A 115,343-nucleotide genomic window follows, 5' to 3' on the forward strand; every position below is an offset into this window, starting at 1 on the left:
TGTCGCTGCCGTCGCTGCCGGCCAACTTCAATGTCCTCAACGTCGACGGTAACGACGCCTCCACCGGCGCGATCATGCGTTGGACGATGCCGCGGGCGTTCCGCGTCGCACCCGACGGCAGCACCACGGTCAACACCGACTACTTCACCAATATCGAGCTGACCAGCGAGAACCCGCAGGTGGTGACCTACACCATCAACCCCAAGGCGGTCTGGACGGACGGCACGCCGATCACCTGGGAGGACATCGCCTCCGAAACCAGCGCCACCAACGGTAAGGACCCGCGGTACCTGATCGCCAGTGCATCCGGCAGCGAGCGGGTCGCCTCGGTGATCCGCGGCGTCGACGACCGTCAGGCCGTCATGACATTCGCCAAGCCCTATGCCGACTGGAAAGGCATGTTCGCGGGCAACGGAATGCTGTTACCGAAGAAGATGACCGAGAACCCGGACGTCTTCAACAAGGGCTGGCTGACAACGCCCGGCCCGTCCGCGAGTCCGTTCATGGTCAGTAATGTCGACCGGACCGCGCAACGGATCACGTTGACTCGCAACCCGAAATGGTGGGGTACGCCACCGCTGCTGGATTCGGTCACCTATCTGGTGCTCGATGATGCCGCCCTGATACCCGCCCTGCAGAACAACACGATCGACGCCGCCGGACTGGGTTCGCTGGCCGACCTGACCACCGCCAGGAACACGGCGGGGATCTCCATCCGGCGCGCGCCGTCACCGAGCTGGTACCACTTCACCTTCAACGGCGCCCCCGGTTCGATCCTGGCCGACAAGGCGCTGCGCTTGGCCGTCGCCAAGGGCATCGACCGCCAAGCCATCGCCGACGTGACCCAGCGCGGCCTGGTCGACACCCCCGCGCCGCTGAACAACCACGTCTACGTCGCCGGGCAGAAGGGCTACCAGGACAACAGCGCAGTGGTTGCCTACGACCCGGAAAAGGCCAAAGCGGAACTCGACGCGCTGGGCTGGAAGATGAACGGGCAGTTCCGCGAGAAGGACGGTAAGCAACTGATTGTCCGTGACGTGCTCTACGACGCGGAGAGCACCAAGCAGATCGCCCAGATCGCGCAGAACAGCCTGGCCCAGATCGGGGTCAACATGCAGATCGACCCCAAGCCCGGTGACGGCTTCTTCACCAACTGGATTATCGTCGGCAACTTCGATATCGCCCAGTTCGGCTGGGGCGGAGACGCTTTCGCCCTCGGCAATCTGACGCAGACCTATGTCACCGGCGCCGAGAGCAACTTCGGCAAGATCAGCAGCCCGGAGATCGACGCGAAAGTCGAGCAAACCCTCAACGAGCTCGATCCCGATAAGGCGCGCACGCTGGCCAACGAGGTCGACAAGCTGATCTGGGCCGAGGGGTTCAGTCTGCCGCTGTTCCAGTCGCCGGGCAACATGGCGGTCCGCAGCGCCTTGGCCAACTTCGGACCGGCCGGCCTCGGCGACATCGACTATGCGAAGGTCGGGTTCATGAAGTCGGGTTCATGAAGTAGCCCACCCGATCAGGCCGTCGGTGCAGAGCGGCCCGGCAACCCCGGCAGGTCGGCCAGGCTCTTCGGCACCGCCCCCTCGATGGCAGCGGCCGCCGCGACCGCCGACACCAGCAGCCGCACGGCGGGGTTACCGGGCAGCGCGTCGAGTTCGTCACCGCGAGCAGGTAGCTCGGCAGTCTCGCCCTGGGTCACCGCTTTCGCGATCTCCATCGCCGCGCGCTCGCGGGTGTCCAGCGCGCTGTGCCCGGCCGTCGGCAACCGCACCAGGGCAGCATCGGGAATCAACGACGCAACCCGCTCAGCCACCGCAGGCGGGGTGGTCAGATCTCGGCCCCCGGAGATCACCGCGGTCGACCAGTCGAAGCGCGGCATCTCGGCGACCAGGTCATACGGCTCAGCCTCGAAAGCCGGTGTCGGCCCGGCGATTTGCTGAGCCATCTCCTGCAGCACCTCGGACGGGTCGAGCGGCAGGCCGTCAGGTTCGCCCACGTAATCCAACTCCCGGAAAGCGATCCGGCCGACCAGATCGACCTCGTTGCGGTACGGCGCCTTTCGCAAAGTGAGCTTGCCGATCTGGTCGATGGCCCGCCAGAGCAGAGTGCGTCCGCTGAGTAACAGATCGAGCTGCCGGTCCAACAACTCGGCACCACCGAACCCGTAGATGACGGTGGCGATCTGGCCCGCCGCCGGTGTCATCACTCCGTCGTCGACGAGCCGGCGCACCTTGGCAGCCAGATCCGAGGTGTCGGAATCGGCTCCGTCCAACAGCACACCGCGGACCGCCGCCCGGACCGCCTCGATATCAGAGGCCGACAGCACGGGCGAGTCCAGCACCATCGCGTGCACCCGATCGCGGTGGCGCACGCCCAGCCCGGCCGCGATATAGGTGCCGTACGACGTGCCGTAGGGGATCGCCGTGGCGACGCCGGCGTCATCGAGCACGGCAGCGACGTCGTCGACGACCTGGCCAACGGTCATCGACTCCGGCGGCAGGTCAGCCCCGGAATCATCGTGGCGGGACATGCCAACCCCACGGTGCTCCATCATGATGACGTCGAGGCCCCGAGCCGCGGCGCGGCGCCGGAAACCCTTGTAGAGCTGTATTGACGCCACGCCGGGGCCGCCGGGGATAATCACCAGCGGATGTTCCGACTGCGGGCCGGAGCGCACATAGAACAGGTCAAACCGCTCGTCGCTGTCCGGCGCCACCGGCCTGCGGACCGATCGCACACCGGGTAGGGCGGCGAGCTTGTCGTGCACGCGCCTGCGCCTGGCATTGAGAGTCATCACCCCCATTGTGCCTGGTGACCGAGTCTTAGGTTCGGCGTGATCCAAAGCCGTGCCCCGTTGTAGCGTCGTCGGTAGAACGAATCAATGACCCAAACATCTGCCATCGAGCTACGGCTACCCGGCACTGAAGCCTTCGATTCGCTGCTCACCGAAATCGCCGCGGGCGCTCGAGACCGAGACCTCAACGACGAGAACCCTTTCGAACAGGTCGGAGCACTCAAACGCGCCGGCTTCGGCACGTTGCGGTTGCCTGCCGAGTTCGGCGGCCCAGGATACTCAGTGCGACAGCTCTTTTCGGCCGTCATCGACGTCGCCCGTGCGGATCCCATAGTGGCGCATATCTTCCGGACGCATTTCTGGTTCACCGAGGAGCGTCTGCGGGCACTCAAAGCCAATCCGGCCGACGCGGTCTCACAGCGGTGGCTGAACGCGGTCGCGGCGGGCAACCTGTTCGCCAACGCGTTCAGCGAGAAGGGCGCCCTGGCGGTCGGCAGTCTGGTCTTCAACACCCGCCTGCTGCCCGCCGAAGGCGGGGGCCACCGGCTCGACGGTGAGAAGTTCTACAGCACCGGCACGCTGTTCTCCGATTACCTCACCGTCGCCACGACCACCGACCACGATTCGGTGGCATCGGTGCTGATCCCGGCTGATCGAGAAGGTGTGCGCATCATCGACGACTGGGACGGTTTCGGCCAGCGTCGCACCGGGACCGGCACCACGGTGTTCACGAACGTCGAGGTGTCGGCGGACGAGGTGCTCGCCGACTCTCCCTACGACGCCCAGCCGTCCCCGACGGTGCAGTACGCGTCGCTGCAGCTCTATATCCACGCGGTGGTCGCCGGCGTGCTGGAGTCGGTGGTCGATGACGGCGTCGCGCTGCTGCGGTCCCGGACCCGCAGCTTCAGCCACGCCCTGACCGAGAGCCCGGTCGACGATCCGCTCTATCAGAAACTGCTCGGCGAGCTCGCCAGCACCGCGTACGTCGCCAGGGCGGCGGTCCTCGATGCGGCCGAGGCGATCGGTGCCGCGACGGACTCCGAACGCGACGGTGTGCCCGATGCCCGGCTGGCGGAACAGGCTCAGCTGAAGGTGTCCAAGGTCAAGGTGCACCTCGACGCAGTCGCGCCGGAAGCCGCGACCCGGCTGCTCGAGCTCGGCGGTGCCAGCGCGTCGAGCCGCCAACGCAACCTTGACCGGCACTGGCGCAACATCCGCACCATCACGCTGCACAACCCCGTCGCGTACAAGGCGCGGGCGATCGGCGACAACCTGCTGCACGACACTCCCCTGCCCGCCAACGCCTACTTCTGACCCTGTGATTTCGGCGTGCCCGTAACCGCTGAGCGCTACTGAGCACGCCGAAATCGCAGAAAGGACACCATGACTCGGCAACTGCATCTCGGTGGTTTCCAGATCGCCTCCCAGGTAACCCACTCCCACGCCGCGTGGCGGCACCCCGCCAGCGACCCGGCGTTCCTCACCCCGGAGTACTACCACCGGATCGGCCGCATCCTCGAGCGGGGCAAGTTCGACTTCCTGTTCTTCGCCGACCTTCTTGCCGCACCGGTCCGGTACGGCGACGGGATCGCCGAACCGCTGCGCCGCGGTACGCAGGCCACCGCGACGCTGGACCCATCGATCGTCGCGGCCAGCATCGCCGCGGTCACCATCCACCTTGGGGTGGCGATCACCAAGTCCGCCACCTTCTTTCACCCCTACGAACTGGCCAGGATCTTCTCCAGCCTGGATCACATCACCAAGGGCAGGGTGGCCTGGAACATCGTCACCTCGCTGACCCAGGGGGAAGCGCAGAACTTCGGGCACGACGACCACCTGGCGCACGAGTTCCGCTACGAGCGGGCCGACGAATTCGTCCGCACCGCACTGGAACTGTGGTCCAGCTGGGAACCCGACGCCCTTGTGCTGGACAAGGAAAGCGGCGTGTTCGCCGATCCGACCCGGATCCGTCACATCAACCATGACGGGGAGTACTTCCGGTCGAAGGGACCGCTCAACGTGCCCCATTCCCCGCAGGGCAGGCCGGTCCTGATCCAGGCCGGATCATCGGAGACGGGCCGGGATTTCGCGGCGCGCTGGGCGGAGGCGATCTTCGAGATCGAGCCGACACCCGAGGGTCGCCGCGCCTACTACGACGACATCAAGTCACGTGCCGTGAACTACGGGCGCAACCCGGATCAGGTGTTGATCTTCCCGGCGTTCATTCCCTTCATCGGCGAGACCGAATCGATCGCGCGGGAGAAGCAGGCGTTCCACAACGAGCTGGCCGACCCGATCTCCGGGTTGATCACCCTCAGCGTGCACACCGATCACGATTTCTCCGGTTACGACCTCGACGCACCCGTCGAGGAGGTGCAGGTAAGCGGTACGCAGGGCCTGTTCGATACGGTGCGCCGAGTCGCCAACCGCGACAACCTGACACTTCGCGATGTCGGCAAGTGGTACGCCCAAGGCGTGCTGCTGCCCCAGTTCGTCGGCACCGCAAGGCAGGTGGCGGATCAGATCGAAGAATCGTTCCTGGCACAGGAGGCCGACGGCTTCATGGTGTCGTCGGCGTCCACGCCGGGCACCTTCAACGATTTCGTCGATGCAGTGGTGCCGGAGCTCCAGCGGCGTGGCCTGTTCCGCACCGAGTACACCGGGACCACTCTGCGGGATCACCTGGGCTTGTCGCCGGCGACGTTCACCGCACCGCACCGCGCGCAGGTGTCAAACACAGCGTGATGGGAGGGGTCTTAGCAGCGGTCATCGCCGGTGAGACCCCGCACGCCACTCGAGGGCTACCCGCTCAGTTCGATGCGGTGTGCGCCGTGGACACCGTTGTAGCGCTCGGGGGTACACGTCAGCACGATCACCTGGCCGTCGCTGCCCACCAGGTCGAAGACGGCACCCATCTTGACCAGCCGGTCTGGATCGGTGAAGCCGAGTGCGTCGTCGATCACCACCGGCACGGTGTCCTCCTTGGCCACCAGGGCGGACACCGCCAGCCGGGTCACCAGCCCGAGTTGTTCCTTCGCCCCGCCGGACAGCGACTCGTAGGGCACGGTCCGGCCGTCGAGCGTGCGACTGCGGATCTGCAGCGCGCTGTCCACCTCGACCTCGAAGGTGGGCCCGAACACCGCCCGCCCGAGCCGCTCGATCTCGGTGCGGAAGGGGTCTACGTAGCGCAGCCGGGTGTTGTCGCGGTGGCGCGCCATCACCGAGCGCAGCAGGTGCGCGGCCTGCGCCCGACTACGAGTCCTGGCGTATGCGGCGGCAGCGTGTTCACGTCTGATCTGCGCGGCATCGAGTTTTCCGGTGCGTCCTTCGGCGCCGAACAGCGTCAGCTCGACGGTCACGTCCCGCAGGACCCTCGATACCTCGTCATGCCTGCGGCCGAGCGTCTGCGCGGCAGTGCGGGCAGCGTCGAGTTCGGCCGCCACCACGTCGGGCGTCGCCTGCTCCAACGATGCCGACAGCGCGACGACCCGGTCACCCATCAGCCGCGCGGCGTCGGCAGCGGCTTGGGCCCTCAGCGCCAGATCGTCGTCGCCGGCGATCGCCCTGGCATCGACCAGCCGCTGCGTGATGGCGGTCAGCTCATCGGCCGCAGCCGCAGCTTTCTCACGGAGAACCGTGGCGCGGGTGCCGCGTTCGACGAGTTGTACGGCCGCTGCGGCCGCCACCTTGCGCTGTGTCTCGCAGTGCGCGGCCACCCGCTTACGCTCGGCGAGGGACACCTCCAGGGCCGCGCGGGCGCCGGCGCTGTCCACCTCATCCCACAACCCCGGCTCCGCCGTCCGGCCGGCCGAAAGCACCTCGAGCCGCGACCGCAGCCCGGCGATATCGTCATCGCCGCGAATACCGGCCAACGTCGCACTCAACTGGTCGCGGCGCGCCGTGAGCTCTCGGCGACGCTCGTCGACCAGCCGGGCATCGGCAGCACTTGCGACACCTCCGGCCACCAGCAGATCCTGCAGATGTTGCTGTGCTGCATCGAGTTTCGCGTGACTGTCGGCGGCGGTGACGCTGGGCGCCACTCGCGCTGACAGGACGCCGGGCAGACGCAACGCGGTCGCCTCCGCGACGGTCAGACAGTGCACCTGCCCCTCTGACAGAACTACCGGGCGGTCGTCGACCAGCAGCTCAAGTTCAGTCTCGGCGGTGACCTCCACGATGGTCGAGGTCGCCGCCACCTGGGCGGCCGCCACGTCAACCGCGCTGGCCGCCACCTCGATGGCACGGAAGCCCTTGTCCGTCAGGGTGATTGCCGCCTGCTCGCCGGTGACCTGGTCAAGATCACGTTGAGCGGCGTCGATGCGGGCCAGTCGGGCGCAGAGCCGGTCGAACTCTTCGCGCTCGGACAGTTCGGTGACGACGTGCCGGGCCGCGTCGAGACGATCCTCGGCTGCGCGTAGCGCCTCGACGGCCTCGGCCAGTGCTGCGTCGGCGGCGGTGACGACCGCTCGGCCGGCGCCCTCGGCCTCTGCCGCCTCGCGAGCGGCGACCCCGGCCGAGGTAACCACTGCGGCCCTGGCGTCGACATCGATGCGCAGTCGGTGACGTTCCTGCAGAGCTGCGGTGGCGGCCGCGCTGGTAGCCTCGGCGGCACCGGCCTCGGTTCTGGCGGCCTGGAGCCGATCAGTCAGGGCGGCAACGGATTCGGCCGCGGCGACTGCCAGCGTGTGACGCTCGGCGACGCTGTCGCGCTGCGCATCGAGTTCCGCGAGTTCGTCGGTGGCCATCGCGTGCCGCCGGATCCGGTCGTCGACTTCGGCGACAGCGGCCGTGCACTGCGCCACGTCCGCTTCGGCCGCCTTGAGGCTGTCGATGGCGGCGGCCCACTGCCCGGTCGGTCGGCCCGTCGGCGTGAAGTAGCGGCCGAACTCGGCGTCGATCCGTTCGATCAGGACCGGTTCGGAGCCGGACAACCCTGCCAGGGCCGCAGCGTCACCGGCGGCGATGTCGAGTGCGCGGGACAAGGCGTCACACCCGGCCAACGGAACAGCAGACGTCGACGTCGACTGCAACACCCGCTGGGCCTGCCAGAGCCCGGTGTCGACGGTATCGGCCAGCATCGAACGCACCCGGTCGTGCGCCTCGTCTCCGGTCAATTGCTCACGGTGCGGCGCCAGCACCGTCAGTTCGGTTTCGCACTTCTTGTGAAAACGCTTGCGATAGACGAAACGGTAGGGGCCGGTGCTGATCTCGGCGGTCACCTCGGCGCCCACGTCGGCATGGGTGGGCTTGACCTGCTTGACGTCTTTCTTCGTCGAGCGATCCTTCGATTCCAGCAGAAGATCGAGCGCCTCGATCATCGAGGACTTGCCGATCTCGTTGTGTCCGGACACCACCGTGACACCGTGATCGGGAAATTCGATATCGCGGTGGGTGACTCCGCGGTAGTTCGTCAGGACCAGTCGGTGCAGCCTCATGCCGCCCCACTTCCAGCCGCGGTCAACCGCAGCAACAGGGCGAGCGCACCCTGCGCGTCCTGGGCGCTCTCCCCGTCCCCGGAGCGGGCCGTGGCCACCAATTCTTCGACCGCCGACGCCGCGAACCCACCGATACCGAGATCGGCGAACTCACCGTCGGCGGGCACGACCGCCAGCTCGGAATGGCGCTCCCACAACCCGACCCAGGCAAACAGCCTGGCGTACTTGTCCAGACAGGCATCCAGCGCAGCGCGATCGGTCACCGTCAGGGTGCCGGTCAGGGCCAGCCGCACCACGGTGCGGTCCTTATCCGGCAGCAAGTCCAGATTGAGGTCGAGGTCAGCGATATCGCGGCTGTCGTCGACCTGCCTGCGCAACGTCGCGAACCGCCACCGTCCGATATGACGCGCCCGCACGGACACCGTCCGCTCCGGGTGGGCCTCGTCGAGGTCGACGACCAGGACATGTCCGGGATCGGCCTCGATATCGTCGTAGTTGGTCACCTCCGGCGACCCCGAGTACCAGACCCGGCCGGTGTCGCCGACCTCGGTGCGGGAGTGCTTGTCGCCCAACGCCACATAGTGGATGGCGCCGCTGTCGATCGCAGCGCGGACCGCAGCCAGCCGGATCAGCGACGGCCGGCTGGGGTCGGGGTCGAGGATGTCGACGCCGCCGTGCGCCACCAGGATGCGGGTGACGCCGTCGGCGGGCACATCGGCCAGGACGTCGGCGACCAGATCGGTGGTCGGTCGCTTGGATCGCCACGGCGCGGCGACGATCTGCACACCGGGGCGCACCTCATGGATGCCGGCACGGTCGAGCACGGTGACGTTATCCGGGCATTCGGCGGCGAACAACGCGCTGGTGTACACCGACGCGGCATCCAGCGGATCGTGATTGCCCGGCAGCAGATAGACCGGAATACCGATGGCGCGCATGGCTTCCAGTGACTGGCTGATCACCCGTGGCGCAAGCTGGTTGTCCTCGAACACGTCGCCGGAAACGACGACGAACTCCGCGCCGACCTCACTGGCAAGTTCGCCGAGACCGGCCACCGCATCGCGGCGGGCCGCGGAGTACCTGGGTTGAGCCTCACCCTCGAGAAAGTGGCGGGTCATCCCGAGTTGCCAGTCGGCGGTGTGTACGAATCGCATTCCGGTACCGCCTTTCTAGTTCGCTTGGATCTCGGCCCCGTGCCTTGTCTGAATGGGCACCGCGAGTGTAGAACCGGGCGCCGACAAGTCCGGGGACGTGCACCGGCATGTGCTCGATTGGCTTACGGTGGTGCAGGTGAGCGACGAACCACGCACGCTGATCCTGCTGCGCCACGCCAAGTCGGATTACCCCGACGGGGTGGCCGACCACGAGCGGCCACTGGCCCCGCGCGGACAACGTGAGGCGGGCCTGGCCGGCGACTGGCTTCGATCCGATCCCCTGATCGATCCCCGGGTGCAGGCCGTGCTGTGTTCGACGGCGACCAGGACCCGCGAAACGCTGGCCCGGACCGGGCTGAATGCCGAGGTGCGCTTCGTCGATCGCATCTACGACGCGACGCCAGGCGCCGTCATCGACGAGATCAACGGCGCTGAGGATACGTTCGGCTTCGATGTGCGCACCCTGCTGGTGATCGGTCACGAACCGACAATGTCGCAGCTGGCTCTCGGACTGGCCGACACCACACGGTCCGACGTCGACGCGCTGGAGGGTATTTCGGCGAAGTACCCCACCTCGGCTCTGGCCGTGCTACGTGTCAGCGGCACGTGGCGGTCAGTCCAGCTCGGCAATGCCGCACTGGTCGATTTCCACGTGCCGAGGTAGAGCTAGCTGTTCGTCGCGAGCGTGAGCTCCATCAGCTTGGTGGCCTGGCCACACGCGTCGATACCGGGAGCCTGCGGGTTGACCCACCAGCCGACGACACCGGCGGCGTCGCTGGCCACACCGCAGGCGCCGTTCGGATCGCTGGTGTGCATGATGATCGAGTCGACGCCGGCGATCCGCTTGTCTTCGATCTTGTAGTTCAGCGCCTGCGCGACCTTGCGTTCGTTGTCGAGACTGCCCTGTTCGAACCAGAACCGGGTGATATCGACCAGCCCGGCCGGGTTGGCCGCCTGCCAGCGGCACACCGCACCGACGAAGGTGCTCTGGATATCTGCGGGGTCGGCGCCGACGGTCTTGGCGAGAATGTCCGTGGTCAGGACATCGCACTCCTTGAGCAGGTTCGGATAGCTCTGCTGCGAGTCGTTGTTGCGCGGACCGGCGCCCGCCTTGACTGCCCTGCCATCGACCGAGTGGGCACAACCGGTCACCAGGCTCAGCGCGGAGACGACGACGGCAGCGCCGATGAGGACACGTTGGTTGATCATTTGGCGTTCGCAATCGACTGGCTGGCCAATTGCTTGGCCACATCACACGGATCGGGATAGGGCTGGGACGCGAAGCTCACCGACCACTCGATGAAATCGTCCTGGAACTGGATACCGATCTCACACAGGTTGTCACCGGCCATCGGATCACTGCCGACGGCGACGAAACCGTCATGGCCGTCGATGTTGATGTTGTCGACCCGGGTGCGCGACAGCTCCTCGGTCTTGCGTTCCCGACCGATTGGGCTGCCCCGGAACCACGTGAACGAGAAGTGCGGTCCGATAATGCCGCCGCCGGCCAGCCACTGGCAGCCGACGGAGTTCTTGGCCGTGTTGACCAATCCGGTGACCTGGGTCAGCTGTCCGACCGTCTGATCCGAGATCCCGCCGCACTCCGGAAAGGTCGGGCCGTGCTGGGCCTCCGCGGCGGGTGCGGGTGCCGACGGTCCCGGCTGGGGTTGGTTGGGGTTGTCACTGGAACAGCTGGCGAAGAGGGGGACCGCCGCTACGACTGCGACGGCCAGCGCCGCTACGTTGCGTTTCACAGGTTCGCGCACTCCTTATTCCCGATGCTGCTTCACACTGCACTGTAGCGGCAGCACCGGCGGCGAACCACCGACACGCCTATTGACCAGGTCTTTTCGCCTGTCACCAGCGAGTCCCGGGGGCACCGACCGTCGCACCGGTGCCTAGGTTTGTATGCGACAGTAGCCACATGCTCCTGGCACTGCTGCGACAGTACGTGCGGCCGTACCGGCGGCTGGTCGCGGTGGTGATGGCGCTACAGCTGATCAGCACCCTGGCCTCGCTCTATCTGCCCACCATCAACGCCGCGATCATCGACGACGGCGTTGCGCAGGGCAACACGAACCGGATCATCCACCTCGGCGCCATGATGCTCGCGGTGACGGCACTGCAGGTCGTCTGCGCCATCGGCGCGGTGTACTTCGGGTCGCGGGCCGGCATGAGCTTTGGCCGCGATGTCCGCGCGGCGATGTTCCACCATGTCACCACCTTCTCCGAGCATGAGACCGCCCGCTTCGGGGCCCCCACACTGCTGACCCGCACCACCAACGACGTCCAGCAGATCCAGGTGCTCGTCCAGATGACGTTCACCGTGCTGGTCACCGCTCCGATCATGTGTATCGGCGGCGTCATCATGGCCATCCACCAGGACGCCGGACTGTCTTGGCTGCTGCTGGTCAGCGTGCCGGTGCTGGCCTTGGGCAACTACTGGATCATCCGGCACATGCTGCCGATCTTCCGCACCATGCAGCGGCTCATCGACGGTATCAACCGGGTTATGCGCGAACAGCTTTCGGGCATCAGGGTGATCCGAGCGTTCGCCCGCGAGCCGTTCGAACGGGACCGGTTCGGCGTCGCCAATCAGGCACTGGCCGATACGGCCCTGGCCGCCGGGCGCTGGCAGGCGTTGATGCTGCCGGTCACCACGTTGACCATCAACCTGTCGAGCGTCGCGCTGATCTGGTTCGGGGGCATGCGCATCGACTCCGGGCAGATGCAGGTCGGCTCGTTGATCGCGTTCCTCGCCTACTTCATGCAGATCCTGATGGCTGTGCTGATGTCGACGGTCTTCCTGGCGATGCTGCCGCGTGCCTCGGTGTGCGCCGAGCGGATCACCGAGGTGTTGTCGACGACAGCGGCGGTCAGCAATCCCGTGTACGCCAAGGAACCGGTCGGGGGCACGGTGGGCGAGGTTCGGCTGGCCGCTGCGAGTTTCAGCTATCCCGGGGCTGATCGCCCGGTGCTGCAGGATATTTCGTTCATCGCACGACCGGGCACCACCACCGCGGTGGTGGGCAGCACGGGGTCAGGGAAATCGACGTTGGTGTCGCTGATCTGCCGGCTGTACGACGTGACCTCTGGCGCAGTGTTCCTCGACGACATCGACGTCCGCGACTATCACACCGAACGGCTGTGGTCCTCGGTCGGCCTGGTACCGCAGCGGGGATACCTGTTCTCCGGGACGGTCGCCGGGAATCTGCGGTACGGCAACGTCGACGCGACGCACGCCCAGATGTGGGAGGCGTTACGGGTGGCCTGCGCCGACGGCTTCGTCGCCGCCCATCCGGACGGTCTTGAGATGCGCGTCGCCCAAGGCGGGATCAACTTCTCCGGCGGCCAGCGTCAGCGGTTGGCCATCGCCCGCGCGGTGATCCGCCGGCCGCAGCTCTACCTTTTCGACGACGCGTTCTCCGCCCTGGACGTGCACACCGACGCCCTGGTGCGTCAGCGGTTGCGGGAAGTGTCCGCCGATTCGACCGTAATCATTGTCTCGCAGCGCATTTCGACCGTGGTGACTGCAGAGCAGGTGATCGTCATCGATGACGGCCGTGTGGTCGGAGCAGGAACGCACGAGAGTCTGCTGGTGGATTGCCCGACGTACATCGAGTTCGCGGATTCGCAATCCAGTGGCGTGAGCGCCGGGGTCGGGCCAGTGGATCAGGATCAACAATGAGCGGTCCGATGCGTGGCGCGCTGCGCATGCAGCAGGCACCGGCGGAGAAGTCGCGAGACTTCACGGGTTCGGCGCTGCGGCTCGTCAAGCGCCTGATACCGCAGCGCGGGATGGCCGCGGCCGTCATTGTCCTGTCGGTCTTCGGGATCGCGATCGGTGTGATCGGCCCGCGGATCCTCGGACACGCCACCGACCTGTTGTTCAACGGTGTCATCGGTCGCCAGCTGCCCGCAGGCCTGACGAAAGAACAGGCGATCTCGGCGGCCAGGGCGCGCGGCGACACCACCTTCGCCGATTTGCTCTCCGGAATGAACGTCGTCCCCGGCCAGGGCGTCGACTTCGGCGCGGTGGGGCGGACGCTGCTGCTCGCCCTCGGTCTGTATCTGGTGGCCGCTCTGCTGGTGTGGATGCAGGCCCGGCTGCTCAACGTCACCGTGCAGCGGACGATGGTGGCGCTGCGATCCGATGTCGAAGCCAAAGTTCACCGACTCCCGTTGTCGCACTTCGACACTCGGCAGCGCGGCGAGCTGCTCAGCCGGGTCACCAACGATATCGACAACATCCAGACGTCGGTGTCGGTCACCATCAGCCAGCTACTGACCTCGGTGCTGACGGTGTTGGCAGTGCTGGTGATGATGCTCACGATCTCGCCGCTGCTGACCTTGATCACGGTCTTCACGGTGCCGCTATCACTGTGGGCGACCAGAACGATCACCAAACGCTCCCAGAAGATGTTCGTCGCGCAGTGGCGCAACACCGGACGGCTCAACGCGCACATCGAGGAGACCTACAGCGGGTTCACCGTCGTCAAGACGTTCGGGCATCGGGCCGGTGCCCGCGAACAGTTCAGCGAGTTCAACGAGGACGTGTTCCACGCCAGTTTCGGCGCGCAGTTCTTCTCCGGATTGGTCTCGCCCGCAACGACGTTCATCGGCAATCTGAGCTATGTCGCGGTCGCGGTCGTCGGCGGCCTGCAGGTGGCTACCGGACAGATCACCCTCGGCAGCATCCAGGCATTCATCCAGTACGTGCGGCAGTTCAACCAACCGCTGACCCAGGTCGCCGCCATGTACAACACGCTGCAGTCCGGGGTGGCCAGTGCCGAGCGGGTATTCGACTTCCTTGACGAACCCGAGCAGTCACCCGACCGCGACGCGGTGCTCCCGGCGGTCGGCCACGCGCCACGGGTGGAGTTCGAGCACGTCAGCTTCGCCTACCGCGAGGACACCCCGGTCATCGCGGATCTGTCGCTGGTGGCGTCGCCCGGCAGCACGACCGCGATCGTCGGGCCAACCGGGGTGGGCAAAACCACGCTGGTCAATCTGCTGATGCGGTTCTACGACGTCGACTCCGGCCGCATCCTCGTCGACGGCGTGGATACCGCCACGGTGAGCCGACATTCGCTGCGGTCGCGGATCGGAATGGTGTTGCAGGACACCTGGTTGTTCGCCGGGACGATTCGCGAGAACATCGCCTACGGCCGGCCCGACGCGACCGACGACGAGGTGATCGAGGCGGCCAGGGCGGCCTACGTCGACCGGTTCGTGCACACGCTGCCCGATGGCTACGAGACCCGGGTCAGCGACGACGGCGGCAACATCAGCGCCGGCGAAAAACAGTTGATCACGATCGCGCGGGCGTTCCTGGCGAGACCGCAGCTGCTCATCCTCGACGAGGCGACCAGTTCGGTGGACACCAGGACCGAGCTGTTGATCCAGCAGGCGATGGGCGAGTTGCGCCGCGACCGAACATGTTTCATCATCGCCCACCGGCTCTCCACGATTCGCGACGCCGATCTGATCCTGGTGATGGAGGCGGGCCGGATCGTCGAGCAGGGCACCCACGCCGAGCTACTGGCCCGGCGCGGCGAGTACTGGTCGATGACGCAGGCCTAGTTGGGATTTCGGCGTGCTCACGACCGCTCAGCGGCGATGAGCACGCCGAAATCCCTACAACTGCGGGCCCTGGGTCTTGAGTTCGTCGACCTCGGACATCGCCTCGCGCAGCTTCGCCAGCCATTCCTCGGCGTGCTCACCGACGAGTTTGACCGACCACGCCAGCGCGTCCGAGCGGGACCGGGCCACACCGGCGTCGACCAGGGTGTCGAGCACCTGCCGTTCGGGCTGTTTGAGGCGCGTCATGACCGGGACGGCGATGTGGGTGAACAGGATCTGCTCATCGCCCTTTTCAGATCCGACCGTCACACCCCAGGAGACCTTGCGGCCGAACTTGTCCTGCGCCTCGTCAGCGATGTGCATCCGCTCGGAACGGGTCTCTTCGCGGAAGCGGGAGACGCGCCCGGCGACTCTAGCTTCGGTCCCCTCGGTGGCCGGTGCGGGCAGCCGCCCGATGACGGTGATCTCTTCGCGGTCGACGACAACAGTCGGGTCGCCGTCGAACCAGGATTGCGGAAGTCGTCCGGCGAACCACTCGGCGGTGTCACCGGCGTCCGGAGCAGCCTCACGCTTGCCGTGTCCATGATGGTGTTGATATCTCATGATTACATGATTACACCGTTACAACGCTGCTAGGGCGGCGTTCACCCCCGGCGAAAACCTATGCTTGGAGCGCTCTGCGCTCGCCCGCGGTCGATTTCTCTGCCCGCCATGTGACCAGAATGCGTCCTCCAGGCATGATCGGCGATGACCAACGACGGTCCCTTGCGATACAGGGGCGGAGCAAGGAGTGAATGTGACTGGAACCGGGCCTGGTAGTTGGCAGCCTGATCCCGAAGGCCGCTACGAGTACCGGTGGTGGGACGGCCAGAGCTGGACCGATCAGGTGTCTCACCAGGGCCAGATGAGCCGGGCCCCGCTCGGTAGCGCCCGCGCCGCGGAAACCCCGGCGGCGGTTCAGGATTCGCAGGCGCCGTCAGCGACGCGGGCGACGGCTTACGTTCCGCGGCAGAGCGCGGCGCCGCAGGCCAGCGCTGCAGCCGGCGGGTTCGCCGGTATCACCGGAGATCTGGTGGACGGGCGCTTCAGCGAAAAGGAAACCAAGCCGGTCGCGAACCAGAATTCGAAGCTGCTGCGGGTGCGGTTGGGCGAGCCGTTCATGGCGCGGCAGGGCGCGATGGTCGCCTACCAGGGCAACGTCGACTTCGCTTTCGAGGGCGGCGGCGCCTCCAAGTTCATCAAGAAGGCACTGACCGGCGAGGGGCTGCCGCTGATGCGCTGCTCGGGGCAGGGCGATGTCTTCCTCGCCGAACGCGCCTACGACGTGCACCTGTTGCAACTGTCGAACTCAGGGCTGTCGATCAGCGGTAAAAATGTACTGGCGTTCTCGTCAGGTCTGGACTGGAACATCGAGCGTGTGAAGGGCGGCAGCATCGCGACGGGCGGCCTGTTCAACACGACGCTGCGCGGCAGCGGTTGGGTAGCCCTGACCACTGACGGCCCGCCGGTTGTCCTCGACGCGGGCGAATCCCCCACCTTCGCCGATACCAATGCGGTGGTCGCCTGGTCGGCGAATCTGCAGACGCAGCTGAAGACGAGTTTCAAAGCCGGCGCCCTGATCGGCCGCGGATCCGGCGAGGCCCTGCAGGTGGCGTTCCACGGCCAGGGGTTCGTCATCGTCGCGCCCTCTGAGGGAATTCAACTGGTGGCCGGCCAATGACGGATCTGCCGATCTGGGGCGGCGACGTCCGCCCGGGTACCTATGCCGGGCATGACGGATTGCTCTACGACCAGGGGCCGTCGACGTTCGCGGAACTGCTGGCGGGCACCACGGTGTGGACCGAGCGGACGTTCTTGGTCCACGGCGAGCGCCGGATCAGCTTCGCCGAGTTTCGGGCGGCCGCCCATGCCGCCGGCATCCAGCTCAGGGACCTTGGGATCGGAACCGGCGACCGCGTCATGGTATTCGGCTACAACAGCCCGGAGTGGGTCGTCGCGCTGTGGGCACTATGGCTGAGCGGCGCTGTACCGGTATTGGCCAATCGCTGGTGGAGCCCGGCCGAAATCGAGCACGCGCTGGAACTTCTCGCGCCGCGGCACGTGCTGACCGACACGGCATTGCCGATCGACGTGCCCCGCAGTGCGCTGGACGACCTGCGCACCTCGTTCGAGTCCGGCGGCGAGCCACCATCGTCCTCGGCATCGACCGACGCCGATGCCACGGCCCTGATCCTGTTCACCTCCGGTAGTTCAGGAATGCCGAAAGCGGTTGAGTTGTCTCGCCGTTCGGTGATCACCAATCAGCACAACATCCTGGCGCGCTCTGGCCGGCTACCGCATCTCCTCGACGCAAATTCCCGGCAGGTCGTCAGCCTGGCCACCACCCCGATGTTCCATATCGGTGGGCTCTCAAGCCTGCTGACCCACTTCCTGACCGGCGGGAAGATCGTCATGACCGAAGGTCGTTTCGATGCCGGGCAGATCATGGGGCTGATCGAGGGCGAAGGTATCCAGATCTGGGGTGCGGTGCCCACCATGGCGATTCGCGTTCTCGAACACCCCGACTTCGACAAGTATGATCTGTCGAGCCTGAAGTCCTGGCCACTCGGGGGCGCTCCGGTCACCACCGCTCTGCTTGACCGTATCCGGGCGAGACTGCCGAAGTTGCGCGAACGCGGATTGAGCAACACCTGGGGCATGACCGAGGCCGGCGGCTTCCTGACCGTCGCCGACGCCCGCGACCTGACCCTGCACCCTGGAACGGTGGGTCGGCCCTATCCCGTCGTCGAAATCCGGATAGCGCCCGGTGATTCCGATGGCATCGGCGAAGTGCTGGCGCGCTCGCCGACCGTGATGAACGGCTACGTCGGCGCTGACACCGATCAGAACGTCGACGCCGACGGGTGGTTGCGCACCGGCGATCTAGGCCACCTCAGCGACGACGGCTACCTCTTTATCGACGGGCGCAGCAAGGACGTCGTGATCCGTGGTGGCGAAAACATCGCCTGCCCGCAGGTCGAAGCCGCGATAGCCACACACCCGCGTGTCGTCGAGGTGGCCGCGCTGGGGCTTCCGCACCCCGACCTCGGTGAGGAGTTAGTGGCGGTCGTCGTACACAGCGCCGACTCCGAGCCGCCAACGGCCGCGGAGCTGTCGGCACACGTCACCGGTGTGCTGTCGTATTTTGCGGTACCCACCCGCTGGGAGATTCGGGCCGAGGCACTGCCGACGCTCGCCGGCGAGAAGATCGACAAACGCTCTTTAGCAAAGGAATTCAGCGCCTAGTCGACGCGGCGCGCGCGGAATAGCTTCGTCTCTCCCTTGATACCTTTGAGCTTGCGGGCACCGGCGAACGACCACGCGAAGCCGTCGTCACCGATCACAGCGCGGGCGGACTCGGCGACCAGCACCGAACCTGGGCGAGCGGCCCCGGTCACGCGGCTCGCGGTGTTGACCGGACTGCCGAACCAGTCACCGGCCCGACTCACCGCCTCCCCCAACGCGATACCAACCCGCAGCATCGGCACGGCGTCGTCGGCGTCCGCGGCATCGACCAGGTCGAGCATCGCCGCCAGCAGCAGCTTCGGATCGGGGCTGACCAGCATGACCGCGTCGCCGATAGCCTTGACGAAGCGCACCGGCGGCACGGCCACATCCCTGGCGATATCGGCCAACCGGTGCGAGAGCCGTTCCAGCTCTTCGGGTTCCACTGCTTCACCGAGGCGGGTGAAGTCGACGAGATCGGCGAAGGCGACCGCGACCTGGCGCGCCCCGGGCATCGGTGCGCCGGCCGCGCGTTCGGAGGCATTGACGGCCTCGGTGTCCAATGAGTGCCGAAGCTGCAGCATCAGCATGTCGAGGATCATCGGCCCGAGCAACGGTGCGACCTGGCCGACCAGCGCCTCGGACTCTTCGGCGATCTCCACTTCGGTCGCGCCAGGACGCAACACCGCACCCAGCGCGGTGTAGCGCATGACTTCGGCCGCGCTCGCCAAGCCTTCACCGAGCACCCGGGTGACCTGCACGCACTGTTCAGCATCCAGCCCGAGGTCGATGAACTTCTGGATATAGGTGGCCACTTCGCCGTCGGCCCGCAGATGTACCGCCGCGTCCGGGTCGTCCACCCTGGGCAGGCCGGCGGCGCGCAGAATTCGCTCCGTCAGCTCGAGGTCGAGTCCGGTCTTCTCACTGAGCTCTCGGGTGGACACATACGATCCGTCGTCTCCGATGATCCGGCGCGACGCCAACAGCATCGGCGAAAACGCATTCTGGATCTGCTCGACGGTGATTCCGCGCTCCATCAGCCACGGAATCAGTTCCGCCCGCTCGGCGCGAGCGTCACCGTCAAGCCCGTCGAGAAGTCCCGAAGCCTCTATGTCGAAATCGGCCGCCACCGGGTCAAGTTACCTCGGTTCCGAACGCAGCACGCGGGCGGCACGAACCGCCGGTGCGGTCGACGACGGCAGCAGCCCAGTCAGATCGTCGGGGTAGCACACCTGCACAGCGGCAGATTCCGGGAACCGGTAGGGCCGGCCTTGCACCAGACCGGCGAACTGTTTACGCAGTCGCGACATCTCGGCGCGGACGGTGACGACCCGGGAACGGTCGCCGTAGAGGTCACCTGCCAGCTCCGGGGCTGACCGGCCCTCCGGAAACATCGCGAGAACGAGCAGGATCTCGGCGTGCCGCAGAGTGATGCCGTGCCGCCAGCAGCCGAACTGCCCCACCATTTCCAGGGCGGGTCCGCCGGGCCGGCGCAGATCGAGCGTCACCTGCGATACCGGCGCGTCACGCAACTCATCCTCGTCAGCCAGCCGGACCAGCCAGCCGCCCGGCAGCAGCTCCACCTCGCACATCCCGAGCGGGGGGATCCACGCCCGGCCGGGCGCGATCTGTTCGGGCAGCAGCAGGCGATTGTGCAGGGGCAACGAATCGACGGCGGCGACCCACCCATCCTGGTCGACGGCCAACGCCGGTTTTCCGATCCGCGCCAGGATGGGCGCGGCCACCGTGCGGAGCCGGTTCAGGACACGGTCGTGTTGTTCCCGCAGGTGCGATTCGGCCAGGCGGGCCACGACGTCGACCAACGCGATGGTGGTCGGGTGCACGGTAGCCGCCGGGCCGGAGACGTCGACCACACCGATGACCTGCCCGGTGCGTGGGTCTTTGATGGGCGCGCCCGCGCAGGTCCAGGCGTGGTGGCTGCGCATGAAGTGTTCGGCGGAGAACACTTGGACGGCCCGGTTCGACACCAGCGCGGTGCCGATGGCGTTGGTGCCGACGGTGCCCTCACCCCAGTTCGCGCCTTCGACGAAGCCGAGCCGGTCGGCGTTGGCCAGCACCGTGGGCGAGCCGGACCGCCAGAGCACCCGGCCCTGCGCGTCGGCCACGACGAGGATGTTGTCCCCTTCGGCGACAAGGGATTCCAGACTTCGGGAGACATCGTCGAGCACCGACATCAGGCCCGACGACCGGCGGAGCATGTCGATCGCGCCGGACTCGACGACCGGCGGCCGCTGCCCGTCCGGGTCGACGCCCTTGGCCAGCATCCGCTGCCAGGAGTCGCCGATCACCGAACGGGGCCGCGCCGGAGCCCGGTTGCCTGCCATCGTCGCGTCGTAGACAGCCGACATGAGCCGCGCGAAACTGCGCGGATCTTCGCCGACAGCCACCGACGGTTCAGGCGTGGACAGGCTGGAGGAAAGGCTGGGCATCACAGTCGATTGTGCTCCCCGTCACACATCGGCGCTACTGGCCACCTGGCCAGGTCAGCGCGGCCCATCAGCGGAAGACCAGCCCGCCGTCGATCAGCCCGGCTTGGCCGGTCATGTAGTCGGCGTCCGGACCGGCCAGGTAGGACACGAAACCGGCCACATCGTCGGGTGTCTCCGCCCGGCCAAGAGCAATCCCGCCGACGAACTTTTCGTACGTCTCGCCTTCGGCCGCGCCGGTGAGCTCGGCGAAGCGCTTGTCGATCTCCACCCACATATCCGTGCCGACCACGCCGGGGCAGTATGCGTTGACCGTGATGCCGTCGGCGGCATGCTCCTTGGCGGCAGCCTGAGTCAGCGCGCGCACCGCGAATTTGGTGGCGCTGTAGACGCCGAGCATCGCGAATCCGTCGTGGCCGGCAATGGATGAGGCATTGATAACCCGGCTGATCTTGCCGCCGTCTCTGTTTCCCAGTTCCTTGAATTTCGCGACGGCGGCCTGGATTCCCCACAGCACGCCGTTGACGTTGATCGCCCAGATCTTCGCGATCTCCCCGGCGGTCACGTCGGCGATCGGACCGACCAACGCGATACCGGCGTTGTTGACCATGATGTCGAAGCCGCCCAGGGCGGACGCGGCGTGGTCGACCGCCGCGAACACCTGCTCACGGTCGCCGACATCGGCGACGAATGTGGTTGATTTCGAGCCCATTTCTGCGATCTCGTCGGCGACTTCGTTGATACCGTCGGGCTGCACGTCGACCAATGCGATATCGGCGCCGTCGCGGGCCAACCGCAACGCTATCCCGCGGCCGATCCCCCGGCCTCCTCCGGTGACAAGGGCGACTTTTCCGGCGAGGGTTCCATTTTGGGTCGTTGTCATGATTGATCTCCTCTCAGATCGTCGGGTCGACGAGAACTTTCATCTTCGCGCCGGCATGGAGAGCTTCGAATCCCTCGTCGATGACGTCGTCGATGGCGATCGACTCCACCCAGCCGGTGGTGTCGTAGGCGTCCTGAGCCATCAGCGCGATGACCGCCTGGAAGTCCGCCGAGGTGTAGCACAGCGATCCCTGGATTCGGGACTCGTTCATCACCAGATTCAGAAGTGGTGTGGTCAAGGGCTTTTCATAGATGGCGACGCTGACCATCGGCCGGCGCGCCCCGACGCACGCCAGTGCGGTCTCGACGGCAGGCGTTACGCCGGCGGCGTCGAAAACGGCGTCGGCGCCGCGGCCCTCGGTGTGATCGGCGATGAACGCAGGCACATCAAGTGCGGCCGGGTCCAGGGTGCGAGCACCGAGGGCTTCGATCGACGCGCGCCGGGTGGCTGACGGCTCGACCACAAAGGCGTCGTCGATCCCCTTGCCACGCAACGCAAACCAGAGTCCGATCCCGATCGGCCCGGCGCCGAAGACCATGGCGGTGTCACCTGGCTTGGTCTCCCCGAGGGTGGCGGCGTGGTACGCCACCGACATCGGCTCGACCAAGGCGCCGAGTTGCATGGAGACATTGTCGGGCAGTTTGTGCAGCATGTCGGCGGGGACGACGGTGTATTCCGCCATCCCGCCGTCGGACATCAGGCCGTGAAAACCGATCTGCGCGCAGATGTTGTAATTGCCTGCTTTGCAGGCTGGACAATGTCCGCATTTGTAGATCGGCTCGATGGCAACCCGGTCACCTTCCGACCAGCCGGTCACGCGAGAACCGATATCGGTGATCACGCCGGAGAACTCGTGGCCCATCACCAGCGGCACCTGCGCGTGGGTCAACGGGTGAGGTTCGGTGGGGAAGAAAATCGGGCCGGCGTAGTACTCGTGCAGGTCGGTGCCGCAGATCCCGTTGTATCCCACCTTCACCTTGACGGTGCCGGGCCCAGGGCTGGGTTCGGGCACGTCGGCGATCTCGACTTTGTTCGGTCCGTAGTAGACAGCTGCTCTCATGGCGCCATGTCTATGTGACCGCGACCACACCGCGAAAGAGTTGCAGGGGGTTGCGGTCGCGAAGAAGAGTTGCAACCGCGTGCAACTCTTGCGGCTACCCGTCGCGAGGGTGTGACCTGGGGCACATGACCCAAACTTTGGAACCCACCACGGCTACCGACCCGGATGTCACCCCGCAGGAACGGGTGGACGCCTGGCTGGCCGATTTCGAGGCAGCGCTGGCCGTCCGGGATATCGACCGCGTCGTCGCGAAGTTCGCCACTGACTGCTTCTGGCGGGACCTGGTGTCCTTCACCTGGAATATCAAGACGGTCGAAGGCCGCGACGGCGTTGCCGACATGCTGTCGGCCCGGCTGGGCGACACCGACCCATCAGGCTTCCGGACCCGCGAGACGCCCACCGAAGACGGGGGCGTGACCTCGGCATTCATCGAGTTCGAGACGGCGACCGGCCGCGGGACCGGGCACCTGCGACTCAAGAGCAGCCCGGACGGAGACCACGCCTGGACGCTGTTGTCCGCCCTGCAGGAGCTCAAGGGCCACGAGGAGCGCAAGGGTGCGACCCGGGTACTGGGCGCGGTGCACGGCAGCGACCCCGATCGGCGGTCCTGGGCTGAGAAGCGCGCTGCCGAGGACGCCGCACTGGGCTACACGACACAACCGTATGCGCTGGTCATCGGTGGCGGGCAAGGCGGAATCGCCCTCGGCGCCCGGCTGCGGCAGCTCGGCGTGCCGGCGATCGTCGTCGACCGCTACGAGCGGCCCGGGGACCAGTGGCGCAAACGCTACAAGTCGCTGTGCCTGCACGACCCGGTCTGGTACGACCACCTGCCGTACCTGCCGTTCCCGCAGAACTGGCCGGTGTTCGCACCTAAGGACAAGATCGGCGACTGGCTGGAGTTCTACACCCGGGTGATGGAGGTGCCGTACTGGTCGAAGACCACCTGTCTGTCCGCGTCGTTCGACGCGGAGGCCAAACAGTGGACGGTCGAACTCGACCGCGACGGTGAGCGGCTGACCCTGCACCCGACGCAGCTGGTCCTGGCGACCGGCATGTCCGGCAAGCCCAGCGTGCCCACCTTGCCGGGGCAGGACATCTTCGCCGGCGAACAGCATCACTCCAGCCAGCATCCAGGCCCGGACCGCTACACCGGCAAACGCGCCGTGGTCATCGGCTCCAACAACTCCGCGCACGACATCTGCAAGGCGCTGGTGGAGAACGGTGTCGAGACGACGATGATCCAGCGGTCCTCGACGCACATCGTGAAATCGGACTCACTGATGGACCTCGGGCTCGGCGATCTGTACTCCGAGCGCGCGGTCGCCGCGGGGATGACGACGGAGAAGGCCGATCTGACGTTCGCCTCGTTGCCGTACCGGATCATGCACGAGTTCCAGATCCCGATCTACGACGCGATCCGCGAGCGGGACAAGGACTTCTATCAGCGGCTCACCGACGCCGGATTCGAATTGGATTTCGGCGACGACGATTCCGGGCTGTTCATGAAGTACCTGCGGCGTGGGTCCGGCTACTACATCGACGTCGGCGCCTGCGACCTGGTGGCCGACGGGACCATCAAACTGGCCCACGGTCAGGTCTCGCATCTGACGGAAGATGCCGTCGTGCTGGCCGACGGCACCGAACTGCCTGCCGATGTGGTCGTCTACGCCACCGGGTACGGCTCGATGAACGGCTGGGCCGCGGACCTGATCGGCCAGGACGTCGCCGACAAGGTGGGCAAGGTCTGGGGTCTGGGCTCGGAGACCGCCAAGGACCCGGGGCCGTGGGAGGGCGAACAACGCAACATGTGGAAGCCCACCCAGCAGGAGAACCTGTGGTTCCACGGCGGCAACCTGCATCAGTCACGGCACTACTCGCTGTATTTGGCGCTTCAGCTCAAGGCCCGCCATGAGGGCATCCCGACGCCCGTCTATGGATTGCAAGAGGTGCATCATGTGAGTTGATGTCCGACTCGCCCATGCTGACGGGGCTGCCACCGATCGTCGGTGGCAGCCCCGCGGTGGTGATCCTGGGCAATATGCCGAGTGTGCTATCGCTGGCAGGGCAGCAGTACTACGGCAATCCGCGTAATGCGTTCTGGCGTATCACCGGCGAGCTGTTCAGCTTCTCCCCCGATGCGGCTTACGCCGATCGGTGCGCTGCCCTGGTGCGCTCAGGCATCGCGGTGTGGGATGTCCTTGCCTCCTGCCGCCGGATCGGCAGCCTGGATTCGGCGGTTGAACGAGACAGTATGGTGGCCAACGACTTCGGCTCGTTCTTTGCCGCCTGGCCATCGATCGAACGGGTGTACTTCAATGGGGCGGCAGCAGAAGCGAACTACCGGCGCCTGGCTGGCGAGGTCGGGCCGTTGATGTATCGACTCCCGTCCACCAGCCCCGCGCACACCATGGCCTTTGCCGCGAAGCTGGCAGCGTGGCGGGTAGTCACCTAAAGCCGGTCGACGATGTCCTTGGCCTCACGCAGCCCCATCCCCGTCTGGTCGCGCAGCACCTTGATCGCCTGAATACGCTGGCCCTGCAGCGCGAGCTGCCGTACCTCGGCGCTCACACCCGACTGCGGCGACTGGGCAACCGGCACTACACCGGACTGACCCGCATTGCGGGCGCCCCACTCCAGCGCCGCGACCCGCCGCTCCAATTCCTCGACGCGCCGGCGCAGGCCCTCATCGTCACCGCTGGCGTTGTTCGAACTGCCGAAGAGTCCCATGGTCGTCATTCTCGTTGATCCAGCGGTGACGTCACGCATCCGGCAAGGAAATCACACGTCAATACTCAATCAATGCGGTTGTCACGACACCGACGGGCGACGATCGGCCCACGGATGGTCGGCTTCGATCTCTCCACACAGCGACAGCAGCGTCGCCTCGTCGTACGGCCGCCCGACGAGCTGGATCGACAGCGGCAACCCGTTGCGGTCCAGCCCCCACGGGACGACCGCTGCCGGTTGGCCAGTCGCATTGAACAGCGCCTGGTAGGGAACCCGCGCAGCGACCAGCGACAGGGTCGAGACGGCGCCGCGTTTGCGGTAGGCGCCGATCCGCGACGGGCCGGTCGCCGCACCGGGCGTGATCACCACGTCGACGTCGCCGAAAATGGCCCCCACCCGGGCGGCGATCTCGGACTCGGCCTCGCGGATCCGCGCAATTCGCTTGTCGGAGAACATACTTCCGATCCGGGCCATCCCTCGCGTGCGGGAATCGAGGCGCTCGGGATGCGGCAGCGCCCGGACATCGTCGTAAATACCGCGGAAGTAGCGCGGCAGCACATGGCCGTACACCGCCTTCACCGGATAGTCGAAATCCCGCACGACGACCTCGTGGCCGAGTTCGCGCAGAACCGCGCCGGCCTGGTGCACCGCCGCCCGCTGCTCGGCATCGCGATATGCGGTCAGCAGCGGAGGGACCTTGGTACTCAACGCGATTCGCAGCCGGTTCGGTGGCCGCGACACCGCGCCGACGAAACCACCGTCGGGACCTGGCATCGACTTGTCGGCGGTGACGTCCAGGAACAGCGCGGCGTCCTCCACGGTGTGCGTCAGCGGCCCGTTGACGGACATGCCGCACCAGGCGTCGTCGTGCGGCGCCAACGGCACCCGGCCGCGCTGGGGTTTGATCCCGAACAAGCCACACCACGTCGCCGGAATCCGTATCGAACCCGCGCCGTCGGAACCCAGCGCCAGTGACGCCAGCCCCGCCGCGACCGCAGCGCCGCTGCCGCCGCTGCTACCGCCCGGCGTTCGCGAGACATCCCACGGGTTGTGGGTGGCCCCGAAGCTGACGGATTCGGTGAATGGCCAGATCATCATCTCCGGCACTGCGGTCTTGCCGAGGATCACCGCGCCCGCCTCGCGCAGCAGTCGCACCACCTCGGCGTCCTTGCTCACTGCCGGACCGTGGGCGCTGCTGCCGTAGGTAGTGGTCTGGCCGGCCACGTCGACGTCGTCCTTGATCGCGATCGGCACCCCCAGCAGCGGCAGCCGCTCACCGTCGTCGAGGCGGTGCTGCGCTTCCTCGGCCGCGGCTCGCGCCGAGTCGGCGAGCACGACGCGATAGGCGCGCAGCTCGGGATCGAGGCGGGCGATGCGCTCCAGATACAGGTCGGTGAGCGCGGGGGCGGTCACCTCGCCGACGCGGAGCATGCGGGCGTGTTCGGCGGCCCCGGCGAACGCCAATTCGATCGAGTCCATTGCGGCAGCGTATCGGGCTAGGTCCCGTGCCTCGTCGCGTATTCGCCCGGAGTGCAGCCGAGCATCGAACGGAAGTCGTTGGCAAAGTGGGCCTGGTCGTACCAGCCGAGCCGGACGGCCAGGTCGGCGAGATCGGCCGTCGGCTCGGTCTCGATGTCCAGCGCCGCCTGCTGCAGCCGGTAGCGGCACAGCACCCATTTCACCGGGACCCCGACGTAGTGCCGGAACACCCGTTGGGTGGTGCGGGAACTCCACGGCGAGCGTTCCATCACCTGCCCGACCCGGTGCAGCTCGTTGTCGTCCCGGATCACGTCCAGCAGGCTCCTCAGACGACCGTAGGTTGCGTCGGGCTCGGCGCGGTGCGAGGCGATGGCGTCATCGATCCGGGCGGCGCTGCGCTGACTGTCTTCGGTGAGACGCACTGGTGCAGCGAACAATGTGTTGTCCAAGGCCGCGACCCGCCCGGTGTAGTCCGCTGCGGAACGACCGAAGCGCGCGGTGAATCCGCCCGGCCGGAACCTGGCGCCCACGACGGCGCCCGACCCGTTCAGTGTGGTGTGAAAGACGCGCTCGACCACGCCGTGAATCAAAGTGTTCGGCAAGGGATGGCCATGGCGCGTCTGCTCGCTGCCCCACTCGTGTGTGAGGTGCATGCACGGGAAGGTGATCACGGCGCTGTCGAACGGCTGTCGATCACGCAGATCCCAACGCACGGACCAGAAGTGCTCGACGAACTCGGCGCAGCGCGGCGAGGGCGGCCAGCGATCCAGGTCGAACACCGCCGCCGATGCGGGCCTGCCGACAACACCGCGTTCTGGCGCGTTTTTCCAAGCCTCCACGGGTCAAACCCTACGAAACTCGGTCGACATGAACGTCAAACCTATTCCGGACGGCTACACCAGCCTGACCCCGTTTCTCGTCGTCGAGGGCGCCGCAGCCGCCATCGATTTCTACACCTCGGTGTTCGGAGCCGAACTGCTGGAAAAGATGGCGGGTCCGGGCGGCTCGATCACACACGCCGAATTGGACTTTGGGAACGGCCGGCTCCAACTGTCCGACCCGAACCCGTCTTATCAGCTCGCAGCGCCACCCACATCGGACTCGGTGACCCACTCGATGGTGCTGTACTGCTCCGACGTCGACGGCGTGGTCGGGCGGGCCGCCGCAGCGGGTGCGGTGATCCGGGAAGCGGTGCAGACCTTCGTGACCGGTGACCGGTTCGCGTCGATCGTCGATCCCTTCGGCCAGCGCTGGGCGGTGATGACCCGGGTGGAGGACGTCGACGCCGCCGAACGGGATCGACGCCTCGACGACTGGGCACAGGACAACGTGACCTGAGGCTCCGTCGGGGCGACCGGCTACGGTGGCGGCATGTCTTGCATCTTCTGCGCCGTGATCGCGGGTGAGGCCCCTGCCGTCCGCGTCTACGAGGACGACGACTACCTCGCGATACTCGACATCCGACCGATCGTCCGGGGTCACACGCTGGTGTTGCCGAAGCTGCACACCGTCGACCTGACCGACACCCCGCCGGAAACCCTGGCTGGCATAGTGACCATCGGCCAGCGCATCGCCCAGGCGGCCAGGAGCTCAGAGCTCAAGGCGGACGGCAACAACATCGTCATCAACGACGGAAAAGCGGCCTTTCAGAGCGTGTTCCACATTCACCTCCATGTGGCACCCCGCCAAGACGGTGACAAACTGTCGTTCGCCAAGGGCCTCGTCGTCCGGCGGGACCCCGACCGGGAGGCCACCGGCCGGATCCTGCGCGACGCGCTGGCCGAACTCGACGCGGCGAAAGAATGAGTGCACTGCGCAAAGTCGCGTTCAAGCTGCTGAGCGTGCACGACGCCATCTACCAGCGCAGCGGCGGCTGGATCGGGCACCGAATTCCGTTCGCTCCGCCAAATCTGTTGCTGCACAGCATTGGAGCGAAAACCGGTAAGGCGCGGACAAACACGCTGACCTACGCCCAAGACGCGGGCAACTACCTGATCGTCGCATCCAATGCCGGCGCCAAGCGCTACCCCGGTTGGTACCACAACCTCAAGGCGCACCCGGACGTCGAGATCAACGTCGGGCCGACCCGGATCGCGGTGACCGCACAGATTGTCCTGCCCGACGATGCCGACTACGCGCGACTGTGGGCGATCACCAACAAGAACAACTCCAACCGCTACGACTCCTATCAGGAGCGCACCGACCGGCCGATCGCCGTGATCGTGCTGAAGCCGCGCTGAGGAGCGGCGCCAAAAGACCCCGCTAGAACAGCTCTTTGGACAGCAGTTCCAGCGTCTGCTCGCGGGCGGGTGCCGTCGCGGGATCGGTTCCGCGGTAGGCCGAGCCCACCGGGTTGATCATCACTTCATCGACGTCGTAACGCGTGGCGATGGCGCGGACCTGGTCGGCCGCTTCAGCAGGGGCGCCGACAATGGATTTGCCAAAACCCGATTCGACAATGGCCTGCTCCTGCGCGGTCAGACCGGTCGCCTGAGCATCCTCCACCAGGTCCAGGGCGTGCAGCGGTTTACCCGTCCGCAACGCCGCCATCATCTGCAGGTTCGCCAACAGTAGGGCCTCGGCCTCGTCGCGGGTAGGGGCGACCGACGCGTTGACCGTCATGAAGGTGACGGGCTCGGCGGCCAGATCGCTGGGACGGAACTCCGTGCGATAGATCTCGAGCGCTTCTTCGGTGCCCTGCCCGGCGAAGTGATGGGCGAACACGTACGGCAGCCCCTTGGCCGCCGCGAGGTGCGCGGAGTACATCGACGAGCCGAGCAGCCAGACCCGGGGTTCGCCGGCCGCTGCCGGGGTGGCTTTGAGGATGTAGTCGGGCCGCCCCAAGTGGGCGGGCAGTTCGACGCGGACGCCGGTGGCGCTCATCATCGCCGCGACCTCGTCGAGGTACTGCGGGAACTTGTCGATGTCCGCCCGCTCAGCTTGCGCGTCGCGGCCTCTTGATCCGCGCAGCACCATCGACACCACCGGATCCGAGCCGGGCGCGCGGCCCAGGCCCAGGTCGATGCGGCCCGGGGCGGCGGCTTCCAGCAGAGCGAACTGCTCGGCGACCGCCAGCGGGGCGTGGTTGGGCAGCATCACCCCGCCGGAGCCGAGGCGGATCTGCGTCGTCTGGGCGGCGAGGTAGGCCAGCACCACCGGCGGGCTGGTGGCCGCGACAGCGGGCATGTTGTGGTGCTCGGCCACCCAGTAGCGGGTGTAGCCGAGCCGATCAGCGGTCTGCGCGAGTCGCACGGTGGCAGCGAGCGCGTGCGCGGAGGTCTGGTCGGTGCGGACGGGAACGAGGTCAAGGACAGATAGCCGCATAACTTGTCCTAACAGCTCCCGCGTCTGGTTCGTTCCCGGTGGTTTCGGCGTGCGCATAGTCGCTCAGCGGTTACGAACACGCCGAAATCACTCACATGCGGGCGCGGCGACGGGCATCGGTGAAGACGTCGTCGAGCATGGCGGGGGTAAGCCGGCCGGTGAACATGTTCTGCTGGCTGGGGTGATAACAGCCGAGGAGCTGCAGACCCGACGCGAGCTCCGCGACAACACCGTGCCCGAACTTCGGTTTCGGTCCTGGGACGAGTTCATCGGCGAGCATGGCCAGCGCCACCTGCCAGGCGAACCCACCGAGTGCGACCACCACTCGAACGTGCGGCCGGATCAGCGACCATTCGGCAGCCAGCCACGGCGAGCACGTCGACCGCTCGGCCGGTGTCGGCTTGTTGTCGGGCGGCGCACAGTGCACCGGTGCGGCTATCCGAATCTTATTGGCCCGCAATCCATCTGCGGCGTCGACACTGGTCGCCTGCGACACCAGACCACAGCGATACAGCGCGGCGAACAGCTGATCACCGGAGCGGTCACCGGTGAACATCCGCCCGGTCCGGTTCGCCCCGTTGGCGGCGGGCGCCAACCCGACGATCAGCAGCCGTGGTTTCAGCGCACCCCAACTGGGCACCGGCCGACCCCAGTACGGCTGGTCGATGAACGACCGCCGCTTGACCTCGGCGACCTCCTCGCGCCACGTCACCAGCCGGGGGCAGGCGCGGCAGACGGTGACTTCGGCGTCGAGCTCGGCCACACTGCCGGCACCGCCGGCGAGTCGGGCGACCGCCGCCGCATCACCGGCCACCGGCGTCGCCGCGGTGGCTGGATCACCAGGCCAGCCGGTGCCGGGCGGGACTGGCGACGGGAACGCCTGGCCGGTCCGAGGATGAGGCAACATCAGCCCATCGTGCACTGCTAGATTTTGCGGCGATATCCCATGTCCAAGAGCAAGCGCGGTCCCCTACTTCTGATCCTGTTCGCCGCGTTGATGGCGGGGGCGGGCAACGGCATCTCGATGGTCGCGTTCCCCTGGCTGGTGCTGCAGCACAACGGGTCGGCGGTGGACGCCTCGATCGTTGCGATGGCGGGCACCCTGCCGCTGCTGGCGTCGACGCTGATCGCGGGCACCGCGGTCGATTTCATCGGCCGCAGGCGCATCTCGATGATCGCCGACGGACTGTCTGCGCTGTCGGTGGCAGCGGTGCCGCTCATCGCGCTGGCCTTCGGCGTCGAGGCGGTCAACGTCGTGGTGCTGGCCACCCTGGCGGCGTTCGGTTCCCTGTTCGACCCCGCCGGGCTGACGGCGCGGGAATCGATGCTGCCCGAGGCCGCCACCCGCGCCGGCTGGAGCCTGGACCACGCCAACAGCGTCTACGAGGCGATCTTCAACCTGGCCTACATCGTCGGGCCCGGCATCGGCGGTCTGCTGATCGCCACGTTGGGCGGGATCACCACGATGTGGGTGACGGCGGCGACCTTCGTGTTGTCGATCATCGCGATCTCCGCTCTGCGGGTGTTCCAGCTGGAAGGTGCGGGCAAGCCCGACCGGGCGACCCGGCCCGAGAGCGTCTGGTCCGGGATCATCGAGGGCCTGAGCTTCGTCTGGCGCAACAAGGTGCTGCGGACACTGGCCTTCGTCGATCTAGCCGCAACCGGGCTCTATATGCCGATGGAGAGCGTGCTGTTCCCGAAGTACTTCACCGACCGCAACGAACCCGCGCATCTGGGCTGGGTGTTGATGGCCCTGTCCCTCGGCGGGTTGGTGGGCGCGCTGGGTTACGCCGTGCTGTCGCGATACACCAAGCGGCGCACGGTCATGCTGGTGGCCCTGCTGACGTTGGGCGTGGCCATGACGGTGATCGCATTCCTGCCGCCGCTGCCATTGATCCTGGCGCTGTGCGCGGTGGTGGGGTTCGTCTACGGGCCCATCGCGCCGATCTACAACTACGTCATGCAGACCCGCGCCCCGCAGCATCTGCGGGGCCGGGTGGTCGGCGTGATGGGGTCGCTCGCCTACGCCGCCGGCCCACTCGGCCTGGTGCTCGCCGGACCGCTGGCCGACACCTTCGGCCTCAAAGTGACGTTTCTGGCGCTGGCACTGCCGATGTTGGTGCTGGGATTGGCAGCCCTGGGACTGTCGTCGCTGCGCGAGTTGGATCAGCCGGTGACACCCGACTCGTAGGATCGAGACGTGGCTCAGATCACCAACCTGGCGGCACTGACCGCGGAGCTCCCGGACGGCACCGTCGTGACCGACCCCGACATCTTGGCGTCCTACCGCCAAGACCGGGCGTTCGACCCCGACGCAGGCACCCCACTGGCCGTGGTCCGGCCGCGCCGGACCGAAGAAGTCCAGACGGTGCTGCGCTGGGCCAGCGCGAACGGCGTGCCGGTGGTGCCGCGCGGTCAGGGTACCGGGCTGTCCGGCGGTGCGACCGCCGTCGACGGCGGCATCGTGCTCTCGACGGAGAAGATGCTCGATATCACCGTCGACCCGGTGACCCGTACCGCCGTGGCTCAGCCCGGATTGCTCAACTCCGAGGTGAAGAAGGCCGTCGCTGAGCACGGGCTCTGGTATCCCCCGGACCCGTCATCATTCGAGATCTGCAGCATCGGCGGCAACATCGCCACCAACGCCGGCGGGCTGTGCTGCGTGAAATACGGCGTCACCACCGACTACGTCCTGGGCCTGCAGGTGGTGCTGGCCGACGGCACCGCCGTGCGGCTCGGCGGCCCACGGCTGAAAGACGTTGCGGGACTGAGCTTGACGAAGTTGTTCGTCGGTAGCGAGGGCACTCTCGGCGTGGTCACCGAGGTGACTTTGCGACTGTTGCCGCCGCAGCACACGCCGTGCACGGTGGTGGCCTCGTTCGACTCGGTGCGCTCGGCCGCCGACGCAGTCCTGGCGATCACCGCGAAGATCCGGCCCGCGATGCTGGAGTTCATGGACTCCGTCGCCATCAACGCCGTCGAGGACAAACTCAAGATGGGTCTGGACCGGGGGGCGGCGGCGATGATGGTGGCCGCCTCCGACGAACGTGGCGCCAACGGCGCCGAAGATGCCGAGTTCATGGCCACGGTGTTCACCGAAAGCGGTGCCACCGAAGTGTTTTCGACTGCCGATCCGGACGAGGGTGAGGCGTTCGTCGCGGCCCGGCGCTTCGCTATCCCCGCCGTCGAAGCCAAAGGGTCATTGCTGCTGGAAGATGTCGGGGTTCCACTGTCGGCGCTTGCCGATCTGGTCGCCGGCATCGAGAAAATGGCCGCCGACACCGGGCTGATGATCTCGGTGATCGCTCACGCCGGCGACGGCAACACCCATCCGCTGATCGTCTACAACCCCGCCGACGCCGCGGAGACCGAACGGGCCCAGAAGGCGTTCGGCGACATCATGGATCTCGCCGTCGGGCTCGGCGGCACCATCACCGGCGAGCATGGGGTCGGCCGGTTGAAGAAGCCGTGGCTGCCGGGCTATCTGGGCCCGGAGGCGATGGAGCTCAACCGGCGGATCAAGAATGCGCTGGACCCGGCTGGGATCCTGAATCCGGGCGCGATCCTCTGACGGCCGCCCCTATCCGGCCCACACATCCTCCACGTAATGGTCGGACTCGACCAGACCGATCAGCCAGTCGCGGGCCGCGCTCTCGTCATCTCCGGTGCGCGCGCGGTAGATATCGATGAAAGCCTGCCGCACGGCAGGGGCCATCTTGGCCCCATCGCCACACACGTAGACGTGAGTGTCCTTTGCCGGGTCGCCGAGAAGACTCCACACTTCGTCGGCGTCAGCAGCAATGCGGTCCTGGACATATCGCACCCCGCCCTGCGGTGCGCGCGAGAAGGCGGGGCGCATCCGGACGATCCCTTCTTCTTCGGCGGCTTCGAACTGGTCTCGGAAGATGTAGTCCACGTCCGGATCCCGAATGCCGAAGAAACACAATGCAGGTGAGTACGGCTTGCCGTCCTGTTTCGCGGCCAGCCGGTCACCGAGGAACCCGCGGAACGGAGCGACACCGGTGCCCGCGCTGACCAGGATCACGTTCTTGGCCGGATCGGCACCTGCCCGGAAGGCCTGCCGAGCCGAGTCGACCCGCGCCCGAATCTGGGCACCAGGGGCGACGCCTGCCAGATGGTTGGACGCCACCCCCTGGAACAACCCATGCCCGGACCGGGCCGGAGCGTCGAGCACGCTCACGACAAGTGCCGCGATGCCCGGTACGAGCCGCGAGGACGACGCAATGGAGTAATGGCGCGGCGTCATGGGCTCCAGTAGCTCAAGCAGCTCCGCCCCCGTCAGCGCGCACGCGCGGAACTCCAGCAGACACTCCAGGGGGCTGAGGGAACAGGGCTCCGAGGCCGCGGCGAGTTTTTCGAGCTGCTCACGCTCGGGTTGACACGGATTGGACGCCGCGAGACGGCGTAATTGGCTGCGGGTGGCCGGCTTTCGCAACTCCACGAAATGGGTGAGCAGTTCACGCACGCTCACCTCCCGGTCGAGCGCGATCAGCCGACGCGAGGTGCGCCGCGGATTGACGGACAACCGCAGTTCGCCGTCGATTCCGAGAAGTTCGAGCACCGTTGTGACGAGGTCGGGCGGGTTATCCGCGAGCACCGTCAGATGGTCACCCGTCTGGTACTCGATCCCCGGCGGAAGGGTCACGCGCACAAAGCGTTTGGCCTGTCCGAAGGTGGTGTCGTCGCCGACCAGTGCGGTGTTGTCCAGGACGGTCATCGGTGTCACCGCGAACCGGGCATCGATCGCCGCGGTCACCGGGCCGACGATGGGATGCAGATCGTAGAGCGGCTCATCGGTAGCGGTGACCGCTGCGGCGTCGGGATCACCGAAATGCTCAGATACGGCCGCCCACAACGAAGTCGAGAACTCCTCTACCGTACCGTTGAGATCTCCCGAAGTGTCGGCCGACGCGCGAGCGACCAGCGGTCGGGCTCCGAGTTCGGTCAGTCGTTCGTCGATGCGTTTGGGCACCGCCTGGTAGGTGTCGGCCCAATTGCGGTCCCCGACACCCAGCACCGCGAAGTACGGGGCCACGTCCAGCGTCGCGGCTGGACTGAGCAGCCAGGCGAGAAACTCACGCGCGTCATCGGTGGGCTGTCCGTTGTAGGAGGACGCGACGATGACCACCGCATCGGCTTCCGGTAGGCCGCGGGCGAAGTCGTCGAGCGGTGCCACCGTAGCGGTGCACCCCAGGTCGGTCGCCTCCTCGGCGAGTTGCTTGGCCAGCGCCCGGCAGGTTCCGAGGTTCGAGCCGTGCAGCACGGCCAACGTGGTACCGGCTTTGACGCGGGTGGCTGTGCGCAGTGGATTCGACGGCACGGCCGCGGTTTCCTGAGGCGCGGCATGGTGCCGGTCGTCAGGGGTCCGGCGGATCAGGTCGAGGTGGAAACCCACCGGGCGACGGCTGCGCTGGCTATCGAACTGCAGTACATAGTGTTGTGAGTCGATCAAGCGATACCGATGAACCAGCCGCGCGATCGCCATGGTGGCCTCATGCAGGGCGAACTGCCGACCGATGCAGGATCGCGCACCGGTTCCGAAGGGTTTGAACAATCCGCCGGATCTGGCGGCGATACTGGCCGTGTCGAACCGGTCAGGATCGAAGAGTTCGACGTTGTCACCCCATTCGGGTTGCCGATGAAGTGCGCCGACGAGGACGGTGACGGCTTCGCCCTTCTTGATCGGATACGTGCCGCCGATGGTGGTGTCTGCGCACGCCATTCGGTCGAAGCCGAGCACCGGTGGGCACAGTCGCAGCGTTTCGTTGATCACCTGCCGCAGGTACGTGAGCTTGCCGATGTCGTCGTAGGTCGGCAGGTAGTCGTCGTCGGGACCGAACACCGCGTCCACCTCGGACTCGACGCGCGACAGCACCGCCGGGTGATGCATCAGGTTGTAGAGAGCATTGGGCATCAGTTCCGACGTGGTCAGCTGGCCGGCAATCAGGAAGGTCATGATCTGGTTGCGAACGTTCTCCCGGCTCAGCACCGGTTCGCCGCCGGAATCCCGGCCGAGCATGACGTAGAGCAGGTCGTCGAGGTCGTGGGCCAGACCTGTGCTGTGCTCTTCGATCATCGCGTCGAAAGCGCCGTGTAGGTAAGCCAGCTCGTTGTCGAAGTCGGTTGTCGTCGGCTGCTTTCCGAGTTCGCCGAAGGCTGCCGTGAAGCTCCGCGGGATGGGGGCCAGGCCGTCGTAACCATACGAGTTGAACCGCGCCCCGAAACCGGCAAGCGCGACGGTATCCATCGCGAGCTTCTGCAGGTCGGTAGACGCGTCCACTGGCCGCTGCCCGGCGCTGGCATCCCAGCGGTCGACAAGCTGGTTGCCGATGTCGAGCATGGCGGCGTGATAGTTGCGCAGTCCGGCATAGCTGAAGCCAGGCATCAGGACATCGTGGGCTTTTTGCCAAGTCGGCTCACCGTGATAGGCGGTGAACAGCCCGTCGCCGGCCAGCGGACGGACCTGTGCCAGTGACTCCGTCAGGTTCTTGGCGAAGCGACTTTCGTCGCACAACTCATCGACCAACTCCAGCGAGCACGCGTACAGCTTTCGGAAACCGCTGTAGTTGGCGTAGAAAATCGGCCCGTGGAGCTCGCCGAGAATATCGACGGGTAGCGCATAGGGTCGGCCGGCAAGATCCGCCAAGGGTGGCAGCGGTCCGTCAGCGGACGGAACGTTCGCCAGCTCGGGCGGTAGGGACGGCGCGAAATCAACCATCCCGGCAGCGTAGGCCACGAGCCGCGCCGATTGTCGGAGGCAGCGAGTTCATCTCGGATAGTGCATGTTCGGGCCGATCACGCAGCAAGATGATTCCACCTCGGCGCTAGTACCGTCCACCGCCCCACCTCGGCGACCTGCCCGTCGACGAGCACGACCACGCGATCAGCCTGAGCCAGCGCAGCCCGCTTGGCGGTGGCACCGAGCACCGTCATGCCCCGCGCCCGCAGACCGGCCCACAGCTGCACCTCGGTGGCCGCGTCGACCGCACTTGAGATGTCATCGGCGAGAAGCAGTTCCGGTTCCACCGCCAGCGCCCTGGCGAGCGCCAGTCGCTGAACCTGACCACCGGACAGCCGGACACCGCGGTGGCCGACGATCGCGTCGAGACCCCCTGCTGCCGCGATGTCCGGGGCGAGACACGCATCGGCCACGGCGCGCTCGATCTCCCGATCGTGGTCGAGGAGCACATTGTCGGCGAACGTCCCCGACAACACCCGAGGCACCTGTGCGACGTGGGCGATCTGGCTGGGCCGCAGGAACGTCTGCGCATCGGTGATGAGGACGCCGTTCCAGTAGATCTCCCCGGTATGCCCCACCAACCCGCACAACGTCGACAACAGACTCGATTTTCCCGACCCCACCTGGCCCAGTAGGAGAACGAGTTCGCCCGCGTCAACGGTGAGATCGACGCCGGTGACTCCGCGGGTACCGTCGTCGTGCACAGCTGTCACGTTGCGAAGCTCAAGACGGTGCAACGGAATTCGCTGTGGCGCCATCGGACGGGGCGCGGCTCCGGCGATGAGGTCGATCCCCGGGGGAATGTCCATCAGGTCCGCGCCGCCCGCGAAACGACTGGTGGCCAGTTGCCACGCGCGCGTTCCGGGTGCCTGAGTGACCACTCCGCCCGCGACGCTGCCGAAATAGCCGAATCCGCCGACTGCCCCGGAAACCAGCAGCGCCGTCGCCAGATTCCACGCTCCGAGGAGGTAGAGGCCCCAAACCGCGACAACGCCCAGCTCCACCATGAGAACCGGGACCCCCAGAAGGACCGTCTGCACGCGGTGCTCGCGGACGGCGGCGCCGACGCGACCGGCGTCGACGCGATCGAGATGGGCGTGTAGGTGTTGCGTCGCCGCGGAGAGTTTGACGGTGCGCACACACTCCAATGCCGAGACTAGCGCGCGGCCGAAGTCGGCGCGGGTGGCCGACGCTGCCGTCGCCGATCGTCCGGCGATCGGGCGACCCGCCACCGAAGCCACCGCCGCGGTGACCATAACCGCCAACAAGATGGCACCGGCGATCGCAGTGCCGCCGAGCAAGGAGGCGATCACCACGATGACCAGTCCGGCGACGACGTCGTTGCACAGGTCGGCGTAGTGCAGGAAGCGGTCGGCGTCAAGGACTCGCGATACCACCTCACCCGGAGGCGTCCGGGCCAGTCGGTGTTGCCGGGTCTGCCTGTCGAGCACCGTCATCCGGATCCGGAGCGAACACGCTGACCACCACGGCACAAACCGACGAATCGCCAGCACCAACACGAATGGCTCGGCCAGGATGCAGAGTACGGAGGCAGCGGTGAGTAGCACCGGTGTCTGCCCCTGTTGAAGGTCCTCGACCACGTGTCCCCAGACGAAACCACTGATCGCGCCGGTCGATCCAAGTAAACCGGTGAGCGCGAACAGCGAAGCGCCCAGCAGGCCCCAGGTCGGGTAGGTGCGAACCATGTGGAGGATGCCGCGGGCCAGGCTCGGACCACCGTCGACATCGGTCGACTCGAGTGCCGCACCAGGACGTCGGGCACCGCCGATCACCGAGCCCTCTTCTGTAGCGGGTGGGTCGTCATCGGCACCGGCCGCGTCCAGAAGTCGTCGAAACGGGCCGGGTCGGGACTCGAGCTCACGTCGTGGGCCGTGGTCGATCAGGCGGCCACCCTCGAGTACGGCCACCTGGTCAGCACGCATGACAGTCGAAAGACGGTGCGCGATAAGGATTCCAGTGCGATTAGCCAAAAGCCGATCCGCGGCCCGGATCACCCGGGTCTCGGTCAGCGGATCCATGCGTGCGGTCGCCTCGTCGAGTACGACGACATGCACAGCGCGGACCAGCAACCGCGCGAAGGCGACGAGTTGCTCCTCCCCCGCCGACAAGGTGGTTCCTCCTGGCCCGAGGAGGGTGTCAAGACCATCGGGGAGGCTTTCGACCCAGTCCGTCAGATCGAGTTCGGCGATCGCCCCCCGGACTCGGTCCCTCGGTACGTCGGCGAACAGCGCGACGTTCTCAGCCAGCGTTCCGGCCAGGATCTCGGTGCGCTGAGTGACCACCCCGACCGATGCCCGTAGCTGCTGCAGGTCGAGCTCGAGAACGTCGACCCCACCGATGGTCAACGAGCCAGGCTCAGGATCGACGGCTCGGGACACCAACGAGGCCAGCGTCGACTTGCCCGAGCCGGTCCGGCCGACGAATGCGCACGTGGTGCCTGCCTTGACGTGCAGCGTGATCCGGTCGAGGGCGAAGACCCCCTCGGTGTACGCAAAGTGCAGGTCATGAAACTCGATGTCCGCCGACCCGACCGGAAATTGCTGCCCACCAATGGGTTCCGACGGGCTCGCAGCCAGTTGCCGAAGCCGGATCACGGCGCCCATGCCGGCCTGCAACTCGGGAAACTGCCGCGCGAGCAGAGCAACCTCGCCGACCAGGGTGGCGCTGACGAAAAAGAGGGTGACCAACTGCGCGATGTCGAGGTCGCCGACCGCGACCAACGCGACCCCCGCGACCACCACAGCAGCCAAAAACGCGTGCAGTAATCCGCCCGCGCGCAGGGTGATCCGCGACTCGACGGCGACCACGGACAGAAGGCGTCGCTGCACGACGCCCGACAATTCGGCAACCCGCCGAAGTACGTAGGCCTGACCGAGGCTGGTCCGCAAGTCATCTCGCGCGGCAATGCCCTCCTCCATGGCCGCGGCGTGCTCGGTCCACGCCGCTTCCTCGAGCACCTTGCGCTCACTCAGCTGACGCAGCGGTCCTCGGACGATCCCGATGGCCAGCGGCCCGATTATCGGAAAGATGATCCACGCAGGCCACCACGTCAGGCCGGCGACTATCCACATCGGCAGAACGGAGACGACGGTCCGCATCGCGTCCCATAGCTGCGAGCGGACCAGCGCACCGACCTCGTGGGTGTCGTCGTCGACGCGGTCGAGAACCTCGCCGACGGCCTGTTCCGACAATCGTTCGAGCGGCTGGTTCAACGCCGCCGCGAGCAGATCTCCCCGCAGTCTGCCTTCGGCTCGGTCTGCGACGACTCCCCAGACCGTACTGCCCGCCGTGTTGAGCAGGGCGTACCCCAACGCACACGCAGCGAGAGCCGCGATCATGGTCCAGGTGGGGGTGGCGGCGAGCCGGCCCAGGACAACTGTCGACAACGACTGCAGGACGGCGGCTATCGCCATGGCTACCAGCGCAACGGCCGCGCCCGGCGCACGCAGGCGGCGCCAGTCGACGCTGCGGTCGAGATCGGCACGGTGCCCGTCGGGGACTTCGGCGGTCAGATCCATCCGGACGGTCGTGGCAGTCATGATTTCCCGGTCATGGTTTCGTGATCGTCATCGCCTGGCACGGTACACATCGACGATGCCCCGCTGCACCTGTATTTCGGGCGGGAGGCGGGTGGCACTCAAAGGACCTATTTGTCGGTTCTCAAAGTTGGTGGCGGAAGCCGAGTCCTCTAGCTGCAGGTTCACAGAATTCTCATCATGCTGGCGGACGGGTTTTTCTCATCTTGATGGCGGATCCTAGAACCGTACGGTGGTGCTGATATGCGGATACTAACGGCGGGTCATGCATCGGCGCGTCGCAGGTTATTCCCGGCTACCACACTGACTTTCTCGAAGCGAACGAGACGACTTGCGAGGTGTCGCTGTCGAAGGCGTTGTGTGCCTTAGGAATCAGCAGTCAAGAGGTTAGCGACGTTGGCCCACAGACCCTGGTTGTTGGCCGTGGCGTTCAGCCAGACAGGTTTGCGACTAGCATTCTTCGATGCCTGCGAAGCGCAAGATGGCGAGGGCGGTCAGCCAGGAGATGCCAGGGCGCGGTGTGGAGGACCAGCGACATTTCCAACCGGTGCGGATCAGACAACAGGTCGAATTGCTGGGAACCGGCGGCGGCATCGACCTGGTACTGGTTACCAGATTCCTGCACGCCTTTAAGCATCTCACCCGAGTCGGTGCTGTTTATCCACGCTCGCTCCTTCTCACCCAGCAATGCACCGGCGCCTTGGCGTCTCGTGCGCCCGGCCTCGTCAACCGTGGATTTCATACCCTGAAAGAAAGGTCAGGCATCGTGCAGGCCTCCGCGCGAACTAACCTCACCCGCTAATCAGAGGTGGATCAAACCTCTACCGCGATCACCTGCAAAGCGATTGGAACCCTCGACCTCTGGGTTATCAGCTGCGTCCCAAGGACTTTCGAATGTGCGCTCGGTCTTGGAACTGCAGGTCAGAATGCCAGAGGTGTCCCGAACGTTAGCTCCGCATCCGGGCGATATCGGGGCGGTTTCGCGGAGTTTTGTTCCAAAATCCGTTCCTACAGCGAATGCGTTGCGCTACGGCCCGCGTTCCGTTGCCTTATTGAGAGCTGCCCCGACCTGAATTGGTGTCGGCAATGTCCACGAGGACGAGACGCCGCCGATTTCGTCGGCTGGCGGATCAGCGCCCAGGACATTGGGCAGCGCCAGCCTTAGCGGGATTCCGGCGGTCAGCAGCTAGGCCTCTAATCCTGCGGTTCTCAGTGACGGCGCCCCCGAGGCGCAGTCGCTGCGTGGAAAATCTTCGTTATCGCGAAATGGCGGTCGGGTGAAAGAGCCTGCGGGGCAGTTATGCCGCCTTTGCCGAATCGAGTACCACGAGCACAGCGGACGTCGAACAGCGAGCGTCATGCACTCCGAAGCGGTTGAGGCTAGCGGGACAATCCCACCCGCACGGCGATCGCCTGCTCTTTCCCGACCTCGACGACGCGGTCGATGGACGTCGGTTGATCGGGCAGGCTGTAGAAGTCGATTCTCACGATCGCGCGATCTTCCCTGAAAACCAGGGCCGTCGCTGCTTTTAAACCATCGCGTGACGCGCCGGTGAAGAGAGCGCCGCCATCCCCGACGGGTACCGATCGCGGGGGTGATGTCGTCACGACGGTGGAGAGATTGGCTTGGGCCGAGGGCAGTCCGGCTGCGGCCGCGGCGACGGCTGGCAGCACGACCACCGTGATGCCGACTGCCTCGGTCTGCTCGCTGTTAGTCAGCAGCACCTCTGCACCCGCAACACCATTCGGATCGCGAATGGGCGGCGGCCCGGTGTACGGGTCACCGGCTCCCCCAATTTCTTCGCCCGACAAAAGCAACGGTGTGTAATCCGGCGCCGATGTCATCGGAGGTGACGCAGTCACGAATTGCAGCCCGATCGACGCAGCCGAAGGAGTGGAGCCCTGAGCCAACTCAGGTCCGCCGACGCAGCCGCCGAGCAGAACGCACACCGCAATCGCGCCGGACGCAGCAGACAGTTGGTGATAACTGGATACTCGGATTGGTTCCCTCCTGCGCTCGGTGCCTCCCTTAGCCTGCCAAGTCGCATGGCAGCCTCACCATCGCGCGCGATGCCATATTTAAGCCGTGACACAGTCTGCGTCGAGACTGCAGGACCACCCGGGCACCCGAGACGATCCGTCCCACGAGGCTCCTCCGCCACCACCAGGCGATCCGCTGACGATTAAAGACCGCATTGCGTGCTATGGACTGGCGGGAACGCCGAATGCGAACCTGAGAACGGCTCCTCCCGGACAGGTCAATACATACTGCCGAAGCAGAGGGACCACCCGCGATTTCCGTCTGCGTCATGGAAAGTCCTACCGCGGTCTAGCAGTAGACGGAACGACTACGAACATCAAGGAGCTCACCATGTCGACGATCATTCCCCGTAAAGCGCTGATCGCCATCAGCAGCTATCACGGCGTCATCTATCCCGACGGCACGAAAACCGGTCTCTTCTTCACCGAGGCGCTGCATCCGTACGAAGTGTTCACGGCGGCAGGATTTGACGTGGACCTGGCAACCGAGACCGGCACTTACGGATTGGACGACCTCTCACTGACCGAACAGTTTCTGGCGGGCGACGACAGAGTTGTGTTCGACAATCCGAAGCACCCCTTCAACATCAAGCTGAACTCGCAGCTGAAGAAGGCGTCCGAGGTGAACAGCGAGGAATACGGCGTGTTCTTCGGCTCGGCAGGCCACGCCGCTCTCTACGACTACCCGACAGCGAAACACTTACAGGCTTCGGCCGCTAATGTCTGGGTGCGAGGGGGAATCGTCGCGGCGGTGTGCCACGGACCAGTGATCCTGCCCGGCGTCATCGATGCCGAAACCGGACGATCGATCATCGAAGGCACCACGGTAACCGGCTTCACGATCGAGGGAGAGGTCGTGCTGAAGGTCCTCGACAAGCTGACAGCCGATCACGTCGCGCCTGTCGTGGAGGCGGTAACCAAGGTGGGCGCCGATTACAGCTCGCCTATGCACCCCTTCGACGATTACTCCATCACTGCTGGCCGGCTCATTACCGGCGCCAATCCGGCCAGTGCTCGCAGCACCGCTGAGAGAGTTGTCATAGCGTTTGACGGTCTTGCCCGCGCCGAGACGATTGACGGACAGACGAAGGGCATCGTCCGCGTGTAGCTGGTCTCGCCTGAGCCGGTCGGCGCCGATATCCCTGCACGTTGGCCGATAGAACACGACAACCACGCGGCGTGGCCGCCGCCTGAGCGAGGGCTGCGAGTTGCGCGAGAGGCGGCCGCCCGCTTACTCAACGGCTAATTGCTGCCTCGAGCGCAATCTGTTCGTCGTGTGTGTGCGAAGGACGGAGGCGGCAGGACCTGCGCGCCGTATTCATGTGATGTGTTGAGTGTCAGTATCTTTCCGACTCCGCGACACCCGAGACGATAAGAGTGAGCGACGCGCGCGCCAGACCGCGAAAATCGGCCGCCCTGGCCGGCATCGCAGGATCGAGCGGCAACACGCTGTCCGGCCGCGATTAAGGCACGCCGTTGATCCCGGGATGTTCACCGGGGGTGACTACACCTGCGGATGGGGGATGCACCGCCGGGGTGAAAAGGTTTCCACCACTGGGATTGAGATCCTTCTCAGTCGGCGACGGCGAGCTGCTTGTCGCCGTCGAACTCGTCGGGACGGAAGTCGTCGTCGAGGGCTGCTGACCGGAGCCGGTCTTACCGCAGCCCGTGCCAAGAATGCCGATCGCGATGAATGCGACCGAACCTGCGGCGGCGGCCCTGATGTGGAGTCGAGGTGTGCTCATTGCTGCTCCAAATATCCATGTTTGTAGGGTCTTCGATCGTCAGTGTCAGGAGTCGTGGTGGCGGTGCACACCAGGTGGTTCCGTCGGCGCCGGTGGAGCTTTCACGCCGGGGGTGAAGAGATTGCCGCCGTTGGGACTCAGGTCCTTCTCGGTGGGCGACGGCACTACGCTGCTGGGCGCGGTTGTTGTGGTGGCGGTGGTGGTGGAAGTCGTTGGGGATTGCGGTTTTCCCCCGCACGCGGTGAGCAACACGCCAACCGCGCAGAGCGGTATGGCTAGGCCAGCAATGCGACGGTGCAGATTCATCGGGGTCCTTCGTGACACGTGATGGGTGGAAGGCGAGCTGGTCTCAGTGGCGAGTCCATCGGTCGCTCTATTCATGCTGTCACGCAACGACACTCGTGTTCCATAGCACGTCATGCGGTCTTTATGGCTCAGGGCTGGAGCAGGACGGCAGTTCCTGTCCGCGGACTTGCGGTGACGAGTCTTCTGACTGACCCGGCAGTCCAGGTGAAGCACTTGGGCCGCATGCCCGTGTCTACTTCCGCTCGGAATATTGGATGCGGTGTAAGTGGGCGTAGATGCCGTCGAGTGCCAAAAGATCGGCGTGGGTGCCGTCTTCGGCGACCGTGCCTTCGTTGATGACGATGATCCGGTCGGCGTCTTTGAGGGTGCTCAACCGATGGGCGATGATGATGACGGTGCGGCCCTTCATCAGCCGTTCCAGGCCTTCGATCACCAGTTCCTCGGACTCGGCGTCCAGTGATGCCGTCGGTTCGTCCAGGATCAGGATCGGGCTGTCGCGGATGAAGGCACGCGCGATCCCAATGCGTTGGCGCTGACCGCCTGAAAGTGTCAGGCCTCGCTCGCCTACCGGACTGTCATAGCCCTGGGGCATCCGGGTGATGAATTCGTCGGCGTTGGCGAGTTTGGCCGCGGCGATGATCTCCTCTTCGCTGGCGTCGGGACGGCCGAAGGCGATGTTCTCGCGGACGGTGCCCCGGAACAGGACGGTGTCCTGCAGCACGAAGCCGATCTGCCTGCGCAGCGGATGCAGTTTGTACTCGCAGATGTTCACGCCGTCGATCCTGATGTGCCCGCCGTTCGGGTCGCGGAACCGAGGAACGAGGCTGACGACCGTGGACTTGCCGCTGCCGGTGGGGCCGACGATGCCCACCAGCTGCCCGGCCGGGATGGTGAAGCTCACGTTGCGCAGCACCGGCACGTCGGCGTCATATCCGAAAGCCACATTCTCAAAGTCGATGTCACCGCGAAACGGTGGCGGGTCGATCGCGTCGGGGCGCTCCGGCACGACGAAGTCGGCGTCGAGGATCGCCCGGACCCGTTCGAATCCGACCGACACCTTCGCGAAAGAGTTTGTCATCACCGCGATCTCACGCACGGGCTGGAAGAACTTGGTGAGGTAGGCCAGGAAGACGGTCAGCGTACCCGCTGTCATGACGCCGCCCAGGATGAGTGCCGACCCCCGCCACAGCACGACACCCGTACACAACGCGACGGCAAAACTGACAACCGGGGACAGCAGCGAGGACACCCGCCTGGCCTTGAGCCATGCCATGACGGTGTCCTGGCTGGCTTGGACGAGATGCTGTTCCTCAAGGTCTTGGGCGTCGAACGCTTGCACCACCTCGATTCCTTCGAGGCTCTGTTGCAGGGTGGCCAACATATTCGATTGCCGCTTACGCACTTCACGGGTCGCGTCTTTGATCAACCGGTTGACCCGGAACACGAAGATCGCCAACAACGGCGTGACGGTCAGTGCGACGAGCGCGAAATCCCAGCGCAGCATGAACATCACGACGACCATCCCGACGATGGTGAAGCTGTCGGTGATCAGGTTCAGCGTGGAGACCGACGCAAAACTCTGGATCGTCTGAACGTCGGTCATGATCGTGCTGAGGATCGTGCCGACCCGGTTCTGGTCGTAAAAGCCGAGCGAAAACAGCTGCAGACGGTGAAATAACCGCACCCGCAGATCGTTCGCGACATTCTGCCCGAGGCTTTCGGTGAAGTAGGTGGCGATGTAGAACGCGACGCCGGTGACCGCCGCAATCACCGCGGTCGCAATGCCCGCCGCCGCGGCGATGTGCAGCTTGCTGTCGCCGCCGAGCATGGGCAGCAGCCAGGAGATCCACTGCGGGACGGGACGGCTGCCGACGACGTTGTCGAGGATGATTTTCAACGGCCATGGCGCGGCCAGACTCATCAGCGTCTGCACCACTGTCGCAGTGAAGATGATGGCCAGACTCCATCGGTAGGGTCGGAGCAGTTGACGGATGAGGCGCGTCATGACACTCGTTTCCTGTGAGCGGGCACAGAGCTGCCCGAGATGACCAAACTTCCAGCCGGTCCTGCCTCACCCCACACAGGACGAGAGGCGAGGTTCGGGCCCCTGCTAAATCGGGGGGAACGCGGCAGCGGACCTTCAGTGTTGGGAAATCTCGATGTCGGAGAAGAGCACGCGAACACCGCCCGTGGACAGACGCTGCATGGCCTCGAAGAACGCTGCCGCCTGCGGTGTGGCCACCGCCGCGCTAGCGGCCGCATAATCCGGATAGTAAAGATCAAGCGCACGGTATGCCGGCGTCGGGCTGCCATCTTCCTTCGGCCAGACCTTCGACGCCTCGAAGCGGAGGTGACCCGGGATGCTCCGCGCTGCATCTAATTGCTCGGCCGGATAGGCGGATTCGAATGCCTCGGGGTCGGTGGGATTATCGTAGATGACGGTGATCTTCGTCTCTGCCATGAGATTTCCTCCTGCTTCGCAGCTAGACGCCGTGTTGCGGCCAGCCGGCCTCGCCCGCTTTGGCCGCGAGGGTTGTCTGTGAAGTTTTGCCGTACGACGGCCGGAGATGCCATCACGTGGTGTGCGATCTTTAGCATTTCGCTGCGTCTGCCCGGGTCAATGTCCGAAACTATCGGCACCCGAACCTCTCAGATCTGTGGAGCTAGTGGTCGATCGGCAACGGTGCTGAACGTGACACCAAGCCCTGCGCACGCAGATCGCGCCAGAAGTCCGCGGGGATGACCGTTCCGAGCGCAGCGTGGTCCTCCTTCACCCGAGAAGGCTTGCTTGCGCCCGGAATGACGGCCACCGCCGCCGGATGGGCCAGGCAGAACTGCAGCGCCGCCGCCTTGAGTGGGATGCCGTGCTGATCGGCCAACACGCTGAGCGCCTTGACTTTCGGCCCGATCTCCGCAGGGGCTCGCTTGTACTCGAAGTTCGGTCCACCGACGAGCACACCCGAGCTGTACGGGCCACCGATGACAATGCCGACACCCTGCTTCTGCGCTGCGGGCATGACCCGTTGGAGAGCGTGCTCATGATCGAGCAGGGTGTACCGGCCGGCGAGCAGGCTCCCGTCGGCAGTGGGTTCGGACAAGCCGAGGAGCAGTTCGATCGGCTCGGTGCGGTTGACACCCAGCCCCCACCCCTTGATGACACCCTCATCGCGCAGCTTGTTCAGGGCGCGGAACGCTCCGGTGCGGGCGATTTCGAACTGTGCCAGCCAGCCGTCGCCGTGGAAATCTTGGGCGAGGTCGTGAATCCACACGAAGTCGAGACGATCGACCCCAAGCCGCCGCAGACTCGCTTCGATGGACTTAAGCGCGCCTTCGGCGGTGTAGTCGTAGACGATCTTGTTCTTCAGACCGAACTCGAACAGGCCGTCTTTGTCACCGAAACCCGTTCTGCCTGTCTCTTTCTCGTCAAGAATGAGACGGCCGACCTTGGTGCTGAGTACATATTCCTCGCGCGGGTGATCTTTCAACGCGTTGCCCAGCCGAATCTCCGAGAGCCCGGCGCCGTAGAACGGCGCGGTGTCGAAGAATCGGGTGCCGGCCTGCCACGCGGCTTCCACTGTGGCGACAGCTTCGTCATCGGGAATGTCGCGGAACATGTTGCCTAACGGGGCCGCGCCGAACCCGAGCGGCCCACCAAGAAAGCTTCCTCGCAAACTCATGAAATACCCTGCCGTTCCTCGTGTGCGAGCGACTCACTGGCCGATGGCGTTGCACCGTCCGACCTGTGCAGATGCCCTAATAGTCGTTGGTGAGCCCATCGTGGAGGCTGTGCATCCGGGGGCGCCATCGCGCGGCATGCCATTTTTAATGCACCGCGCCGGCACTATCCGCCTTCGCCCCGCCGTGTCCGATCCGCGGCGACTGCCCACCGCGTGCTGCCGGTCTTAAATACCGCATGCCGTGCTATTTCGCCCCCACCTCAGGCTTGACACGCTCGGGGGGCGAAGCCAGCAGCAGGGAGAGCCGCATGACCGACACGAAGAGCACGACCACAGCCGGCATAGAGATTGCACTGCGGCGCCGCACATGCCAGCTCCGTTGAACGAATCACCCGCTCGCTGAGACGAACACTGCACCCACCGATGTCCGCAAAGCGTCACCAGGCCCACCCGAAAGGAAACGATCACCATGGCAATTCGAACGACCAGCCCTGTCACCGGCGAGGTACTTAAGAGCTTCGACGAACTGACCGCCGACCAGCTCGAAGACAAGTTGGCGCGTGCCGCAACCGCCGCCGAGTCCTACCGCCTGACTACCGTCGACCAGCGGGCCGAGTGGCTCGGCCGGGCCGCTGACCACCTGGAAAAAGAAGCCGACTCCGTCAGCGAGCTGATCACCACCGAGATGGGCAAGACCTATCGCGCCGCCCAGGAGGAGGTCGCCAAATCCGTTCACGGACTGCGGTTCTACGCCGCCGAAGGTCCCGCCTACCTCAAGGATCTCCCGGCTGACGCATCCCGTGTCGGTGCGAAGAAAACCTACGTCACCTATCAGCCGATCGGCCCGGTACTCGCGGTGATGCCATGGAACCTCCCGCTGTGGCAGGCGATGAGATTCGCCGCCCCCGCCCTGACCGCAGGCAACGTCGGGCTGCTCAAGCACGCCTCCAACGTGCCCCAGACCGCGTTGTACATGGAACAGCTCTTCCGCGACGCCGGCTTTCCCGACGACGTGTTCCAGACACTGCTGATCTCCTCGGGTCGCGTCGAGCAGGTGCTGCGCGACGAGCGGGTAAAGGCGGCCACCCTGACCGGCAGTGAGCCCGCGGGCAAGTCCGTGGGCACCATCGCCGGCAGCGAGATCAAAAGGGTGGTACTCGAACTCGGCGGCTCAGATCCTTTCATCGTCATGCCGTCGACGAACCTGGAGCGCGCGACCGACGTCGCGGTGCTGGCCCGCACTCTCAACAACGGCCAATCCTGCATCAACGGCAAACGCTTTTTCGTCCATGCCGACATCTACGACGCGTTCGTGGCGTCCTTCGCCGCCAAGATGGGGGCACTGGTGGTGGGTGACCCGATGGACGAGTCCACCGACGTGGGCCCGCTGGCCACAGAATCCGGCCGAGGCGACGTGGCAGCCTACGTCGACGATGCACTGGGCAAGGGCGCCAAGGCTCTCGTCGGCGGCAAGCGCCCCGAGGGGGCGGGCTGGTTCTATCCCCCCACTGTCCTCACCGACATCACCCCGGATATGAACATGTACCACGAAGAGGTCTTCGGCCCGGTGGCACAGGTCTTTCGGGTCACGTCGCTGCAGCAGGCACTCGAGTTGGCCAACGGGCACCCCTATGGTCTGGGCTCCAACCTCTGGAGCGAAGACGAAGCCGAACGTCAGATGTTCATCCGCGACGTTGAGTCCGGGATGGCTTTCATCAACGGACACACCACCAGCTACCCGGAGATCCCGTTCGGCGGGGTAAAGCGCAGCGGCTACGGACGCGAACTGTCCGACCTTGGCATGAAGGAGTTCATGAACGCAAAGACCGTGTGGATCGGACCCGACGCGCCCGCCTAAGGCCGTACGCGAATAGCGAAGCAAGTCAGGACATGGACTCAGAGCAAGGAGATCAGATGTGACCACGAACAATGACGGGGCACGCACCACGCCGATTCCAGTGGTCGCAGTGCTGGGAACCGGCACCATGGGCGCGGCGATGGCGGCCAACATCGGCGCGGCGGGGATCGCGCTGCGGGCGTGGAACCGTGCTCGCGCCGCCGCGGCCCCGCTGGCCAAAGACGGTGCGCTAGTGGCCGACTCGGCAGCCGACGCGTGCCGCGGCGCCAACGTCGTGCTGACCGCCTTATCGAACGAGGCGGTCGTTGCCTCGGTGATCAGCGATGCGCGTGCCGGCCTCGCCGGCGGCACGGTCTGGATCCAGACGTGCACAGTGTCCCCTGAGGGCAGCCACCGGCTCGCCAAGCAGGCCGCCGAACTGGATCTGGTCTTCGTGGAAGCGCCACTGTTGGGCACCAAAGAGCCGGCCGTCGCAGGCACGCTGACCTTGCTTGCCGCGGCGTCGGACCCGGCGGCCCGCCCGCGAGTGGCGCCCATTTTCGATGCCGTGGGCAATCGCACGGTCTGGCTCGACGGTATCGGTCAGCCCAGCGCGCTGAAACTTGCCTACAACGCCTGGGTGCTGACCACCGTCGAGGGGCTCGCCGAGTCCCTCACCCTCGCAGCTGCCCTCGGCGTCGATCCCGCCCTCGTCATCGATGTCATTCACGGCAGCGGACTGGACAGCAGGTACGTGGAAACCAAGGGCCCCAGGATGATTGATGATGACCTCGACCGGCCATCATTTCCGTTGGAAGCCGCGGCCAAGGACGCGGGCCTGATCACCGATGCCGCCCGCGCCGCCGGCCTTCATCTCGGCATCGCCGAAACGGTCCGCAAACGACTGGATCTCGCGGTGGCTGACGGGCAGGGACGCGCAGACGTAGCCGCCACCTATCGCGTGCCGCGACTGGAATCTCAGGTCGCCCCGTGACCGAGGCCGGGGTCGCATCCGCGCGGCTGAGCGCCGCACAACTCGACGAGCTCATCCCCCACATCCACGACAGCCAATGGGATTCACCGTCGGCCTGCGCAGGGTGGCGTGTCATCGACGTGCTGGCCCACCTGGGCGCGCTGGCCCACGAGGCCGTCGATCCTCCCCCGCCCGAACCTGGCCTGCCGACGGTTCGCGAGCGCTATCACGACCTGCGGGTCGACCAACGCAGAAGTCTGAGCCATGCCGAGGTGATCGACGAGTGGCGCACCTACACGCCCCGGCAACTGGACCTCTTGGAGGCCGACCAGGCCTCGACCCGATCAGCCGGACCCGTCACCGTACCCGGCCTCGGCGTTTACCCACGGCATCTGCTGGCCAACACCATGGCATTCAACGTGTTATGCCATCTGCGCTACGACATGCTCGCCCCCGACGGGCCGCTGCCGTTCACCCTGCCGCCGCCCACTGACCAACAGGTCTCTCCGGCAATCGGATTCATGCTCGCCGGACTACCGCAGATGCAAGGACCAGAACTCGACAACACCGTCACCGTTCCCCTGAGCCTCGAGCTCACCGGACCAGGCGCCACGACCGTCACCGTGCATCCGGCCCGGGGATCCGGAACCCGTCTGACCTTGAGCCCCGGCGACGACGGATCCACGCGGATCCGCAGCACCGCCCTGTCCTTCATCGCGTGGGGCACCACGCGAAAACCGTGGCGCCCCTATTGCACGATCAGCGGCGACGAACCGGTGGCCGCCGCATTCCTGGACTGCCTCAACATCATCTGACTCATCCCCGACACGGGCTCACCGCCCACCTCCGCGCCCGGCCACCTCAGGAAAGGACCACCAATGTCGCACTCCGTCACGCCGCACATCCCGGCGGCGTTGTCCACACCGATCATCAACCAGGGCACCGCCTTCACCGAGGAGGAGCGCCACACCCTCGGACTCACCGGCCGCCTGCCCTCAGCCGTGCTGACCCTCGAGGAGCAGGCCCAGCGGCTGTGGACCCAGCTGCAACAGCTTCCCAACGATCTCGCCCGCAACTTGCTACTCGAACAGATGCACAACCGCAACGAAGTCCTCTACTACAAGGTGCTCACCGAGCATCTCACCGAGCTGCTGCCGGTGGTCTACGACCCGACCGTGGGCGATGCCATCGAGCAGTACTCCGACGAATACCGCGGCCAACATGGCATCTATCTGTCGATCGACCGGACCGCTGACATCGAAGCATCTTTGGCCACACTGGGATTGGGTGCCGACGACGTCGATCTGATCGTCTGCAGCGACGCAGAAGCGATCCTGGGTATCGGCGACTGGGGCGTCGGCGGCATCCAGATCGCCGTCGGCAAACTGGCCATCTACACCGCCGGCGCCGGCATCGACCCGTCCCGTTGCATCGCTGTCTCCCTCGATGTCGGCACGAACAACGAAACGCTCCTGAATGACCCGTTCTACCTGGGTAACCGGCACCCGCGACGCGGCGGCACCGAGTACGACGACTTCATCAGGCACTACATCGACACCGCCCACCGCCTGTTTCCGCGCGCGATGATCCACTTCGAAGACTTCGGACCCGAACACGCCCGTGCCATCCTCACCACGTATTCGCCGGATCACTGCGTGTTCAACGACGATGTCCAAGGCACGGGCGCGGTGGTGATGGCCGCGATCTAATCCGCGGTCAAGATCACCAACATCGCGCTGCGCGACCAGATTATGGTGGTCTTCGGATCCGGCACCGCCGGAGTCGGCATCGCCGACCAACTCCGCGACGCGATGATCGCCGACGGCGCCAGCGCGGAGCAGGCGACCGCGGGCATCTGGCTCATCGACAAGCAAGGGCTGCTGTTCGACGACATGAACGACCTGCGGGACTTCCAGCGACCCTATGCCAAGAGCCGTTCGGCGATCGGTGCCGGCCCCACCGACACCGTCAACCTCCTCGACACCATCAAGCTGGCCTCCCCGACCGTGCTACTGGGCACCTCCACCGTGCACGGCGCCTTCACCCGCGAGGTCATCGAGGCGATGTCCGCCGCCACCGCACGACCGGTCGTGCTGCCCATCTCCAACCCGACCTCCAAGATCGAGGCCATGCCCGCCGACGTGCTGGCCTGGTCGAAAGGCACTGCTCTCGTCGCCGCCGGGATCCCAGTCGGCTCAGTCGAATACGACGGCACCACCTACCAATTCGGGCAGGCTAACAACTTCATGGTGTTCCCGGGGCTGGGCCTCGGGGTCATCGTCGCAGGCGCGAAGCGGGTCACCAAGTCCATGCTGGTCGCAGCCGCACGCGCCATCGGCGACCAAACCGACGTCCGGGCACCCGGGGCCGCGCTGCTACCCGATGTGAAGAACCTACGCGCCCTCTCGGCGATCGTCGCCGCAGCCGTCTACGACTCGGCGCACTCCGAGGGCGTCGCCACCCGAACCCACGCCGACGTCGCCGCGGTGATCCACGACTCGATGTGGACGCCGCAATACCGGCTGACCCGATCGTGAGTGCTTCCGACGGGTCCCAGGGCGTCCCGGCCGTCCTGGACCTGCCGATCGGGTTGTCGGACAGCGGAACCCGAGCCGAGTCCGACTCGATGGGCAGCATCGATGTCCCGGCCGACCGGTACTGGGGAGCCCAGACCCAACGTTCCCTGCAGCACTTCGATATCGGCAACGACCGCATGCCGAAAGAGGTGTACCACGCCTACGGCTACGTCAAGAAGGCCGCTGCCGCCGTCAATGCGACCGCTGGGAGGCTGCCCAGCTGGAAGGCCGCGCTGATCAGCCGGGTATGCGACGAGATCATCGCCGGGCACCTCGACGAGCATTTCCCGCTCTACGTCTGGCAGACCGGCTCGGGCACTCAGTCGAACATGAACGTCAACGAGGTCATCAGTAACCGCGCGATCCAACTCCTCGGCGGGACACTGGGATCCAAGTCCCCCGTGCACCCGAACGACGATGTCAACATGGGGCAATCCTCCAACGACACCTTCCCGACCGCGATGAACATCGCGGCGGTCCTGGAGATTCAGGACCGGCTGCTGCCCGCGCTCGACGCGCTGCACGCCGCCATCGACGCGAGGGCGCATCGTTGGGCCGACGTCGTCAAGATCGGCCGCACCCACCTGCAAGACGCCGTGCCCTTGACCGTCGGGCAGGAATGGTCAGGATGGGCAGCGCAACTTCAGACGGCCGCCGCGCGGGTCCGGGGCGCGGTAGCCGAACTGCTGCGACTGGCCGCCGGCGGCACCGCCGTTGGCACCGGACTGAACGCGCCGTCTGGATTCGGGCCCGACATCGCCGCGCAGATCGCTGCACTCACCGGCCACGAGTTCGTCACCGCGCCGAACAAGTTCGAAGTCCAGGGCGGACTGGACGGGATCGTCGCCGCCAACGCCACCCTGCGCGGCGTGGCCGTCGCGCTGATGAAGATCGCCAACGACATACGTTGGCTGGCCTCCGGACCCCGCGCCGGCATCGGCGAACTACGGCTCCCGGCTAACGAACCCGGAAGCTCCATCATGCCCGGCAAGGTCAACCCCACCCAATGCGAAGCCATGGTGATGGTCTGCATCCAGGTGTTGGGCGAGGACGTCGCCGTCGGAATCGCCGGCTCACAGGGCAATTTCGAACTCAATGCGATGCGACCCATCATCATCAACAACTTCCTGCACTCCGCTCGTATCCTCGGCGATGCCAGCAACAAATTGGGCGAATTCTGCATCGAGGGAATCGAACTCGACACCGATCAGATCGCCGCCGACGTCAGCCGATCGCTGATGCTGGTGACTGCCCTGTCCCCCGTCATCGGTTACGACAAGGCGTCAGCGATCGCTCACCAAGCTCAACGGACCGGGTCCACTCTGCGTGAAGCCGCGTTGGACTCCGGCGATATCAGCGGCGCGGACTTCGATCGGATCGTCAACCCCGCGAACATGGTCGGCGCCAACGCCGCCGCCGCCTCACCTTCGGTCACTTAGAAAGCAGGAAAATCATGGCCTACTTCCGACGCCGCATACTGACCGTACTGGCGACCACAATCTTTGCCGCCGGGCTGAGTTCCCCGGCCTCGCATGCCCTTCCACCCGGACAGGTCACCGTGGTGTTGGTCCACGGCGCGTGGGCCGACACGTCGAGTTGGAACGGCGAGATCATCGAACTCGAAAAGCACGGATACACCGCGCGGGCGATCGCCAACCCGCTGCGCAACCTGGTCACCGATGCCGGCGCCGTGGCGGCGTTCCTGCAAACGATCGCTGGCCCGGTAGTCCTGGTCGGGCACTCCTATGGCGGCGCCGTCATCAGCGAGGCAGCGGCAAGCAGCCCGAATGTCAAGGCACTGGTGTACGTCGACGCCTACGCCCCGGAGATCGGAGAATCCGCTAGTACCCTCAACGGAGACACTTCAGCGGTCGTCACACTTCCCGATGACCAGCTCTACGACACCGCAAGCTATCCCGATGCGCCAAACGGAGCGCTCGACCTTCTGTTGAAAAAGGACGTCTTCCTGCGCGACTTCGCCAGCGACCTCCCCACCGAGCAGGCGACCCAGTTGTGGTCGATTCAACGCGCGACGTCCACCGTCGCACTGAAGACCCCCAACACGGCGGCGGCCTGGAAGACGTTGCCCTCCTGGTCCTTCATCAGCACCGGTGACCGCATCATCACGCCCGCCTCAAAAGAATTCATGGCCCAGCGCGCGCACTCCCATGTCACCACGTTCCAGGGCGGCTCGCACCTCACGCTCATCTCGCACCCCCGGGATGTCGCCGCGGTCATCGAAACCGCCGCCGCCAGCGTCTCCTGATCACGGGGTCGCCTAAAGATCACATGCCATGCGATGGCAGTCGGCGGGGGTGACGTGCGAACCTCGCCAGGTAAAGATGCAGCGCGCTGCCCAAGCCCGCCGGCTCGGCTCGGTCATCGCCGACGGCGACCCGGTGCCGAAGGTCGGCTCAGGCGTCCAGCGACGGACGGGGACGACTGTGAGGCCATCAGTGCGCGGTGCGTCATCACGTCAGCGTTGAAGGGCGAGACGCATTGTGACTCAAGGGACCGACCCTGTGACTACGCGGCCCGACACCGTCCTGAACCCGGAGCGGCGTCGTCGTACGGAAGCGACACCACTGCGGGGCAGAGCTGAGCAGCTGGCAACGATCGACGCTGCGATCGCGGGACTGCGGCGCGGCCACGGTTGCGTGGTCCTCATCGAAGGGCCCCCTGGCATCGGGAAGTCGCGATTACTCAAGGAGGTATCGACTCGCGCCGAGGTGACAGGCGCACAGATTTTAGCGGGCGCAGCGTCGGAGGATCAGCAATCGGTGGCCTTCGGGCCGCTGCTGACGGCGATCGTCAACGCCGATCCACCGATCGGCGACTTCGAAAACTTCAGGGCGATCGGAGCCGACGCCAACCTCGGCTTCTGGGTCATCCAGGACATGCAGGCCGCGATCTCCGCGGCGGCGCTGCGCCGGCCTTTACTGATCGCCATTGATGATCTTCAGTGGGCGGACGCCGGTACGCTGCAAGCCCTTCGGGGCATGGTCACCGGTTTGTCCCGCACGCCCGTCATGTGGGCTTTGGCTGCCCGCCCGGCCGAAGCACGGCCGGCCGTGCGGGATGCCCTTGATGCGATGACGTCTGATCCCGACCTGCACGAATACCGGATCCGGCTTAACGGCCTAGGGTCCACGGCGATCGCCGATATGACCGCCGACGTCGTGGGTACCTCGGTCGACGAGGCGCTGCTGCAGGTCACCGAGAAGGCTCACGGCAGCCCGTTTCTGTTGTTAGAAGTGCTGCGGGGGTTGAGCGACGAGAAGCGCATCCGCATGTCGGAATCGGGCGCCACAGTGGTCGGAGACGATCCGCCGCAACGGCTGGCGGAGTCCATGGCGCAGCGCCTGAGTCGGCTGCAGGAGCCGACTCGTCGCATGGTCGAGATGGCGTCGATCCTTCCGGCCACGTTCTCCGGGGCGGCACTGGCCACGATGTTGAAGACGACGTCCATGCAGTTGTATGCGACCGTCACCGAAGCCATCCAGGCCGACCTGCTGGCTGAAGACGGCGACTCGTTGACGTTCCAGCACGATCTCCTGCGCCAGGCGGCGCGCCGGTCGATCCCGGAGGATGTGCGACGTTCCATGGAACGGCAGTCGGTCGATGTCCTGCTCGGCCTGGGTGCTGAACCGGCACATGTCGCCTTTCAGCTCGCGCGCAGCGCCGACATGGGCGACACCGGCGCCGTCAGCACGCTACGGAAAGCCGCGGATTCGCTGACGCAATCGGACCCATCGGGAGCAGCAGACCTCGGATTGCGGGCACTGGACCTCATCCGACCCGAAGACGCCCAGCGCCCCGCAGTGGTGGCCGAAACGGTGCGACGACTCGTCCGTGCGGCACGCAACGAAGAGGCACAACACCTGGGATCTGCCGCGATGTCATCGACGGGACTGCCCGTCGAAGTGGAGGCAACCATCCTGCAGAGTCTGACGATGGCCAATGACGGCTACGTCCGCCTGCGTCTGCCCGAGAATCGCCGCGCCCTGGAACTTTCGGGCCTGGCGCCGCAGACCCGGGCCCGCCTGCTGGGCTTCCTCGCGCACAACCTCATGTTCGACGGCCAAGTCAGTGAAGCCCGCCTCACGGCCGAAGCGGCTCGGCAGGCCGGGATCGCAATCGACGACCAGCCCACATTGACCTTGGCCGATGTGGTCCTGGCCTACGTCGACTACGCCGAAGGCCGCGGGCTGGCCTGCGCACAACGGGTCGAACGTCTGCAGAGCCGCATCGATGCCACCGAGGTCGGCGTGCTCGCCGGTTACCACGTCTGCAATCTGATGTTCGGTCTCGGTAACGTCGAACCGGCAACGGCCCTACTGGATTTCATGATCGACGCTGCCCGCGAGCACCACCACGACGAGGCTTTCGCCATCTTCACCCAGGTACGCGCGGTCGGTGAATTTGCTGGGGGGCGACTGGGCGCTGCCCGTGCTCTGGTCGAATCGTTGCCCGTCGAGCAGCGCGCCGCCACCGACGCGACGGCGGCCCAGGTGGGCTCGGTGACCATGGGAGCGGTCGCCGCCCACACCGACGACGAACCATGGCAACAGTTGCTCGCGGGCACGGCTCGGGAATGGCTCAGCATCGGTCCCTCACCGCGGCGCGAGGGTGTGTTCATGCTCGCGCACTTCGCCTGGCAGCGAGGCGATATCGACGCGGCGGCGCAGTGGCTTTCCGATGACTTCGACCTCCTCGGGACACCCATGCCGGCCAATGCCCTCGGCCACGTAGTCCTGGCAGCCCGCGTGGTTCGCACATCGGGTGACGCGGGCCTGCGTCAACGCGTCCAGACGGCAATCGCCACACTCGAGTGTGAGGAGCCGCGACTGCCACATTTCGCGGGCGTGGCTCTGCACTGTCGTGGACTCCTTGAGAACGATCTCGAGGCGCTACAGGCGGCAGTACGAACGCTCGCCGACTGCGGGCGTCCCCTGCTTCATGCCGGTGCGACCGAGGACATTGGTCACCTGTTGGCGCGGGCAGGGTCGCCGGCGCCGGCCATCGACCGGTTGACCGATGCCTTCGAGACGTTTCACCGCTGCGAAGCAGTCGCCGATGCCCGCCGCGTGGCGAAGGCGTTGCAACAGTTGGGCGTCAAGCGGCGCGTGGTTCGCCGGCGTGAGGAATCCGGCTGGACCAGCCTCACTCCGGCCGAGCGAAAGGTTCTCGAACTCGTCACGGAGGGGAAAAGCAATAGCGACGTCGCTCAGGAGCTCAACCTGTCACGACACACCGTCGTGGCCCATCTGCGAAAAATCTTCTCCAAGTTGGATATTCACACGCGTGCCGAGGCGGCCGGCATCGCACGCGAACACCTGAGTTAGAGCGCATAGGGCTGTGGTCGGGCCAACACTAACGACGACGGCAGTGCCGCCAGCTCAGCGGGCTTGGGCGCCCATGCGCCTCGTTCCTAAGCGGATGCCGTCGCATCGAGCAGGCTGTGGACAAACTGCTTGTGAAGCCACCGTCGCGCCCGTTCCGCGGGCCACCCAAGCACCGCGATCAAAAAGTGGAAGCCACCGTGAGCCCCGTAGTAGAAGAGGGCCAGATCGGCGAAGTCGTCATCGGAAAACGCCACCGGAAAACCACCCAATGGGCGCACTGTAGCCGCTATTTCGAGCAGCGCGGCACGATGTCGGGCCAGTGCCACCGCAAGAGCCGCCGCGGCCGACCCGTCTTGCGCGGCAGTAGTCGAGACCGTTTGAATGATGTCGTCGAACTGGGAATGCATGCCGAGGTACGCCTCGGTCAGTAACTCCAGGGACTCCTCGAGCGTGCTGGCGCGACGGATTGACGACAGCGTCTCCGCGACCAGCGGCGAGGTGGTCCACATATCCATCAACGTGCGTAACAACCCCTGCTTGCCGCCGCACTGCTGGTACACCGTGCCTGAGGACACCCGACCGCGATCGGCGATCTCATTGATCGTGGTAGCGAAGTAGCCGCGTTCGGCGAACAGTGTGCGCGCAGCGTCAACGACTGCTGTCCGTGTGAGTTCAGCGTATTCGTCACGCCGAGAGCGACGCGGTGACGACTGCGAATCCGAGGTCATGCACGCGCCGATTTCGATGTCATGTCGTTCCTGATCGTAACAGGTGACCGTAGTCTCACTTGATCCGTTGGGCAATTGATCAAGTTAGTACACGAACCATCTAACAGGAACGCAGCGTACCAATTCTGTGAGTTCAGACATCTGTTGCTGTGCATTGACCACGCTGACTATAGTGACACTACATTTGATGCTCAGCGACAACGCTGGTATGTGGGAACGTCGGCGTCGTGGCTACTGCGCTGCAGGGGGCGAAGGGCGATGACGGGATGCTGATGGCGACCGAGGGCCGCGCCGCGCAGGTCGACGACGAAGGCGACCATCCGCCGCCAGGGAAGATTCGCGCCGCGGGCCGGCCGCCGCGTCTGGCCACGCCCGGGGTCGCCCTGCGGGGTCGGGCTGAGCAGCTGAGCTTGATCGACCGCTTGCTTGACGCGGCGCAGGACGGCAACGGATCGGTGCTCGTCATCGAAGGCCCACCTGGAATCGGCAAGTCCCGGCTGGTGGAGGAGGTCTTGCTGCGGGCGCGGCGAGCAGGTGCTCGCCCGCTGTCGGGCAAAGCGTACGAAGATCAACAGACGGTGCCGTTCGCGCCGTTGTTCGAGGCGATCATCCGCACCGAGCCGCCGCTCTGCGACGGCGAGGTGCTCAGACAGTTCAGTTCGACGGCGGGCACCCCGTTCTGGGCCCTGCACGATCTGCAGGAGGCCATCGCCGAGGCGGCCGCGCTCACCCCGCTGGCAATCTGCCTCGACGATGTTCACTGGGCTGACGCAGGCACGACCGTGGCGTTGCAATCGCTCGTCGCCGGGTTGGCGCGCTCCCCCGTCGTGTGGACCTTCGCCATGCGCAGCGCTGGTGGCCGCCCCGAAGTCCGCGATGCCGTCAACGCGATCATGGCAGGGCGGGGAACCGCGGCGCATCACGTGTCACTGGGCGCGGTGGACGTCGCTGCCGTGGGTGAGATCGCGGGGGACGTCGTGGGCGCACGGATCGACGAATCAGTGATCGAAATGGCCGGGCTCGCGCACGGCAACCCATTCCTCATCCTGGAGACGCTGCGCGGTCTGCACGAGGAGGACCGGATCCGGGTGTCGGGCGGCCGAGCGATGATCACGGGCCGTGGTCTGCCGCAACGGTTGGCGGCCACCATGCAGCAGCGCCTCGAACGGCTCTCGCCAGCCGCGCGCCGCATCGTTCACGTCGCATCGATCCTGCCCGAGAAGTTCTCGACCGAACTACTCGCCCGCGCCCTGGGGCATAGCGCGGCTCAGATGGTCGAGGGCCTCGACGAAGCCGCCCGCGGAGATCTGCTGACCGAAGAAGGCGGTCAATTCAGGTTTCGCCACGACCTGTTGCGGCGCGCGGCGCAGCAGACGCTGCCACGGCCGCTGCGCCGTGCGATGGAGCGGGAGGCGGCAACGCTGCTGCTCGAACTTGGTGCCGCGCCAGAAGAAGTCGCCGTCCAGCTCGCTCGCAGCGCCGACGTCGGTGACCTGGCGGCCGTCGCGTCTCTGCGCCAAGCCGCCAGGACACTGTCGAACTCGGATCCATCCGGAGCGGCCGACTTGAGTCAGCGCGCGCTAGACCTGCTGCACCTCAGCGACGGCATCCATGCCACCGTCGTCGGCGAAACGGTGTTCCTGCTCAACCACGCTTCGCGCTTCGCCGAGGCGGAACTTCTTGCCACGTCTACGTTGTCGGGCGATGTGCCCGCAGAAGACGAGGCACAGATCCGACTGGGCCTCTCGATTGCCTCATCGTACTGGCCGGGTCAGCGCGCCGATCAGAACCGGCGCGCACTTCAACTCACTGGCGTGTCGGCGGTGACCCGCGCCCAAAACCAGGGCTGGCTCGCCTACAACCTGGCCAATGACGGGCTGCCCGACGAAGCTCTGGACGCTGCTCACCATGCTCTGCGGGCGGCCGAAGAGACCAACGACCTGCAGACCCGTCTGATCGCCGAATCCGCCTTGATCACCGTCGAGTGCGCCGCTGGCTACGAGCAACGCTGCCTGGAACGCGCGTCGAATCTGCTCCCCCTGCTACGGACAACCGAAGCAGGAGTGCTCGGCGTGGTTGCATCCTCGACCCGCATCAGTGCGCTCATCGCGACGGGGCATCTCGCCGAGGCGCAGGACGCGATCTCTGGTGATCTGAACCATGCTCAGCGTCTACACAATCCGGCTGGCGAACGTGTCTTCAAGAGTCGGCAGGCGCTTTGTGACTTCGCCGCCGGCCGCCTGCAGAGCGCACGCGACAGCCTGACCGAGAGGCTGCCCGAAGGGACGGGGGTTCGCCAAGAATCGGTAGGTGGGCGAAGCGGACTGATGATTCTGGGAGCCATCGCCGCCCACACCGACGACCGCGCACTTCACCGTCAGGTCGGGATCGCCGCCAGACAAGGGCTCGACGGGGGCCCGGCAGTGCGACGGGAGTCGATGATCACCCTGGCCCACGCGGCGTGGCAACGGGGAAACCTCGCAGAAGCGGCACGTTGGCTCGGAGAAGACGTCACCCTGCTGACGCCACCCACCTGGCCGATGGATCTCGACTACGTCATCTTGGCGGCACGTGTCGCACGCAGCTCCAGCGACGCCGGACTTCGCCAACGCGTCGTGGCCGCGTTGGACGTCCTGACGCGGGATCACCGACAGGGCACCCTCTATGGGGCCGTCGCGTTGCATGCGCGCGGACTGATCGAGGACGACCGCGACGCCCTGGAAACGTCGATGGGCATGCTGGCCGATTCGTCGCGTCCGTTGCTTCACGCCGGCGCCGCCGAAGACCTGGGCCGCGAAATCGCCAAAGCCGGTGACCGTGATCTGGCTGCCCGGCGACTCGGCCTCGCCTTCGACGTGTACGCCGCCCACGGCGCCACCGCGGACGCGCGCCGCACCGCCCAGCAGTTGAGTTCACTTGGCGTGCAACGCCGCGTCGTCCGCAGGCGGACGCGGACGGGATGGGACAGCCTCACCGACTCGGAACTGCGCGTCCTAGAACTGGTCGCCGATGGAGCGACCAACCGAGAGGCCGCCCAAGCCGTAGGGGTCTCCCCGCACACGATCAACACTCAACTGCGCAACGTCTTCACCAAGCTGGGCATCCACTCTCGGGCCGAACTGATCCGCCAGGCGCGGGGACGCTGAGCCGCAGGCTACAAAGGCACCCAAGGCCAATCTCCAGGTGAACCGACCCGAGGCCGACGTCAGCGACCTCCGGCACAATCAGCTCCCCGGACCCATGAGACGCCTGCGCATAAATATGGCATAGCGGGTGATGGAAGACGTTCGCGCCGAATGCAATTCTGAATCGTCAACGACTTCGGCAGCGGAACGCCGCCGAAGGCACCACCTCGGGACCTATTCAGACCGAACCCGAATTGACACCGCCACATGCCGTATCGCCGTGGAGTCGAGCGGCGACCGCCGGAAGGACCCATCGTGATCTCACCGTATGACGCGTTACCGGCACTTCCCGCCTTCACACTGTCATCCCAATCCATCACCGACGGTCAGCCACTGCACCGCGACCAGATGAGCGGCATCATGGGGGCCGGCGGATCCGACATCTCACCTGAGTTGACGTGGTCCGGCTTCCCCGCCGACACCCGAAGCTTCACCGTGTCGGTGTATGACGCCGACGCTCCCACCGCGTCCGGTTTCTGGCACTGGTCAATCGCCAACCTCCCGGCCACTCTGACCCACCTCTCCGCCGGCGCAGGTGATGGGGGCGCCGATAGCCTGCCTGTCGGCGCCATCACGCTGACCAACGACGCCAGCTTCCGGCGATACATCGGGGCGGCACCGCCGCCGGGTCATGGCGTGCACCACTACTGGGTGGCGGTGCACGCGGTGGGTGTCGACAAACTGGACCTGCCCGAAAACGCGACGCCCGCCTATCTCGGATTCACCCTCTACAACAGTGCGATCGCACGCGCGACCTTCCACGGCACCTGCGAACGCACTTAGCCATATCCCTGGCGAACGGTGGTCTTCGCTGTTCTCAGATAAAAAATCGCACAGCATGTGATGGCGCATCCAAACTTCAGACGGCACCGTAATCGGTAGAGGGGAACGCGAAAGCGCGCCACCACCTGACATCCCGCACGGGACCGCACCCGGCGCTGTAGCTATCACCAGGAGAGACCCATGAAGATGCGAGCCGCACGCATGCACGGCTACAACCAACCACTGCAGATCGACGAAGTACCCGTGCCCGACGTGGGATCCACTCAGGTACTCATCAAGGTCGCCGCGACCGGTATGTGCCGCAGCGACTTCCAGCTCGTCGACGGCTACTTCCGTCAAGGACTGCCCGTAGACATGCCGTTCACGCCGGGCCACGAGATAGCCGGCACCATCGCCGCTTTGGGAACCGAGGTACCCAAGTCCTCGGGCCTGTCCGAGGGCGATCTGATCGTCGTTGACCCAAACTGGGGTGACGGCACCTGCCGACAATGCCACGAAGGCAACGAACAACTCTGCAGCGGTGGACAACTCGTGGGATTCGGACCCAACGGCGGATTCGCCGACTACGTGGTGGCGCCGCACAATCACGTGATCTCCGTGGCAAACCTGCCCAACCCGCGCCCCGAGTACTTGGCGCCCCTGACCGACGCGGGGCTGACCCCGTACCGCGGAATGAAAAAACTCCGCGACGCGAGCAAGCTTGGATCGGGTCGTACAGTCGTGATCAACGGCATCGGTGGTCTCGGAAGTTACGCTGTGCAGTACGCCCGGCTGCTCGGCGCTGGCGCCACTGTCGTCGGGTTCGCCCGCAGCGACGGCAAGCTGGCCATGGCACGCGAAAACGGTGCTCACCACACTGTCAACGTCCGCGGGAAGTCGGTCGAGGACGTGCAGAACGAGCTCGAGAACCTGACCGGCCGACGGACCGTCGATGCGGTGCTGGATTGCGCAGGTTCGTCGGAGTCACTCGGGCTGGCCGCCGCGGTCCTCGGTACCGAGGGCGCGCTGGGGCAAGTCGGTTTGATGGGCCAGCGCGTCGAGCTGCCCATCTTCCCGTTCGTCAGCGGCGAGAAGTCCTACTTCGGATCTTTCTGGGGCAATTACAACGACCTGACCGAGGTTCTCACGTTGGCCAGCCAGGGCCTGATCAAGCACCACGTCGTGCCAGTGAAACTCGACGACATCAATGACACCCTCGAAGCACTCGGGCGCGGCGACATCGTCGGGCGCGCGGTGGTGGTCTTCGACTGACCGCGACTCAAACTGTCAAAGCGGTGATGATGCTACTGCTGACAGGCTTCGAGTGAATTGTTCGAAGAGCCACTTCTTGGCGCGTTCCACCGGCCAGCCGAGCACCGAAACGGTGAAGTGAAAGCCACTTTGGGCGCCGTAGAAGTACATGGCGAGGTCGGCGAAGTCATCCGGGGTGAATGACTTCGAGAAGTCGCCCAGTTCGAACACTTTCTGGGCGAAGTAATGCAACGCCGTGCGTTGGCGGGCGTTTGCCGCCTCGAGTGAAGCCGCGGCGTCGTCGTCGTGTAGAGCGGTGACGAAAACCACCTGTGCGATGTCATCGAACAGTTGATACATGAGCAGGTATGCGTCGGTCAGTATCCGCAGCCCCTCGTCGAGCGTCGTCGCTTCGTCGACGGCGGACATACTCTCAGCAATCAGCGGATCGGTGGTCCACATGTCCAGCAGCGTCTGCAGCAAACCTTGTTTGCCACCACACTGTTGGTAGACGGTGCCGGCTGAAACTCGGCCGAGCTCAGCGATGTCGTTCACGGTGGTGGAGAAGTATCCACGTTTAGCGAACAGCGTCCTGGCTGCGTCTACCACGTCCCGGCGAGTTTGCTCGGCGTACTCCTCGCGCCGAGAACGCCTGGGCTCGCTTTCCTGGCTCATCCGCCGCCGATTCGAGTAGTCATGTCACCGACAAGGCTAACACGCGAACATGAGTGCAACTCAAACGACACAACGCCGTGCAAAGTCAATATCGCGATGCACGAGTGAGTGCAGTGACACTACATCAACTATCCTGCGGCCGATGCAGCTCCGTATCCGGCGGCTAACCTGGTCTGCCTTCGCTGGAAGCCATTTGGAGTATTTCCAGTCGTTCGTCTCGACGTGATTCCGCGGTTTCGCAGCACAATCTGATCAGACTTCGGTTCCATAATCTGAGTTGCGGTCTCGGCCTTGACTGAGGCGTTGCTCGCGGGCTCCCTCGACGCTACGCCAGTATTCTTGTATTTCGGTCTGCCAGGCCTGGTAATCCGCCTTACGGCGGTCGGTGCCGTCGCTCGTCGGGTGAGTAGCGCAAAGACGCGGTCAGGCAGTTCTTCTACTTGAGCGTGTAGTCGCGTAGTCGTGTACGGAGATCGCACGTTGGCCGCTGGCGAGGACGCCGTCGATGAGGTCGCCGGCTTCGCCGCTGCCGCCGCGGGACGCCTGGTGAAGCAACGGCGACATCGCGGCACTGGTTTTGTGCCGTAAGCGAAACCGCCGAAATCGCTTCCGGGACTTCCTAGTTAAGCTAAATGGATTCTCATCGTTATGGCAGGTCCGCCACTCGTCCGCCATCACTGTGAGAATTCCGCCAACCAAAATGAGAACTAGTAGGCGTGGATATAGCGGGCACCCTGTTGATTGGCCTGGCGAAGCTCTCGTGCGCCGGCTATGAGGAAATAGTGGCACCAGTCTTCGCCTACGTCACTCGCCCACCCCGGGAGTCGTTCCTGGGCATCGCCTAGCTCAAGGGCGAGATGCACAAGAGGTCCAACGACCGGGCCCAAATTCGTCTCGAACCCCTCCATTTCGTAGGAGTTGTCCACCGCGGCCCGCCAGGGCTTCAGACTGGTCTCGAGGTCGCTGTCTGGGTGGGCGACGTCAAGATAGTGCCCCACCTCCAGGACTGCGACCGACCGGTTGTTGATGTCGAGCCTCTCTAAAGCTGCTTTCCACTCGGGAGCGTGCCTCTGCGTCTCGACGTCGGCAAGGTCAACCTGGGGACCTGCGACGCACCGGAAATCCGAGGGGAGTTGACTGAGAAAAAGTTGGGCTGTCCTGGCCGGGTCAGTCCGCACGTCCCGGGTGGTGGTCGGCAAGAGCGGCAGCGAGAATTCGTCTAGTCGTTCGAGCTGGCTGTCCAAGTCGGCGTTCGCCATCAAGATGATGGGCACCATAACGCGCAACCAATGGACCGAGTCAGGGTCCATGCTCGGCATATAAAATCAGGCTCATTCACTACCACGTAGGACCAGCCGATCGACTCCATAACGACCCTCGTCCACCGGCACAACGTGGCGATACGCGGATCGGTCATTCGCTCGCTACGCACCACATCCACCACGACCACACCTGCCACGCTGTCCCAAAAATAGTCCGGGATGTGCCGGCGCTTCTGATCATCAACGGTGGCCGTGAGCAGGAACGGCTGAGCCACAATGTTTCTCACGCCCGGATTGAAATCAGCCAGCACCAGATTGGCAAGTTCTAGACGAGACTCGTAGACGACGTGGTCACGCGTCGTCGCAGCCCAATACGTACCGGAGTAATGGCGCTGACCGAGGTATGAACGAAACGTCCGCCACGGCGCCGCCCGAAACAAGGCCGTTGACTCCGCATCTCGAGCCGGAACAGACCGTGGTTCCCCGGCCGTGGGCCGAAAAGCAACGACCGCGGACTCCACATCAACCCGGACAACATTCAACATCGTCACACCACGCAGCTAGCGCCCATTCAGCATGCCACCTCGGGCCACTGTTCACGCCAAAACGGCGGCACCCAACCAAAAATTACGCTAGCTCAGCTAACGGCTTTCTCAACTTGATGGCACAAATGCCCCGCATATGCCATTCCTGTGAGAAACATGTCATCTACTTTGAGAACTTACACTATTGGTTGACAGATATACCCACGTGTCGTATCAATAAGACATGGCAGCTATTGTGTCTCATTCAGTGCCCGCGATGTTCCGGCTGGCCACGGCCGATACCTGGGCCGAGCCATGGCCGATGTACCAGGCGCTGCGCGACCACGATCCTGTGCATCACGTCGTCCCCGACGAGGCACCCGAGAACGACTACTACGTCCTGTCCCAGCACGCCGACATCTTCACCGCCGCGCGTGACCACCAGACCTTCTCCTCAGCAGAAGGCCTGACCGTCAACTATGGCGAGCTCGAAATGATTGGGCTGCAGGATAACCCGCCAATGGTGATGCAGGATCCGCCGGTGCACACCGAATTCCGCAAGCTCGTCTCGCGGGGCTTCACGCCGCGCCAGGTGGAGTCCGTCGAGCCCAAGGTGCGTGAGTTCGTCGTCGAACGCATCGAAAGGCTGCGCGCCAATGGCGGAGGCGACATCGTAGCCGAATTGTTCAAACCGCTGCCGTCGATGGTCGTCGCGCATTATCTCGGTGTGCCCGAGCAGGATCGCGCGCAGTTCGACGGTTGGACCGAAGCGATCGTCGCGGCGAACACCGCCGAGGGCGGCGTGGCGGGCGCGCTGAGCACCCTCGGGGAGGCGCTCGGCGAGATGATGGGCTACTTCAGCGCATTGATCGAACGCCGGCGTGTCGAACCGGCCGACGACACCGTATCGCACCTGGTGGCCGCCGGCGTCGGCGCCGACGGCGATATCGCGGGCACGTTATCGGTACTGGCCTTCACTTTCACGATGGTCACCGGTGGCAACGACACCACCACCGGGATGCTCGGCGGTTCGGTCCAACATCTACACCAACGGCCGGACCAACGCCGACTGTTAGCCGAAAACCCAGATCTGATAAGGGATTCCGTCGACGAATTCCTGCGCATCACCTCACCCGTGCAGGGGCTGGCCCGAACCGTGACCCGCGATGTCACCATCGGTGACACCACCATCGCGGCAGGCAGGCGCGCACTACTGCTGTACGGGTCGGGCAACCGCGACGAACGTCAATACGGTCCCGACGCCGGCGAGCTCGACGTCACCCGTAAGCCGCGCAACATTCTCACGTTCAGTCTCGGCGCCCACCACTGCCTCGGCGCGGCAGCGGCGCGAATGCAGTCCCGGGTCACGCTGACCGAACTGCTCGCCCGATGCCCCGAGTTCGATATCGACGAGGCCGGGATCGTCTGGGCCGGGGGCAGTTACGTCCGACGGCCGCTTTCGGTTCCCTTTTCGGTGGGATCCTGATGGCAGGTAACGACTGGCTCGGATCACGACGCGGAGAAGTCGCCGCCGAGCGGATCCTCGACGCAGCCGGCGAACTATTCGCCGAGCACCGTCCCGGCTCGATCGGCATGCACGAGATCGCCAAGGCGGCCGGGTGTTCCCGGGCCACGTTGTACCGGTATTTCGAGAACCGGGAGGCGTTGCACACCGCCTACGTCCACCGCGAGGCCTACGCGCTGCACCACCGACTGTTGGAGCGGATCGGCACTATCAGCGATTCACGCGAGCGGTTGATCGCCGGGTTCCTGACCTCACTCGAGCTGGTGCGGCAGAGTCCGGCACTGAAATCGTGGTTCGCTACCGGCGACGCACCGATCGGGGCCGAGATCGCCGACCAGTCCGACGTGATCAAGGCGATGGGTGCAGCTTTCGTGGTATCCCTTGAGCCGCACGGTGATCCGGCCGCCGTCGATCGCAAGGCCCGCTGGTTGGTGCGGGTGCTGACCTCGCTGTTGCTCTTCCCGGGTCGTGATGCCGAGGACGAGCGGGCGATGGTCGAAGAGTTCCTGGTGCCGATGGTCGAGTCGACGAGCCGCCGAGGAACGAGGCGGCTCTGATGCCTCAAGACCGTTGCTGGACAGAATGATTCGGCAGTCATCCGGCGCAGAGTTGGAGCGATACCGAGCGGCCGGCACCGAACGCACCGCCACCTCCCACGCGTCAGCCACCGGCCGGCCCCCGGGCCGGTAACCGCAGCGTCCGGCGCAGCCAGAACGCCTGCGCCCAATCCGGGTGGTTGGCACGGATGAATCTGCTCTCGTGGTAGGGAGGCATCATCAGTTCAGGATCCGCGACCGAAAGGCGGTGCAGAAGTGGGTTGGACGATCGCGGCGGCAGTACCGGCGGTGCTTGCCGTGGCCGAGGCCGTCGCGCTGGTCGTGCTGCGCGCACGCCTGCGGGCCAGCCAGCAAGAAGCGAAGGAGATGCGGGGGCGCCTCGACACCCGCACCATGCTGTGGACGGGCGGTCGTGAGGCGGTCAAGACCGTGTGGCAGACCGCCAACCTGGTGCGCACCCAGGGCTTCGGTGGCGCGGTGCGGTCCTCGATCGAGGAGCTCGCTGACTGGGCCGACGTCGAGCGCCCGGACTTGGCCCGGCTGGCCCCTGACGGCAAGTTGGTGGTGATGTTCTCCGACATCGAGGAGTCCACCGCGCTCAACGAACGCCTCGGCGACCGGGCGTGGGTCAAGCTCATCGACAGCCACGACCGGCTGGTGCGGCGCCTGGTCAGGGCGCACGACGGCCATGTCGTCAAGAGCCAGGGCGACGGGTTCATGGTGGCCTTCGCCGATCCGACGGCCGCGGTGAGCTGTGCGGTGGCGGTGCAGCGCGCGCTAGAACGCGATGCAAAACGGTGGCGGCACAGCAGTATTCGCGTGCGGATCGGCATCCATCTGGGCAAGTCCGTGCTGCGCGGCGACGACGTGTTCGGCCGCAACGTGGCGATGGCCGCCCGGGTCGCCGGCCAGGCCGACGGCGGCGAGATCCTGGTCAGCGAATCGGTACGCACTGCGGTGGGCGGCAGCCAGGATTTCGATACGGGCCGGGAGGTCGAGCTGAAGGGCTTCGGCGGAACGCATCGGCTCTACGCCGTGACGATCTAGCCCGTCTCAGGCCACGTGGCACGCTCCCTCCAGACTTTCGTCAATTGTCAGCAATCGTGCACTGTAGACTGAACGCCCAGTAGAGAGGTGGGTACGTGACCGAGATTCGTGCATCGTTGAAGAACGACTCGCGAAGGCATCGCGTCGCGCAGATTCTTCGCCAGGAAATCGTCGCCGGCCGACTCAGGCCGCGGGACAAATTGGTGGAAAGCGATCTGGCCGACCAACTGGGGACCAGCCGTGGACCGATACGCGAAGCGCTTCGGCAGCTCGAACAGGAAGGCCTCGTCGTCTCCTACCCGTACCGCGGTACCGAGGTTCTGGGGGTCACTGACGAAGAGGTCCACGACATCCTGGTACCGATCCGTTTGACACTAGAGAAATTCGCCATCACCCACGGCCTCGAAAACATGTCTGACACGGTCTTTGACCGCCTGGCATCCATCGTCGAGCTGATGGCGGACGCCGCTAACCGCGGCAGCTTGGACCTGCTGGCAGATCTCGACGTGCAGTTTCACCAAATCCTTATCGACTCATCGGGCCACGAGCATTCGCCACAGCTCTGGAGCGTGATCCAGCCGCGGGTGTGGGCCTATTTCCGTCGCGATGCACGCCGTCATGCCTCGGCACACGACATCGTCGACCAACACGCTCACCTCCTGGAAGTCCTGCGCCGTCGCGACGTCTCGGCAGCCGTCGCCGCTTTGACGGCGCATGTACACGACCTGCCAGGTAGCTGAATTCCTCGCCCGTAGAGCCTCCTTCGTGTGATTGACAATTGTTGACAATCAACTATATGGTCCACGCCACACGTTGTTGACAATTCGGAGGCGAGCCCATGCCCGAAGTGGCCCCCGTTGTACACACCTCGCCAGCCGGCGTAGGCGAGCCGACCCACCTGCCACGACGCGTGGTGCTGATCTCGGTTGCCGCCGCCGTCGGTGGTTTCTTGTTCGGCTTCGACACGGCGATCATCAATGGCGCGGTCGACGCAATCACGAAGACGTTCGACCTCAGCAGCGCCATGCTCGGCGCCGTCGTCGCCGTCACCCTTGGTGGTGCAGCAGGCGGAGCGGCGACGGCGGGCTGGATCGCCGATCGACTCGGTCGCCGCCCCGCCATGCTGATTTCCGCTGCGGTCTTCTGCGCATCAAGCGTCGGCTGCGCCTTGTCGTCGTCTCCCGGCGCATTGGTGGGATGGCGCCTGGCGACGGGGATCGCGGTCGGCATGGCGTCGGTGCTCGCACCGCTGTACATCTCCGAGATCGCCCCCGCCGCGCGACGCGGAGTCTTGTCCTCGCTGCAGCAAATGGCAATTGTCCTAGGGATATTCACCGCGCTGCTGTGGTCGGCGATGATCGCCGACCTGCTCAACGGTGCAGACGCAGCCACCTTGCTCGGACTCCCCGCATGGCGGTGGATGTTCCTCGCGGGCGTTGTTCCCGCCGCCCTATATGGTCTTTTCGCCTTGGCGATTCCCGAATCACCACGTCATCTGGTCGCCACGGGAAAACTGGAGGCGGCGAGTCAGACGATCCAACGTTTGTTCGCGAGCGCACCGTCAGCCGCGTCCGAACAGGTGAGCCGGATCGCCGCGACCCTGTCCGCGGATGCCAAACCTCGATTCCGTGATGTGCTGAGCTCGCGAACGGGCCTTCTGCCACTGGTGTGGGTGGGTGTCGGGATCGCAGCGTGCCAGGCCCTGGTCGGCATCGACGTGATCTTCTACTACTCCACCTCGCTGTGGAACAGCGTCGGGTTCGGCGAATCGGCGGCGTTCTCCCTCTCGGTAGCGTCGTCTGTGGTCAACGTCGTAGCGACCGTCGTGGCGATTCTGCTGATCGACCGGGTGGGACGACGCCGCCTGTTGCTCGTCGGGTCAGCGGGGATGGCCGTCAGCCTCGTGGTCGTCGCGATCGGATTCAGCCGAGCGGTTCTCAACGGAGACGGTCATCTCGCTCTCCCGTCACCCTGGGGCGTCACCACCCTGATCGCCGCCAACGTCTTCGTGGTGTTCTTTGCGGCGTCGTGGGGTCCGGCAGTCTGGGTGCTCTTGGGTGAAATGTTCCCCAATAACATTCGTGCCGCCGCACTTTCAGTGTCAGCAGCCGCCAACTGGGTAGCCGGCATCGCCGTGAATCTCACCTTCCCGACGTTGCGGGAGATTTCACTTCCCTTCAGCTACAGCCTGTATGCGATCTTCGCCGTGCTGTCCGGCGTGGTCGTGTATCTGGGAGTCCGCGAAACCGCCGGCCGCGAACTCGAGGAAATGACCACCGAACTTCCACTGACTGACCGCGGGACGGACGTATGACCATGCGCAGCAACCTGATCATCACCGGCGCCGCCGCGGGCATTGGTCGGGCAACCGCGCTGCTGTGTGCCGAGTACGGCATGGGGCTGACCCTGATCGATCTCCATCGCCAGGCTATCGAGCCGGTTGCTCGCGAGGCACGCGAACGCGGTGCCGGCGACGTACTGTCGATCAGCTGCGACGTGAGTGTCGAGACACAGATCGACGAATCCATCGCCGCCAGCGTAGAACGTCTCGGGCCCCCGACAGGCCTGGTGGCGAGCGCCGGAATCGAGATCAACGCGCCAGCACATCAGCTGAATCTGGTTGACTGGCAACGTACTCTCGATGTGAATCTCACCGGGGCGTTCCTGGTCTGTAAGTACACGCTCGCAGCGATGGTGGGCGATGCGACGAGCGGGGTGGACGCGGGGCGGTCCATCGTCTTGGTGTCCTCACCGGCAGCGCTGGTGGGTTTCGCCGGCGGCGGGAACTCCGCGTATGCAGCCTCCAAGGGCGGTGTGTCGGCCATGACGCGGGCTCTGGCACTGGACTATGCCGACCACGGCATCCGTGTCAACGCCGTAGTCCCCGGCAGCACCGACACCGACCTGCTGTACGCGGGTGTCTCCCCTGCGGACCTACCAGGCAAGCGCGCTGCCATCAGCGCTGCGGCGCGCGAGCAAATACCGCTGCGGCGGCTCGCCGACCCTCGTGAAATCGCGCACGCCATCCACTGGCTGCTGTCCCCACATTCGTCCTACGTCACCGGCTCACACCTGATGTGCGATGGCGGCCTTATGGCCAAGAGCGCCAACACTTTCTAGAAGGGAAACACCTCTATGTCTCATGGAGTCACCACCTGGGTCCTCGTCGACGGTTACATCCCGCCCACCAGCACAGGACCCGAACCGGCGATGACCAGTCACGACACCGTTTGCATTCTCAACACCGGAGATTCCGACGCCGCCGTGGAGCTCACCATCTACTTCAAAGACCGCGAACCGGCCGGGCCCTACCGTCTGCGCGTGGCCGCTCGCCGCACCCACCACCAACGGTTCAACGACCTGTGTGATCCCGAGCCGATGCCCGTTGACGCCGACTTCTCCTGCGTGGTGACCAGTGACCGACCGGTCGTCGTGCAGCAGACCCGACTGGATTCCCGGCAAGCCGAGAATGCGCTGATGACGACGATCGCGTTCCCCATTCACTGAACGCCGAGGCCACGAACAGCCCGGCACCGGTCAACAACATTCGATACCAACAGTTCCCAGCGAAAAGGAGCACCATGACAAGGACAACGCGACTCCTGGTTGCCGTACTGGCCACCCTCGCGCTGGCCGTGACGGCCGCGTGTACATCGTCAAACCAGGCCGGTACGAACGACGGACAGCCGAGCACGCTGACAAAGATCCTGAGCACCAAGAAGATCACCATCGGAGTCTTCGCCGACGCGCCGCCCTACGGCGTCATGACCAGCACCGGCCAATACGAGGGATTCGACATCGATCGGGCTAAGGCCCTGGCCAAATCCCTCAATGCCGAAGTCGACTTCGTCGGCACCACCAACGCCAGCCGCATCCCCATGCTCGAAACCGGGAAGGTCGATGTCGTCATCGCTGCGCTGACCAATCTCGATGAGCGAGCCCAGGTGGTGGCCCTCACGCGTCCATACGCCACCGAAGGCCAACTGGTTGTTGTGCCGACCGACAGCCCGATTCGCAGCTACGCCGATCTGGCCGGGCGCACCGTGGCCGCAACACGCGGCAGCGTCCCGGCGACGATCTTGGCCGCCCAGTTCCCCGAGGCGAAGGCAACCCTGTTCGAAGCCGTCGCCGACTCCATCCAAGCCCTTCGAAGCGGAAAGGTCGACGCCTTGATGGAAAGCACCTCCGTGGTTGCCGACATCCGTAAGAGCCAGGGCGACGCGGTCCGCGTCCTCGACGCGCCCGCACTGGCACCGTCGTTGGTCTCGTTCGGCGCCAAGATGGGCGACCAGATCTGGCTGAATTACCTGAACAACTTCATCATGAACTACAACATCAGCCAGCCCGCCAACGATTCTTACCAAAAGTGGCTCGGGATGGACCTCCCCGACCTGATCAAGTAGACAGGAGCACCGTCGAAGAACGCCTCGGATACCCTATGCAGCTCTACTACGGCGATCTCCTCCCGTACACCAGTGCACTCTTGCGCGGTCTGGGCATCAGCGTGGTCATCAGCGCCGCCGCCACACTCATCGGCGCAACCCTGGGCATTCTCGTCTACGCAGCCCGGCAAGTCTCCTGGCGCCCCTTGCGGTGGATGGCCGCGGGATACATCGAAATCATCCGAAACACACCTCTACTGCTGCAGTTGTATCTCATCTATTTTGCGCTGCCGCAGGTTGGAATCAATTTCAATCCGATCACGGCTGGAGTGATTGCACTCAGTATCAACAATTCTGGGTACATGGCCGAAATCTATCGGGCGGGTTTTCGGTCCGTGCCCAACGGCCTCACCGAAGCCGCCGCCGCCCTCGGCATCAGCAGTCGGGACACCTTCTGGCGAGTACTGCTACCACCAGCTCTACGAAATGTACTGCCCGCCATCACTAATCAGACCATTCTGTTGTTCCTTGCTTCGTCGATCACCTCTGTGGTGGCCGTACCAGACCTCACGCACGTCATGATGGGCATCACCTCGACCACGTTCCGCACCATCGAGGCCTTCACTGTCGGCGGACTGCTCTACTTCTCTGTTGCGTTCATCATGGCCGCGCTGTCCCGGCTGATCGAAACGCGCTTCATCAAGTGGAAGGTGGCGTGATGTTCCAGGAACTCAATGCCGATCACCTGTCCCTCATCTGGCGGGGCGCTGTCGTCACGGTCCAGATCTGTTTACTGTCAGTTCTTTTCGGCGGGATCGGCGGGACGGCAATCGGTCTGATGAGCACCGGACCGGTAAAGCTGCTACGTTGGATCGCGGCAATCTACGTCGCGTTGATCCGCGGCATACCAGTGCTGCTCGTCATCTTCTTCGTCTACTTCGGTCTGCCCCTGCTCAATCCCGGCAGCAGTCTGCCCGAGTACTGGGCAGCCGTAATTGCGTTATCCGTCTTCGCCGCCGCGTACATCGCCGAACTGGTCCGCGGCAGCATTCAGGCCGTGCCCCGCGGCCAGTTCGAGGCAGCCCAGGCGCTGGGCATGTCGTACGCGCAACAGATGCGCTGGGTCGTGGTACCACAGGCGGCGCGCATCATCATTCCCCCGGGCGTCGGGTTTCTCGTCGTACTGATCAAAGACAGCTCGCTGGTTGCCGTGATCGGGCTTGTCGAACTGACACGCGCCGGCAACGTCGTCAGCTCGCTCACCGCCGATCCAATCCTGACCTATCTGATCGTCGGCCTGTTCTACTTCGTGATCTGTTTCGCGCTGTCGACGGCAGCACGCTGGTACGAGCAACGCCTTGGCATACACGCTGCGCCCCCCGAGATCACCGATGCACTCGCCCTGACCACAGGAGCAAAATCTCAATGAACAAACCAATTGTGGCTGTCACAGACCTACGCCTGAGCTTCGGTAAAACCGAAGTCTTGCATGGTGTTTCATGGACCGTCTCCGAGGGAGAAGTGGTCTGCATCATTGGCGCCTCGGGATCCGGCAAGAGCACACTGCTGCGTTGCATCAACGGCTTGGAGCGACCGTCGGCGGGAACCGTGGTAGTCAATGGCCACACCTTGACAGCGAACGAGACCTCAGCTGATCTGGCCACGGTCCGCCGCGAGGTCGGCATGGTGTTTCAACACTTCAACCTCTTTCCCCACATGACCGTTATCGACAACATCACTCTTGCTCCGCGCCGAGTGCTGCACCGCCCCAAACAGGAAGCCGAAGACCGCGCCCGCGATCTGCTTGATCGGGTAGGGCTCACCGAGAAGGCAAAGGTGTATCCCGATTCCCTCTCCGGCGGTCAAGCGCAGCGAGTGGCGATCGCACGAGCCCTGGCGATGGATCCGGCGATCATGTTGTTCGACGAACCGACGTCGGCGCTCGATCCCGAGATCGTCGGCGAAGTACTTGCCGTGATGAAGGGTCTGGCCGCCGATGGAATGACGATGGTCGTCGTCACACACGAGATGGGATTCGCCCGTGAGGTCGCCGATCGCGTCGTGTACATGGATGCCGGCACGATCATCGAGATCGGCTCTCCCGTCGAGGTATTCAGCGATCCGAAACAGGACCGAACCCGCACCTTCCTCAGCAAGGTGCTCTGAGGTGTTCGCTGTGGACACCCTGCTTGTGGGCGGCGAGATCGTCGATGGCACCGGAAGCCAGCGGCGGCGCTGCGATGTCGGTCTCTCAGGGGATCGCATCGCCTACATCGGCCTGTCCGATGACGTGACCGCTCGGCAGACGCTGGACTGTCGCGACATGATCGTCACTCCCGGGCTGATCGACCCACACAGTCACAGCGACTGGTCAGTACTGGGCAACGCCGACGCGATGAGCACCATCCACCAAGGAGTGACAACCGAGGTCGTCGGCAACTGTGGCGTGACCTACGCACCGCTCAGTGAGCACGACGTCGCCGGCGCATGCGCCTCACTGCGTTCGATGGGGTACGAGGGCCCCGTGGACTGGCGGAGCTTCCCAGACCTGCTCACCCGAGTGCATTCGGCCGGCACGGCGCAGAATCTCATGTGGTTCGTCGGTCATACGGCCATCCGGGCCGCGGCCCACGGCCGCGCGGAAAGCGCGGGAATCGACGAAGAACGCGAACGCATCCGCCTGCTCGAAGAGGCGATGGACGCCGGGGCGATCGGACTGTCCAGCGGTTTGGAGTACGGATCTGGCCGATTCTCCCGTACCGAGGAACTCGCGCAGCTGGCCCGCGTCGTCGGCCGGCGACATGGCATGTATGCCAGTCATATTCGCAACCGCGACCACGGTCTCGGTGCCGCGGTCGACGAGTTCTTCAGCATCGTCAACGCCGCGCAGGTTCGTGCGCAGCTATCGCACCTCAACGTGCGCCACAACACCGGCGCGCAACCCGGTGCGTGGGAGCGCGCGGTCGAAGACGTGATGAAACAGCGCCGCAGCGGGACCGACGTCTTGGCCGATATGACCCCCTACCCGCATGGCATCGGGTTGGCGGCGGGACTGCTGCCGGACTGGCTGGCTGACCGGCCTGCCGCCGAGGCCGCCGCGCTGTTGAACGATCCCGAGATTCGGCAGCGCGTCCGCCAGGACAGCGACAGATACTGGCGGTTCGTACATGCGGGACAGTGGGATCGAGTCCGGCTCGGGGTGAGCGCCACCCACCCGCACTGGCAGGGGCTGACCTTTCCCGAGATCGCATGTCAGCAGGGTCAAGACGAATGGGACTGCCTCTTCGACGTCTTGGCCGCCGCAGGTGCCGATCTCGGTGGCGTACAGCTCATGGGCGAACTGTTCACCGCCGAGCATGTCGCCGAGGCGGTGGGCCACGATCACTTCCTGCTCGGTGTCGATGCGTTCACCACCCGCCACGACGGCCCGCTCGCCGCTCGCACGCGCCACCCGCTCTTTTTCTACGGACATACCCATTACCTGGCGCACCACGTTCCCGCAGGCACCCTCAGTCTGGAAGAGTCCGTACACAAAATGACCGGAATGGTTGCCGAGCACTTCGGTATTCGCGGGCGCGGGCGTCTCGTCGTCGGCGCTCACGCCGACGTCGTGGTGTTCGATCCGGCCATCCTCGACCGAACAGACACCTGGAAAGTGCCGCAGGGATACGCCGACGCAGCTCGCCACGTCTGGGTCAACGGCACCCCAGTCGTCAGCGACGCAGTCCGCACCCCGCACCGGCCGGGACGTCAACTAACGCAACACAACTGAACACATCGACAACCCTTCGAAGGAGCACATCGTAGTGAACATCGTCCGTATCGAGACTTGCGGATTGCGGGGAGCCACACCGGAGGGCGGCTGGTCCAACGAACTCAAGCCCGATGACGTCGTACACACCCTGGTCGCCGTCCACACTGACACCGGGCTGATCGGTGTGGGAAGCGCATTCACCTCACAGGCACTCGTGGACGCCGCCCTTGATCTGCTGCGCCCACAACTGATCGGCGAGAACGCTCTCGAGGTGGAGCGGATCACCGAAACGCTGCACCAGAGCGCATTTTGGATGGGACGCGGCGGCGCCTTGACACACGCCACCAGCGCCCTCGACATCGCCTTGTGGGACGTGGCCGGCCAAGCGCTGGGACAACCGGCAGGAAGACTTCTGGGCGGACGGCACCGCGAACGCGTGCGCCCATACGCATCGGTGCTGATGGACGAAGAGCCGACGATGACCGACAACCTCACCCTCCTCGTCGATGCCGGATTCACCGCATTCAAGATCGGGTGGTGGAAGTTCGGGCGCGTCGACCGTGCCACCGACGAGCGCACGGTCGCGGCCGCGCGCAAGGCCGTCGGTGAGCATCTGTTGGCGGTCGACGCAGGAGGTTCGGAGGCGTTCTTCCCCGGCGATTTGTCGTGGGCGAAACGCACCGCCGACATGCTGGCCGACTATGACGTCGCATGGTTTGAAGAGGCTCTGCCACCCGATGACGTCGACGGCTTCTCTCGGTTGCGGGCGTACTCGAAGGTACCGATCAGCGGCGGGGAGGTCCTGACCCGCAGGCAGTCCTTTGCACCGTACCTGCGGGCCGGCGCCTTCGACATCGTGCAACCGGACACCACCAAGGGTGGCGGTCTGAGCGAGTCTCGCCGAATCGGCTGGGCCGCGCAGGACCACGGGGTCCGGCTCATTCCGCACGGCTGGAACACCGCTATCGGGTTGGCCGCGGACCTGCAGCTGGCTTCGGCTCTGTCAGGGACAGACCTTGTCGAGTACAAGACCGGCTCGGCCTACATCGACGGTCTCGTCAGCGGCGGCTGGGCCTTGGGTGCCGACGGCATGCTCGCGGTGCCCGCAGGCCCGGGATTGGGCGTTGAGCTCGACAGCGCCGCTCTTGGCCGCTACGGCACCAACCCCACTTTTGCCGATGCCCGGTGATGAGGAACGTGACAACGAGAGCGACGACATCCGGCGCTTCGACGTCGTCACCGTCGGCGAAAGCCTGGGGTTACTCACCGTGGAACGCCCTGGGCGTCTGCACAACGGAGCGGCAACCCGCCTCGGCTTCGGAGGCGCCGAGAGCAACGTCGCGATCGGCATCGCGCGTCTGGGCGGTCGCGCGGCATGGATAGGGCGCCTGGGCGCCGACGCCATCGGCGAACTCATCGTGCGGGAGCTGCGCGCCGAGAACGTCGCGCCCTACGCCGTCCACGATGCCGACCACGCGACATCGCTGATGCTCAAACAGCATCCGCAACCCAGGACCAGCCACATCACCTACTACCGGCGGGATCAAGCTGGCAGCCATCTCAATCCCGCCGATCTTCCACCCGATGTCATCGAGAGTGCCAGCATCCTGCACGTAACCGGCATCTCTGCTGCGCTCGGCGAACAACCGAGGGCAACGATCCACGCCGCCATCGACCGTGCCCGCGCGACCGGCACCCTGGTCTCTTTCGACGTCAATCACCGTCAAACACTGTGGCGGGACCCCGGCGAGGCCGCCCCGGCCTACCGCGATCTGCTGAGCCGAGCCGACATCGTCTTCGCCGGTGAAGGCGAGGCCGAACTGGTCACCGGCGAGTCCGAACCGGGAGCCGCCCTGGGGGGACTGCTGGGTTTTGGAGCGCAGTGCGCCGTGCTCAAACGCGGAGCAAACGGCGCGATCGCGGGCAGCGCCGACGGAAGGTTCGAATCGGCGAGCGCCCTGACCGTGCCCGTCGTCGATACCGTCGGTGCCGGCGACGCCTTCGTCGCCGGGTGGCTCGTCGCCGCGGCCCGCTCCTCGCCACTGTCTAGCTGTCTGCAGACCGCGATCTCATGCGGGGCTTGGGCATGCACGAATGACGGTGATTGGGAGGGCGCCCCGACCAGCGATGACTTGGTTCGGCTGGCCGACGTCGGCGCAGATCCTGTCACTCGTTGAGCGATGGGTTCGGCGCTCGCGCCTACGCCACCCAATAGGCCTGCGCCTTGATGGCTTTGCGCGGGATCGCGAAATCCTCGCGCAGCACCTTGGCGATGGCGCGGGTGGTCCGGTTGTCGGACGCCACCCAGCCGAAGTGATCGGGTGCGTCGAAAGCCGCCGAGCGAACCGCCTCGACGAGGGATTCGCCGTCGTTTTTGCGGTCCACCCAGACGATCCCGGCGTCCCGCGCGACCGGCAAGTGCCGGTCGTCGTCGTGCGCCGCCTCCAGGAACACCCGGGCCGGGGCGTCACCGATGGCCGCCAGCAACGTGTTGATCGCAGGTAGGGACGCGGTGTCGCCGACGATGACGTAGCCGACGGGGTCGGGCGTCGGCAGAGAAAAACTACTGCCGAGCACCGTGACGTCGAGGATGTCGCCCGGCTGCGCGTTGGTCGCCCACCTCGCGGCGATGCCGTCGTGGATGGCGAAGTCGATGTCGACGGTGCGTGCGGCGGCGTCGGGATTGACCAGCGTGTAGCCGCGCTGGTGGGCAGTATTGCCATCGGGGAACCAACCGCGTACCCACATTGTCGGATGCACGTGACGCTCGGTCAGTAGCCTTCCGGAGTCGAAGTGCAGCCGCAGGTAGTGCGGGCCGATCTCGGTGCGGCCGGTGACAGTCAGCGCGTAGTCACCACCACGCCACAACTTGACCAGCGCACCCGGTAATCCGCGGGACGGTTTCTGTTCGGTCATAAAAGTTAGGTTACCCTAACCAGCCTACGAAGGGCGGACTCTCGTGAACCGGTGCAGCAGCCACGCCAACGGCACGGTGAGCACCATCGTCGCGACGAACAACGCCCCGGCCGAACCGGTGTACACCGGTTGGTGCAAGACCTTAATCATCGCGATCTCCATCACCACCAGATGGATCAGGAAAATCTCGTAGGAGATCTCGCCGAGCCACACCATCGGCCGGGTCGCGAGCAATCGCGCGTACCAACCGTGGTCCCCCAGGGCCAGGGGCGCGATCAGCAGGGTGGCGATGAACGCATAGAACCCCGCCTTCACCAACGCCTCCGAGGCGGCATAGGGCGAGGTGGTCGGCTCACCGGCCAGCGGTGTCGACACGATGAAGTAACTGACCAACGCCACCGGGAGCGTGACCAGGGCGTAGCCGCGGACGCCCATCGCCTGCAGCACCGCCAGCAGCATCCCGCCGAGAAACCACAGCAGATACGTCGGCAACCACAACCGCGCACCGTCGGGCAGCCACGAGGTCCAGTGCACCAACACAATCCAGGCGGGCGTGATCAGGGCGAGCGCGGCCATCCCGGCGAGCAGCAGCAGCGGCCGCCAGCGCCGACGGCACAACACCACCAGCAGCACATAGGCCAGCAGCGGCAGCGCCACATAGAACGACGCCTCGACAGCCAGGCTCCACATCTGCGTAAGCCCTTGGTGGATAAAGGAGTACATGTAGTTGTCGGTGTAGATCTGCGTCAGCGTGATATTGCGCAGGAGCCCGATCCAGGTATGCCCGGGATTGGGCTCCGCGATCCGGAAGTGATAGATCACGTAACACGCCAGCACCGTCACGACATACGGGGGCATGATGCGGCGGAAGCGGTGCCAAGCGTAGCGGCGGACCGACGGCGCGGGCCTGCCGGTGGCGGCGGCCTGCACCCACGGCCGAAAGAGCAGAAAGCCCGAGAGCACGAAGAACATCGGCACGCCGATCTCCAAGCGCGAGTAGAGAAGTCCGATGTACCCGTGGGTGTACTTACCGGTGGTGTACGCGGCGTGGGTGGCGACGACGAGCGTTGCGGCCACCGCGCGGACCCCGGTGAGCGAGCTGACACGGTCCTTGGCGGACACCTGCTCGAGTCCGCCCTGGGCATCCTCCGCCTTGGCCAGCGTCATTTACTTGGTGTAGGGCTTCTTCGGCTTCTTTCCCGGCTTGGTGCCCCGTTGGAACTGCGGGCGGGCCGGCGAACCGTCGAGCTGCAAGTTGATCAGGATGCCCTGAATGCGGGTCTTCTCAAGGGATTTGATGGTCTGTGGCGACAGCTTCTCCGGCAGCTCGACCAGCGAGTGGTCGGGCCGGATGGTGATGTGCCCGAAATCGCTGCGATGCAGGCCGCCTTCGTTGGCGATGGCACCGACGATGGCGCCCGGCATCACCTTGTGCCGCTTCCCCACATCGATGCGGTAGGTGGCGAAGCCCTCACCCGGGCGCCGCGTTGGGCGCTCCGGCCGATCGGGCCGGTCACCCCGGTCTTCGAAGCTGCGTTGGTGCGGCGGCGGTTCCGGCGCCATCAGGAACGCTTCGCCATCGCGGGACTGTGCCGCGAGCGCGGCGGCGATATCGACCAACGGTACGTCGTTCTCGCGCTCGTAGTCCTCGATCATCCGGCGGAACAGCTCAACACCCGGCGCTCCGAGCGCATCGGTGATCGAGTCGCGAAACTTCGAGACCCGCTGGGCGTTGACATCATCGACGCTCGGTAGCTGTGCCTCGGTGAGCTTCAGCCGTGTGGCCTTCTCAATTGCCTTGAGCATGTGACGTTCCCGCGGCGAGACGAACAGCAGCGCCTTGCCGGACCGACCCGCTCGACCGGTTCGGCCGATGCGGTGCACATAGGACTCGGTGTCATGCGGGATGTCGTAGTTCAGCACATGGGAGATGCGCTCGACGTCCAGACCGCGGGCGGCGACGTCGGTGGCGACGAGGATGTCGATCGACCCGTCCTTGAGCGAGGCGATGGTGCGCTCACGCATGGACTGGTTGATATCGCCGTTGATGGCGGCCGCGGAGAAACCGCGCGACCGCAGCCGTTCGGCCACGTCTTCGGTGGCCTGCTTGGTCCGGACGAACACGATCATCGCCTCGAACTCTTCGACTTCGAGGAACCGCGTCAGCGCATCCATCTTGCGGGGACCAGCGACTTGGATATAGCTCTGTGTGATGTTCTCCGCCGTAGCGGTTTTCGACTCCACCGCCACTTCGACGGCGTCGTGCAGGTATTTCGTGGTGATCTTGCGGATCGCGCCGGGCATGGTCGCGGAGAACAACGCGACCTGCTTGTACTCCGGGGTGTCGCGCAGGATGCGTTCGACATCCTCCGCGAAGCCCATCTGCAGCATCTCGTCGGCCTCGTCGAGCACCAGATAGTCCAGCCGCGTCAGATCGAGCGTGCCCCGTTCGAGGTGGTCGATGACGCGACCCGGGGTGCCGACGACGATCTGCGCGCCGCGTTTGAGACCGGCCAGCTGCACGACATAGGACTGCCCGCCGTAGATCGGCAACACGTTGATCCGCGGCAGCTTGGCGCCGTAGCGGCCGAACGCCTCGGCGACCTGCAATGCCAGCTCCCGGGTGGGCGCCAGCACCAGCGCCTGAGTGGCTTTGCTGGTGGTGTCGATCTTGGACAGGATCGGGATGGCGAACGCGGCGGTCTTACCCGTTCCGGTCTGCGCGAGTCCGACGACGTCGGAGCCCGCCATCAGGGCCGGGATGGTGGCCGCCTGGATCGCCGACGGGGACTCGTAGCCCAGATCGGAGACAGCCTGCAGCACCTGAGGATGGATGTTCAGGTCGGCGAACGTCACTTCGGGCGGCGTCGCGGTGTCGGGTTGGTCCGAATCGGGAGAAGTCATAGCCGCCACAGTCTAATCCCCGAACCCGGCTATGCCTGACCAGCGCATCCATTCAATACCGGTAGCCTGCCCGGTGTGTTCGCGATGACCGCTCGGCGGGTGACCGGTGCCACTGGTGCGCTGGCAGTGGTGGTCGGCCTCGCGGCGTGCGGCTCGGGCGATTCGACGGTCTCCAAAACACCGGAGGCCAGTACGCCCGCTGCCCTGAGCCCGGCCGCGACCCCGTCGCCAACCGCCGAAGCAGCGCCTCCCCCGGCTCCCGCGCCCACCGAGCCACCGGCACCCGACCCGTGCGCCGTCAACCTCACCGCCCCTGCGATCGCCAAGGCCGTGTCCGACCTCCCCCGCGATCCACGCAGCCAGCAGGGCTGGAGCCCCGAACCGATCGCGGGCAACTACAACGAGTGCGCGCCGCTGTCAGCGGTCATCATCAGGGCCAACACCAACGCCGACAACCCCAACACCCGTGCCGTCCTGTTCCACCTCGGCAAGTACATCCCGTCCGGGGTGCCGGACACCTTCGGGTTCAACGGGATCGATACCTCCCAGAGCACCGGTGACACCATCGCTCTGAAGTACTCCAGCGGCATCGGCCTGGACAGCGTGGTCAAGTTTCACTGGAACGGCAACGGGGTTGAGCTGATCGCCAACACGCCCGGCTGATCACAGACACCCAGTTCGGCAGGGTCCGCCCTGTCGGACGGGCGCCCTACAGTGGCTGCTGTGTTCGTGACGGGGACCGGCAACGTGATCTACAGCGCGTCCGATCTTGCCGCGGCCGCCCGCTGTGAATACGCCCTCCTGCGGGCCTTCGACGCCAAACTGGGTCGCGGTCCGGCGGCGTCCGCCGAAGACGAACTGCTGACCCGCACCGCCGCGCTCGGCGACGAACACGAAAGCCGCGCGCTCGCCGACCTACATGCACAGCTCGGCGGCGACATCACCACCATCGGCAGGCCGCCGTACACCGACGCCGGGCTGAGCGCGGCCGCCCAGCAGACCATGCGGGCGGTGCGCGACGGCGCACCGGCCATCTACCAGGCCGCGATGTTCGACGGCCGGTTCGCCGGATTCGCCGATTTCCTGATCCTTGAGGACGGCCGCTACCGGGTCGTCGACACCAAGCTCGCCCGGTCCGCGAAGGTGGAGGCGCTGCTGCAGCTCGCCGCCTATGCCCAGGCGCTGACCGAAGCAGGCATCCCCGTCGCGGCCGATGCCGAGCTGATCTTCGGTAACGGCACCGTCGCGCGCTACCGACTCGACGAGCTGATCCCCGCCTATCTTCCGCGCCGCGCCGCACTGCAGCGTCTGCTCGATGAGCACCACGCAGGCAAAGCTGCAGTGCGCTGGGAGGACGAGGGCGTTCGAGCGTGCTTCCGCTGCCCGGAATGCACCGCCAACGTCCGCGAACACGATGACCTGGTGCTGGTCGCCGGTATGCGGGTGACCCAACGGGCCCGGTTGATCGACGCGGGTATCACCACGGTGCATGAGCTCGCCGACTACAGCGGCGGCGTCGCGGAACTGTCCACTCGGACGGTGACCGCACTGAGCGCGCAGGCGCGCCTGCAGGTCGCCGACCGAGAGGACGGCAAACCGCCGTATGAGGTGATCGCCCCGCAACCGTTGATGGTGCTGCCGGAACCGAACAAGGGCGATCTGTTCTTCGACTTCGAGGGCGACCCGCTGTGGACGCTCGACGGCCGAGAGTGGGGTCTGGAGTATCTCTGGGGCGTGCTGGCTCTGACCGGAAATGCCGGCTCCCCGGCGGCTACCGACGAGTTCCACCCGTTCTGGGCGCACGACCGCGCCAGCGAGCGACAGGCACTGGCCGATTTCCTGAACATGGTCCGCAAGCGGCTCAAGCGCTACCCCGGTATGCACGTCTATCACTACGCCGCCTACGAGAAGAGCACCCTGCTACGGCTGGCCGGCCGCTACGGGGTGGGCGAAAAAGACGTCGACGACATGCTTCGCAACGGCACCCTGGTCGACCTCTATCCGTTGGTGCGCAAGAGCATTCGAGTGGGCGCCCCGAACTACAGCATCAAATCGCTGGAGCCGCTCTACATGGGCAACGAATTGCGCAGCGGCGAAGTGACCACCGCGACCGACTCGATCACCCAGTACGCTCGGTACTGCGCCCTGCGCGACGGCGGAGAACTCGATGAGGCGGCCGACGTGCTCAAGGAGATCGAGGACTACAACCGGTACGACTGCCGCTCGACGCGCCGCCTGCGGGACTGGCTGATGGCCCGCGCCATTGAATGTGGTGTGCCGCCGCGCGGTCCGCAGGTCCTGCGTGCAGGCACCGGCGACGAGGTAGCCGACACCAGCGACCAGCTCGATCGCACACTGCTGAAGTTCGCCGGCGACGGCGTGGAGCAGCGCACCGCCGAACAGTCCGCGGTCGCGCTGATCGCTGCAGCCCGGGGGTTCCACAAACGGGAGGACAAACCGTTCTGGTGGAGCCACTTCGACCGGATCAACAACCCGGTTGACGAATGGGCGGACAACAGTGACGTTTTCATCGCCGAGCGGGCCGAGGTCATCAACGACTGGCATCAGCCACCCCGGGCCAGAAAGCTGCAGCGCCACGTCCGGCTGACCGGTGAGCTCGCCAACGGTGACCTGTCCAGGGAGATGTACGCGCTGTACGATCCGCCCGCGCCCGCCGTTCTCGCCGAGGACCCGGACCGCCGAGCGTTCGGTTCGGTAACGGTCAGCGACTACGACAACCCCGAGGCGCCCACCGAGATCGTGATCGTCGAGAAGCAATCCGCAGAAGGGGTTTTCGACCAGTTGCCGTTCGCCCTGACACCGGGGCCGCCGATCAACACCAGGCCGCTGCAGGAATCCATTGCCGATACTGCCGCCGCCGTCGCCACCGAGCTGCCGAAGCTGCCCGTCGATGCGGTGACCGACATCCTGTTACGCCGCCCGCCACGGCTGACCACGCCGGGCCCGCTGCCCCGAAGCGGGGTTGTTGCCACCGACATCACCGAGGCGCTGCTGGCTCTTGATTCGTCCTACGTCGCCGTGCACGGCCCGCCGGGCACCGGTAAGACCTTCACCTCGGCCAAGGTCATCGAGAAACTCGTCAACGAACACCACTGGCGGATCGGTGTGGTGGCGCAATCACACGCCGTGGTCGAAAACCTGTTCTGCGATGTCCTCAAGGCCGGCGTCGACGGCCAGCGCATCGCCAAGAAGCTCAACACCGTCAACGCCGGCTGGACCGATGTCGACAACGCCGGGTTCGCCGGCTTCATCACTGACCATGACGGCTGCGTGGTCGGCGGCACCGGGTGGGACTTCGCCAACGCCAACAAGATTCCGCGGCTGGCGCTCGACCTACTGGTCATCGAAGAGGCCGGCCAGTACAGCCTGGCCAACACCATCGCGGTGGCGCCCGCGGCCCGTAACCTGTTGCTGCTGGGCGATCCGCAGCAGTTGCCTCAGGTCAGCCAAGGCACCCACCCGGAGCCGGTCGACACCTCGGCGCTGGGCTGGCTGGTCGACGGCGCCCACACCCTGCCGCCACAACTCGGCTACTTCTTGGAGCGCTCCTACCGCATGCACCCGGCAGTATGCGCGGCAGTCTCGCGGCTGTCCTACGACAACCGTCTGCTCTCTCACGAGGAGGTCACTGCGGCGCGCCGCGTCCACGGCTATCCGGCGGGTGTGCACGTGATGACAGTGCCGCACAACGGAAACTCGACCGACAGCCCGGAGGAGGCCGGCGCAATCGTCACCGAAATCGAGCGGCTTCTGAGGCTGGACTGGACCGACGAGAACGGCACCCGGCGCCTCGATGCCAGCGACGTCATGGTGGTCACGCCCTACAACGCACAGGTCGTGACGCTGCGGCAGCATCTCGACGCGGCCGGCCTGGCCGCCGTTGCGGCTGGGACCGTGGACAAGTTCCAGGGCCAACAGGCGTCGGTGGTCTTCATTTCGATGACCGCGTCCTCCGCCGACGATGTCCCGCGTGGAATATCGTTCCTACTCAACAGGAATCGACTCAATGTCGCCGCCAGCCGGGCGAAGTATGCCGCCGTCATCGTGCGATCACCGTTGCTGACCGAATACCTGCCCAGCACCCCGAACGGCCTGATCGACCTCGGCGCGTTCCTGTCGCTGTCCGATACCGCGATGGTGCCGTCAGGCTAATCGTGTCCCGACGACGAATGCCGCCCGCTGGGGGCATCGTCGGGATCTTCCCGATAGTGCCTGGCCCGTCTACCGGCCTCGGGCGACGGTGCGTCAGGTAGTTCGTGCCGGGGCGCGCGGGCCTCCGAGCGGAACTCCCCTCCCCCGTACTCCCGTTGTCGCTCAAAGAGATCCGCGAAGCTATCCGACCAGGTGTCGATGCTGTTGGCCAGGCGCGCGAAGCCGTCCACTGCGGCATCGGGCGCCGGATCAGGAACCGGGCGCAAGGCTTCCGGTTCATCCACGTGAAACCCGTTGTGTGCGAATCCGATCGGCTCTACCACCGGTGGGCGTTGCCCGGCGCCGGTGGCGTTGTCGTCGTCATCGAGCAGGGAATGCCAGGCCTCGACCGGCGCACTGTGCCAGGCCTCCGCGGGGGCCGGCCGCGGGTGTTCGGCGCGGGTCGGCAGCGGCGCGGTGTCACCATCGCCGAAGGGCATATCCGGCTCGGGATCGTCCACGACTTCGACGTCGAGCACCGATTCGGGCCCCGACTCACCGACGATGGCGAATTCGACATAGCCGTCGTCGTCATAGTCGTCGTCATAGTCATAGCCGCTGCCATAGTCGACATCCTCGACGTGGCCGTCCACGAATTCCTCGGCAGGTCGCTCGCCGTCGCTGCGCCAGAAAGGGCTGTCAGTGGACATCTCGTCGCGCACGATCGGGATGATCTCGGTGCTGTCATCGTCGAAGCGGGTGAGTGCCGACCGGTTCACCGCGCGGGCGGGAGTGACTTTGACAGGTTTCTTGTCGAAGCCCAAGAGGAAGAGCGCCGCGATGATCCCGAAGAGGGCGATGAACGCCGGCAGCAGCATCGACTGGGACAGGGCTGCCGAGAACGGTTGGTGCAGAAACGGGGGCAGTTGCTCGATCGAACCTTCGCCCGAGGGCCTGGACTGGCCGCCGGGCATTTCGGCACTGATCCGCGATGTCATGAATGCCGCCATCCCGGCGCTGCCCAGTACCGACCCGACCTGCCTGGTGGCGTTGAAGACCCCGGAGCCGGCCCCTGCCAGCTGCGATGGCAGATGGCGGGTGGCGGTCGCCGCCAGCGGCGCGAAAATAAACGCCATTCCCAGGCCTGTCGCCGCCAGCGGAAGAACCAGCCGCCAGATCGGCGTCGTCGGCGTCATCTCGATCGACAGCCACGTCAACGCGATGGCAAGAATCGAGAAGCCGAAGCCGATGATGGGCCGGGGGTGCGCCCGGTCGACCAATTTGCCGACAAACGGCGCCGGCACACCGCTGGCGATGGCCATCGGTGCGGTCAGCAACGCCGACTGCGTGGGGGTGAGCCCGCACACCGCCTGGGCGTAGAACATCAGCGGCACGATCAACGCGACGATCGCGAACCCGATGACCGCGGTCCCGATGTTCGCCAGGGTGAAATTGCGGTCGCGGAAGATCCGCAACGGAATCAGCGGCTCACGCTTGTTGACGGCCTGCCAGTAGACGAACCCCGCCATCACCACGACACCGCCGACGATCAGCGCCCAGATCCACAGCGCCCAGCCGTGCGACTGGCCTTCCTGTAGACCGAACACCACCAGGAACATGGCGATCCCCGACAGCACCACGCCCAGCCAGTCGAAGTGGTGTTTGTTGGTCGGCAGGACCGGGATCAGCCAGACGGCCAACCCGAGCCCGATGACACCGATCGGCACGTTGACGAAGAAGATCCACTGCCAGCCGAGATGGTCGACGAGCACGCCGCCGGCCAGCGGCCCGACCAACGTCGCGACACCGGCAGTAGCTCCCCAGACACTCATCGCGACGCCACGGCGCTCGGGCGGGAAGATCCGGGTGATCGTCGACAGGGTCTGCGGAGTGAGCAACGCGGCGCCGATGCCCTGGACGACGCGGGCCGCGATCAGGGTCTCGATCGAACCGGACAAGCCGCACCACAGCGATGCCAAAGTGAACACCGCCAACCCGACGATGTAGAGGTTCTTCGGTCCGTAGCGGTCGCCGAGTCGACCGGCCACCAGCAGCGGAACCGCGTACGCCAACAGATACGCACTGGTCACCCAGATGATCGCGTCGTAGTCGGTCTGCAGCTTGACCATAATCGTCGGATTGGCCACCGACACGATCGTCGAGTCGACCAGGATCATGAAGAAGCCGACCAGCATGGCCCAGAGCGCGTTCCACGGATTCACGGGCGTCGCGCCACCCGAATCGGCTACCGGTGGTTTCCGCGCCGTTCGGGTAGCGGGTTTCGGCTCCGGTTTCCGCGCCGGAGGGCCGGAACCGGACTTCTTCACCTGATTACGGGGTGCGGCCTGGGCCGGCTTACGCCTGGGCCCCGTCATATCGCCATCTCGTTCCCGCCTCCTGGGATGGTGTCCAGTCGCCGGGCATGTTGCCATTCCAAGCTGTTGGACCACCCAGCCGGGGCCGCGATTCCGGGCGATCTGACCCAACCGGCCTGTTGCGGCCGACGATACGGACTCACCTTCAGAGCCACAAGCTCACGGAACCTCGGGCGAGCAATTACGCGGTCTCAGCGAGCACGCTGTCGCCGTCCTCGACATCGACCGACGTCGAGGACCGTGCCGACAGCAGCAGCACCAACGCGATGGCGACGCTGACCGTCATCACCAAGGCCAGCGCGCTTTCGTCGTTGCCGAGCACCCCGACCAGCGGTGCGACGACCGCACCGAGGCTGAACTGCGCCGCCCCGAGCAGAGCCGCCGCGGTTCCCGCCGCGTCCTGATGACGCGCGAGCGCGATCGCGGGCGCATTGGGGATGACAAAGCCCATGGCGCCCAGGATCACCCAGACCGGGGTCAGGAACCCGTACAGCCCACCGGTGTGCGTTTGGGTGATGGCGATGAACACCACTCCCCCCAGCAGGGACAGCATCAGCGCCCAGAACACGATCCGCTGAGGCGAGAACCACTTGAGCAACACGACGTTGAACTGCGTCGCACCGATCAGTGCGATCGCGCCGGCGCTGAACAGCAGCGCGAACGCCTGCTGGTTGAGCCCGTAATGTCCCTGCAGGACGAAGGCGGCGCCCGCGATATAGGCGAACAATCCGGACATCCCGAGGGCGCCGACCAGCACCAGGGTCATGAACTTCACATCGCGCAGCAGTTCCCCGTAGGTGCTGACGATGCCGCGCACCCGCAGCGGGCGCCGATGCGCCGGCGGCAGCGTTTCGGGTAGCGCCAGCGCCGCCATCACCAGCAGCAATCCGGCCAGCACAACCAGGACGCCGAATACCCAGTGCCAGGAGAGTTTCAGCAGCACCACAGCTCCGAGCGACGGGGCCAACACCGGTACCACTCCCAGGACCAACATCAGCCGCGATAGCACAGCGGCCGCGGCCGACTCGGCATACAGATCGCCGACGACGGCAACGGCGACCACCATCCCCGCCGCCGCTCCCATGCCTTGCAGGCCTCTGGCGATGCTCAGCAGCTCGATATTGGGCGCCGCCAGGCACAGCAACGAGGCGACCATGTGCAGCACGATCCCGGCCATCAACGGCCTGCGTCGGCCCAACGAATCCGACAGCGGGCCGACCACCAGTTGGCCGATCGCCAGTCCGGCGAGTGTGCCGGTCAGCGTCAGCTGCGCCACCGAAGACGTCACCGACAGGTCGTCGGCGATCTTCGGCAACGCAGGTAGGTACATATCGATGGTCAACGGCCCCAGCGCCAGCAACGCGCCCAACACCACGGTCATCTTCGTTCGACTCGGGACGCCTTGTTCGAGCACGTCCGCCGTGTCGTGGGCAGCCTTGTTCGCTGCCGGTGAACCCGCCATGCCTCAGGTCAGCACGGTTGGCCCCGAAATTCTTCCCGAGCACGCAGACCGTGACCGGAGTCACTGGGCGGGCACTCAAGAAGACCATCGTTCGTTGCCGTTTCGCTAGCCTGACAAAGGCACGCCAGTCCCAGGGGAGGCACATATGAGCGTCGGACGATCCAAGAACACCAACACTCCGGCCAAGCTGCCCGCTGACACTCTTACCGCTGGGCCCCTTTCCGCGGCGGGCCAGGAAGATCCCGGCGCCGCCGCCCGGCTGCTGTCTCATGTCATCGAGACCGGGTCACGCGTGCAGGCCCCGGCGATCAAGGCCTACGTCGACCGGTTGCGCGCCGCGAATCCGCAGGCGACGCCCGCGGAGATCGTCGGCAAGCTGCAGAAGCACTACCTCGCCGCGGTGATGGCCAGCGGCGCGGCGGTCGGTTCGGCCGCACTCTTTCCCGGTATCGGCACGCTGGTAGCACTATCCGCCGCCGCCGGTGAGACCGTCGTCTTCCTCGAAGCCACCGCGGTGTTCGTCCTGGCCGTGGCCGAGGTGCACGGAATCCCGGCTGCGCACCGCGAACGGCGCCGCGCCTTGGTGCTGGCGGTGCTCGTCGGCGAGGACGGAAAACGTGCGGTGGCCGATCTCGTCGGTCCCGGCCGTACCACCGGCGCGTGGCTGAGCGAAGGCGCAGCGACACTGCCGCTACCTGCGCTGACGCAGCTCAATTCGCGGCTGCTGAAGTACTTCATGAAGAAGTACGCGGTCAGAAAGGGCGCGTTGGCGTTCGGCAAGCTCCTGCCCGCGGGCATCGGCGCGGTGATCGGCGGCGGCGGTAACCGATTGATCGGCAAGAAGATCATCAAGAACGCTGCGACGGCATTCGGGCCGCCGCCGGGCCGCTGGCCGAGCAGCCTGCACGTGCTGCCGGTCATAGAGAGCCCCAGTAGTCCGTCTGACCCGCAGCACACGCGATAGCCTGGTACCGCGGAAATGTCGGGGAACCGCCAGGCATCAGGAACTTAGACCCGGCGCCGGAAATGTGGCAAGCAGCCGCAGTGGACAGCTTGCCTGAGACAACAGAACACGAATTGAGGCGAGTAGCTGCCGTGAGCAGTACAAGTTCACCATTCGGCCAGAACGAATGGCTGGTCGAGGAGATGTACCAGAAGTTCCGGGAAGACCCTTCTTCGGTAGACCCGAGCTGGCATGAGTTTCTGGTCGACTACAACCCCGAGTCCGTCACCGACGCGCCCACGGGCTCCAACGGGCAGACCGCCACGGTGACCAAGAGCGCACCGCCCGCGCCGGCCGCCGCGGCTGGGCCCTCTTCGAAGCCCTCTTCGAAGCCCTCCCCCAAGCCTGCGCCCGCGCCGGCGAAATCCGCACCGCCGGCCAAGACCCCGCCGACCAGCAATGGCGCCTCCACTTCGGTCTCGGCCCCACCAGCCGCCGCCAAGGCCGCCCCGACACCCGCTGCCAAGCCCGCGTCGGATAACGCCTCCGGGGCGGATGAGAACCAGATCCTGCGCGGCGCCTCGGCAGCCGTAGTCCGCAACATGGATGCTTCGCTGACCGTGCCGACGGCGACCAGCGTGCGGGCCATCCCGGCCAAACTGATGATCGACAACCGCGTCGTCATCAACAACCATCTCAAGCGCACCCGCGGCGGCAAGATCTCGTTCACCCACCTGCTCGGGTACGCGATCGTCCAGGCCGTCAAGGCGTTCCCGAACATGAACCGGCACTTCGCCGAAATCGACGGGAAGCCGAACGCCGTCACGCCGGCGCATACCAATCTGGGCCTGGCTATCGACCTGCAGGGCAAAAACGGCCAGCGCTCCCTGGTGGTCGCCGCCATCAAGAACTGCGAGACGATGGCGTTCGGGCAGTTCATCGCCGCTTACGAGGACATCGTGCGGCGCGCGCGCGACGGCAAGCTCACTGCCGAGGATTTCGCGGGTGTCACTATCTCGCTGACCAACCCCGGCACGCTGGGCACTGTGCACTCCGTGCCGCGGCTGATGTCGGGCCAGGGCGCGATCATCGGCGCCGGCGCCATGGAGTACCCAGCCGAATTCCAGGGCGCCAGCGAGGAGCGGATCGCCGAGATCGGGATCGGGAAGCTGATCACGCTCACCTCGACCTACGACCACCGCATCATTCAGGGCGCAGAGTCGGGCGATTTCCTGCGTACCATCCACAACTCGCTGCTGTCCGACGACTTCTGGGACGAGATCTTCCGCGAGCTCGGCATCCCCTACGAGCCAATCCGTTGGCGCACAGACAATCCCGACTCGATCCACGACAAGAATGCGCGCGTCATCGAGTTGATCGCCGCATATCGCAACCGCGGTCACCTGATGAGCGACACCGATCCGCTGCGGCTGCAGCAGGACCGGTTCCGCAGCCACCCAGATCTCGACGTGCTCACCCATGGCCTGACGCTGTGGGATCTGGACCGCGAGTTCAAGGTCGACGGTTTCGCCGGCGCGCAGCACAAGAAGCTGCGCGATGTGCTCTCAGTTCTGCGCGACGCGTACTGCCGCCACGTGGGCGTCGAGTACACCCACATCCTCGAACCCGAGCAGCAAGCCTGGCTGCAGGAGCGGGTGGAGACCAAACACGTCAAACCCACTGTGGCCCAGCAGAAGTACATCCTGAGCCGGCTCAATGCCGCCGAGGCGTTCGAGACGTTCCTGCAGACCAAATACGTTGGGCAGAAACGATTCTCGCTCGAAGGTGCCGAAGCCGTCATTCCGATGATGGACGCGATGATCGACCAGTGCGCCGATCACGCGCTCGACGAGGTCGTCATCGGTATGCCGCACCGCGGCCGGCTCAACGTGCTGGCCAACATCGTCGGCAAGCCGTACTCGCAGATCTTCAGCGAGTTCGAGGGCAATCTGAACCCGTCGCAGGCGCACGGCTCCGGTGACGTCAAATACCACCTCGGTGCCACCGGCAATTACATCCAGATGTTCGGCGACAACGACATTCAGGTATCCCTGACAGCCAACCCGTCACACTTGGAGGCTGTCGACCCCGTGCTGGAGGGCCTGGTCCGGGCCAAGCAGGATCTGCTCGACAAGGGTGACACCCCCGAGGGCTACACCGTGGTGCCGCTGATGCTGCACGGCGACGCCGCCTTCGCCGGCCAGGGCGTGGTCGCCGAGACACTGAACCTCGCGCTGCTGCGCGGGTACCGCACCGGCGGCACGATCCACATGATCGTCAACAACCAAGTCGGGTTCACCACCTCGCCGGAGCATTCACGGTCTTCGGAGTACTGCACCGACGTGGCGAAAATGATCGGCGCGCCGATCTTCCACGTCAACGGCGACGATCCCGAAGCCTGCGTCTGGGTGGCCCGCCTGGCGGTGGACTTCCGGCAGAAGTTCCACAAGGACGTCGTCATCGACATGTTGTGCTATCGCCGCCGCGGGCACAACGAAGGCGACGACCCATCGATGACCCAACCGGCCATGTACGACGTCATCGACCACAAGCGCGGCGTCCGCAAGACCTACACCGAGGCCCTGATCGGTCGTGGTGACATCTCGATGAAAGAGGCCGAGGACGCCCTGCGTGATTACCAGGGCCAGCTCGAACGCGTCTTCAACGAGGTCCGCGACCTGGAGAAGCACGAGATCGAGCCCAGCGAGTCGGTGGAGTCCGATCAGGTGATCCCGGCCAAACTGACCACCGCGGTGGACAAGTCACTGCTGGCCCGCATCGGTGACGCCCATCTGGCGGTGCCGGAGGGTTTCACCGTGCATCCGCGGGTCAAGCCGGTGCTGGAGAAGCGCCGCGAGATGGCCTACGAGGGCAAGGTCGACTGGGCGTTCGGCGAGCTGCTGGCGCTGGGAACCCTTGTCGCCGAAGGCAAGTTGATCCGGTTCTCCGGTCAGGACACCCGTCGCGGCACGTTCACGCAGCGGCACTCGGTGATCATCGACCGCAAGACCGGCGAGGAGTTCACGCCGCTGCAACTGCTCGCGGTCAGTGAAGACGGCACCCCCACCGGCGGCAAGTTCCTGGTGTACGACTCCGCACTGTCGGAGTACGCCGCCGTCGGCTTCGAATACGGCTACTCGGTGGGCAACCCAGAAGCAATGGTGTTATGGGAAGCCCAGTTCGGCGATTTCGTCAATGGCGCGCAGTCGATCATCGACGAGTTCATCAGCTCCGGTGAGGCCAAGTGGGGTCAGCTCTCCGACGTGGTGCTCCTACTCCCGCACGGACACGAAGGCCAGGGCCCCGACCACACCTCGGGTCGAATCGAACGCTTCCTGCAGCTGTGCGCGGAAGGCTCGATGACGGTCGCGGTGCCGTCGACACCGGCGAACTACTTCCACCTGTTGCGGCGCCACGCACTCGACGGTATCCATCGCCCGCTGGTGGTGTTCACGCCGAAGTCGATGCTGCGCAACAAGGCCGCGGTCAGCGACGTGAAGGACTTCACCGAGCAGAAGTTCCGGTCGGTACTCGAGGAGCCCACCTACGAGGACGGGATCGGCGACCGCGAGAAGGTGACACGGATCCTGCTGACCAGCGGCAAGATCTACTACGACATCGTGGCCCGCAAAGCCAAGGACAAGCGCGACGATGTGGCGATCCTGCGCATCGAGCAGCTCTACCCGATACCCAACAAGCGGCTCCGCAAGGCGATCGAGCAATACCCGAACGCCAAGGAGTTCTTCTGGGTGCAGGAGGAGCCGGCCAACCAGGGTGCGTGGCCGTTCTTCGGGCTGATGTTGCCCGAGAAGTTGCCGGAGCTGCTGACCGGCATCAAGCGGATCTCGCGGCGCGCGATGTCAGCGCCATCGTCGGGTTCGTCGAAGGTGCATGCCGTCGAGCAGCAGGAAATCCTCGACGAGGCTTTCGGTTAGTTGTGATTTCGGCGTGTTCCCCATCGATCAGCGGTCGGGAACACGCCGAAATCCCTAAAGACCCCGATACCGGCGGTACTGGCTAAGCTCTGCACAAGTCAACAGCGACAGAGGGAGTGTGTGCATGGAAGGCTTCGCCGGCAAGGTCGCCGTCGTGACGGGCGCTGGATCGGGCATCGGGCAGGCACTGGCCATCGAGCTGGGCCGCTCCGGAGCCAAACTCGCGATCAGCGACGTCGACACCGAAGGCCTGGCCGCCACCGAGGAGCAGCTCAAGGCGATCGGCGTGCCGGTCAAGGCCGACCGCCTCGACGTCACCGAGCGCGAAGCCTTTCTGCTCTACGCCGACGAGGTCAAAGCGCATTTCGGCAAGGTCAACCAGATCTACAACAACGCCGGTATCGCCTTCACCGGTGATGTCGAGGTCAGCTCGTTCAAAGACATCGAACGCGTGATGGACGTCGACTTCTGGGGGGTCGTCAACGGGACCAAAGCCTTCCTGCCGCATCTGATCGCCTCCGGCGACGGCCACGTCATCAATGTCTCCAGCCTGTTCGGCATCTTTTCCGTGCCCGGCCAGTCCGCCTACAACGCGGCCAAGTTCGCGGTTCGCGGCTTCACCGAGGCCCTGCGACAGGAAATGCTGCACAGCAAGCACCGCGTGTCTGTGACCACGGTGCATCCGGGCGGGATCAAGACCGCAATCGCCCGCAACGCCACCGCCGCCGAGGGGCTAGACCCCAAGGAGCTGGCCAAGATGTTCGACAAGAAGCTGGCCAACACCACCCCGGAGCGGGCCGCGAAGATCATCCTCGAGGCGGTCCGCAAGAAGAAGGCCCGCGTGCTGGTCGGCCCCGACGCCAAGGCACTGGACATCATCGTCCGGATCACCGGTTCCGGGTATCAGCGACTGTTCGCATCGGCCATGGCCAAGGCACTGCCCGGGGGACACTGACTCCAGCGCTGTACTGATTGTCCAGCTGCTCGTCCCTCGCTCTGCATCGGTCGCCGAGCTACCGCCCCAGCGGGTTGTCTGCCAGCCAGCCCTCGGCGGCCGCCTGCGGATCAGTACCCTCGGCGACCTGCTGGCGCATCCGTTTCAGAGCCGCGGTGTCCAGCACACCGGCCACCTCGTTGACGGCAAGCACCTGGCGGGCAGTCAGCTCGTTGCGGCGATACAGCGGCACTACGTTCTCCGCTTGGATCAGCGCCGGCTTCGCGTCGGTGAGGACCAGCACATCGCCCGGCACCCCTGGATCGGCCGTCGTGGTCCAGGCTGCGTTGATCTGCTTGGCCCGCAGCGCGTTGAACAGTGCCGCATCATCGGGAAATTCGCGGGGGGCCGGCAGGGTGCACTTCCCCACCCTGGCCGGAGTTCGGGCACCCTTGACCGCGCCGACGGTCAACTCCGCGCAATGGTTCACCAGCGTCGTCAGATCACGGCCACCCCACGCCGCCGCCGTGGTCTCGGTCAGGGCGACGGCGGGTTTGTCCTCGGCCGCGGTGGTGTAATCGCCCACCGACACCCCTTCGGGCAGGGTGCCGACCATGGCCTTGTAGACCTTCTCGTCGGAGGTGTCCGAGGAACCGGGAGCGAAACCGTGCAGCAGCTGTCCGGTGAGGCCGGGGACCACGCTGACCTGACCGGAGTCCAGGCCGGCCAGCGGGTCCGACAACGTCTCGACATGCGCGGGGGTGCCGTAGGAGCGCAGCGCCGCGGCGTAGACATTGGCCAGCAGTTGTGACTGCGGGTCCGGACTCGCACCGACCGCCATCGAGGGGCCTTTGACGGAGTTGTCCCCGCAGGCCGCGAGCAGCGCCAGCAGCAGCACGAGTGCGAGCCGGCCGGCCGGCTTCACACGGCCGGCAGGGGGCCTGGTTCTAGTGCTCGGCAACCTGCGACGCCTCGGCTACCGCTGCGGCGACCGCCAGTGCGACCCGCGGATCCAGCGGGCTCGGCACGATGTGATCGACCGCCAGTTCGTCACCGACGACGGAGAAGATCGCTTCTGCCGCAGCAACTTTCATGCGCTCTGTGATCCGGCGCGCTCCCGCGTCCAGCGCCCCGCGAAACACGCCGGGAAAAGCCAGCACATTGTTGATCTGATTCGGAAAGTCGCTGCGCCCGGTGGCCACCACAGCGGCGTACTTCCTGGCGACATCCGGGTGAATTTCCGGATCGGGGTTCGACATCGCGAAGACGATCCCATTGGGGGCCATCGTGGCGATCAGCTCCTCGGGCACCAGCCCGGCCGAAACCCCCATGAAGACGTCGGCCCCCGCGAGGGCCTCGGCCATCCCGCCCGTCAGTCCGTGAATGTTGGTGCGCTGAGCCAGTTCGGCCTTGAACGGGTTGAGGTCGTCGCGGCCCGTGTGCACAATGCCCTTCGAGTCCAGCACGGTGATATCGGCGATACCCGCGGCCAGCAGGATGTTGGCGCAGGCAACGCCGGCCGCGCCGGCGCCCGAGATGACGATGCGCAGCGACGTCATCTCCCGGTCGAGCACCTTCGTCGCGCCCAGCAGCGCTGCCAGCACCACGATCGCGGTGCCGTGCTGATCGTCGTGCATCACCGGGCAGTCCAGCGCCTCGATCACCCGGCGCTCGATCTCGAAGCAGCGCGGCGCCGAGATATCCTCCAGGTTGACCGCACCGAACGTCGGACGCAGCCGGATCAATGTCTCGACGATCTCGTCAGGATCGTTGGTGGCCAACACAATCGGGATGGAATCCAACCCACCGAAAGTCTTGAACAGGGCGCTCTTGCCTTCCATCACGGGCAACGACGCGGCCGGTCCGATATCACCGAGGCCGAGCACGGCGCTGCCGTCGCTCACGACGACCACCAGGCGGTTGGCCCAGGTGTAGCGCTCGGCGAGAGACAGATCGCCGGCGATAGCGCGACTGACCTGTGCAACGCCCGGGGTGTAGGCGATCGACAGGGCGCGCTGCGTATCCAGCGGCGAGCTCAGCTGCACCGACAGCTTCCCGCCTTCGTGGGCTTTGAAGATTTCCTCGTCGTCGATGACGAGGTGAGAAGTACTCACCGATTCTGCCACGGCGTCAGGGTACTTCACCCGACAGTCGTAACGGGGCTGGTTAGCTCCTGTGAGAACCACCCTCATCCCAACTCACGCGTAGCATTCTCTGGGGCCCAACGGGGCCCGAAGCCCGTGTAGGGAGGTGCCACCGTGCCATCGTTTCGCGCACTACCGCCATCGCTGATCAACCCCAGCCGGGCCAAGCCTGATACCACTGTCGACGCCAAACGCATCCATGTGCCGGTCGCCCGGGCGATGGTCGACTGCGGGGTCTACGTCGACGGGGCCAGACTGCCGGGTAAGTACACCCACGCGGCCGCGCAGGAGAAGACCCGCGAGATGTGCGCAGACGGCAGGGAGGCCTTCGTCTGGATCGGCCTGCACGAACCCGACGATCACCAGATGCACGCTGTCGCAGATGTTTTCGGGTTGCACCCGTTGGCGGTAGAGGATGCGGTGCACGCCCATCAGCGGCCCAAACTCGAGCGATACGACGACACCCTGTTCATGGTGCTCAAGACGGTGAACTACGTGCCACACGAGTCGGTGGCGCTGGCCCGTGAGATCGTCGAGACCGGCGAGATCATGATCTTCGTGGGACCGCAGTTCGTGGTCACCGTCCGCCACGGCGACCACAGCGGGCTCGCCAGCGTACGCAAGGCGATGGACCACGACCCCGAGCATCTGCTGCTCGGCCCGTACGCGGTCATGCACGCCATCGCCGACCACGTAGTGGACCACTACGTGGAGGTCACCGGGCTGATGGAGCAGGATATCGATTCCATCGAGGAGAACGCGTTCTCCTCGGAGAACGAAACCGATATCGACCACATCTACCTCCTCAAACGCGAAGTCGTCGAGCTCAAAAGGGCGGTCAACCCGCTGTCGGTGGCACTGGGACGCATCTCCGCCGATCACAAGGATCTGGTCAGCAAGGAAGTCCTGCGCTACCTGCGCGACGTACTGGACCACGCAACGGCGGCCGCCGACCAGATCACCACCTACGACGAGATGCTCAGCTCACTGGTGCAGGCCGCGCTGGCCAAGGTCGGCATGCAGCAGAACACCGACATGCGCAAGATCTCGGCCTGGGTGGCCATCGCGGCCGTGCCGACGATGATCGCCGGCATCTACGGGATGAACTTCGAGCACATGCCGGAACTGTCGTGGACGTACGGCTACCCGGCGGTTCTGCTGTTGATGGCCTCCGTGTGCGGCTTCCTGTATCGCAACTTCCGCAAGAATCACTGGCTCTAGACGGCCACGGAAGCACAAAACCTGCACGCCAAGGGCCTGGGGCTACCTGCCGATCGGCCCCGACGGGCTGGTGACTAGCTGACAACTCGGGATTCCATATACCTTTGGGCGTAACCACCGAACGTTGCCCTGGCAACCGCACCGAGTGGACATGGGATATTCAGGGGAGGGTCCAGTGACCAACTTGCCAGGTGGTGGGCGCGAGTTCGGAGGTTCGAACCCGATCGGTCCGGACAACTCCCCACCTCCTTCCGGCGCCGGGGGGTGGCAACCACCGCCCAGCGGTGGCGGTTGGCCCCCCGCGCCAGCTAACTGGCAGCAGCCCGCACCGCCCGCCCAGCCCGGCCCGCCTCCTGCGCCAGGCGCGTGGCAGGGGCCTCCGCCTGTCGGCCCGCCCGCGGGTTGGCCGCCTGCTGGGCCCGGCCCTGCCCCCGGCGGCTGGCCGCCAGGTCCACCACCGCGGGGGCGCAGCCGCAGGCCGCTGATCATCACCATCGTCGCCGGCGTCGCGGTGCTCGTCGTCGTCGGCATCGTCTTGGCGGTGACGCTGACCGGCAGCGGCGGCGGCCCTGGTGCCGGGTCCGCGGGCGACACGGTCAAGGGCTATCTCGAGGCGCTGGCCAAGGGCGATGCCGAGACGGCGCTGTCCTACAGCGACGATCAGCCAGCGTCGAAAGAATTCCTGACCGACGACATTCTCAAGCAGCAGATCGCCAAGTGGCCCATCACGAATATCCGCATCCTCAACGACGACGGCAATGCGAGCTCCCTCGGGATGGCGCAGGTGCACGTCGCGGCGAACTTCGGCGACAAAACCTCCGACGCCACGCTGCAACTCAAGCGCAGCAACAATCGGTGGCGCCTGGACAGTGCGGCCCTCAAGTTGCAGCCCTCCCCCGGGATCGGCTCCGAAGCGGCGGCCACCACCATGACGTTCTTCGGCAAACCGGTCGGCGACGGCACCACCTATGTGTTCCCCGGCTGGATCGATGTGGGCAGCAGCAACCCCTACGTGGAGGTGAAGGCGCAGCCGCTGCTGCTGGACTCCCTGACGTCCTACACCCCATGGGTGCAGGCGGATTTCAGCATCAACGACGCAGGCAACAAAGCTGTCATGGATGCGATCGCCGACGTGTACGCGTCATGCCAGAAGTCCAATCAGCTCTCGCCGCCGCCACCGTGCCCGGAGTCGATCAGGAACAGTGACGGCAGCCTGGTCGACGGCACGATCAGTTGGGGCGTGGCCGACCTGAGTCAGGTCAAACTGCAGTCATTCGACCCCTACCACCTGACGATGATGTTCTTCGGCAAAGTCACCATCCCCCTCGGCGCGAGGGACACCTCAGGAAGCCAGACCACCGGATCGTTGAGCCCGTTCGTCACTGGAACCGCCGACCTGACGAAGACCCCGCCGGCGCTGGACTTCCAGAACTGATTTTGAGACTCAATTCGACCCTGCCGCAACACTATTCGCTGGTACCACCAACTTGAGAGGTGTGCGATGACGACCGCACGCGTACAACCCGATCACCAGATGATGACCGAGGCGCAGCGCATCGTCGCAGCGATAGCGCAATCGTTCGCCACCAAAGTGGTCGGCCAGGACAACCTCCGCGAGTCGCTGCTGATCGGAATGCTGGCCGGTGGCCACATCCTGCTCGAAAGCGTCCCCGGCCTGGCCAAGACCACCGCTGCTCGCGTGTTGGCCGACTCCGTGCAGGGCCGATTCCAGCGCATCCAGTGCACCCCCGACCTGCTGCCCAGCGATATCGTCGGCACCCAGATCTATGAGGCCGCAACGAATTCGTTTGCCACCCAACTCGGCCCGGTACACGCCAACATCGTCTTGCTCGACGAGATCAACCGTTCCAGCGCCAAGACGCAAAGCGCGATGCTGGAGGCGATGGAGGAACGTCAGACCACCATCGCCGGGGTTATGCACGCGCTCCCTGAGCCGTTTCTGGTGATTGCCACCCAGAACCCGGTGGACCAGGAAGGCACCTACCCGCTCTCCGAGGCCCAAACCGACCGGTTCATGCTGAAGGAGATCCTGCGTTACCCCACCGCGAAAGAAGAGGTGGAGGTGCTGTTCCGGATCGACGCCGGCGTCTACGACAAGACAAACCCGACCCGGCCCGTCGTCGGGCTCGAAGACATCCGTCGGCTCCAGCAGATCGTGGCCGGGGTGCACATGGACCCGGTCCTGATGCAGTACGCCAGCGAGATCGTCGCCGCCACTCGCGCACCCGCGCAATACCTTTCGCCGCAGCTGGCCCGGCTCGTGGAATATGGCGCCAGTCCTCGGGCCACCATCGCGTTCATGCGCTCCGCGCGCGCACTGGCGCTGCTGTCGGGCCGCAACCACGTCGTTCCCGACGACATCGCCAATTTGGCACACCGGGTCCTTCGGCACCGCCTTATTCTTGGGTTCGAAGCCGCTTCCGCCCGCGTGACATCAGAGAACATCATCGACGCCGTCCTACACTCCGTGCGCATTCCCTGACGCCATGGGCATGCACCTCAACCGGGCCAAGATGTATTTCGGCACCGACACCCGCGGCTTTCTCGAAGGCGGCCGCTACTCGCTGTTGCACACGCGCAGTCTGGAATTCGACGATCTGCGCCCCTATGTGCCAGGCGACGACATACGCGATATCGACTGGAAGGCATCGGCGCGCTCGGGCACCGAGTCGGTGTTGATCAAGCGTTTCGTGTCCGAGAAGCACCACAAGATCCTGCTGGTGGCCGATGCAGGTCGGAACATGGCCGCGCTGGCGCCCTCGGGTGAGGTCAAACGCGATATCGCGTTGCACGTGATGGGCGCACTCGGGTTGGTCACGCTGCGCCGCTCCGACGAACTCGGCCTGGCCTACGGGGACGGCCGCTCGTGTGCGAACATCCCGGTTCGCCGCGGAGAGACCCACATCGAATCGTTGCTGGACCGGTTCTACACCCACACGCTGAGTCGTCCGGGCGCATCGGACATCGTCAACCAATTGCACTACGTGGCAACGGGTTACAAGAGACGGATGCTGATCATCGTGGTCTCGGACGAACCCGACCTCGACGAAGGCCTGCCCGATGCGCTCGACGCGCTCACCGGCCGCCACGATCTGATGTGGGTGATGATCTCCGACATGCCGGCCGTCGGCTCCGCCGAGGGTGAGCTGGACGGTTTCGACGTCGCGACGGGCCGGTTCGTCCTCAACGGCGCGACCCTGGGTGCCAGGGTGATCGCCGACTACCGCGCAGCCGAGAATGCCCGGCTGACTCGACTCGATGCGTTCCTGACCGAACGGGCGATCCCGTACACCCGCATCAACGCCAGCTCCGAGATCCGCGATCGGCTGATGACGCTGACCGAGGAGTTCGCGCATGCCAACTGATCTGCTGCGCTACCTGGCCGGTCCTACCGGTTACTCGCCATGGTGGTGGTTGGTCGCCGGTCTGCTCATGGTCATCCTGGTCGGCTGGTATGCCGGGGTGGCGATCTGGACGCTGCCGCCGATCATGCTGCGGTCCAACCGATTACTCGGCGGCCTGCACCGTCGGTTGGTGGCCCGCCGTTTCACCCGGTCGGTGCGGGCCACCACCGCCGCCTACCGGTCCGGGGCGCTGTCACCGGCCCAGGCGGCCACCGCCTACACCCGCACACTGCGCAGTTTCCTGACGGTCGCCACCGGTCGACGACCGCATTACATGCGGGTGGCGGATCTTGCCAACAGCCCGCTGGCGCCGGCGGCGCCACTGGTGGCGGCGTTGAACGATATTCGATTCAACGCCGTGGCACCGAGCGCGCCCGGCGATGTAGAGCGCCTCGCCGCCGCCGTGGAAGGGGCGATCGCGCAATGGATTTGAGATGGTGGCCGCTGGGTCTCGCCGGTGTGCTGATAGTTCTGGTGGTGATCGCGGTGGCGCTGTGGCTGCCGCTGCCACCGGCGGCACGGATGCTGCGGCCACTGGCCCACGTCAAACGGCTCACCGAGCTGCCGTCCTACCGACGGGTCGCGGCGCTGCAGTTCTGGTCCTCGATCGTCACCATCGTCTTGCTGGTCGTCCTGTTCGGCGCGACCATCTTCACCTCGTCGCGGCCAGTCGGATTTGCCTCTGCCACCCGCAACTTCGATGCCCTTCACCCCGAGGACGTCATGGTGTGTGTCGGTGAACCGGTCACCGACGCCACCACTGCGGGGTTCTTGAACTACTACACCGAGCAGATCAAGTCCTACCGCACACAGCGGATCGGACTGACGTCCCCGACGCTGCGGGTGGTGCCACTGACCCGCGACTACGTCTATGCGGGGCAGAAGTTCGCCGACTACGCCAAGCTGGCCGGTCTGAAGCGGGACCTCGACGCGAAAAAGCAGATCTCCGACGCCGACGTGACGACGCTCAACAACGGCATCGACGCCTTCTCACGGTCCATCGACTACACCGACTATGCCCAGTCCACCGAGGACGTCCTGGCGCTGTGCATGGCCGGATTTCCCTCCTTCGAAGACAAGAGCACCCGTCGGCGCGCGTTGATCTACCTGGGGTACACCGACTTCCGGGGCAGTGGTGAACAACGGCCGTCGCTGTTCTCCACTCAGCAGATCAAGGATATGGCCACCAAGGCCGGGATCCAGATCAACGGCATCGCCCGCACCGACGTGGTGGGCGCCGAGCACGCAAACGACTCCCTCGCTTCGATCGCCGCCACCACCGGTGGCACCTTCAGCGTCTACAACCCGGCAGGTACCGCGGCCGGCGACGGCACCGACCCCACCCTCGCGGGCCTGCTGGACAAGATCAATGCCAGCCCGCCCAGTGTGGTGCTGCCCAGCGGGACCATGCTCACCCAACGCACCTGGGATTACCCCAATCTCCCACTGACCGTGTCGATCATCGTCGCCGCCATCCTGTGCCTGTCCCTGGCGGTGTTGCGGCGATGACCTTCGAACCGATCTTTCCGGTCTGGCTGCTGATCGCCGTGGCAGTCGTACTCATCGGCGTGCGGATGGCCGCCCTGTACCGGGTGCTGGTACGCACCGGCCCTGGGCGCTACCGGCCGGTGGTGCTGCGCTGGAGCGGGCTCACCGTCGCCGTACTGCTGCTGGTCGTTGCCGCTGCACGACCGTCCTTGACCCCGGACACCGGTAACGGCCCCCCACCCCCGACGCCCGCCTCTTCGGCCGCCAACTTCAACGTGTTCTTCGTCATCGACCGGTCCGCCGACGAACGCGTCGAGGACCTGGCGCCACAAACCTCACGCATGGCCGGCATCCGCGACGACATCGCCGCATTGGCCGACCAGTTCCCGCGGGCCCGCTTCGCAATGATCGGGTTCGCCACCAAGGCAGCACAGGACTGGCCCCTGTCCGACGACGTCTGGAGCCTCAAACCACGCGTGGCCGGACTGTCCACCTATACCGAGACACCGTTGGAAGCGATGTATGCCGTCGATTCGGGCGCCGCCCAGAATATCCTGCACGACAAGCTCACTCAGGCCCGCACGGACTTTCCCGGATCGAAGAATCTCGTCTTCTACCTCGGCTCCGGCGCCGGTGGTTCGCGGGCGGACCAGACTCCGTTCGATATCGGCAAGGACCTCATCGCCGGTGGAGCGGTGCTCGGCTACGGCACGCCCGAAGGCGGGCCGATCCCACAGCAGTATGTCGACGGCAACCTGATCTACATGGCCGATCAACAGACCAAGGCGCCGCTCAACTCGTCGATCGACGAAGCCACCCTCAAAGGTATTGCCGACCAGCTCGGGGTGCCCTACTTTCACCGCGACAAGGGACAACCCATAACCCCGGTCATCCCCGCGGTGGACCCCGGCCATCCGGCCGACGACAACCCGGTGGTCGCCAGCCAGACCATCGAACGCACCGAATTGTATTGGCTGTTCACCATTTTGGCCTCCGCATTGATCGCGGTGGAAGTGTTCCTCGGTATCCGCGATGTGCGCCGGGCCCGCAGCACGCAACGGGACGTGGTGGTGTGATGCTGCGTGCCGACCCCCGCCCCTGGCTGCACCGCGCCCGCTGGCGCACCACCCTGTGGTGGCGCAGCGGCTCGATCCGGCAGCGTTTCCGCCGCAAGCTGGTCGTCTTCTCGCTGCCCATCGCGTTGCTGTTGATCGCGGCCACGGTCAAGATCATCACCGTGCTGCTCGTCGGAAGCTCCGCCGTCGACGACTTCGCCCACCACGACATCGACGCCCTGCGCTCCGATCTCGACACCCTCGGCACCTTCAACGTGATCGAGCCACAGAAACTGTCCTTCGCCCAAGGCGACCTCGCGGTGCTCGAAGGCCGCCTCGACGACGCCGAGCACTCCTTCACCACCGCACTCGACGGGGTCGCCGCCGCCGACTCGTGCCCGGTGCGGATCAACCTCGAGCTGGTCCGCGAAACCCAAGGCGATCTGGCCGCCCGCGGCGGCGACAAGGTCGGCGCCGAGCAGCGCTACAACAGTGCCCTCGAGGTGGTCAAAGCAGCACCTCCACAATGCTTCTCCGGCAACACCGATCCCGACCCGGATCGGCGTCACATCCGCGAGGACGCCGCGGCGCGGTTGAAGGCCAAGATCACCTCGCTGCACCAACCGCCGCCACCGCCGTCATCGCTCGCCACCCCCACCCCGACGGCTCCCTCGCCGTCATTGGCGCCGACCACCCTTCCGGCTCCACCACCGCCTGGGGCCGGTGCCCCGCCGACAGCCGCTCCCAGCCCACCCCCACCTCCACCCGGCTCGGGCCCGGGTGACGCACCGGTGTTCGGCCCTGGCGGCGGGGACGGTGGCGGCGGCGGTTCCGGCGCGCTGAACGACGTCGACCCCGACCGCTTGGCCAGTTCGGGCAATAGCCCGGCACCGGGGCACCGGTTGGGTACCGGAACTGGTGATCCACTGGACAGACTTCAGGACGCGCTGGGCAACGCCGACGCCACCGGAGGCAGCCGCGACGCCGGTTGACCTCGCCGACGGGGCTTCTAGCGGGGCTGCCGTGCGGGTCGTTGTGGATCGAGGGTGTCGACACCGTCGGCCTGCCATGTTTCGCGCAGCGCGTCGACTCCTTTGAGACGCACCCAGGCCGCCTCGTTCGCCGAAATAGGGGTGGCAGAAAGGAAAGTCACCGGATCGCGCGGCGGATCGAGAACCAGCTGCGGGAGCTCGCTCTCAGACAACAGCACGGCGGTAAACGGCGAGGGGCTCCACAGCGGCGCACCGAGGTCGATCAAGGCATCGGGCAGCAGCACCACACCGTCCACCGCCGGGGTGGCGGCGAGCAGCGCTACGGTCCGGGCGAGACCCGGTGCCGGGTCTGTGTCTCGAAGGCTAACAACAACTTCCGCGCGAGGACCGAGCAACGGATCGGCAGCCAGGGCCGTCGGGTCGCCCATCGGGTGCCGGGAACACCCCAGCGAAACGTAGTGATAGACGCCGTTCGGGTCGGGCCCGAAACGCAACACCTCGATGCGCTCGACGCCGAGGAACGTGACGCTGGCCGAGTCGGGTTCCTTGTCGATACCGGCACCTGTGAAGTATCCGCGCAGATGTGCGCGGACTTCGGTCAGGACCTGTGTCACTCCGCCACTGGCGGTGGAATGGTCAGATTCACACCGCTATCCGCGTCGAAGATCACCAGTTTGGATGTGTCGAACGCCAGCTGAAGGGGTTGTCCCTTCGCAGCTTTGCTATCCGTCGACACCCGCGCGACGAACTCGTTCTCACTCGAACCGGATTCTGCGGCCAGCTCGGCGAGCTGATCGGATTTGGCGCCGCTGCCGGAAGTGGTGAAGTACACGTACTTGTCGGCGCCGAGGGATTCGATCAGATCCACCGTCACCTCGAACGACAACGCCCTGATGCGGGCGTAACCGTCGAGCAGCGCGGCATCCTCAAGATGCTCGGGCCGGACACCAGCGATGATGCTCTTCGGGGTGGGGTGCTTGGCGATGACGTCGTGCACTTCCTGGGTGAGCGTGACCTCACCGAACGGCAGGTCGATCCCGACATCGGTCAGCGTGGCCGGGAAGAAGTTCATCGCCGGCGAGCCGATGAAACCTGCGACGAACAGATTGGTGGGGCGCTCGTAGAGCTCTTCGGGTGTGCCGATCTGCTGAGCGATGCCCGCACGCATAACCACTACCCGGTCGCCGAGCGTCATCGCCTCGGTCTGGTCGTGGGTGACGTAGATCGTGGTGGTCCCGAGGCGACTCTGCAGCCGGGCGATCTCGCCGCGCATCTGTACCCGCAGCTTGGCGTCGAGGTTCGACAGCGGCTCGTCCATCAGGAATGCCTTGGGGTTGCGGACAATTGCGCGCCCCATCGCCACCCGTTGCCGCTGCCCGCCGGACAGCTGGGCAGGCTTGCGGTCCAGAAAGTCGGTCAGGTCAAGGATTTTCGCGGTGTCCTCGACCTTCTTGGCGATGTCGGCTTTCGGCAACTTCGCCAGTGTCAGCGGGAACGCGATGTTCTGCCGGACCGTCATATGCGGATAGAGGGCGTAGGACTGGAACACCATCGCGATATCGCGGTCCTTGGGCGCCTTCTCGTTGACCCGTTCACCACCGATCTTCAGCTCGCCCGACGAGATGTCCTCCAGTCCGGCGATCATGTTCAACGTGGTGGACTTCCCACACCCGGACGGCCCCACCAGGATGATGAACTCGCCGTCGGCGATGGTCAGCGACAGGTCTTTCACCGCCGTCGCGCCGTCGGGGTAACTCTTGCTGACGTGAGCCAACACAATCTCGGCCATCGCGCTACCCCTTCACTGCGCCGGAGGTCAATCCAGCGACGATGCGCCGCTGGAAGATCAGGACAAAAATCACGATCGGAATGGTGATGACGATAGCGCCGGCGGCGATCGACCCCGTCGGCTCCTCGAATTGCGAACTGCCAGTGAAGTTCGCGATCGCCACCGGAGCCGTGATGGCGGCCTTCGTCGCGGTCAGCGACAACGCCAGCAGCAGGTCGTTCCACGCGAAGATGAACACCAGGATCGCCGCGGTGACGATGCCGGGGGCGGCCAGCGGTGCGATCACCTTGCGGAAGGCCTGCGCCGGGGTGGCACCGTCCATTTTCGCGGCCTTCTCCAGATCCCATGGGATCTCCCGGAAGAACGCCGACAACGTGTAGATCGCCAACGGCAGTGCGAAAGTGATGTACGGAATGATCAGCCCGGGCCAGGTGTCGAACAAGCCTAGGCTGCGCTCGATGTTGAACAACGGTGTCACCAAGGAGATCTGGGGGAACATCGCGATCAGCAGGGCCGCACCGATCAACACCTTCTTGCCGGGGAAGTCCAGCCGCGCCACCGCGTAGGCCGCCATCCCGCCGATCACCACGGCGATCACGGTCGTGATGAGACCGATGCCGATCGAGTTGACCAGCGCCGAGTTGAAAACGTCGCCCTGGAAAATGGCCTTGTAGTTGTCGAAGGTGATCGACTCCGGGATCAGCTTGCCGTCCTTGACCGTCGACGTGGGCTTCAGCGACAGCGACAGGATCCACAGCACCGGGAACAGCGCGTAGACCACCACCAGGAAGTCGACGATCACCCAACCGGTGGCACGCCGCGCTCCGATCCGATCCGACATTGCTATCGCACCTCGTTATCAGAGCCGGGGGCCGCCGCACCGAACAGTTTGACGAAGATGAAGGCGATGATCGCCACGCACAGGAAGACCAGGACGCTGATCGCCGAGCCAAGGCCGATGCTGAATCCCTTGAACAGGTTGTCGTAGCCCAGGATCGACACCGATGCGGTGTTGTTCGATCCACCGGTGAGCACGTAGATGTTGTCGAAGATCCGGAACGCGTCGAGCGTGCGGAACAGCAGCGCCACCAGGATCGCCGGCTTGATCAGCGGCAGGATGATCTTCGTCAACCGACGCCACGCGCCCGCGCCGTCGACCTCCGCCGCCTTGAGCAGATCGTCGGGCACCAGCGCCAGACCGGCCAACAACAGCAGCGCCATGAACGGCGTCGTCTTCCACACCTCGGCCAGTACGACGACGGCCAGTGACGGAATCTGTTGGGTCAGTGGCGCGGTGCCCTCCGGCAGGAGGTTGGCCAGATATCCCGTTCCCGGCGTCCACGCGTAATACCAGCTGTAGGAGGCAGCGACGGTGACGATGCCGTACGGGATCAACACGGCGGTGCGGACCAGGCCCTTGCCGAAGATGGTCCTGTGCATGACCAACGCCAGCGCCATGCCGAGGACGAACTCGATGGCCACGGAGACGATCGTGATAGCCACTGTCACAACGAAAGCGGTCCACCAGTACCGATCGCTCAGCACGGTGATGTAGTTGTCGAGCCCGACGAAGGCGCTGTCGTCCGGGGTGGCCAGGTTGTAACGCTGCAGGCTCAGCCACACCGCGTACCCGATCGGATATGCGGTGACGGCGAGCATCAGGAACACCGCGGGGGCGATGAGCCAGAACGCCAGACGGCGCTCGGATTTGCGATCGTCGGTACGCGACGGCGCAGCGGCCGGAGCGGTCACGGGATCAGCCCCTTCCCGTCGATGGCCTTCTGTACTTGCACGGCGAGCTCGTCGGCCGTCCTCTCGGGGTCGATACCGCTGACGGGCGCCAGGATCGCCGACATCCGGGTCGAGACCGATTGGTATAACGGCGTCGCCGGCCGCACTGCGGCATTGGTCAGCTGTTCGCGGATGATGTCGTACTGCGGGTACTTCGCCTGGAACTGCGGATCGGAGTACAGCGATGTGCGCACCGCGGGCAGACCGCCCTCGATCGAGGTGTACTTCTGGTTCTCCAGATTACGCAGGCACCGGACCGCCTCGAAGGCCTCTGCCTTGTGCTGCGAAGTCTTGGCGACAGCCAGGTTCAGGCCGCCGAGCGTGACCTTCGCCGGCTCACCTTCGCGCACCGCCGGGTAGTGCGCGAATCCGAAGACCTTCTTGCTGGCTTCGTAGGCGGTGTTGAACTGGTTGTCATCGGGTGAGAATGTGCCCGCGTCGTTGATCGAGCTCTTCAGCTCCTCGACCTCGTTGAGCGGCAGGAACGACACCCCGCCCTTCACGGCGTTCTCCAGCATCGACGGCAACACGAACGGCCAGTTGACTTCAAGGGCGGCCTTGCCCTGTTCGAGCGCCAACCGGGCGGTGCCCTCATCGGTCTGGGTGATCGACGGATCGGCACCAGGCGCGGTGGCGACCGCTTTCATGATCGACAACGCTTCGACCGTGGCCGCCCGGTGTTCCGGGGTGTCGGTCAGCGTGACGGACTTGCCGTCGGCGGACAGCACCTGCCCGCCTGCACTTTCCAGCAACGTGTTGAACCAGACCACCAGGCCCTCGTACTGCTTAGCCTGCAGCGCAATCCAACTGGGCTTGCCCTCGGCGTGCAGGCGCGTCGCCTCGGCCACCATCGCATCCCAGGTGGCCGGCGGCTCGTCCATCAAATCTGCCCGATACCAAAGCAATTGCGTGTTCGTGGTGATGGGGGCCGCATAGAGCTTGTCCTGCCACTTGGCCGTTTCTAGCGGGCCAGGCAGCGTATTGGAGGTGGCGTCGGACTCCGCCTGACCCTCCGGGTCATCCGAAAGCGGCACCGCCCAGCCAGCTTCGGCGAACTCCGCGGTCCACACCACGTCGAGCGCCATCACGTCGAGAGTGCGGTCGTTACCGGTCAGCCGGCGAGCGAGCTGAAGGCGTTGGTCGTCAGCGCCCTTGGGCAGGCTGATCTGCTGGATGGTGAACTTGCCGCCCAGTTGTTCGTTGCAGCGCTTGGCGACCGCGGTGAAGGTCGCTGTCTCACTTGCCGGGGTGTAGTAGCTGATGACAAGGCCACCGCTGCTCGCACCGCACGCGGACACCAGGGAGACGGCCGACAGCATCGCCAGCGCGGCAGCCCCCAATCGCCTGGCCCCCGCGCCTCGGCCTCGCCGTGGTGCGCTTGGTGCGACCAACGCTCGATCACCGCCCTCTGGCTCTCCTGACGGGTTTGTCCCGCGCGTGCACCGTAGAGCTATTCGAGCGTGAGATGCAACACTATCGACCGCGCGTCGCCGACTGACCGGGCCGGGCGAACCAGAGCGACTGGCACCAGCGATGACGAGGAGTGGCGCATGTCAGCGCAATCCTGACCTGCGTCAGAGGGTCAAGCGCGCCAACATGTCCCGAGCTTTTTCGGCACCCTGCGGATCGCAGAGCACGTCGTATCGACCGGCCACCAACTGCATCGTCGAGCTGAAATCCCTTGTGCCACGCGCCATCGCGTACGGAACAGCTGAGGTGATCAGACCGAAGAACACGCCGGCGATCAGGCCGGTCAGCAATGCCGACCACGGGTTGGGGCTGAAAAAGCCGAGGACCAGGCCGATGAAGATGCCCAGCCAGGCACCGGTGAGCACACCGCCACCGATCACTTTGGGCCACGACAGCCGGCCCGTGACGCGTTCCACCTGCATCAGGTCGACGCCGACGATCGTCACCTGCTCGACGGGAAACTCTTGATCGGACAGGTAGTCGACCGCCCGCTGCGCCTCCGCGTAAGTCGGATAGGACCCGATCGGCCACCCCTTGGGAGGCGTCGGCAGCGCAACGGGGCCGCGCCGGCCGGGTCGCGTCGCGCCGGGGGTCGGAGCGGGGGTCTGTCCTGGTTGGAAAGGACTGGTCATAGTTCGTCATTCTCCATTCTCTCCGCACCTTTCCGGGCTGTTCCGTGATGTTGGGAGCGCCTTCTACCCGCTCAACGACCAGTCAGGAAAATTGGTGCCCGTAGCTGCGGCTCCCACTCCTCCACCTGCGCATACGCTAGGTTGAAGAACATGATATTTCCCGGCGGCGACTCCGGTGAGACACCGCGCGACGAGCGCAGAAGCGATCAGTCGGACGATCCGCCGCGGGGCACCTACGAGGCACCCCCGATCGAGCACCTGCAGCAGCCCGCTCACGGGACACCGTCGGCGGCGCCGGGTCACGCCGGGCCTGGGTATCCGCCTCCTGGATTTCCGCCACCCACGTATCCCTATCCCCCGCCGCCGTACGCCGGTGGCTATCCCCCGCCGGGATACTCGGGCTACGCCGGATACGGTCCTCCCGGCGCGACCGGCACGAACACCATGGCAATCGGCTCGATGGTGGCCTCGGTCATCGGTCTGCTGTGCGGCATCGGGTCCATCGTCGGGATCGCGCTGGGCTTTGTCGCGCTGAGCCAGATCAAGCAGAGCCGGCAGCAGGGCTACGGCCTGGCGGTGGCGGGCATCGTCGTCGGTGTGGCTTCGCTGATCATCAGTCTCATCTGGATGATCTACGCGGTGCGCTGAGTCCGCCGAGCGCCATGCCCGAACCCGAGCCGGAACCGCCACAACGCGGAATCGAGTACCCGCCGCTGGAGAATGTGCCGCCCGGGGTGGATCCACATGCGCCGGTCGACTACCCCGAGCATCCGTACTACCCGTCGGGATATCCACCGGGCTATGCAGGTCTGCCCCCGCCGGTCTCTTCGGCCCCGTACACACCGGGCGGGTTCCATCCACCGCCCTACCCGGGCCAGTTCCCCGGCGGCTACGACCCGTATCGCCCCGTCGAACCGAGCGGCACCAACGGCAAGGCCATCGCGGCACTGGTCGTCGCCGTGATCGGACTGCCTGCCTGCCTGTGCTTCCTGCCGTCGATCATCGGCATCGTGCTGGGGCTGGTCGCCATGACGGAGACCAAACGAACTGGTCAGCCCGGCTACGGCCTGGCCCTGGCCGGAGTCATCGTCGGC

The 115,343-nt window shown here is 65.5% G+C and carries 94 protein-coding genes and 1 pseudogene (2 of these 95 running past the window's edge); 56 read left to right on the forward strand and 39 right to left on the reverse strand.

Annotated features, from left to right (window positions below; all coding sequences use genetic code 11):
• On the forward strand, window positions 1-1,505 hold the 3' portion of the coding sequence (locus H7J73_RS27870) for an oligopeptide ABC transporter substrate-binding protein OppA (RefSeq protein ID WP_264071046.1). It extends 184 nt beyond the left edge of the window; only the last 1,505 of its 1,689 coding nucleotides appear in the window; its start codon lies off the left edge, out of view; it ends in the stop codon at window positions 1,503-1,505.
• 14 nt (window positions 1,506-1,519) lie between these two features.
• Here H7J73_RS27870 and H7J73_RS27875 read toward each other — a convergent pair whose 3' ends face one another.
• Entirely contained in the window at window positions 1,520-2,797 is a 1,278-nt protein-coding gene (locus tag H7J73_RS27875; RefSeq protein ID WP_264071047.1) for an alpha/beta hydrolase, read from the reverse strand.
• An 87-nt stretch (window positions 2,798-2,884) separates the two neighbouring features.
• Here H7J73_RS27875 and H7J73_RS27880 point away from each other — a divergent pair, with 87 nt between their 5' ends.
• A complete protein-coding gene (locus tag H7J73_RS27880) occupies window positions 2,885-4,111 on the forward strand; it encodes an acyl-CoA dehydrogenase family protein (RefSeq protein WP_264071048.1) in 1,227 nt (408 codons plus the stop codon).
• Window positions 4,112-4,180: 69 nt separating this feature from the next.
• Window positions 4,181-5,542 (forward strand): LLM class flavin-dependent oxidoreductase, encoded by a 1,362-nt coding sequence (locus tag H7J73_RS27885; RefSeq protein WP_264071049.1) that lies wholly within the window; start codon window positions 4,181-4,183, stop codon window positions 5,540-5,542.
• A 56-nt stretch (window positions 5,543-5,598) separates the two neighbouring features.
• Here the strand turns inward: H7J73_RS27885 and H7J73_RS27890 are convergent, their stop codons facing one another.
• Together H7J73_RS27890 and H7J73_RS27895 are read right to left on the reverse strand one after the other, a co-directional pair.
• Window positions 5,599-8,232, reverse strand: a complete 2,634-nt coding sequence (locus H7J73_RS27890) for an AAA family ATPase (protein WP_264071050.1) — start codon at window positions 8,230-8,232, stop codon at window positions 5,599-5,601.
• A complete protein-coding gene (locus H7J73_RS27895; protein WP_264071051.1) occupies window positions 8,229-9,386 on the reverse strand; it encodes a metallophosphoesterase family protein in 1,158 nt (385 codons plus the stop codon). The genes H7J73_RS27890 and H7J73_RS27895 overlap by 4 nt, the downstream gene beginning before the upstream one ends.
• Window positions 9,387-9,522: 136 nt before the next feature.
• Here H7J73_RS27895 and H7J73_RS27900 point away from each other — a divergent pair, with 136 nt between their 5' ends.
• A complete protein-coding gene (locus H7J73_RS27900) occupies window positions 9,523-10,050 on the forward strand; it encodes a SixA phosphatase family protein (protein ID WP_264071052.1) in 528 nt (175 codons plus the stop codon).
• Window positions 10,051-10,052: 2 nt separating this feature from the next.
• Here H7J73_RS27900 and H7J73_RS27905 read toward each other — a convergent pair whose 3' ends face one another.
• Both H7J73_RS27905 and H7J73_RS27910 read right to left on the reverse strand, forming a co-directional pair.
• The gene (locus H7J73_RS27905) at window positions 10,053-10,595 is read right to left on the reverse strand and encodes a DUF3558 domain-containing protein (protein WP_264071053.1); all 543 of its coding nucleotides are present in this window, start codon (window positions 10,593-10,595) and stop codon (window positions 10,053-10,055) included.
• Window positions 10,592-11,140: a DUF3558 domain-containing protein gene (locus tag H7J73_RS27910; protein WP_264071054.1), complete on the reverse strand. Its 549-nt coding sequence runs from the start codon at window positions 11,138-11,140 to the stop codon at window positions 10,592-10,594. Before H7J73_RS27910 ends, H7J73_RS27905 begins: the two co-directional genes overlap by 4 nt.
• Before the next feature lie 170 nt (window positions 11,141-11,310).
• Between H7J73_RS27910 and H7J73_RS27915 the strand changes: the two genes are divergently transcribed.
• On the forward strand, window positions 11,311-13,074 hold the full coding sequence (locus tag H7J73_RS27915) for an ABC transporter ATP-binding protein (RefSeq protein WP_264071055.1): 1,764 nt from the start codon (window positions 11,311-11,313) through the stop codon (window positions 13,072-13,074).
• A complete protein-coding gene (locus H7J73_RS27920; RefSeq protein ID WP_264071056.1) occupies window positions 13,071-14,969 on the forward strand; it encodes an ABC transporter ATP-binding protein in 1,899 nt (632 codons plus the stop codon). Before H7J73_RS27915 ends, H7J73_RS27920 begins: the two co-directional genes overlap by 4 nt.
• Before the next feature lie 54 nt (window positions 14,970-15,023).
• Here the strand turns inward: H7J73_RS27920 and abmR are convergent, their stop codons facing one another.
• Window positions 15,024-15,572, reverse strand: a complete 549-nt coding sequence (gene abmR, locus H7J73_RS27925) for an ATP-binding transcription factor AbmR (protein WP_264071057.1) — start codon at window positions 15,570-15,572, stop codon at window positions 15,024-15,026.
• 193 nt (window positions 15,573-15,765) lie between these two features.
• Here abmR and H7J73_RS27930 point away from each other — a divergent pair, with 193 nt between their 5' ends.
• A complete protein-coding gene (locus H7J73_RS27930; protein WP_264071058.1) occupies window positions 15,766-16,689 on the forward strand; it encodes an AIM24 family protein in 924 nt (307 codons plus the stop codon).
• Complete coding sequence (locus H7J73_RS27935) at window positions 16,686-18,254, forward strand: class I adenylate-forming enzyme family protein (RefSeq protein WP_264071059.1); 1,569 nt, start codon at window positions 16,686-16,688, stop codon at window positions 18,252-18,254. Before H7J73_RS27930 ends, H7J73_RS27935 begins: the two co-directional genes overlap by 4 nt.
• Here the strand turns inward: H7J73_RS27935 and H7J73_RS27940 are convergent.
• The 4 genes from H7J73_RS27940 to H7J73_RS27955 form a co-directional block, all read right to left on the reverse strand.
• On the reverse strand, window positions 18,251-19,363 hold the full coding sequence (locus tag H7J73_RS27940) for an adenylate/guanylate cyclase domain-containing protein (protein ID WP_264071060.1): 1,113 nt from the start codon (window positions 19,361-19,363) through the stop codon (window positions 18,251-18,253). The two genes, H7J73_RS27935 and H7J73_RS27940, sit on opposite strands and share 4 nt — an antisense overlap.
• 9 nt (window positions 19,364-19,372) lie before the next feature.
• Window positions 19,373-20,683 (reverse strand): GAF domain-containing protein, encoded by a 1,311-nt coding sequence (locus H7J73_RS27945; protein ID WP_264071061.1) that lies wholly within the window; start codon window positions 20,681-20,683, stop codon window positions 19,373-19,375.
• A 67-nt stretch (window positions 20,684-20,750) separates the two neighbouring features.
• On the reverse strand, window positions 20,751-21,563 hold the full coding sequence (locus H7J73_RS27950) for an acetoin reductase (RefSeq protein WP_264071062.1): 813 nt from the start codon (window positions 21,561-21,563) through the stop codon (window positions 20,751-20,753).
• Window positions 21,564-21,576: 13 nt separating this feature from the next.
• On the reverse strand, window positions 21,577-22,623 hold the full coding sequence (locus H7J73_RS27955) for a 2,3-butanediol dehydrogenase (protein ID WP_264071063.1): 1,047 nt from the start codon (window positions 22,621-22,623) through the stop codon (window positions 21,577-21,579).
• Between the two features lie 125 nt (window positions 22,624-22,748).
• On the opposite strand from H7J73_RS27955, the gene H7J73_RS27960 reads away from it, so the two are divergent.
• Together H7J73_RS27960 and H7J73_RS27965 are read left to right on the forward strand one after the other, a co-directional pair.
• Window positions 22,749-24,587 carry a flavin-containing monooxygenase gene (locus H7J73_RS27960; protein ID WP_264071064.1) on the forward strand — a complete coding sequence of 613 codons (1,839 nt, stop codon included), beginning with the start codon at window positions 22,749-22,751 and terminating at the stop codon, window positions 24,585-24,587.
• Window positions 24,587-25,075: a DNA-deoxyinosine glycosylase gene (locus tag H7J73_RS27965; RefSeq protein WP_264071065.1), complete on the forward strand. Its 489-nt coding sequence runs from the start codon at window positions 24,587-24,589 to the stop codon at window positions 25,073-25,075. The genes H7J73_RS27960 and H7J73_RS27965 overlap by 1 nt, the downstream gene beginning before the upstream one ends.
• On the opposite strand, the gene H7J73_RS27970 is transcribed toward H7J73_RS27965, so the two are convergent.
• The 3 genes from H7J73_RS27970 to H7J73_RS27980 form a co-directional block, all read right to left on the reverse strand.
• The gene (locus H7J73_RS27970; RefSeq protein ID WP_264071066.1) at window positions 25,072-25,350 is read right to left on the reverse strand and encodes a ribosomal protein L7/L12; all 279 of its coding nucleotides are present in this window, start codon (window positions 25,348-25,350) and stop codon (window positions 25,072-25,074) included. The two genes, H7J73_RS27965 and H7J73_RS27970, sit on opposite strands and share 4 nt — an antisense overlap.
• 81 nt (window positions 25,351-25,431) lie before the next feature.
• Window positions 25,432-26,829, reverse strand: coding sequence for an amidase (locus H7J73_RS27975; RefSeq protein ID WP_264071067.1), 1,398 nt, complete (start codon window positions 26,827-26,829; stop codon window positions 25,432-25,434).
• 17 nt (window positions 26,830-26,846) lie between these two features.
• Window positions 26,847-27,668, reverse strand: a complete 822-nt coding sequence (locus H7J73_RS27980) for an AraC family transcriptional regulator (protein WP_264071068.1) — start codon at window positions 27,666-27,668, stop codon at window positions 26,847-26,849.
• A gap of 28 nt (window positions 27,669-27,696) precedes the next feature.
• Here H7J73_RS27980 and H7J73_RS27985 point away from each other — a divergent pair, with 28 nt between their 5' ends.
• The 3 genes from H7J73_RS27985 to H7J73_RS27995 are packed head-to-tail and all read left to right on the forward strand — an operon-like array spanning window position 27,697 to window position 29,069.
• Window positions 27,697-28,167 (forward strand): VOC family protein, encoded by a 471-nt coding sequence (locus tag H7J73_RS27985; RefSeq protein WP_264071069.1) that lies wholly within the window; start codon window positions 27,697-27,699, stop codon window positions 28,165-28,167.
• A 33-nt stretch (window positions 28,168-28,200) separates the two neighbouring features.
• Window positions 28,201-28,635 (forward strand): HIT family protein, encoded by a 435-nt coding sequence (locus H7J73_RS27990; protein ID WP_264071070.1) that lies wholly within the window; start codon window positions 28,201-28,203, stop codon window positions 28,633-28,635.
• Window positions 28,632-29,069, forward strand: a complete 438-nt coding sequence (locus tag H7J73_RS27995; RefSeq protein WP_264071071.1) for a nitroreductase family deazaflavin-dependent oxidoreductase — start codon at window positions 28,632-28,634, stop codon at window positions 29,067-29,069. The genes H7J73_RS27990 and H7J73_RS27995 overlap by 4 nt, the downstream gene beginning before the upstream one ends.
• Window positions 29,070-29,091: 22 nt before the next feature.
• Here the strand turns inward: H7J73_RS27995 and H7J73_RS28000 are convergent, their stop codons facing one another.
• Both H7J73_RS28000 and H7J73_RS28005 read right to left on the reverse strand, forming a co-directional pair.
• Entirely contained in the window at window positions 29,092-30,153 is a 1,062-nt protein-coding gene (locus H7J73_RS28000; RefSeq protein ID WP_264071072.1) for an LLM class flavin-dependent oxidoreductase, read from the reverse strand.
• Between the two features lie 91 nt (window positions 30,154-30,244).
• On the reverse strand, window positions 30,245-31,060 hold the full coding sequence (locus H7J73_RS28005; protein ID WP_276031847.1) for a uracil-DNA glycosylase: 816 nt from the start codon (window positions 31,058-31,060) through the stop codon (window positions 30,245-30,247).
• Between the two features lie 39 nt (window positions 31,061-31,099).
• Between H7J73_RS28005 and tap the strand changes: the two genes are divergently transcribed.
• Together tap and H7J73_RS28015 are read left to right on the forward strand one after the other, a co-directional pair.
• Window positions 31,100-32,344: a multidrug efflux MFS transporter Tap gene (gene tap / locus H7J73_RS28010; RefSeq protein ID WP_264071074.1), complete on the forward strand. Its 1,245-nt coding sequence runs from the start codon at window positions 31,100-31,102 to the stop codon at window positions 32,342-32,344.
• Between the two features lie 18 nt (window positions 32,345-32,362).
• Entirely contained in the window at window positions 32,363-33,724 is a 1,362-nt protein-coding gene (locus tag H7J73_RS28015) for an FAD-binding oxidoreductase (protein WP_264071202.1), read from the forward strand.
• Between the two features lie 9 nt (window positions 33,725-33,733).
• Here the strand turns inward: H7J73_RS28015 and H7J73_RS28020 are convergent, their stop codons facing one another.
• Window positions 33,734-36,892, reverse strand: a complete 3,159-nt coding sequence (locus H7J73_RS28020; RefSeq protein WP_264071075.1) for a bifunctional cytochrome P450/NADPH--P450 reductase — start codon at window positions 36,890-36,892, stop codon at window positions 33,734-33,736.
• A gap of 77 nt (window positions 36,893-36,969) precedes the next feature.
• The gene (locus H7J73_RS28025) at window positions 36,970-40,473 is read right to left on the reverse strand and encodes an ATP-binding cassette domain-containing protein (RefSeq protein ID WP_264071076.1); all 3,504 of its coding nucleotides are present in this window, start codon (window positions 40,471-40,473) and stop codon (window positions 36,970-36,972) included.
• A 460-nt stretch (window positions 40,474-40,933) separates the two neighbouring features.
• Here H7J73_RS28025 and H7J73_RS28030 point away from each other — a divergent pair, with 460 nt between their 5' ends.
• Window positions 40,934-41,272: a hypothetical protein gene (locus H7J73_RS28030; protein ID WP_264071077.1), complete on the forward strand. Its 339-nt coding sequence runs from the start codon at window positions 40,934-40,936 to the stop codon at window positions 41,270-41,272.
• Window positions 41,273-41,850: 578 nt separating this feature from the next.
• On the opposite strand, the gene H7J73_RS28035 is transcribed toward H7J73_RS28030, so the two are convergent.
• Complete coding sequence (locus tag H7J73_RS28035; RefSeq protein WP_264071078.1) at window positions 41,851-42,333, reverse strand: hypothetical protein; 483 nt, start codon at window positions 42,331-42,333, stop codon at window positions 41,851-41,853.
• A 508-nt stretch (window positions 42,334-42,841) separates the two neighbouring features.
• On the opposite strand from H7J73_RS28035, the gene H7J73_RS28040 reads away from it, so the two are divergent.
• Window positions 42,842-43,618 carry a type 1 glutamine amidotransferase family protein gene (locus tag H7J73_RS28040; RefSeq protein WP_264071079.1) on the forward strand — a complete coding sequence of 259 codons (777 nt, stop codon included), beginning with the start codon at window positions 42,842-42,844 and terminating at the stop codon, window positions 43,616-43,618.
• Window positions 43,619-43,973: 355 nt separating this feature from the next.
• Here the strand turns inward: H7J73_RS28040 and H7J73_RS28045 are convergent, their stop codons facing one another.
• The 4 genes from H7J73_RS28045 to H7J73_RS28065 form a co-directional block, all read right to left on the reverse strand.
• Window positions 43,974-44,255 carry a hypothetical protein gene (locus tag H7J73_RS28045; protein WP_264071080.1) on the reverse strand — a complete coding sequence of 94 codons (282 nt, stop codon included), beginning with the start codon at window positions 44,253-44,255 and terminating at the stop codon, window positions 43,974-43,976.
• 538 nt (window positions 44,256-44,793) lie between these two features.
• Complete coding sequence (locus H7J73_RS28055; protein ID WP_264071082.1) at window positions 44,794-46,566, reverse strand: ABC transporter ATP-binding protein; 1,773 nt, start codon at window positions 46,564-46,566, stop codon at window positions 44,794-44,796.
• A gap of 135 nt (window positions 46,567-46,701) precedes the next feature.
• Window positions 46,702-47,022 carry an EthD family reductase gene (locus H7J73_RS28060; protein WP_264071083.1) on the reverse strand — a complete coding sequence of 107 codons (321 nt, stop codon included), beginning with the start codon at window positions 47,020-47,022 and terminating at the stop codon, window positions 46,702-46,704.
• 202 nt (window positions 47,023-47,224) lie between these two features.
• Window positions 47,225-48,238 (reverse strand): aldo/keto reductase, encoded by a 1,014-nt coding sequence (locus H7J73_RS28065; RefSeq protein ID WP_264071084.1) that lies wholly within the window; start codon window positions 48,236-48,238, stop codon window positions 47,225-47,227.
• 469 nt (window positions 48,239-48,707) lie between these two features.
• Between H7J73_RS28065 and H7J73_RS28070 the strand changes: the two genes are divergently transcribed.
• The 7 genes and pseudogenes from H7J73_RS28070 to H7J73_RS28100 all read left to right on the forward strand — a co-directional run bounded on the left by H7J73_RS28070 (window position 48,708) and on the right by H7J73_RS28100 (window position 58,969).
• Entirely contained in the window at window positions 48,708-50,096 is a 1,389-nt protein-coding gene (locus tag H7J73_RS28070; protein ID WP_264071085.1) for an NADP-dependent succinic semialdehyde dehydrogenase, read from the forward strand.
• Window positions 50,097-50,154: 58 nt separating this feature from the next.
• Window positions 50,155-51,069 carry an NAD(P)-dependent oxidoreductase gene (locus H7J73_RS28075; RefSeq protein ID WP_264071086.1) on the forward strand — a complete coding sequence of 305 codons (915 nt, stop codon included), beginning with the start codon at window positions 50,155-50,157 and terminating at the stop codon, window positions 51,067-51,069.
• On the forward strand, window positions 51,066-51,863 hold the full coding sequence (locus H7J73_RS28080; protein WP_264071087.1) for a maleylpyruvate isomerase family mycothiol-dependent enzyme: 798 nt from the start codon (window positions 51,066-51,068) through the stop codon (window positions 51,861-51,863). Before H7J73_RS28075 ends, H7J73_RS28080 begins: the two co-directional genes overlap by 4 nt.
• Before the next feature lie 63 nt (window positions 51,864-51,926).
• A pseudogene (locus tag H7J73_RS28085) lies at window positions 51,927-53,585 on the forward strand (NAD-dependent malic enzyme).
• Window positions 53,582-55,063: a class II fumarate hydratase gene (fumC, locus tag H7J73_RS28090; RefSeq protein WP_264071088.1), complete on the forward strand. Its 1,482-nt coding sequence runs from the start codon at window positions 53,582-53,584 to the stop codon at window positions 55,061-55,063. The pseudogene H7J73_RS28085 and the gene fumC overlap by 4 nt, the downstream one beginning before the upstream one ends.
• Before the next feature lie 14 nt (window positions 55,064-55,077).
• Window positions 55,078-55,890: an alpha/beta hydrolase gene (locus H7J73_RS28095; RefSeq protein WP_264071089.1), complete on the forward strand. Its 813-nt coding sequence runs from the start codon at window positions 55,078-55,080 to the stop codon at window positions 55,888-55,890.
• 256 nt (window positions 55,891-56,146) lie between these two features.
• Window positions 56,147-58,969: an ATP-binding protein gene (locus H7J73_RS28100; protein ID WP_264071090.1), complete on the forward strand. Its 2,823-nt coding sequence runs from the start codon at window positions 56,147-56,149 to the stop codon at window positions 58,967-58,969.
• 86 nt (window positions 58,970-59,055) lie between these two features.
• On the opposite strand, the gene H7J73_RS28105 is transcribed toward H7J73_RS28100, so the two are convergent.
• Entirely contained in the window at window positions 59,056-59,697 is a 642-nt protein-coding gene (locus H7J73_RS28105; RefSeq protein ID WP_264071091.1) for a TetR/AcrR family transcriptional regulator, read from the reverse strand.
• Window positions 59,698-59,924: 227 nt separating this feature from the next.
• Between H7J73_RS28105 and H7J73_RS28110 the strand changes: the two genes are divergently transcribed.
• The 3 genes from H7J73_RS28110 (at window position 59,925) to H7J73_RS28120 (ending at window position 64,916) form a co-directional block, all read left to right on the forward strand.
• On the forward strand, window positions 59,925-62,843 hold the full coding sequence (locus H7J73_RS28110) for a helix-turn-helix transcriptional regulator (RefSeq protein WP_264071092.1): 2,919 nt from the start codon (window positions 59,925-59,927) through the stop codon (window positions 62,841-62,843).
• Window positions 62,844-63,137: 294 nt separating this feature from the next.
• Window positions 63,138-63,665: a YbhB/YbcL family Raf kinase inhibitor-like protein gene (locus H7J73_RS28115; protein WP_264071093.1), complete on the forward strand. Its 528-nt coding sequence runs from the start codon at window positions 63,138-63,140 to the stop codon at window positions 63,663-63,665.
• A gap of 180 nt (window positions 63,666-63,845) precedes the next feature.
• Entirely contained in the window at window positions 63,846-64,916 is a 1,071-nt protein-coding gene (locus tag H7J73_RS28120; RefSeq protein WP_264071094.1) for an NAD(P)-dependent alcohol dehydrogenase, read from the forward strand.
• Between the two features lie 15 nt (window positions 64,917-64,931).
• On the opposite strand, the gene H7J73_RS28125 is transcribed toward H7J73_RS28120, so the two are convergent.
• The 3 genes from H7J73_RS28125 to H7J73_RS28135 form a co-directional block, all read right to left on the reverse strand.
• Window positions 64,932-65,570, reverse strand: coding sequence for a TetR/AcrR family transcriptional regulator (locus H7J73_RS28125; protein WP_264071095.1), 639 nt, complete (start codon window positions 65,568-65,570; stop codon window positions 64,932-64,934).
• Between the two features lie 707 nt (window positions 65,571-66,277).
• Entirely contained in the window at window positions 66,278-66,847 is a 570-nt protein-coding gene (locus tag H7J73_RS28130; protein ID WP_264071096.1) for a hypothetical protein, read from the reverse strand.
• Window positions 66,829-67,377, reverse strand: coding sequence for a TnsA-like heteromeric transposase endonuclease subunit (locus tag H7J73_RS28135; protein ID WP_264071097.1), 549 nt, complete (start codon window positions 67,375-67,377; stop codon window positions 66,829-66,831). The genes H7J73_RS28130 and H7J73_RS28135 overlap by 19 nt, the downstream gene beginning before the upstream one ends.
• Window positions 67,378-67,600: 223 nt before the next feature.
• Here H7J73_RS28135 and H7J73_RS28140 point away from each other — a divergent pair, with 223 nt between their 5' ends.
• From H7J73_RS28140 to H7J73_RS28205, 14 genes are all read left to right on the forward strand, one after another.
• Window positions 67,601-68,842, forward strand: a complete 1,242-nt coding sequence (locus H7J73_RS28140; protein WP_264071098.1) for a cytochrome P450 — start codon at window positions 67,601-67,603, stop codon at window positions 68,840-68,842.
• Window positions 68,842-69,438, forward strand: coding sequence for a TetR/AcrR family transcriptional regulator (locus tag H7J73_RS28145; protein ID WP_264071099.1), 597 nt, complete (start codon window positions 68,842-68,844; stop codon window positions 69,436-69,438). The genes H7J73_RS28140 and H7J73_RS28145 overlap by 1 nt, the downstream gene beginning before the upstream one ends.
• Window positions 69,439-69,693: 255 nt before the next feature.
• The gene (locus tag H7J73_RS28150) at window positions 69,694-70,485 is read left to right on the forward strand and encodes an adenylate/guanylate cyclase domain-containing protein (protein WP_264071100.1); all 792 of its coding nucleotides are present in this window, start codon (window positions 69,694-69,696) and stop codon (window positions 70,483-70,485) included.
• A 95-nt stretch (window positions 70,486-70,580) separates the two neighbouring features.
• Entirely contained in the window at window positions 70,581-71,225 is a 645-nt protein-coding gene (locus H7J73_RS28155; RefSeq protein WP_264071101.1) for a GntR family transcriptional regulator, read from the forward strand.
• A 98-nt stretch (window positions 71,226-71,323) separates the two neighbouring features.
• Window positions 71,324-72,799 carry a sugar porter family MFS transporter gene (locus H7J73_RS28160; protein ID WP_264071102.1) on the forward strand — a complete coding sequence of 492 codons (1,476 nt, stop codon included), beginning with the start codon at window positions 71,324-71,326 and terminating at the stop codon, window positions 72,797-72,799.
• Window positions 72,796-73,605, forward strand: coding sequence for an SDR family NAD(P)-dependent oxidoreductase (locus H7J73_RS28165; RefSeq protein ID WP_264071104.1), 810 nt, complete (start codon window positions 72,796-72,798; stop codon window positions 73,603-73,605). Before H7J73_RS28160 ends, H7J73_RS28165 begins: the two co-directional genes overlap by 4 nt.
• A gap of 15 nt (window positions 73,606-73,620) precedes the next feature.
• Window positions 73,621-73,992 (forward strand): sensory rhodopsin transducer, encoded by a 372-nt coding sequence (locus tag H7J73_RS28170; protein ID WP_264071106.1) that lies wholly within the window; start codon window positions 73,621-73,623, stop codon window positions 73,990-73,992.
• 74 nt (window positions 73,993-74,066) lie between these two features.
• Complete coding sequence (locus H7J73_RS28175) at window positions 74,067-74,888, forward strand: transporter substrate-binding domain-containing protein (protein WP_264071107.1); 822 nt, start codon at window positions 74,067-74,069, stop codon at window positions 74,886-74,888.
• A gap of 35 nt (window positions 74,889-74,923) precedes the next feature.
• On the forward strand, window positions 74,924-75,586 hold the full coding sequence (locus H7J73_RS28180; protein WP_264071108.1) for an amino acid ABC transporter permease: 663 nt from the start codon (window positions 74,924-74,926) through the stop codon (window positions 75,584-75,586).
• Entirely contained in the window at window positions 75,586-76,296 is a 711-nt protein-coding gene (locus H7J73_RS28185; RefSeq protein ID WP_264071109.1) for an amino acid ABC transporter permease, read from the forward strand. Before H7J73_RS28180 ends, H7J73_RS28185 begins: the two co-directional genes overlap by 1 nt.
• The gene (locus tag H7J73_RS28190; protein ID WP_264071110.1) at window positions 76,293-77,033 is read left to right on the forward strand and encodes an amino acid ABC transporter ATP-binding protein; all 741 of its coding nucleotides are present in this window, start codon (window positions 76,293-76,295) and stop codon (window positions 77,031-77,033) included. Before H7J73_RS28185 ends, H7J73_RS28190 begins: the two co-directional genes overlap by 4 nt.
• 10 nt (window positions 77,034-77,043) lie before the next feature.
• The gene (locus H7J73_RS28195; RefSeq protein ID WP_308207449.1) at window positions 77,044-78,639 is read left to right on the forward strand and encodes an N-acyl-D-amino-acid deacylase family protein; all 1,596 of its coding nucleotides are present in this window, start codon (window positions 77,044-77,046) and stop codon (window positions 78,637-78,639) included.
• Window positions 78,640-78,673: 34 nt separating this feature from the next.
• Window positions 78,674-79,810 carry a mandelate racemase/muconate lactonizing enzyme family protein gene (locus H7J73_RS28200; protein WP_264071112.1) on the forward strand — a complete coding sequence of 379 codons (1,137 nt, stop codon included), beginning with the start codon at window positions 78,674-78,676 and terminating at the stop codon, window positions 79,808-79,810.
• On the forward strand, window positions 79,800-80,798 hold the full coding sequence (locus H7J73_RS28205) for a sugar kinase (protein WP_264071113.1): 999 nt from the start codon (window positions 79,800-79,802) through the stop codon (window positions 80,796-80,798). The genes H7J73_RS28200 and H7J73_RS28205 overlap by 11 nt, the downstream gene beginning before the upstream one ends.
• A gap of 22 nt (window positions 80,799-80,820) precedes the next feature.
• Here H7J73_RS28205 and H7J73_RS28210 read toward each other — a convergent pair whose 3' ends face one another.
• From H7J73_RS28210 to H7J73_RS28220, 3 genes are read right to left on the reverse strand one after another with little or no spacing between them, the layout of a single operon-like run.
• Window positions 80,821-81,537, reverse strand: a complete 717-nt coding sequence (locus H7J73_RS28210; RefSeq protein ID WP_264071114.1) for a siderophore-interacting protein — start codon at window positions 81,535-81,537, stop codon at window positions 80,821-80,823.
• Window positions 81,538-81,561: 24 nt separating this feature from the next.
• Window positions 81,562-82,704, reverse strand: a complete 1,143-nt coding sequence (locus H7J73_RS28215) for an acyltransferase family protein (protein ID WP_264071115.1) — start codon at window positions 82,702-82,704, stop codon at window positions 81,562-81,564.
• The gene (locus tag H7J73_RS28220; RefSeq protein ID WP_264071116.1) at window positions 82,705-84,441 is read right to left on the reverse strand and encodes a DEAD/DEAH box helicase; all 1,737 of its coding nucleotides are present in this window, start codon (window positions 84,439-84,441) and stop codon (window positions 82,705-82,707) included. It lies immediately after the preceding gene.
• An 84-nt stretch (window positions 84,442-84,525) separates the two neighbouring features.
• Between H7J73_RS28220 and H7J73_RS28225 the strand changes: the two genes are divergently transcribed.
• Together H7J73_RS28225 and H7J73_RS28230 are read left to right on the forward strand one after the other, a co-directional pair.
• Entirely contained in the window at window positions 84,526-85,104 is a 579-nt protein-coding gene (locus H7J73_RS28225; protein WP_264071203.1) for an LppP/LprE family lipoprotein, read from the forward strand.
• 60 nt (window positions 85,105-85,164) lie between these two features.
• Window positions 85,165-88,614 carry a TM0106 family RecB-like putative nuclease gene (locus H7J73_RS28230; RefSeq protein WP_264071117.1) on the forward strand — a complete coding sequence of 1,150 codons (3,450 nt, stop codon included), beginning with the start codon at window positions 85,165-85,167 and terminating at the stop codon, window positions 88,612-88,614.
• Here the strand turns inward: H7J73_RS28230 and H7J73_RS28235 are convergent.
• Both H7J73_RS28235 and H7J73_RS28240 read right to left on the reverse strand, forming a co-directional pair.
• The gene (locus H7J73_RS28235; protein ID WP_264071204.1) at window positions 88,611-90,788 is read right to left on the reverse strand and encodes an MFS transporter; all 2,178 of its coding nucleotides are present in this window, start codon (window positions 90,786-90,788) and stop codon (window positions 88,611-88,613) included. The two genes, H7J73_RS28230 and H7J73_RS28235, sit on opposite strands and share 4 nt — an antisense overlap.
• 361 nt (window positions 90,789-91,149) lie before the next feature.
• On the reverse strand, window positions 91,150-92,349 hold the full coding sequence (locus H7J73_RS28240; protein ID WP_264071205.1) for a multidrug effflux MFS transporter: 1,200 nt from the start codon (window positions 92,347-92,349) through the stop codon (window positions 91,150-91,152).
• A 226-nt stretch (window positions 92,350-92,575) separates the two neighbouring features.
• On the opposite strand from H7J73_RS28240, the gene H7J73_RS28245 reads away from it, so the two are divergent.
• The 3 genes from H7J73_RS28245 to H7J73_RS28255 all read left to right on the forward strand — a co-directional run bounded on the left by H7J73_RS28245 (window position 92,576) and on the right by H7J73_RS28255 (window position 98,263).
• The gene (locus tag H7J73_RS28245) at window positions 92,576-93,394 is read left to right on the forward strand and encodes a hypothetical protein (RefSeq protein WP_264071118.1); all 819 of its coding nucleotides are present in this window, start codon (window positions 92,576-92,578) and stop codon (window positions 93,392-93,394) included.
• 131 nt (window positions 93,395-93,525) lie between these two features.
• Complete coding sequence (locus tag H7J73_RS28250) at window positions 93,526-97,308, forward strand: multifunctional oxoglutarate decarboxylase/oxoglutarate dehydrogenase thiamine pyrophosphate-binding subunit/dihydrolipoyllysine-residue succinyltransferase subunit (RefSeq protein WP_264071119.1); 3,783 nt, start codon at window positions 93,526-93,528, stop codon at window positions 97,306-97,308.
• Between the two features lie 124 nt (window positions 97,309-97,432).
• Window positions 97,433-98,263: an SDR family NAD(P)-dependent oxidoreductase gene (locus H7J73_RS28255; protein ID WP_264071120.1), complete on the forward strand. Its 831-nt coding sequence runs from the start codon at window positions 97,433-97,435 to the stop codon at window positions 98,261-98,263.
• A 58-nt stretch (window positions 98,264-98,321) separates the two neighbouring features.
• Here the strand turns inward: H7J73_RS28255 and H7J73_RS28260 are convergent, their stop codons facing one another.
• Together H7J73_RS28260 and H7J73_RS28265 are read right to left on the reverse strand one after the other, a co-directional pair.
• Window positions 98,322-99,167 carry a glycine betaine ABC transporter substrate-binding protein gene (locus tag H7J73_RS28260; RefSeq protein ID WP_435405591.1) on the reverse strand — a complete coding sequence of 282 codons (846 nt, stop codon included), beginning with the start codon at window positions 99,165-99,167 and terminating at the stop codon, window positions 98,322-98,324.
• 22 nt (window positions 99,168-99,189) lie between these two features.
• A complete protein-coding gene (locus tag H7J73_RS28265; protein ID WP_435405592.1) occupies window positions 99,190-100,386 on the reverse strand; it encodes an NAD(P)-dependent malic enzyme in 1,197 nt (398 codons plus the stop codon).
• Window positions 100,387-100,500: 114 nt separating this feature from the next.
• On the opposite strand from H7J73_RS28265, the gene corA reads away from it, so the two are divergent.
• The 8 genes from corA (at window position 100,501) to H7J73_RS28305 (ending at window position 108,567) form a co-directional block, all read left to right on the forward strand.
• Window positions 100,501-101,607 carry a magnesium/cobalt transporter CorA gene (gene corA / locus H7J73_RS28270; protein ID WP_264071122.1) on the forward strand — a complete coding sequence of 369 codons (1,107 nt, stop codon included), beginning with the start codon at window positions 100,501-100,503 and terminating at the stop codon, window positions 101,605-101,607.
• 175 nt (window positions 101,608-101,782) lie between these two features.
• Entirely contained in the window at window positions 101,783-103,042 is a 1,260-nt protein-coding gene (locus H7J73_RS28275; RefSeq protein ID WP_264071123.1) for a hypothetical protein, read from the forward strand.
• A gap of 66 nt (window positions 103,043-103,108) precedes the next feature.
• The gene (locus H7J73_RS28280) at window positions 103,109-104,110 is read left to right on the forward strand and encodes an AAA family ATPase (protein ID WP_264071124.1); all 1,002 of its coding nucleotides are present in this window, start codon (window positions 103,109-103,111) and stop codon (window positions 104,108-104,110) included.
• A 4-nt stretch (window positions 104,111-104,114) separates the two neighbouring features.
• Window positions 104,115-104,993 (forward strand): DUF58 domain-containing protein, encoded by an 879-nt coding sequence (locus H7J73_RS28285; RefSeq protein WP_264071125.1) that lies wholly within the window; start codon window positions 104,115-104,117, stop codon window positions 104,991-104,993.
• Window positions 104,983-105,465 (forward strand): hypothetical protein, encoded by a 483-nt coding sequence (locus tag H7J73_RS28290; protein WP_264071126.1) that lies wholly within the window; start codon window positions 104,983-104,985, stop codon window positions 105,463-105,465. Before H7J73_RS28285 ends, H7J73_RS28290 begins: the two co-directional genes overlap by 11 nt.
• Window positions 105,456-106,541, forward strand: coding sequence for a hypothetical protein (locus H7J73_RS28295; protein WP_264071127.1), 1,086 nt, complete (start codon window positions 105,456-105,458; stop codon window positions 106,539-106,541). The genes H7J73_RS28290 and H7J73_RS28295 overlap by 10 nt, the downstream gene beginning before the upstream one ends.
• Window positions 106,538-107,596, forward strand: a complete 1,059-nt coding sequence (locus tag H7J73_RS28300; protein WP_264071128.1) for a vWA domain-containing protein — start codon at window positions 106,538-106,540, stop codon at window positions 107,594-107,596. Before H7J73_RS28295 ends, H7J73_RS28300 begins: the two co-directional genes overlap by 4 nt.
• Window positions 107,596-108,567 (forward strand): hypothetical protein, encoded by a 972-nt coding sequence (locus H7J73_RS28305; RefSeq protein WP_264071129.1) that lies wholly within the window; start codon window positions 107,596-107,598, stop codon window positions 108,565-108,567. Before H7J73_RS28300 ends, H7J73_RS28305 begins: the two co-directional genes overlap by 1 nt.
• Before the next feature lie 17 nt (window positions 108,568-108,584).
• On the opposite strand, the gene H7J73_RS28310 is transcribed toward H7J73_RS28305, so the two are convergent.
• The 6 genes from H7J73_RS28310 to H7J73_RS28335 all read right to left on the reverse strand — a co-directional run bounded on the left by H7J73_RS28310 (window position 108,585) and on the right by H7J73_RS28335 (window position 114,249).
• Entirely contained in the window at window positions 108,585-109,181 is a 597-nt protein-coding gene (locus tag H7J73_RS28310) for a suppressor of fused domain protein (RefSeq protein ID WP_264071130.1), read from the reverse strand.
• Window positions 109,178-110,356 (reverse strand): ABC transporter ATP-binding protein, encoded by a 1,179-nt coding sequence (locus tag H7J73_RS28315; RefSeq protein ID WP_264071131.1) that lies wholly within the window; start codon window positions 110,354-110,356, stop codon window positions 109,178-109,180. Before H7J73_RS28315 ends, H7J73_RS28310 begins: the two co-directional genes overlap by 4 nt.
• Before the next feature lie 4 nt (window positions 110,357-110,360).
• Window positions 110,361-111,185 carry a carbohydrate ABC transporter permease gene (locus H7J73_RS28320; RefSeq protein ID WP_264071207.1) on the reverse strand — a complete coding sequence of 275 codons (825 nt, stop codon included), beginning with the start codon at window positions 111,183-111,185 and terminating at the stop codon, window positions 110,361-110,363.
• 14 nt (window positions 111,186-111,199) lie between these two features.
• Window positions 111,200-112,108 carry a carbohydrate ABC transporter permease gene (locus H7J73_RS28325; protein WP_264071132.1) on the reverse strand — a complete coding sequence of 303 codons (909 nt, stop codon included), beginning with the start codon at window positions 112,106-112,108 and terminating at the stop codon, window positions 111,200-111,202.
• Window positions 112,105-113,466 carry an ABC transporter substrate-binding protein gene (locus H7J73_RS28330; RefSeq protein ID WP_264071208.1) on the reverse strand — a complete coding sequence of 454 codons (1,362 nt, stop codon included), beginning with the start codon at window positions 113,464-113,466 and terminating at the stop codon, window positions 112,105-112,107. The genes H7J73_RS28325 and H7J73_RS28330 overlap by 4 nt, the downstream gene beginning before the upstream one ends.
• A gap of 255 nt (window positions 113,467-113,721) precedes the next feature.
• Window positions 113,722-114,249, reverse strand: a complete 528-nt coding sequence (locus tag H7J73_RS28335; RefSeq protein WP_264071133.1) for a YflT domain-containing protein — start codon at window positions 114,247-114,249, stop codon at window positions 113,722-113,724.
• A 150-nt stretch (window positions 114,250-114,399) separates the two neighbouring features.
• Here H7J73_RS28335 and H7J73_RS28340 point away from each other — a divergent pair, with 150 nt between their 5' ends.
• Entirely contained in the window at window positions 114,400-114,897 is a 498-nt protein-coding gene (locus H7J73_RS28340) for a DUF4190 domain-containing protein (RefSeq protein ID WP_264071134.1), read from the forward strand.
• Window positions 114,898-114,911: 14 nt separating this feature from the next.
• On the forward strand, window positions 114,912-115,343 hold the 5' portion of the coding sequence (locus H7J73_RS28345; protein ID WP_264071135.1) for a DUF4190 domain-containing protein. It continues 54 nt past the right edge of the window; 432 of the gene's 486 nt are visible here — the first part of the coding sequence; it begins with the start codon at window positions 114,912-114,914; the stop codon falls past the right edge of the window.

Origin of the sequence: Mycolicibacterium komossense (assembly GCF_025822605.1) — a bacterium.
Classification (GTDB): Bacteria; Actinomycetota; Actinomycetes; order Mycobacteriales; family Mycobacteriaceae; genus Mycobacterium; species Mycobacterium komossense.

Bases quoted from the DNA above. Each gene is read 5' to 3' on its own strand.
- H7J73_RS27945 (WP_264071061.1), bottom strand. From the start codon at position 20,683: ATGCCCAGCCTTTCCTCCAGCCTGTCCACGCCTGAACCGTCGGTGGCT.
- H7J73_RS28305 (WP_264071129.1), top strand. From the start codon at position 107,596: ATGCTGCGTGCCGACCCCCGCCCCTGGCTGCACCGCGCCCGCTGGCGC.
- H7J73_RS27965 (WP_264071065.1), top strand. From the start codon at position 24,587: ATGTCCGACTCGCCCATGCTGACGGGGCTGCCACCGATCGTCGGTGGC.
- H7J73_RS28210 (WP_264071114.1), bottom strand. From the start codon at position 81,537: ATGACCGAACAGAAACCGTCCCGCGGATTACCGGGTGCGCTGGTCAAG.
- H7J73_RS28225 (WP_264071203.1), top strand. From the start codon at position 84,526: ATGACCGCTCGGCGGGTGACCGGTGCCACTGGTGCGCTGGCAGTGGTG.
- H7J73_RS28335 (WP_264071133.1), bottom strand. From the start codon at position 114,249: ATGACCAGTCCTTTCCAACCAGGACAGACCCCCGCTCCGACCCCCGGC.
- H7J73_RS28235 (WP_264071204.1), bottom strand. From the start codon at position 90,788: ATGCTGGTCGGCTTCTTCATGATCCTGGTCGACTCGACGATCGTGTCG.
- H7J73_RS28045 (WP_264071080.1), bottom strand. From the start codon at position 44,255: ATGAGCACACCTCGACTCCACATCAGGGCCGCCGCCGCAGGTTCGGTC.
- H7J73_RS28135 (WP_264071097.1), bottom strand. From the start codon at position 67,377: ATGTTGAATGTTGTCCGGGTTGATGTGGAGTCCGCGGTCGTTGCTTTT.
- H7J73_RS28060 (WP_264071083.1), bottom strand. From the start codon at position 47,022: ATGGCAGAGACGAAGATCACCGTCATCTACGATAATCCCACCGACCCC.
- H7J73_RS28180 (WP_264071108.1), top strand. From the start codon at position 74,924: ATGCAGCTCTACTACGGCGATCTCCTCCCGTACACCAGTGCACTCTTG.
- H7J73_RS28285 (WP_264071125.1), top strand. From the start codon at position 104,115: ATGGGCATGCACCTCAACCGGGCCAAGATGTATTTCGGCACCGACACC.
- H7J73_RS27970 (WP_264071066.1), bottom strand. From the start codon at position 25,350: ATGGGACTCTTCGGCAGTTCGAACAACGCCAGCGGTGACGATGAGGGC.
- H7J73_RS28280 (WP_264071124.1), top strand. From the start codon at position 103,109: ATGACGACCGCACGCGTACAACCCGATCACCAGATGATGACCGAGGCG.
- H7J73_RS27935 (WP_264071059.1), top strand. From the start codon at position 16,686: ATGACGGATCTGCCGATCTGGGGCGGCGACGTCCGCCCGGGTACCTAT.
- H7J73_RS28095 (WP_264071089.1), top strand. From the start codon at position 55,078: ATGGCCTACTTCCGACGCCGCATACTGACCGTACTGGCGACCACAATC.
- H7J73_RS28190 (WP_264071110.1), top strand. From the start codon at position 76,293: ATGAACAAACCAATTGTGGCTGTCACAGACCTACGCCTGAGCTTCGGT.
- H7J73_RS28240 (WP_264071205.1), bottom strand. From the start codon at position 92,349: ATGACCGTGGTGTTGGGCGCGTTGCTGGCGCTGGGGCCGTTGACCATC.
- H7J73_RS28290 (WP_264071126.1), top strand. From the start codon at position 104,983: ATGCCAACTGATCTGCTGCGCTACCTGGCCGGTCCTACCGGTTACTCG.
- H7J73_RS28245 (WP_264071118.1), top strand. From the start codon at position 92,576: ATGAGCGTCGGACGATCCAAGAACACCAACACTCCGGCCAAGCTGCCC.
- H7J73_RS28170 (WP_264071106.1), top strand. From the start codon at position 73,621: ATGTCTCATGGAGTCACCACCTGGGTCCTCGTCGACGGTTACATCCCG.
- H7J73_RS28025 (WP_264071076.1), bottom strand. From the start codon at position 40,473: ATGACTGCCACGACCGTCCGGATGGATCTGACCGCCGAAGTCCCCGAC.
- H7J73_RS27990 (WP_264071070.1), top strand. From the start codon at position 28,201: ATGTCTTGCATCTTCTGCGCCGTGATCGCGGGTGAGGCCCCTGCCGTC.
- H7J73_RS27960 (WP_264071064.1), top strand. From the start codon at position 22,749: ATGACCCAAACTTTGGAACCCACCACGGCTACCGACCCGGATGTCACC.
- H7J73_RS27885 (WP_264071049.1), top strand. From the start codon at position 4,181: ATGACTCGGCAACTGCATCTCGGTGGTTTCCAGATCGCCTCCCAGGTA.
- H7J73_RS27895 (WP_264071051.1), bottom strand. From the start codon at position 9,386: ATGCGATTCGTACACACCGCCGACTGGCAACTCGGGATGACCCGCCAC.
- H7J73_RS28175 (WP_264071107.1), top strand. From the start codon at position 74,067: ATGACAAGGACAACGCGACTCCTGGTTGCCGTACTGGCCACCCTCGCG.
- H7J73_RS27875 (WP_264071047.1), bottom strand. From the start codon at position 2,797: ATGACTCTCAATGCCAGGCGCAGGCGCGTGCACGACAAGCTCGCCGCC.
- H7J73_RS28005 (WP_276031847.1), bottom strand. From the start codon at position 31,060: ATGTTGCCTCATCCTCGGACCGGCCAGGCGTTCCCGTCGCCAGTCCCG.
- tap (WP_264071074.1), top strand. From the start codon at position 31,100: ATGTCCAAGAGCAAGCGCGGTCCCCTACTTCTGATCCTGTTCGCCGCG.
- H7J73_RS28070 (WP_264071085.1), top strand. From the start codon at position 48,708: ATGGCAATTCGAACGACCAGCCCTGTCACCGGCGAGGTACTTAAGAGC.
- H7J73_RS28145 (WP_264071099.1), top strand. From the start codon at position 68,842: ATGGCAGGTAACGACTGGCTCGGATCACGACGCGGAGAAGTCGCCGCC.
- H7J73_RS28000 (WP_264071072.1), bottom strand. From the start codon at position 30,153: ATGCGGCTATCTGTCCTTGACCTCGTTCCCGTCCGCACCGACCAGACC.
- H7J73_RS28130 (WP_264071096.1), bottom strand. From the start codon at position 66,847: ATGGTGCCCATCATCTTGATGGCGAACGCCGACTTGGACAGCCAGCTC.
- H7J73_RS28140 (WP_264071098.1), top strand. From the start codon at position 67,601: ATGGCAGCTATTGTGTCTCATTCAGTGCCCGCGATGTTCCGGCTGGCC.
- H7J73_RS27905 (WP_264071053.1), bottom strand. From the start codon at position 10,595: ATGATCAACCAACGTGTCCTCATCGGCGCTGCCGTCGTCGTCTCCGCG.
- H7J73_RS27890 (WP_264071050.1), bottom strand. From the start codon at position 8,232: ATGAGGCTGCACCGACTGGTCCTGACGAACTACCGCGGAGTCACCCAC.
- H7J73_RS27920 (WP_264071056.1), top strand. From the start codon at position 13,071: ATGAGCGGTCCGATGCGTGGCGCGCTGCGCATGCAGCAGGCACCGGCG.
- H7J73_RS28065 (WP_264071084.1), bottom strand. From the start codon at position 48,238: ATGAGTTTGCGAGGAAGCTTTCTTGGTGGGCCGCTCGGGTTCGGCGCG.
- abmR (WP_264071057.1), bottom strand. From the start codon at position 15,572: ATGAGATATCAACACCATCATGGACACGGCAAGCGTGAGGCTGCTCCG.
- H7J73_RS28340 (WP_264071134.1), top strand. From the start codon at position 114,400: ATGATATTTCCCGGCGGCGACTCCGGTGAGACACCGCGCGACGAGCGC.
- H7J73_RS28030 (WP_264071077.1), top strand. From the start codon at position 40,934: ATGCCTGCGAAGCGCAAGATGGCGAGGGCGGTCAGCCAGGAGATGCCA.
- H7J73_RS28330 (WP_264071208.1), bottom strand. From the start codon at position 113,466: ATGCTGTCGGCCGTCTCCCTGGTGTCCGCGTGCGGTGCGAGCAGCGGT.
- H7J73_RS28055 (WP_264071082.1), bottom strand. From the start codon at position 46,566: ATGACGCGCCTCATCCGTCAACTGCTCCGACCCTACCGATGGAGTCTG.
- H7J73_RS28300 (WP_264071128.1), top strand. From the start codon at position 106,538: ATGACCTTCGAACCGATCTTTCCGGTCTGGCTGCTGATCGCCGTGGCA.
- H7J73_RS28120 (WP_264071094.1), top strand. From the start codon at position 63,846: ATGAAGATGCGAGCCGCACGCATGCACGGCTACAACCAACCACTGCAG.
- H7J73_RS28020 (WP_264071075.1), bottom strand. From the start codon at position 36,892: ATGGTTGATTTCGCGCCGTCCCTACCGCCCGAGCTGGCGAACGTTCCG.
- H7J73_RS28295 (WP_264071127.1), top strand. From the start codon at position 105,456: ATGGATTTGAGATGGTGGCCGCTGGGTCTCGCCGGTGTGCTGATAGTT.
- H7J73_RS27995 (WP_264071071.1), top strand. From the start codon at position 28,632: ATGAGTGCACTGCGCAAAGTCGCGTTCAAGCTGCTGAGCGTGCACGAC.
- H7J73_RS28165 (WP_264071104.1), top strand. From the start codon at position 72,796: ATGACCATGCGCAGCAACCTGATCATCACCGGCGCCGCCGCGGGCATT.
- H7J73_RS28215 (WP_264071115.1), bottom strand. From the start codon at position 82,704: ATGACGCTGGCCAAGGCGGAGGATGCCCAGGGCGGACTCGAGCAGGTG.
- H7J73_RS28185 (WP_264071109.1), top strand. From the start codon at position 75,586: ATGTTCCAGGAACTCAATGCCGATCACCTGTCCCTCATCTGGCGGGGC.
- H7J73_RS28160 (WP_264071102.1), top strand. From the start codon at position 71,324: ATGCCCGAAGTGGCCCCCGTTGTACACACCTCGCCAGCCGGCGTAGGC.
- H7J73_RS27975 (WP_264071067.1), bottom strand. From the start codon at position 26,829: ATGGACTCGATCGAATTGGCGTTCGCCGGGGCCGCCGAACACGCCCGC.
- H7J73_RS28315 (WP_264071131.1), bottom strand. From the start codon at position 110,356: ATGGCCGAGATTGTGTTGGCTCACGTCAGCAAGAGTTACCCCGACGGC.
- H7J73_RS27950 (WP_264071062.1), bottom strand. From the start codon at position 21,563: ATGACAACGACCCAAAATGGAACCCTCGCCGGAAAAGTCGCCCTTGTC.
- H7J73_RS28125 (WP_264071095.1), bottom strand. From the start codon at position 65,570: ATGAGCCAGGAAAGCGAGCCCAGGCGTTCTCGGCGCGAGGAGTACGCC.
- H7J73_RS28040 (WP_264071079.1), top strand. From the start codon at position 42,842: ATGTCGACGATCATTCCCCGTAAAGCGCTGATCGCCATCAGCAGCTAT.
- H7J73_RS27985 (WP_264071069.1), top strand. From the start codon at position 27,697: ATGAACGTCAAACCTATTCCGGACGGCTACACCAGCCTGACCCCGTTT.
- H7J73_RS28220 (WP_264071116.1), bottom strand. From the start codon at position 84,441: ATGACTTCTCCCGATTCGGACCAACCCGACACCGCGACGCCGCCCGAA.
- H7J73_RS27915 (WP_264071055.1), top strand. From the start codon at position 11,311: ATGCTCCTGGCACTGCTGCGACAGTACGTGCGGCCGTACCGGCGGCTG.
- H7J73_RS27880 (WP_264071048.1), top strand. From the start codon at position 2,885: ATGACCCAAACATCTGCCATCGAGCTACGGCTACCCGGCACTGAAGCC.
- H7J73_RS28255 (WP_264071120.1), top strand. From the start codon at position 97,433: ATGGAAGGCTTCGCCGGCAAGGTCGCCGTCGTGACGGGCGCTGGATCG.
- H7J73_RS27955 (WP_264071063.1), bottom strand. From the start codon at position 22,623: ATGAGAGCAGCTGTCTACTACGGACCGAACAAAGTCGAGATCGCCGAC.
- H7J73_RS28205 (WP_264071113.1), top strand. From the start codon at position 79,800: ATGCCCGGTGATGAGGAACGTGACAACGAGAGCGACGACATCCGGCGC.
- H7J73_RS28105 (WP_264071091.1), bottom strand. From the start codon at position 59,697: ATGACCTCGGATTCGCAGTCGTCACCGCGTCGCTCTCGGCGTGACGAA.